113 protein-coding genes (2 of these 113 only partly in view) are annotated in these 115,343 nt (G+C 51.0%); 22 read left to right on the top strand and 91 right to left on the bottom strand.

Annotation, left to right across the window (positions count from 1 at the left end; genetic code table 11):
- The 5 genes in view from AC3QL0_RS15955 to AC3QL0_RS15975 are tightly spaced (at most 32 nt apart) and all read left to right on the top strand, a layout consistent with a single transcriptional unit that may run on beyond the window.
- Positions 1–411: the 3' portion of an ABC transporter permease gene (locus tag AC3QL0_RS15955; protein WP_493009358.1), read on the top strand. It extends 369 nt beyond the left edge of the window; only the last 411 of its 780 coding nucleotides appear in the window; its start codon lies beyond the left edge, outside the window; the stop codon is at positions 409–411.
- A gap of 32 nt (positions 412–443) precedes the next feature.
- Positions 444–1,289, top strand: a complete 846-nt coding sequence (locus tag AC3QL0_RS15960; protein ID WP_493009359.1) for an ABC transporter ATP-binding protein — start codon at positions 444–446, stop codon at positions 1,287–1,289.
- 11 nt (positions 1,290–1,300) lie between these two features.
- Positions 1,301–2,662, top strand: a complete 1,362-nt coding sequence (locus tag AC3QL0_RS15965; protein ID WP_493011013.1) for an LLM class flavin-dependent oxidoreductase — start codon at positions 1,301–1,303, stop codon at positions 2,660–2,662.
- Positions 2,659–3,252: an NADPH-dependent FMN reductase gene (gene ssuE / locus AC3QL0_RS15970; protein ID WP_493009360.1), complete on the top strand. Its 594-nt coding sequence runs from the start codon at positions 2,659–2,661 to the stop codon at positions 3,250–3,252. Before AC3QL0_RS15965 ends, ssuE begins: the two co-directional genes overlap by 4 nt.
- A 19-nt stretch (positions 3,253–3,271) precedes the next feature.
- Positions 3,272–3,490, top strand: a complete 219-nt coding sequence (locus tag AC3QL0_RS15975) for a TOBE domain-containing protein (protein ID WP_135866710.1) — start codon at positions 3,272–3,274, stop codon at positions 3,488–3,490.
- Between the two features lie 45 nt (positions 3,491–3,535).
- On the opposite strand, the gene AC3QL0_RS15980 is transcribed toward AC3QL0_RS15975, so the two are convergent.
- The 11 genes from AC3QL0_RS15980 to cueR all read right to left on the bottom strand — a co-directional run bounded on the left by AC3QL0_RS15980 (position 3,536) and on the right by cueR (position 11,818).
- Positions 3,536–4,270, bottom strand: a complete 735-nt coding sequence (locus tag AC3QL0_RS15980) for a cytochrome c biogenesis CcdA family protein (protein WP_493009361.1) — start codon at positions 4,268–4,270, stop codon at positions 3,536–3,538.
- A gap of 36 nt (positions 4,271–4,306) precedes the next feature.
- Positions 4,307–5,161 carry a c-type cytochrome biogenesis protein CcmI gene (gene ccmI / locus AC3QL0_RS15985; protein WP_493009362.1) on the bottom strand — a complete coding sequence of 285 codons (855 nt, stop codon included), beginning with the start codon at positions 5,159–5,161 and terminating at the stop codon, positions 4,307–4,309.
- A 1-nt stretch (position 5,162) separates the two neighbouring features.
- Entirely contained in the window at positions 5,163–5,609 is a 447-nt protein-coding gene (locus AC3QL0_RS15990) for a cytochrome c-type biogenesis protein (RefSeq protein ID WP_493009363.1), read from the bottom strand.
- Positions 5,609–6,136, bottom strand: coding sequence for a DsbE family thiol:disulfide interchange protein (locus AC3QL0_RS15995; protein WP_493009364.1), 528 nt, complete (start codon positions 6,134–6,136; stop codon positions 5,609–5,611). Before AC3QL0_RS15995 ends, AC3QL0_RS15990 begins: the two co-directional genes overlap by 1 nt.
- Positions 6,133–8,085 (bottom strand): heme lyase CcmF/NrfE family subunit, encoded by a 1,953-nt coding sequence (locus tag AC3QL0_RS16000; protein ID WP_493009365.1) that lies wholly within the window; start codon positions 8,083–8,085, stop codon positions 6,133–6,135. The genes AC3QL0_RS15995 and AC3QL0_RS16000 overlap by 4 nt, the downstream gene beginning before the upstream one ends.
- Positions 8,082–8,537, bottom strand: a complete 456-nt coding sequence (ccmE, locus tag AC3QL0_RS16005; protein ID WP_493009366.1) for a cytochrome c maturation protein CcmE — start codon at positions 8,535–8,537, stop codon at positions 8,082–8,084. Before ccmE ends, AC3QL0_RS16000 begins: the two co-directional genes overlap by 4 nt.
- A complete protein-coding gene (gene ccmD, locus AC3QL0_RS16010; protein WP_493009367.1) occupies positions 8,530–8,700 on the bottom strand; it encodes a heme exporter protein CcmD in 171 nt (56 codons plus the stop codon). Before ccmD ends, ccmE begins: the two co-directional genes overlap by 8 nt.
- Entirely contained in the window at positions 8,687–9,433 is a 747-nt protein-coding gene (gene ccmC, locus AC3QL0_RS16015) for a heme ABC transporter permease CcmC (protein ID WP_493009368.1), read from the bottom strand. The genes ccmD and ccmC overlap by 14 nt, the downstream gene beginning before the upstream one ends.
- Before the next feature lie 7 nt (positions 9,434–9,440).
- Positions 9,441–10,112, bottom strand: coding sequence for a heme exporter protein CcmB (gene ccmB / locus AC3QL0_RS16020; protein WP_493009369.1), 672 nt, complete (start codon positions 10,110–10,112; stop codon positions 9,441–9,443).
- A complete protein-coding gene (ccmA, locus tag AC3QL0_RS16025; protein WP_493009370.1) occupies positions 10,109–10,723 on the bottom strand; it encodes a cytochrome c biogenesis heme-transporting ATPase CcmA in 615 nt (204 codons plus the stop codon). The genes ccmB and ccmA overlap by 4 nt, the downstream gene beginning before the upstream one ends.
- A 633-nt stretch (positions 10,724–11,356) precedes the next feature.
- Positions 11,357–11,818 (bottom strand): Cu(I)-responsive transcriptional regulator, encoded by a 462-nt coding sequence (cueR, locus tag AC3QL0_RS16030; RefSeq protein ID WP_493009371.1) that lies wholly within the window; start codon positions 11,816–11,818, stop codon positions 11,357–11,359.
- A gap of 342 nt (positions 11,819–12,160) precedes the next feature.
- On the opposite strand from cueR, the gene AC3QL0_RS16035 reads away from it, so the two are divergent.
- The 3 genes from AC3QL0_RS16035 to AC3QL0_RS16045 are packed head-to-tail and all read left to right on the top strand — an operon-like array spanning position 12,161 to position 18,084.
- Complete coding sequence (locus tag AC3QL0_RS16035) at positions 12,161–13,405, top strand: efflux RND transporter periplasmic adaptor subunit (protein WP_493009372.1); 1,245 nt, start codon at positions 12,161–12,163, stop codon at positions 13,403–13,405.
- Complete coding sequence (locus AC3QL0_RS16040) at positions 13,402–16,578, top strand: efflux RND transporter permease subunit (RefSeq protein WP_493009373.1); 3,177 nt, start codon at positions 13,402–13,404, stop codon at positions 16,576–16,578. The genes AC3QL0_RS16035 and AC3QL0_RS16040 overlap by 4 nt, the downstream gene beginning before the upstream one ends.
- Positions 16,579–16,596: 18 nt before the next feature.
- A complete protein-coding gene (locus tag AC3QL0_RS16045; RefSeq protein ID WP_493009374.1) occupies positions 16,597–18,084 on the top strand; it encodes an efflux transporter outer membrane subunit in 1,488 nt (495 codons plus the stop codon).
- A gap of 160 nt (positions 18,085–18,244) precedes the next feature.
- Here the strand turns inward: AC3QL0_RS16045 and glmS are convergent, their stop codons facing one another.
- The 7 genes from glmS to AC3QL0_RS16080 all read right to left on the bottom strand — a co-directional run bounded on the left by glmS (position 18,245) and on the right by AC3QL0_RS16080 (position 26,640).
- Complete coding sequence (gene glmS / locus AC3QL0_RS16050) at positions 18,245–20,074, bottom strand: glutamine--fructose-6-phosphate transaminase (isomerizing) (RefSeq protein WP_493009375.1); 1,830 nt, start codon at positions 20,072–20,074, stop codon at positions 18,245–18,247.
- Between the two features lie 109 nt (positions 20,075–20,183).
- Positions 20,184–21,134 carry a glycosyltransferase family 9 protein gene (locus AC3QL0_RS16055; protein ID WP_493009376.1) on the bottom strand — a complete coding sequence of 317 codons (951 nt, stop codon included), beginning with the start codon at positions 21,132–21,134 and terminating at the stop codon, positions 20,184–20,186.
- Positions 21,135–21,194: 60 nt separating this feature from the next.
- Entirely contained in the window at positions 21,195–22,253 is a 1,059-nt protein-coding gene (locus tag AC3QL0_RS16060; protein WP_493009377.1) for a glycosyltransferase family 4 protein, read from the bottom strand.
- Between the two features lie 12 nt (positions 22,254–22,265).
- Positions 22,266–23,681 (bottom strand): MFS transporter, encoded by a 1,416-nt coding sequence (locus AC3QL0_RS16065; RefSeq protein WP_493009378.1) that lies wholly within the window; start codon positions 23,679–23,681, stop codon positions 22,266–22,268.
- A 5-nt stretch (positions 23,682–23,686) separates the two neighbouring features.
- A complete protein-coding gene (glmU, locus tag AC3QL0_RS16070) occupies positions 23,687–25,054 on the bottom strand; it encodes a bifunctional UDP-N-acetylglucosamine diphosphorylase/glucosamine-1-phosphate N-acetyltransferase GlmU (protein ID WP_493011014.1) in 1,368 nt (455 codons plus the stop codon).
- Between the two features lie 28 nt (positions 25,055–25,082).
- Positions 25,083–25,766: a PhaM family polyhydroxyalkanoate granule multifunctional regulatory protein gene (locus tag AC3QL0_RS16075; protein ID WP_493009379.1), complete on the bottom strand. Its 684-nt coding sequence runs from the start codon at positions 25,764–25,766 to the stop codon at positions 25,083–25,085.
- Positions 25,767–25,803: 37 nt separating this feature from the next.
- A complete protein-coding gene (locus tag AC3QL0_RS16080; RefSeq protein ID WP_493009380.1) occupies positions 25,804–26,640 on the bottom strand; it encodes an NUDIX hydrolase in 837 nt (278 codons plus the stop codon).
- A gap of 145 nt (positions 26,641–26,785) precedes the next feature.
- Between AC3QL0_RS16080 and AC3QL0_RS16085 the strand changes: the two genes are divergently transcribed.
- The gene (locus tag AC3QL0_RS16085; RefSeq protein WP_493009381.1) at positions 26,786–27,400 is read left to right on the top strand and encodes an SCO family protein; all 615 of its coding nucleotides are present in this window, start codon (positions 26,786–26,788) and stop codon (positions 27,398–27,400) included.
- Positions 27,401–27,590: 190 nt separating this feature from the next.
- Here the strand turns inward: AC3QL0_RS16085 and rpoH are convergent, their stop codons facing one another.
- From rpoH to AC3QL0_RS16195, 22 genes are all read right to left on the bottom strand, one after another.
- Complete coding sequence (gene rpoH / locus AC3QL0_RS16090) at positions 27,591–28,490, bottom strand: RNA polymerase sigma factor RpoH (protein ID WP_493009382.1); 900 nt, start codon at positions 28,488–28,490, stop codon at positions 27,591–27,593.
- A 155-nt stretch (positions 28,491–28,645) separates the two neighbouring features.
- Complete coding sequence (locus tag AC3QL0_RS16095; RefSeq protein ID WP_493009383.1) at positions 28,646–29,431, bottom strand: glycosyltransferase family 2 protein; 786 nt, start codon at positions 29,429–29,431, stop codon at positions 28,646–28,648.
- Positions 29,432–30,286: an endonuclease/exonuclease/phosphatase family protein gene (locus AC3QL0_RS16100; RefSeq protein WP_493009384.1), complete on the bottom strand. Its 855-nt coding sequence runs from the start codon at positions 30,284–30,286 to the stop codon at positions 29,432–29,434.
- A gap of 4 nt (positions 30,287–30,290) precedes the next feature.
- On the bottom strand, positions 30,291–32,087 hold the full coding sequence (gene aspS, locus AC3QL0_RS16105; RefSeq protein ID WP_493009385.1) for an aspartate--tRNA ligase: 1,797 nt from the start codon (positions 32,085–32,087) through the stop codon (positions 30,291–30,293).
- 26 nt (positions 32,088–32,113) lie between these two features.
- Positions 32,114–32,716 (bottom strand): DUF502 domain-containing protein, encoded by a 603-nt coding sequence (locus AC3QL0_RS16110; protein ID WP_430221311.1) that lies wholly within the window; start codon positions 32,714–32,716, stop codon positions 32,114–32,116.
- Between the two features lie 5 nt (positions 32,717–32,721).
- Complete coding sequence (locus AC3QL0_RS16115) at positions 32,722–32,970, bottom strand: FmdB family zinc ribbon protein (RefSeq protein WP_493009386.1); 249 nt, start codon at positions 32,968–32,970, stop codon at positions 32,722–32,724.
- Positions 32,971–33,115: 145 nt separating this feature from the next.
- On the bottom strand, positions 33,116–34,387 hold the full coding sequence (locus AC3QL0_RS16120; protein ID WP_493009387.1) for a putative Na+/H+ antiporter: 1,272 nt from the start codon (positions 34,385–34,387) through the stop codon (positions 33,116–33,118).
- A gap of 133 nt (positions 34,388–34,520) precedes the next feature.
- The gene (gene ubiA / locus AC3QL0_RS16125) at positions 34,521–35,450 is read right to left on the bottom strand and encodes a 4-hydroxybenzoate octaprenyltransferase (RefSeq protein WP_493009388.1); all 930 of its coding nucleotides are present in this window, start codon (positions 35,448–35,450) and stop codon (positions 34,521–34,523) included.
- An 80-nt stretch (positions 35,451–35,530) separates the two neighbouring features.
- Positions 35,531–36,736, bottom strand: coding sequence for an aminotransferase-like domain-containing protein (locus AC3QL0_RS16130; RefSeq protein WP_493009389.1), 1,206 nt, complete (start codon positions 36,734–36,736; stop codon positions 35,531–35,533).
- A gap of 114 nt (positions 36,737–36,850) precedes the next feature.
- Positions 36,851–37,816 carry an AraC-like ligand-binding domain-containing protein gene (locus AC3QL0_RS16135; protein ID WP_493009390.1) on the bottom strand — a complete coding sequence of 322 codons (966 nt, stop codon included), beginning with the start codon at positions 37,814–37,816 and terminating at the stop codon, positions 36,851–36,853.
- A gap of 106 nt (positions 37,817–37,922) precedes the next feature.
- The gene (locus tag AC3QL0_RS16140) at positions 37,923–38,438 is read right to left on the bottom strand and encodes a c-type cytochrome (protein ID WP_493009391.1); all 516 of its coding nucleotides are present in this window, start codon (positions 38,436–38,438) and stop codon (positions 37,923–37,925) included.
- Positions 38,439–38,493: 55 nt separating this feature from the next.
- The gene (locus AC3QL0_RS16145) at positions 38,494–39,027 is read right to left on the bottom strand and encodes a methylamine dehydrogenase light chain (RefSeq protein ID WP_493009393.1); all 534 of its coding nucleotides are present in this window, start codon (positions 39,025–39,027) and stop codon (positions 38,494–38,496) included.
- Positions 39,011–39,649, bottom strand: a complete 639-nt coding sequence (mauD, locus tag AC3QL0_RS16150; RefSeq protein ID WP_493009394.1) for a methylamine dehydrogenase accessory protein MauD — start codon at positions 39,647–39,649, stop codon at positions 39,011–39,013. The genes AC3QL0_RS16145 and mauD overlap by 17 nt, the downstream gene beginning before the upstream one ends.
- Positions 39,650–40,192, bottom strand: coding sequence for a MauE/DoxX family redox-associated membrane protein (locus tag AC3QL0_RS16155; protein WP_493009395.1), 543 nt, complete (start codon positions 40,190–40,192; stop codon positions 39,650–39,652).
- Position 40,193: 1 nt separating this feature from the next.
- Complete coding sequence (locus AC3QL0_RS16160; protein ID WP_493009396.1) at positions 40,194–41,387, bottom strand: amine dehydrogenase large subunit; 1,194 nt, start codon at positions 41,385–41,387, stop codon at positions 40,194–40,196.
- Between the two features lie 22 nt (positions 41,388–41,409).
- Positions 41,410–42,276 carry a transporter gene (locus AC3QL0_RS16165; RefSeq protein WP_493009397.1) on the bottom strand — a complete coding sequence of 289 codons (867 nt, stop codon included), beginning with the start codon at positions 42,274–42,276 and terminating at the stop codon, positions 41,410–41,412.
- Between the two features lie 44 nt (positions 42,277–42,320).
- Entirely contained in the window at positions 42,321–43,796 is a 1,476-nt protein-coding gene (locus AC3QL0_RS16170; protein WP_493009398.1) for an aldehyde dehydrogenase family protein, read from the bottom strand.
- A gap of 366 nt (positions 43,797–44,162) precedes the next feature.
- Positions 44,163–45,293, bottom strand: a complete 1,131-nt coding sequence (locus tag AC3QL0_RS16175) for a 2Fe-2S iron-sulfur cluster-binding protein (RefSeq protein ID WP_493009399.1) — start codon at positions 45,291–45,293, stop codon at positions 44,163–44,165.
- Position 45,294: 1 nt separating this feature from the next.
- Positions 45,295–46,323, bottom strand: a complete 1,029-nt coding sequence (locus AC3QL0_RS16180; protein WP_493009400.1) for an aromatic ring-hydroxylating dioxygenase subunit alpha — start codon at positions 46,321–46,323, stop codon at positions 45,295–45,297.
- Between the two features lie 60 nt (positions 46,324–46,383).
- Positions 46,384–47,766, bottom strand: coding sequence for an FAD-binding oxidoreductase (locus AC3QL0_RS16185; RefSeq protein ID WP_493009401.1), 1,383 nt, complete (start codon positions 47,764–47,766; stop codon positions 46,384–46,386).
- 262 nt (positions 47,767–48,028) lie between these two features.
- On the bottom strand, positions 48,029–49,255 hold the full coding sequence (locus AC3QL0_RS16190; protein ID WP_493009402.1) for an MFS transporter: 1,227 nt from the start codon (positions 49,253–49,255) through the stop codon (positions 48,029–48,031).
- A gap of 25 nt (positions 49,256–49,280) precedes the next feature.
- Positions 49,281–49,763 (bottom strand): DUF2938 domain-containing protein, encoded by a 483-nt coding sequence (locus AC3QL0_RS16195; RefSeq protein WP_493009403.1) that lies wholly within the window; start codon positions 49,761–49,763, stop codon positions 49,281–49,283.
- A gap of 83 nt (positions 49,764–49,846) precedes the next feature.
- Here AC3QL0_RS16195 and AC3QL0_RS16200 point away from each other — a divergent pair, with 83 nt between their 5' ends.
- Positions 49,847–50,266, top strand: a complete 420-nt coding sequence (locus AC3QL0_RS16200) for a helix-turn-helix domain-containing protein (RefSeq protein WP_135862530.1) — start codon at positions 49,847–49,849, stop codon at positions 50,264–50,266.
- 85 nt (positions 50,267–50,351) lie between these two features.
- Here AC3QL0_RS16200 and AC3QL0_RS16205 read toward each other — a convergent pair whose 3' ends face one another.
- The 3 genes from AC3QL0_RS16205 to AC3QL0_RS16215 all read right to left on the bottom strand — a co-directional run bounded on the left by AC3QL0_RS16205 (position 50,352) and on the right by AC3QL0_RS16215 (position 53,567).
- Positions 50,352–51,770: a DEAD/DEAH box helicase gene (locus AC3QL0_RS16205; protein WP_493009404.1), complete on the bottom strand. Its 1,419-nt coding sequence runs from the start codon at positions 51,768–51,770 to the stop codon at positions 50,352–50,354.
- Between the two features lie 276 nt (positions 51,771–52,046).
- Entirely contained in the window at positions 52,047–53,021 is a 975-nt protein-coding gene (gene rocF, locus AC3QL0_RS16210; RefSeq protein WP_493009405.1) for an arginase, read from the bottom strand.
- Positions 53,022–53,141: 120 nt separating this feature from the next.
- Complete coding sequence (locus tag AC3QL0_RS16215) at positions 53,142–53,567, bottom strand: Lrp/AsnC family transcriptional regulator (protein WP_135862524.1); 426 nt, start codon at positions 53,565–53,567, stop codon at positions 53,142–53,144.
- A 130-nt stretch (positions 53,568–53,697) separates the two neighbouring features.
- On the opposite strand from AC3QL0_RS16215, the gene ocd reads away from it, so the two are divergent.
- Complete coding sequence (gene ocd, locus AC3QL0_RS16220) at positions 53,698–54,735, top strand: ornithine cyclodeaminase (RefSeq protein WP_493009406.1); 1,038 nt, start codon at positions 53,698–53,700, stop codon at positions 54,733–54,735.
- A gap of 63 nt (positions 54,736–54,798) precedes the next feature.
- Here ocd and AC3QL0_RS16225 read toward each other — a convergent pair whose 3' ends face one another.
- Genes AC3QL0_RS16225 through AC3QL0_RS16270 form a run of 10 tightly spaced genes read right to left on the bottom strand, consistent with a single transcriptional unit; the run spans position 54,799 to position 64,645 of the window.
- Positions 54,799–56,439 (bottom strand): thiamine pyrophosphate-binding protein, encoded by a 1,641-nt coding sequence (locus AC3QL0_RS16225; RefSeq protein ID WP_493009407.1) that lies wholly within the window; start codon positions 56,437–56,439, stop codon positions 54,799–54,801.
- Positions 56,440–56,450: 11 nt separating this feature from the next.
- Positions 56,451–57,917, bottom strand: a complete 1,467-nt coding sequence (locus tag AC3QL0_RS16230) for an aldehyde dehydrogenase (RefSeq protein WP_493009408.1) — start codon at positions 57,915–57,917, stop codon at positions 56,451–56,453.
- Positions 57,918–57,930: 13 nt separating this feature from the next.
- Positions 57,931–58,722, bottom strand: coding sequence for an aspartate dehydrogenase (locus tag AC3QL0_RS16235; RefSeq protein ID WP_493009409.1), 792 nt, complete (start codon positions 58,720–58,722; stop codon positions 57,931–57,933).
- Positions 58,723–58,731: 9 nt separating this feature from the next.
- Positions 58,732–59,526: an SDR family oxidoreductase gene (locus AC3QL0_RS16240; RefSeq protein ID WP_493009410.1), complete on the bottom strand. Its 795-nt coding sequence runs from the start codon at positions 59,524–59,526 to the stop codon at positions 58,732–58,734.
- Positions 59,523–60,341, bottom strand: coding sequence for an alpha/beta fold hydrolase (locus AC3QL0_RS16245; protein ID WP_493009411.1), 819 nt, complete (start codon positions 60,339–60,341; stop codon positions 59,523–59,525). The genes AC3QL0_RS16240 and AC3QL0_RS16245 overlap by 4 nt, the downstream gene beginning before the upstream one ends.
- A 28-nt stretch (positions 60,342–60,369) precedes the next feature.
- Positions 60,370–61,134 carry an ABC transporter permease gene (locus AC3QL0_RS16250; protein ID WP_430221338.1) on the bottom strand — a complete coding sequence of 255 codons (765 nt, stop codon included), beginning with the start codon at positions 61,132–61,134 and terminating at the stop codon, positions 60,370–60,372.
- On the bottom strand, positions 61,135–61,920 hold the full coding sequence (locus AC3QL0_RS16255) for an ABC transporter ATP-binding protein (RefSeq protein WP_430222449.1): 786 nt from the start codon (positions 61,918–61,920) through the stop codon (positions 61,135–61,137).
- Complete coding sequence (locus tag AC3QL0_RS16260; RefSeq protein WP_493009412.1) at positions 61,913–62,923, bottom strand: ABC transporter substrate-binding protein; 1,011 nt, start codon at positions 62,921–62,923, stop codon at positions 61,913–61,915. The genes AC3QL0_RS16255 and AC3QL0_RS16260 overlap by 8 nt, the downstream gene beginning before the upstream one ends.
- Positions 62,924–62,946: 23 nt before the next feature.
- Complete coding sequence (locus tag AC3QL0_RS16265; protein WP_493011015.1) at positions 62,947–63,549, bottom strand: cupin domain-containing protein; 603 nt, start codon at positions 63,547–63,549, stop codon at positions 62,947–62,949.
- Positions 63,550–63,595: 46 nt separating this feature from the next.
- Positions 63,596–64,645, bottom strand: a complete 1,050-nt coding sequence (locus AC3QL0_RS16270) for a porin (protein WP_493009413.1) — start codon at positions 64,643–64,645, stop codon at positions 63,596–63,598.
- A gap of 208 nt (positions 64,646–64,853) precedes the next feature.
- Between AC3QL0_RS16270 and AC3QL0_RS16275 the strand changes: the two genes are divergently transcribed.
- Together AC3QL0_RS16275 and AC3QL0_RS16280 are read left to right on the top strand one after the other, a co-directional pair.
- Positions 64,854–65,663: an IclR family transcriptional regulator gene (locus AC3QL0_RS16275; RefSeq protein ID WP_493009414.1), complete on the top strand. Its 810-nt coding sequence runs from the start codon at positions 64,854–64,856 to the stop codon at positions 65,661–65,663.
- A 3-nt stretch (positions 65,664–65,666) separates the two neighbouring features.
- Complete coding sequence (locus AC3QL0_RS16280; RefSeq protein ID WP_493009415.1) at positions 65,667–66,770, top strand: DNA glycosylase AlkZ-like family protein; 1,104 nt, start codon at positions 65,667–65,669, stop codon at positions 66,768–66,770.
- 93 nt (positions 66,771–66,863) lie between these two features.
- Here AC3QL0_RS16280 and AC3QL0_RS16285 read toward each other — a convergent pair whose 3' ends face one another.
- From AC3QL0_RS16285 to AC3QL0_RS16330, 10 genes are all read right to left on the bottom strand, one after another.
- Positions 66,864–67,829, bottom strand: a complete 966-nt coding sequence (locus tag AC3QL0_RS16285) for an aq_1923 C-terminal domain (protein ID WP_493009416.1) — start codon at positions 67,827–67,829, stop codon at positions 66,864–66,866.
- A gap of 9 nt (positions 67,830–67,838) precedes the next feature.
- Complete coding sequence (locus AC3QL0_RS16290; RefSeq protein ID WP_493009417.1) at positions 67,839–69,785, bottom strand: hypothetical protein; 1,947 nt, start codon at positions 69,783–69,785, stop codon at positions 67,839–67,841.
- A gap of 2 nt (positions 69,786–69,787) precedes the next feature.
- Positions 69,788–70,630, bottom strand: a complete 843-nt coding sequence (locus tag AC3QL0_RS16295; RefSeq protein WP_493009418.1) for an SH3 domain-containing protein — start codon at positions 70,628–70,630, stop codon at positions 69,788–69,790.
- 74 nt (positions 70,631–70,704) lie between these two features.
- Positions 70,705–71,403, bottom strand: coding sequence for a response regulator (locus tag AC3QL0_RS16300; RefSeq protein ID WP_493009419.1), 699 nt, complete (start codon positions 71,401–71,403; stop codon positions 70,705–70,707).
- A 1-nt stretch (position 71,404) separates the two neighbouring features.
- Positions 71,405–74,119, bottom strand: coding sequence for an ATP-binding protein (locus AC3QL0_RS16305; RefSeq protein WP_493009420.1), 2,715 nt, complete (start codon positions 74,117–74,119; stop codon positions 71,405–71,407).
- A 57-nt stretch (positions 74,120–74,176) separates the two neighbouring features.
- Positions 74,177–74,800: a potassium-transporting ATPase subunit KdpC gene (gene kdpC / locus AC3QL0_RS16310; RefSeq protein WP_493009421.1), complete on the bottom strand. Its 624-nt coding sequence runs from the start codon at positions 74,798–74,800 to the stop codon at positions 74,177–74,179.
- A 10-nt stretch (positions 74,801–74,810) separates the two neighbouring features.
- Positions 74,811–76,853, bottom strand: a complete 2,043-nt coding sequence (gene kdpB, locus AC3QL0_RS16315) for a potassium-transporting ATPase subunit KdpB (RefSeq protein WP_493009422.1) — start codon at positions 76,851–76,853, stop codon at positions 74,811–74,813.
- Between the two features lie 10 nt (positions 76,854–76,863).
- Entirely contained in the window at positions 76,864–78,573 is a 1,710-nt protein-coding gene (gene kdpA / locus AC3QL0_RS16320) for a potassium-transporting ATPase subunit KdpA (protein ID WP_493009423.1), read from the bottom strand.
- 321 nt (positions 78,574–78,894) lie between these two features.
- Entirely contained in the window at positions 78,895–79,404 is a 510-nt protein-coding gene (ssb, locus tag AC3QL0_RS16325; RefSeq protein ID WP_430221353.1) for a single-stranded DNA-binding protein, read from the bottom strand.
- Between the two features lie 116 nt (positions 79,405–79,520).
- The gene (locus AC3QL0_RS16330; RefSeq protein WP_493009424.1) at positions 79,521–80,729 is read right to left on the bottom strand and encodes an MFS transporter; all 1,209 of its coding nucleotides are present in this window, start codon (positions 80,727–80,729) and stop codon (positions 79,521–79,523) included.
- A 115-nt stretch (positions 80,730–80,844) separates the two neighbouring features.
- Between AC3QL0_RS16330 and uvrA the strand changes: the two genes are divergently transcribed.
- On the top strand, positions 80,845–83,679 hold the full coding sequence (uvrA, locus tag AC3QL0_RS16335) for an excinuclease ABC subunit UvrA (RefSeq protein ID WP_493009425.1): 2,835 nt from the start codon (positions 80,845–80,847) through the stop codon (positions 83,677–83,679).
- 7 nt (positions 83,680–83,686) lie between these two features.
- On the opposite strand, the gene AC3QL0_RS16340 is transcribed toward uvrA, so the two are convergent.
- Genes AC3QL0_RS16340 through AC3QL0_RS16350 form a run of 3 tightly spaced genes read right to left on the bottom strand, consistent with a single transcriptional unit; the run spans position 83,687 to position 86,517 of the window.
- Complete coding sequence (locus AC3QL0_RS16340) at positions 83,687–84,829, bottom strand: deoxyguanosinetriphosphate triphosphohydrolase (RefSeq protein WP_493011016.1); 1,143 nt, start codon at positions 84,827–84,829, stop codon at positions 83,687–83,689.
- A 3-nt stretch (positions 84,830–84,832) separates the two neighbouring features.
- Positions 84,833–85,906 (bottom strand): 3-dehydroquinate synthase, encoded by a 1,074-nt coding sequence (aroB, locus tag AC3QL0_RS16345; RefSeq protein ID WP_493009426.1) that lies wholly within the window; start codon positions 85,904–85,906, stop codon positions 84,833–84,835.
- The gene (locus AC3QL0_RS16350) at positions 85,903–86,517 is read right to left on the bottom strand and encodes a shikimate kinase (RefSeq protein ID WP_135861538.1); all 615 of its coding nucleotides are present in this window, start codon (positions 86,515–86,517) and stop codon (positions 85,903–85,905) included. Before AC3QL0_RS16350 ends, aroB begins: the two co-directional genes overlap by 4 nt.
- Positions 86,518–86,642: 125 nt before the next feature.
- Between AC3QL0_RS16350 and AC3QL0_RS16355 the strand changes: the two genes are divergently transcribed.
- The 4 genes from AC3QL0_RS16355 (at position 86,643) to AC3QL0_RS16370 (ending at position 93,690) form a co-directional block, all read left to right on the top strand.
- Positions 86,643–89,069, top strand: coding sequence for a penicillin-binding protein 1A (locus tag AC3QL0_RS16355; protein ID WP_493009427.1), 2,427 nt, complete (start codon positions 86,643–86,645; stop codon positions 89,067–89,069).
- Between the two features lie 111 nt (positions 89,070–89,180).
- The gene (gene lptM, locus AC3QL0_RS16360) at positions 89,181–89,333 is read left to right on the top strand and encodes an LPS translocon maturation chaperone LptM (RefSeq protein WP_493009428.1); all 153 of its coding nucleotides are present in this window, start codon (positions 89,181–89,183) and stop codon (positions 89,331–89,333) included.
- Positions 89,334–89,385: 52 nt separating this feature from the next.
- Entirely contained in the window at positions 89,386–90,654 is a 1,269-nt protein-coding gene (lysA, locus tag AC3QL0_RS16365; protein WP_493009429.1) for a diaminopimelate decarboxylase, read from the top strand.
- Positions 90,655–90,786: 132 nt separating this feature from the next.
- Positions 90,787–93,690 (top strand): putative bifunctional diguanylate cyclase/phosphodiesterase, encoded by a 2,904-nt coding sequence (locus AC3QL0_RS16370; RefSeq protein WP_493009430.1) that lies wholly within the window; start codon positions 90,787–90,789, stop codon positions 93,688–93,690.
- 29 nt (positions 93,691–93,719) lie between these two features.
- Here AC3QL0_RS16370 and ccsB read toward each other — a convergent pair whose 3' ends face one another.
- From ccsB to AC3QL0_RS16385, 3 genes are all read right to left on the bottom strand, one after another.
- Positions 93,720–95,081 (bottom strand): c-type cytochrome biogenesis protein CcsB, encoded by a 1,362-nt coding sequence (ccsB, locus tag AC3QL0_RS16375; protein WP_493009431.1) that lies wholly within the window; start codon positions 95,079–95,081, stop codon positions 93,720–93,722.
- Between the two features lie 14 nt (positions 95,082–95,095).
- A complete protein-coding gene (locus AC3QL0_RS16380) occupies positions 95,096–97,072 on the bottom strand; it encodes a cytochrome c biogenesis protein ResB (protein ID WP_493011017.1) in 1,977 nt (658 codons plus the stop codon).
- A 254-nt stretch (positions 97,073–97,326) separates the two neighbouring features.
- Positions 97,327–98,025 carry a c-type cytochrome gene (locus AC3QL0_RS16385; protein WP_493011018.1) on the bottom strand — a complete coding sequence of 233 codons (699 nt, stop codon included), beginning with the start codon at positions 98,023–98,025 and terminating at the stop codon, positions 97,327–97,329.
- Positions 98,026–98,205: 180 nt separating this feature from the next.
- Between AC3QL0_RS16385 and yihA the strand changes: the two genes are divergently transcribed.
- Positions 98,206–98,829, top strand: a complete 624-nt coding sequence (gene yihA / locus AC3QL0_RS16390) for a ribosome biogenesis GTP-binding protein YihA/YsxC (RefSeq protein WP_135861544.1) — start codon at positions 98,206–98,208, stop codon at positions 98,827–98,829.
- Positions 98,826–99,845: a porphobilinogen synthase gene (gene hemB, locus AC3QL0_RS16395; RefSeq protein ID WP_493009432.1), complete on the top strand. Its 1,020-nt coding sequence runs from the start codon at positions 98,826–98,828 to the stop codon at positions 99,843–99,845. The genes yihA and hemB overlap by 4 nt, the downstream gene beginning before the upstream one ends.
- A 28-nt stretch (positions 99,846–99,873) precedes the next feature.
- On the opposite strand, the gene AC3QL0_RS16400 is transcribed toward hemB, so the two are convergent.
- Together AC3QL0_RS16400 and AC3QL0_RS16405 are read right to left on the bottom strand one after the other, a co-directional pair.
- Positions 99,874–101,484 (bottom strand): rhodanese-like domain-containing protein, encoded by a 1,611-nt coding sequence (locus AC3QL0_RS16400; RefSeq protein WP_493009433.1) that lies wholly within the window; start codon positions 101,482–101,484, stop codon positions 99,874–99,876.
- A gap of 8 nt (positions 101,485–101,492) precedes the next feature.
- Positions 101,493–102,080, bottom strand: a complete 588-nt coding sequence (locus AC3QL0_RS16405; RefSeq protein ID WP_493009434.1) for a cysteine dioxygenase family protein — start codon at positions 102,078–102,080, stop codon at positions 101,493–101,495.
- A 109-nt stretch (positions 102,081–102,189) separates the two neighbouring features.
- Here AC3QL0_RS16405 and AC3QL0_RS16410 point away from each other — a divergent pair, with 109 nt between their 5' ends.
- Both AC3QL0_RS16410 and AC3QL0_RS16415 read left to right on the top strand, forming a co-directional pair.
- The gene (locus AC3QL0_RS16410) at positions 102,190–103,062 is read left to right on the top strand and encodes a LysR substrate-binding domain-containing protein (RefSeq protein WP_493009435.1); all 873 of its coding nucleotides are present in this window, start codon (positions 102,190–102,192) and stop codon (positions 103,060–103,062) included.
- A 128-nt stretch (positions 103,063–103,190) separates the two neighbouring features.
- Complete coding sequence (locus AC3QL0_RS16415) at positions 103,191–104,183, top strand: TRAP transporter substrate-binding protein (protein WP_493009436.1); 993 nt, start codon at positions 103,191–103,193, stop codon at positions 104,181–104,183.
- Positions 104,184–104,246: 63 nt separating this feature from the next.
- Here the strand turns inward: AC3QL0_RS16415 and dsbD are convergent, their stop codons facing one another.
- The 20 genes from dsbD to rplN form a co-directional block, all read right to left on the bottom strand.
- Entirely contained in the window at positions 104,247–106,157 is a 1,911-nt protein-coding gene (gene dsbD, locus AC3QL0_RS16420; RefSeq protein WP_493009437.1) for a protein-disulfide reductase DsbD, read from the bottom strand.
- 13 nt (positions 106,158–106,170) lie between these two features.
- The gene (cutA, locus tag AC3QL0_RS16425; RefSeq protein WP_493011019.1) at positions 106,171–106,548 is read right to left on the bottom strand and encodes a divalent-cation tolerance protein CutA; all 378 of its coding nucleotides are present in this window, start codon (positions 106,546–106,548) and stop codon (positions 106,171–106,173) included.
- Between the two features lie 181 nt (positions 106,549–106,729).
- Positions 106,730–107,119, bottom strand: a complete 390-nt coding sequence (gene rplQ, locus AC3QL0_RS16430; protein WP_135861550.1) for a 50S ribosomal protein L17 — start codon at positions 107,117–107,119, stop codon at positions 106,730–106,732.
- Positions 107,120–107,263: 144 nt separating this feature from the next.
- Entirely contained in the window at positions 107,264–108,247 is a 984-nt protein-coding gene (locus tag AC3QL0_RS16435) for a DNA-directed RNA polymerase subunit alpha (RefSeq protein WP_166408103.1), read from the bottom strand.
- Between the two features lie 146 nt (positions 108,248–108,393).
- Positions 108,394–109,017 carry a 30S ribosomal protein S4 gene (gene rpsD, locus AC3QL0_RS16440; protein ID WP_493009438.1) on the bottom strand — a complete coding sequence of 208 codons (624 nt, stop codon included), beginning with the start codon at positions 109,015–109,017 and terminating at the stop codon, positions 108,394–108,396.
- Between the two features lie 11 nt (positions 109,018–109,028).
- On the bottom strand, positions 109,029–109,424 hold the full coding sequence (rpsK, locus tag AC3QL0_RS16445; protein WP_135864099.1) for a 30S ribosomal protein S11: 396 nt from the start codon (positions 109,422–109,424) through the stop codon (positions 109,029–109,031).
- Positions 109,425–109,438: 14 nt separating this feature from the next.
- A complete protein-coding gene (gene rpsM, locus AC3QL0_RS16450) occupies positions 109,439–109,804 on the bottom strand; it encodes a 30S ribosomal protein S13 (protein WP_135864101.1) in 366 nt (121 codons plus the stop codon).
- 36 nt (positions 109,805–109,840) lie between these two features.
- A complete protein-coding gene (gene rpmJ, locus AC3QL0_RS16455) occupies positions 109,841–109,954 on the bottom strand; it encodes a 50S ribosomal protein L36 (protein ID WP_003805360.1) in 114 nt (37 codons plus the stop codon).
- A 33-nt stretch (positions 109,955–109,987) separates the two neighbouring features.
- Positions 109,988–110,206, bottom strand: coding sequence for a translation initiation factor IF-1 (infA, locus tag AC3QL0_RS16460; RefSeq protein WP_135864103.1), 219 nt, complete (start codon positions 110,204–110,206; stop codon positions 109,988–109,990).
- Positions 110,207–110,215: 9 nt separating this feature from the next.
- On the bottom strand, positions 110,216–111,541 hold the full coding sequence (gene secY / locus AC3QL0_RS16465; RefSeq protein ID WP_135864105.1) for a preprotein translocase subunit SecY: 1,326 nt from the start codon (positions 111,539–111,541) through the stop codon (positions 110,216–110,218).
- An 11-nt stretch (positions 111,542–111,552) separates the two neighbouring features.
- Positions 111,553–111,996: a 50S ribosomal protein L15 gene (rplO, locus tag AC3QL0_RS16470; protein ID WP_430221373.1), complete on the bottom strand. Its 444-nt coding sequence runs from the start codon at positions 111,994–111,996 to the stop codon at positions 111,553–111,555.
- A gap of 10 nt (positions 111,997–112,006) precedes the next feature.
- Positions 112,007–112,192, bottom strand: a complete 186-nt coding sequence (gene rpmD / locus AC3QL0_RS16475; RefSeq protein ID WP_135864109.1) for a 50S ribosomal protein L30 — start codon at positions 112,190–112,192, stop codon at positions 112,007–112,009.
- Between the two features lie 3 nt (positions 112,193–112,195).
- Positions 112,196–112,717: a 30S ribosomal protein S5 gene (gene rpsE / locus AC3QL0_RS16480; RefSeq protein ID WP_135864111.1), complete on the bottom strand. Its 522-nt coding sequence runs from the start codon at positions 112,715–112,717 to the stop codon at positions 112,196–112,198.
- Between the two features lie 15 nt (positions 112,718–112,732).
- A complete protein-coding gene (gene rplR / locus AC3QL0_RS16485; protein WP_493009439.1) occupies positions 112,733–113,086 on the bottom strand; it encodes a 50S ribosomal protein L18 in 354 nt (117 codons plus the stop codon).
- Between the two features lie 21 nt (positions 113,087–113,107).
- Positions 113,108–113,641 carry a 50S ribosomal protein L6 gene (rplF, locus tag AC3QL0_RS16490; protein WP_135864115.1) on the bottom strand — a complete coding sequence of 178 codons (534 nt, stop codon included), beginning with the start codon at positions 113,639–113,641 and terminating at the stop codon, positions 113,108–113,110.
- Between the two features lie 12 nt (positions 113,642–113,653).
- Positions 113,654–114,049, bottom strand: a complete 396-nt coding sequence (gene rpsH, locus AC3QL0_RS16495; protein WP_493009440.1) for a 30S ribosomal protein S8 — start codon at positions 114,047–114,049, stop codon at positions 113,654–113,656.
- An 11-nt stretch (positions 114,050–114,060) separates the two neighbouring features.
- Positions 114,061–114,366, bottom strand: coding sequence for a 30S ribosomal protein S14 (gene rpsN / locus AC3QL0_RS16500; protein WP_135864118.1), 306 nt, complete (start codon positions 114,364–114,366; stop codon positions 114,061–114,063).
- 11 nt (positions 114,367–114,377) lie between these two features.
- Positions 114,378–114,917, bottom strand: coding sequence for a 50S ribosomal protein L5 (gene rplE / locus AC3QL0_RS16505; protein ID WP_135864120.1), 540 nt, complete (start codon positions 114,915–114,917; stop codon positions 114,378–114,380).
- Between the two features lie 11 nt (positions 114,918–114,928).
- Positions 114,929–115,246, bottom strand: a complete 318-nt coding sequence (gene rplX, locus AC3QL0_RS16510; RefSeq protein ID WP_166408111.1) for a 50S ribosomal protein L24 — start codon at positions 115,244–115,246, stop codon at positions 114,929–114,931.
- A 12-nt stretch (positions 115,247–115,258) separates the two neighbouring features.
- Positions 115,259–115,343: the 3' portion of a 50S ribosomal protein L14 gene (rplN, locus tag AC3QL0_RS16515; protein ID WP_135864124.1), read on the bottom strand. It continues 284 nt past the right edge of the window; 85 of the gene's 369 nt are visible here — the last part of the coding sequence; its start codon lies beyond the right edge, outside the window; its stop codon occupies positions 115,259–115,261.

Here is a 115,343-nt window from a genome sequence, read left to right on the forward strand (position 1 = left end):
GGGTTGGGCGACACCGCCAAAGTCGTGTTTTTATCATTGGCAGCCCTCGTACCCGTCACGGTGTACACCGCCGATGGTATTCAAGCCGTGCCGCTACGTTTGCTAGAAGTGGCTCGTGTATACCAATACAGCACACTACAAACCATCGCCCACGTCATTCTGCCTGCTGCGTTACCTGCCATCTTTACTGGTGTGTATCTCGCGCTGATCTACTCCTGGCTTGCCACTATAGGGGCTGAGTACCTGCTGGTTTCCGGACCGGGGCTAGGCACTATCCTAATTGAAGGCAGCGAGTTGTTCCGCATGGATTTAGTGCTGATAGGCATGACCACCATAGGGTTGATTGGCGCCGGCTTGAACTGGTCTGCCCGTCTCATAGAACGACGCCTGCGTCTGTACTTCCCGCAGTAGCGCATAACCTGAACGCCATTCAAGGATCTGTTATGACACTTCAGCAAAGCCCTGCGCTCACGCTGCAGCATATTACTAAGCATTTTCACCAGCCTGATAGCCAAAGCACCTTACAAGTTCTGAACGACATTAACTTGGCGATACGCCCGGGTGAGTTCATCAGCATTGTGGGGAGCAGTGGCTGCGGGAAGTCTACGCTACTGCGTCTCATACTGGGTTTAGATACCGACTTCACAGGCAGCATCACCTTAGGCGATGCGCCTATACGCGGCCCCGGTCTGGATCGCGGCATTGTGTTCCAAGATCACCGCTTACTCCCTTGGTTATCAGTGAGCAAGAACATCCAATTCGCGTTGCGCAACAGCAAACTATCTACTCAAGAACAACTAGAGCGGGTACAGCAGCACATTGACTTAGTTGGTTTACAGGGTTTTGAGCACCACCTACCAAGTGCCATTTCCGGTGGCATGGCGCAGCGTGTTGCCATCGCTCGTGGACTGGTGAATCGCCCTTCCATCCTGTTGTTAGACGAACCATTAGGCGCGCTTGATGCACTAACACGCACTCGTCTGCAGCACGAAATACAAAACATCTGGCAACAAGAACAGATCACCATGATTTTGGTCACTCACGATGTGGATGAAGCCGTGTTTCTGGGCGACCGCGTGGTCATCATGCAGCCTAATCCTGGCCAGATACAACGCATTGTGGACATCAATTTAGATCGCCCCCGCAATCGCAGCGACCCACGTTTTATCGCGTATCGCGATGACATACTACGCAGTTTTGTAAGTACCACCCCTTCCCTCCCGCCATCTCCTCCCACACCTCAAGCTCCGTTGTGGACCACCTTAAATGGTCTCAATGTAGCGTGGTAACTCGACAAGGAATGATCATGAGCAAAGCACAGAAAAAACAAATAAAGCTAGGTGCCTTTTTAATGCAAACCGGCCACCATATCGCTGGCTGGCGTCACCCAGATGCCGATGCAGAAGCCAGCTTCAGCTTCCAACATTATGCTGATTTAGCAAAACGCGCTGAAGCCGCCAAGTTCGACGCCGTGTTTCTAGCCGACTCTGTAGGGGTACGCCAACCTGATAATCCAACACTCTTTCGCAGTGCGCGATCCTTTCATTTTGAGCCGCTCACCTTACTGTCAGGACTAGCAGCTGTCACCGACAAGATTGGCGTTATTGGAACCGCCTCCACCTCATTCAATGAGCCTTACACCCTAGCCCGTCAATTTGCCTCGTTAGATCAGCTCAGCAACGGGCGTGCTGGCTGGAACCTTGTGACCTCCAGCAGCGGTGAAGAAGCAAGAAATTACGGGTTAGAAACACATTATGCCCATCAAACCCGCTACCAACGCGCGCAGGAGTTTCACGATGTCGTGACCAACTTGTGGAATTCCTGGGACGACGATGCTTATGTAGGCAACAAAGAAGAAGGGGTATATGCTAAACCCAACTCACTACGCGCCTTACATCATCGCGGCGAGTTTTTCTCAGTAGCAGGCCCCTTAAATGTGGCACGTTCACCGCAAGGCCACCCGGTTGTAGTGCAAGCCGGTGCCTCTGAAGCGGGACGCAGCCTTGCTGCCGCCACTGCCGAAGTGATTTTTGTCGCCCATCAAACGCTGGAAGAAGGCCAACGCTTCTACAAAGACATTAAAAATCGCGTTGCCGCTTTTGGACGCAATCCCGATCACACCTTAATCATGCCTGGTGCCTTTCCGGTGATTGGTGAATCCCGTGCGCATGCCCAAGAGAAATTCGAGCAGTTGCAAAACTTAATACACCCGGAGGTAGGACTAGCCTTGGTGTCTAGCCTATTGGGCATAGATCTGAAAGGCGTAGATGTAGACAGTCCACTACCCGCCATTCCTGAAACTGAAGGCGCTAAAAGCCGTCGCCAACTGCTGGTAGATTTGGCTGGTCGCGAACAGCTCAGCATACGTGACCTGTACTTGAAAATTGCTGGCGCGCGCGGCCATTGGCAACTGGTAGGCACCGCTAATGATATTGCCGACCAACTACAGCACTGGTTTGAAAGTAATGCAGCGGATGGCTTCAACATCATGGCACCGTGGCTACCCGGTGGCTTAATTGAGTTCATCGAGCATGTTTTGCCTGAGTTGCGACGTCGTGGGCTGTTCCGCACGGAATACAGTGGCAACACCTTACGTGAACACTTAGGTTTACCTATCCCAGCTGTGCATTCGTCCAGAAAGCTGCAAGGAGCAGTGGCATGAGCCAAGCTTATGATGTTGTCGCAATCTCTGGCAGCCCTAGCGAAAGATCCCGCTCTACCAGTTTGCTGAACTACTACTCAGCAGCCCTAGAACAGTTAGGCCTACACGTGAAACACATACGTCTAGGTGATTTACCCGCCGAAGACCTGATATTTGGGCGTTACGATGCACCGGCCATTACTGAGCTACATCAGCATATTGCCAGTGCTAAAGCCATTATTTTGGCTAGCCCTGTGTATAAAGCCACCATTTCGGGGGGGCTAAAAGCGCTACTGGATGTACTGCCTGAAAATGCCTTTGCCCAAAAAACCGTAGTAGCTCTGGCATCGGCCGGAAGTTCACTGCACCTGTTGGCGTTGGACTATAGCCTAGGTCCTATTCTGGCGGCACTCGGCACACCCAAAGTGCTGAAAGGCGTGTATGCCGCCCAAAGCCAGCTTACTGCTGTTAATAACAGTTTCGAGCCCGCTGCTGATGTACGCATTCGCTTAGATCAAAGCATCAAAGAACTACACCACGCGCTATCCCCTGTAGAACCTGCTCTACCCAACCAAGACGCGTGGATTAACCGTCACTTTATCGCTGTCTGACTTTACAAAGGAATTCATTATGACCACCCCTATCATCAATGCCAGAAACCAATTCAAAGGCACTATTTCTGCCATTAACCGTGGCCAAGTGGTGTCTGAGGTTGAAGTCACCACGCTGTCGGGCTTGGTGACCTCCGTCATCACCACCCGCTCTATTGATGAACTACAACTCACCATTGGTAGTGAAGTACTGGCTTTTGTAAAAGCCACCGAAGTGGCTGTAGCTAAGTTGGCCTGATAACAAAAAGCCCGGGTATCCCTACCCGGGCTTTTTGCCCACGTACTAGCCCAATTTCCCCAGTACCGGAAAAGTGTTATAGATCCAAATAGCGAAACGTGCCAGTTCGCCAGTAGCCATCGCTATACCCATAATGACCAGCACAACGCCCGAAAACCAGCGTACATATACACCCACTCGTTTAATACGTGCCATGCGCTGCATGAACGGTGTCATGAAGTAGGCTGCCAATACAAAAGGTACGCCTAATCCCAGTGCATATATCCCTAACAATACCGTAGCCGTCCCCGCACTTGCCGTGCTCGCTCCCATCATTAAGACCCCAGCCAATACTGGCCCTATACAGGGAGTCCAGCCAAATCCAAAAGCAAGGCCAATCACTACTGCTCTGCCTAACCCCACCTCTTTATCACTAGGCTGGAAAACATAGTACTGCTGCAACCGCAGAGGTAGCCGCAGCAAGCCCAGTACACTCAACCCGGCCAAGACCACAATCACACCCGCCACAATAGTTAATTCATAGCGATAGCTCAGTAGCACCTGCCCCAATAGAGATAAGCTAGCCCCCATCGCGATAAACACGATAGAAAAACCAAACACAAAAGCGCAGCTCAAGGCCAAGATACGTAAACGCGGTGTACGTTGTTCGGTAGTGCCTTGTTTAGTATGCCCAGAAAAATACGACACATACCCAGGCACAATGGGCAGCACACACGGTGATAAGAACGACGCCATGCCCGCAAGAAACACCGTAAGCAGCGTTAACACTCCTACATCCATCAGCATTCCTGTTGTCCTTTGTGACGCAACATACTGTTATTGACGTGACTCATGGCGTAAGGCCCTAACCAGTTTTAGCTCCTCGTTGATCTGCTGAGCAGCCTCAGAATCGACAGGATATTTAGACAACAAGGTTTCCCAATAAAAAACCGTCATGTCGTATTGCTGTGCTTGGTACGCAATGGCTCCGCCTAACATCAATGCCAAGGGTTCTTCGGGATTTAAATCCAATGCCCTGTTCACTAAGTTTTTGGGCAATCCCTGCAAATCATCTTTGCCTGCTAACAGCAACGCTTCGGCATACTGCGCGAGTGCAGTAGGGTCGTTATCCACAACAGGCATGGCCTTAACATAGGCTTGCACGGCCTCGTCGTGGCGGCCGTAGTAGGTATGCACGCGAGCCATCATCAACCAACTGGCGGGGTCATCAGGGTTCCCTTCCAGTCTTTTTTCTAAGCGCGCCACCATCTCTTCCACATTCACGGGCTGCTCGGCGGCCAATTGGCTGGTTAAGGTATCGGGTTCTACCATCAGCGGCGAGCCCCAGTAGGAATACAAGCCCAACGACAAAACTGGCACAGCAATCACTAACGTAATCGCCAACTTTTTTGCCCCTAGCGCACTGCCCCACTGCTCTTTATCTAAATATTCTGTTTCCTCTAGTACTCGCCGTTGCAGTTCTATATGCGCTTGCTCATAGTCACTTTCAGACAAATCGCCCATTTCCTTCTCTAGGCGTAATTCTTTTAACTGGCTTTTTAAAATTGCCAGATTGGACTCTCTGTATTCCACGATACGTTCGGTACTGGGGCGTTTAAACACGCGGTACGCCAAGGGCAGCACCACCAACACAGCGACCACCATTAACATTGCATATAACGCGATGACCATTTCAGTGCTCCTCTTGTTTTCTATTTAATAACGCGTCTGCTTGCTGACGCTCAGCCTCTGACAAGTGTTGCTCTGTCTCGTGTCTACGCTTTCGTAACGTCAGCACATAAATGGATAAACCTATAAATAACAATGCGATAGGCCCGAACCATAACGCCAACGTCGAGTTCTTAATGGGGGTGCGGTACAAAATAAAATCACCGTACCGCTCTACCATGTAACTGCGCACTTGGTCTGCAGTCTTCCCTTGCTGCAATAGCTCTATGATTTGCTGCCGTAAGTCCACGGCCAAGTCGGCTCTGGAAGCAGCAATGGACTCATTCTGACAAACTAAACATCGCAGTTCTGAGGCTATCTCCAACATCTGCGATTCATGATTAGGCGTTTGCGCCAACGCTACGCCCTGCACCCAAAACAACAGGAGAATCGTCACTAGTTTTCTAATCATTACTCCAACTCCAGTTGCCGTATCAGAGGTAGCAATTGGGTTTCTAACGATTCTCTAGAGACCGGCCCAATATGCTTGAAACGTATTAGTCCTTGTTTATCAATCACAAAGGTTTCAGGTACGCCATACACCCCAAAATCGATACTCACTTTGCCGTTTCTATCCATGACAGAGGCCTCATACGAATTACCATTACGTTGTAGCCACGCTTTGGCTGCATCAGGCACATCTTTGTGGTTCAACCCTATCACTGGCACCTGATGCTCTGACGCCAACGCATTAATGTAGGGATGCTCTGTCAAACAGCTGTAGCACCACGACGCCCACACGTTTACTACCCACACACGCCCTTTCATATCCACCGTACTTAGGCTTTGTTCTGGGTTATGCAATAAGGGCAGCGAAAACTGGGGTGCAGGCTTATTAATTAACGGGGACGGTAACTCGCTAGGGCGCAAGGTCAGCCCTAGACCCAAAAACACCACCAATACAAAAAAACCTATTACGGGGAGAGTGAATTTATTCATGGTGCCTCCCCAGACGGCTCTTTACGGTTGGTTTTTCGCATGCGGTATCGACGATCGCTAATTGCTAACCCACCTCCTAACGCCATCAAAATACAGCCTAGCCAAATGAAATCCACCAATGGCTTATAGTGCAATCGCACACTCCACGCACCATCGCTGACCTCATCCCCCAACGCGGTATAAATATGACGTAACCCAGTAGCGTGAATAGCGGCTTCTGTCATAGGTAACGCGGAAGACAAGTAGGTTCTTTTTTCGGGATATAGGGTAAAACGGGTTTGACCATTGGACTGTACGGCGAGTGTTCCCACTTGTGCCTGATAGTTGGGGCCCTTCGCGGCTTGTACACCCAAAAAGCGTACTTGATACGCACCTATAGAGGCCAACTGCCCAGGCTTCAGCACCATATCGGTTTCAGTTTCATACGTGCTCACTGTGGTTACACCCAACACAAACACAGCCACACCTAAGTGAGCGACGTGCATTCCCAACCAATGCCAAGGCTGTGCTGTTAGACCTTGTTTAGTCGCACGTACGCGTTGCACCACCTCCCACAAACTACCCACTGCAATCCATACAGCAAAGGTAGCTCCTATAGCCGCGCCAGGCCTCCACTCACCGTAAAGCAAGGGAAATGCTGCTCCCAGCACCAGACTTAACAACAACGGCCAGCGCAATTGCACGAACAGACTACGCAAGCTGGATTTCTTCCAGTTCGCCCATACTCCAAACACGATTAAGGCCAAAGCCGGCAACATCAATGGAACAAAGACACGATTAAAGTACGGTGGGCCTACTGATATTTTCCCTAAACCCAAAGCATCAATAAACAACGGATATAACGTACCCAGTAACACGGTTGCAGCCGCTACTGTGAGCAATACGTTATTCGTTAACAGCAGTGACTCTTTGGAGACAGCAGAAAACTTTCCTCCCCCGCTAATCTTGTTCGCCCGCCACGCAAACAACAGCAATGAACTCCCCACTACTACCGTAAACAACGCCAAAATAAACACACCTCGGCGTGGGTCTGTGGCAAACGCATGCACAGAGGTCAACACCCCAGAGCGCACTAAAAATGCACCCAAAATGGATAGTGAAAAGGTACTAATTGCTAATAACACCGTCCAATTTTTAAAACTGCCCCGCTTCTCGGTGACTGCCAATGAGTGTATTAACGCAGTACCTGCCAACCAGGGGATAAATGACGAGTTTTCTACTGGATCCCAAAACCACCATCCTCCCCAACCTAGCTCGTAATAAGCCCACCAACTACCTACCGCAATACCTAACGTCAGAAATAACCACGCAATAGTTGCCCACGGCCGTGACCACCGCGCCCACGTAGCATCTAACCGGCCTGCTAACAACGCCGCAATCGCAAAGGCAAACGTTACCGAGAAACCCACATACCCCATGTACAGCAACGGCGGGTGAATGATCAGCCCAATGTCCTGCAATAAGGTGTTTAGATCCAAGCCATCTACGGGAACGGGGAAAATACGCTCAAAAGGGTTGGAAGTACCCAAGATAAAGAGTAAAAATCCAGCGGATACCAAGCCCAAAATGCCTAACACCCTAGTTACCATCACATCGGGTAACGACTTAGAAAAACGGCTTACCGCAAATGCCCAACCTGTTTGTATAAACATCCATAGCAGCAGCGACCCCTCATGCCCACCCCACACTGCAGCAATTCTGTAGAAAACCGGCAGTTGTGAATTAGAGTTATAGGCTACATAGGACACCGAGAAGTCCTGAGCAATAAATGACCACATCAAGCACAACAAACTGATGCTAAGCAGTAGGAACTGCCCTGCCGCCGCAGGTCGTGCCAGCGCCATCCATGCCAGATTGCCACGCTGTGCCCCACACAGCACTACCACTCCCTGTATAGCTGCTAATACCAACGCCAAAATCAGGGAGAAATTGCCAAGTTCTGCAATCATGGGGCCTCCACTACAGTTCGTTGGCCTTGTGCTTGATCTATCGCATGCTGTGCTTCTGGAGGCATATAGTTTTCATCGTGTTTAGCCAGTACCTCTTGCGCCGTGAACACCCCATCACTACCTAACACGCCCTGCACCACTACACCCTTACCTTCTTGGAAAAGATCAGGAAGAATGCCGCTATACCGTATAGGTACTTGGGACAGCCGGTCGGTAACCACAAAATCAACATTCAATCTGTTCCCCTCTTCTTTTTTCTGAATGCTGTTTTCCAAAACCAACCCACCTACCCGGAAAACCTTATTACTGGGATTTTTCCCCTCACTCACTTCAGTAGGCGTGAAGAAGAACACCAAACTACTTTGAAAGGCATTCAACACTAAAAACGTAGCCACCGCTAAAACAGAAATCCCACCTACTATCCATCTCAATCTGTTCTGACGTTTACTCATGCTCACCTCCATCCTCAGTAATCAACTTCATCATTCGTTTGTTTTTTATCCTTAAAAACAGGACTTCCATTGCGATGAGCAGTACACAGGCGACAAAAGAGCCCCACACATACGTGGCATAGCCACCCATAGCGATAAATTCACTAAAACTAGACCAATGCATTGTTGTTATTCCTTAGATTCTTTACCCATGCGGCATGTGCGTCTCTTTCCAGAATGAGTCGTTTTGTCCGACTGAAAACCACCGCTACTGTGTAGCTCCACGCCGCCCCCACCATCAGCAACATGCCGGTAAGCATCACCGTTGCCATAGCTGGCGCTTGCACCAGCGATACCGATGCCCCTTGATGCAAGGTGTTCCACCACTGCACCGAGAAATAAATAATGGGAATATTGATGGTGCCTATTAAGGCAAGGACAGAAGCCGCTTGATCGGCTCTTTTTGGCTCTTCGATTGCACTGCGTAGCGCCAAGAAACCTATATAGAGAAATAGCAAAATTAGCTCGGAGGTCAGACGAGCATCCCATACCCACCACGTACCCCACATAGGCTGCCCCCACAGTGCGCCTGTCACTAACGACAACACTGTAAAAATGGCACCAGTGGGAGCAAGCGCTGCAGCTAGCAACGCTGCCATACGGCTATTAAAAATCAAACAAATAGCAGACCAGAACCCCATCGCCACATAGACCAACATGGACATCCACGATACCGGTACATGCAGAAAAATAATCCTATAACCTTCACCTTGCTGAAAATCGGTGGGAGCCAAGAAAAACCCCACATATAAGCCTGCAAGTAGAAGCAACACAGCCAGCACAGACAAAACAGGTATTAATCGGCTTGCTAAACCATAAAATTTATAAGGCGATGCATAGACATAAAGAAATTTCATTTAATTATTAATCCATCGATATTCTTAATGAAAACGAAATCACAAATGGTGAGAAAAAGGTAAAAACCAATAAGAACGCGAGCAAAATAGATAAGTTATCGAGTGGCGAAAATCCCATTTGCACCGCCCTCACGGCCCCTACGCCAAAAATCAGAATAGGAATGAAAAATGGAAAAACCACCAATGAAAGAATCAATCCACCCACACGTAAGCCCAGCATTAAAGCTGCTCCCATCGCCCCTATAAAGCAGAGCGATGGAATGCCCAATGCCACAGTGACAGCCAACACCAAAGCATCAGCTACTGAAAGCCCAAAAAAGACAGAGAAAAATGGAATGACGATCAGGAAGAGAAACGTCAAAATAAACGCGTGTGAAAACACCTTAGAAAACACCCAAAAAGCGAGTGGTATTTGACTCATCACTATCTGGTCTAATACGCCGTACCGGGCATCTTCCTCAAAGACTTTCGCGACTGATAACATGATGGCTAGGATCAACGCGATCCAAAAAATTCCGGGTGCCATCGTGTATAAAAGATCCCTATTCGCTCCGATGGCAATAGGAAATAAACTGCATACAATCAAGAAGAAAAATACCGAACTCACCCAATCATTGGGTTTACGTATACAGGAGTAATACTCGCGCTTCAGCACCGAGAAAAAAAACTTTCTCATCATGTGTCTAGCACCAACCGCTGCGTTTCAAATGCCCACGGTAAATACTGATGACTGGTCATCACAACTGCACCTTGCATCCGCAAATGGGCGGCAACCAGCTCTCCTAACAACTGCTGCCCTTCCTGATCTAGGGCAGTGAGTTGCTCATCCAATATCCACAAGGGTCGTTTGCTTAACGCTAATCGCACTAAAAAACAGCGTTTCTGTTGGCCGGCAGACAACTTCTGCACGGGCTGCTGACGTAATGAAAAAAGCCCAAAGCGTTTTAACGCTGATACATACTCACTGGGTTCTATCTCTATGCCGTCCATAGACAAAAGAAAATCTACGTTTTCATGCACGCTAAGTTCGCCATATACCCCCGCGCTATGCCCCCCATACATGATGGAATACTTATAAGAAGGCTCTACCTCCTCTATTTTTTTTCCGTACCAACGCAGCTCGCCTTTTTCTGGCTGAGACAACGTGGCAAGCACACGCAGCAAGCTGGTTTTTCCACTGCCATTTCTTCCCTCTATGACCCAACACTGGCCTGATTTCACATGGAAGCTCAATGGCGAAAATAGATCTTTCCCGCCCTTACGGCACGAAACATCAACAACCTCTAACATTGCGATCCCCTGCGCCGCCACGATCAACATGGATAACGCACGCAAAAATGCTGTCCGACCACTCAGGACTAGGCCACAAGCGCACCTATGCGCAATGAGCCAAACAACATCTATAGGTAGATAAACACGGAGGAAGACGTCATACGCCTTACCGCTCCAACTAGACTTTTATAAAAATGCGTTATGCGTCTTTAGCGTGGAGGGGGGGTATCAGGGCTATACGAGTATGCCACCGCCACCTGCTGGTAGCTAGCATAGTCGGGGCAGCTATACGACATGATGATTCCTGCCGCGTTATGTTCTGCTGGGACATTAATACAGCAAATATGTGCCCCACATTGTGACAACAACGTACTAGGAACCTGCGTAGTAGACGTGGTGCTCTCTATTATTTGAGTAGAAGAAACCACCGGAGCCGACACGTCTGTGTGTGCAACAGCATTAGACGACACCAACAGTACCAGCACTGCAAGCAGTGGGTACAGCAATCTCAAAACTGCATGGATTGTCGTGTGTGCCATAGTGATCAAAGAGTAGAAACAAACGAAAATGTGCTGTTGAACAGATGTTTGACAGACACTCTTCTGAAAAGTTCTATTCAACGTACCTCGTCGTACGAAGACACCTTAAGCACTAACCACAACACACACCACGGTGCTCTATCCCTCCTGTACAACTACCGTGTGCGATAGGTGCTATTTCCTGCTGTTCCAAGCCATCTAAAATAGGACAGTCAGACCTATGGTCCCCTGCACACGAAGCAATCAGTGTATTTAATGAGTCCACCATCTGCTGCATGCACTCTATACGCTGCTCTAGCGCCTGTATATGCTGTTTAGCCAGCCGTTTTACATCTGCACTCTGGCGTGCATGGTTATTCCACAACCCTAATAGCTCGCTAATCTCAGCGATAGAAAAACCCAAATCCCTTGCCCTACGAATAAAGTGCAACCTATGTATATCTGCCTGCGTATAGGCTCGATAGCCTGCGTAGGTACGCGAGGCCTTGGGAATAAGCTCTATCTGCTCGTAATAGCGAATCATTTTGGCTGATACGTTGGATAACTTGGAGGCTTCTCCAATATTCATACTCATAGCTGCTTTCCTTAGTTAATTTTGTCATCACACGGATATCAACTTTTTGATAGCAGTAGAACGCCTTCTATTCCTAGAACCACAACACAGACTTTACAGATGGCGTTTGCACAAATACCCCGTGTGCTTATCGCGGCACGTCACGCTCACACCTTATTCCTTACAACGGTTGGAAGGTCAAACACCTGTGAATACATCACCTCTTTTTGTCTGAGTTGCGTGATTCCCCCCTAGTGTCTGAGGCTTGACCTTCCAATCGTTGCAACTTCTAACGTGGCTCCATATTTATGCAGAAACGCTTCGGAAGGGCCGAAGCCCTACTGCAAGCAAAGGAGCATACCCATGCATCAAAAACTAAAAATTGTCATGGTGGTAGGCGTGATTGCAATTGCTGGAGGCATTACACTCGCTATCCGTGACTTGCCAGCCGCCACCGCTACCACTGCCGCATCAGCCACGGCGCCGCAGGTACCTGTTGCAACTGTGCTGTCTCGCACAATTTCTCCCTCCATAGAATTTACAGGCTCTTTGGCTGCTCTCAACACAGTGGAGCTACGTTCACGCGTAGGTGGAACCATTGACAGCGTGACCGTCCCAGAGGGTCAACTTGTTAACAAGGGTCAATCACTTTTTCAAATTGACCCTCGCCCATTTCAAGTTGCACTGGACACGGCCACAGCCCAATTGCATAAAGATGAGGTGTTAGCCAACCAAGCACAAACCGACGTCAATCGTGCCCAGCAACTTGTCACTACCGGGGCAATTTCCCGTAAGGCATATGACGATGCCGTGTCTGAACGCAATGCGCGTCAAGCTCAGGTACATGCCTCTAAAGCAGCAGTAGCTGCAGCCAGGCTAGATTTATCCTACGCGCACATTACAGCCCCTATATCTGGTCGTGTAGATCGCATACGCATTACCGAAGGCAACTTGGTCAGTGGTGGCACTACCGGAACTGCCACACTGCTTACCACCATTGTTTCACTCGACCCTATACATGTGTATTTCGATATTGATGAGGCTACATATTTACACCTCATCAAGCAGGCTAATCCAGATAAAGAGACAGCGACCTATACACTGCCAGTAGCTGTAGGGCTCAGTAACGATCAAGACTTTCCTTATCAGGGAAAGCTGGACTTCATCAGTAATCAATTGGATCGCAGCACAGGCACGATACGGGCGCGTGCTTCTGTCGCAAACCCGAATGGCCATTTAGTTCCTGGATTATTCGCCAGAGCCAAACTCACCACAGGCGAGCCTCGTTTAGCTACTCTCATTAATGATCAAGCAGTAGGTACCGACCAGGGCAAGAATTATGTACTCGTTGTAGATAACGATAACCAAACACACTACAGGTCCATTGAGCTAGGCCCGATGATTGATGGGCTGCGTGTTATTGAGTCTGGCCTACATTCTGGTGAAAGAATCATCATTAAAGGTCTAGTACGACCAGGCATGACCGTAGCCCCTCGTATGGTTGCCATGCACACCCTAGAAGAAGAAACTGCTACCCCTGAAGTCTCAGAAAACCTAGAGCCTGACCAGCACATCTCGCCTGATGCATCGGAAGGAGATAGCCAATGAAGTTTCCTCACTTCTTCATCGCACGGCCAATTTTCGCTATTGTGCTCTCGCTCTTAATGCTTTTGGCTGGGGCTATGGCATTCTGGCAATTACCACTTAGCGAGTACCCGGCCGTTACGCCCCCTACCGTACAAGTCACTGCTAGTTATCCTGGCGCCAACCCCGAGGTCATCGCCAACACCGTTGCCGCGCCACTGGAACAGGCCATCAATGGCGTAGAGGACATGCTGTACATGAACTCACAGATGGCCACGGATGGCAAAATGGTGCTGACTATTGCCTTCAAGCAAGGCACCGATCCTGACATGGCACAAATTCAAGTGCAAAACCGTGTATCACGTGCGTTGCCCCGCCTGCCAGAAGAAGTACAACGTATTGGTGTAGTCACCCAAAAAACCTCTCCTGATGTACTGATGGTGGTGCATCTCATTTCCCCTGAACAGCGATACGACTCACTGTATTTATCCAACTTTGCCATACGCCAAGTACGGGATGAACTAGTACGCTTGCCTGGTATAGGCGATGTACTAGTTTGGGGTGATGGGGAATACTCCATGCGTATCTGGCTAGACCCAGGTAAAGCAGCCTCTCGTGGGCTAACAGCCAGTGATGTAGTCGCCGCCTTACGTGAGCAAAACGTACAAGTAGCAGCAGGTTCAGTAGGCCAACAACCTGACACCTCTGCTGCTTTTCAAGTGACCGTCAATACACTAGGTCGTTTGAGCAATGAAGAGCAATTTGGCGACATCGTTGTGAAAAGTGGTGCAGACGGACAAGTGACCTACTTACGTGATATCGCACGTATTTCTTTAGGTGCAGACTCCTATACCTTACGCAGCTTGTTAGACGGCGAACCCGCCACAGCCCTACAAATTATTCAAAGCCCCGGTGCTAACGCCATTGATGTGTCCAACGCTGTGCGTGCCAAAATGGAAGAGCTGCAACAAGGCTTTCCACAAGACATAGAGTATAGGATTGCCTATGACCCCACTGTGTTCGTCCGTGCGTCATTACAATCGGTGGCCATCACTCTGTTAGAGGCTATTGCTTTAGTCGTACTGGTTGTCGTGCTATTTCTGCAGACATGGCGTGCCTCTATCATTCCCCTTGCCGCTGTACCCGTTTCCTTAGTGGGCACATTTGCGCTCATGCACATGTTTGGCTTCTCGCTCAACACCCTATCTCTATTTGGCTTAGTGCTTTCAATAGGGATTGTGGTGGATGACGCCATTGTGGTGGTAGAAAACGTAGAACGACATATGGCGCTTGGGCTTTCTCCTAAAAAAGCAGCTCGTAAAGCTATGGATGAAGTCACCGGCCCTATTTTGGCCATTACTTCTGTACTCGCAGCCGTCTTTATTCCTTCTGCATTTTTGTCTGGCCTACAAGGTGAGTTTTACCGTCAGTTTGCACTCACTATCGCCATCTCCACCATTTTATCGGCGATTAATTCGCTGACACTGTCTCCTGCTTTAGCCTCTATCCTATTAAAACCGCATCACGAAAGCGTTCATGCAGATTGGCTCACACGCCTAATGGACAAACTTTTGGGTGGTTTCTTCAAGCGGTTTAACCATCTCTTTGATAAAGCATCACACTCCTATGTAGGTACAGTCCGTCGAGCTGTACGCGGCAGCGCCATTGTTCTGGTGCTGTATATAGGTTTTCTCGGCATGACATGGCTTGGCTTTCATCAAGTTCCTAATGGTTTTGTGCCTGCTCAAGATAAATACTTTCTAGTAGGGATTGCTCAACTACCTAGTGGTACTTCGTTAGATCGCACGGAGGAAGTAGTAAAGCAAATGTCAAAAATCGCACTCGCCGAGCCAGGTGTAGAAAGCGTTGTCGCCTTTCCTGGGTTATCTGTGAATGGCCCAGTGAATGTTCCAAACTCGGCATTACTGTTTGCCATGCTCAAACCCTTTGATGAGCGTACTGACCCATCCCTCTCAGCAAACGCTATTGCAGGCAAACTAATGGCTAAATTCAGCCAAATACCCGATGGATTTTCAGGTATTTTTCCACCACCCCCTGTACCAGGTTTGGGTGCTATGGGCGGTTTCAAACTACAAATAGAAGATCGTGCCGGACTAGGATTTGAGGCCTTACAGCAAGCTCAAGGCATGATGATGGGCAAAGCTATGCAAACACCCGAGCTAGCCAACATGTTAGCCAGCTTTCAAACTAACGCACCTCAATTACAGGTAGACATAGACCGTGAAAAAGCCAAATCACTAGGCCTATCACTCACTGACGTCTTTGAAACCCTACAAGTTAATCTAGGTTCACTTTACGTGAACGACTTCAATCTCTTTGGTCGCACCTATAGGGTCATGGCACAAGCCGATGCACCGTTCCGCATGCAAGCTGATGACATCCCTTTGCTCAAAGTACGGAATACCAAGGGTGAAATGATCCCATTAAGTGCCTTTTCCACGATTACCCGCAGTTCAGGCCCCGACCGTGTGATCCACTACAACGGTTTCCCATCAGCTGATATTAGTGGTGGTCCTGCTGCCGGCTACTCCTCGGGGCAAGCTACAGATGCGATTGAGCGTATTGCTCGCGAAGTGTTACCCGAAGGTATGACTTACGAATGGACAGATCTGGTTTATCAAGAGAAACAGGCAGGCAACTCGGCCCTATACATTTTTCCTCTAGCGGTACTGTTAGCCTTCCTGATTCTTGCTGCGCAATATAACAGTTGGTCTTTACCTTTTGCAGTGCTGCTCATTGCTCCAATGGCCTTACTTTCTGCAATTTTAGGGGTCTGGCTGGCTGATGGTGATAACAATATCTTCACACAAATCGGTTTTGTAGTACTTGTCGGCCTGGCTGCTAAGAATGCAATTTTGATCGTAGAGTTTGCCCGTACTCAAGAAGACCAAGGCGTAGACCCACTAACAGCCGTACTAGAGGCTGCACGTTTACGCTTACGTCCTATTTTGATGACATCACTTGCTTTCATTGCTGGGGTTGTGCCGCTGGTCTTTGCATCGGGGGCAGGTGCCGAAATGCGGCATGCCATGGGGATCGCTGTGTTTTCTGGCATGTTGGGCGTCACACTATTTGGTTTGCTGCTAACGCCTGTGTTTTACGTCGTAGTACGCAAATTAGCTTTAGGCAAAGCACGGTGCGAGCCCCTTCCCACTTCCCGCGATTTACGCGCTTAGCCCAAGGAGTGCAGAAAAATGTACAAACTATTAGCCCCTTTACGGCAACCTCGTGCAATCGCTTTATTAGCCATATCAGCAGCACTATCTGGTTGTTCTATGGTCCCCACCTACGAACGACCAGCACTACCCGTGGATGCTCATTTTCCTTCTGGTGTAGCATATAGCACCGAACATACCAGCCTCATCCACGTCGGCGATATCGGATGGCGTGATTTCTTCCGTGATCCGCTGCTGCAAGAACTGATTACCCTTTCACTCTCCAACAATCGTGACCTACGTACCGCTGCATTAAACGTAGAAGCTGCTCGCGCGCAATACCGCATACAACGAGCAGATATGTTTCCTACATTACATGCAACCGCAGACAGTGCGTCTCAACGCCTCCCAGCAGACCTGAGCGTAGATAACGAAGCCGGTATTAGTCGAAGCCATCAAGTAACCGGCGCAGTATCGTGGGAAATTGATCTATGGGGGCGATTGCGTAGTCTCAACCACGCCGCACTTTCTACCTACATGGCCCTAGACGAAACCTATCTTGCTACGCAGCTTAGCCTGATTGCCGAAGTCGCTAATGTCTATTTGAGCTTACGTGCGAACCAAGAGCTGCTCGCCTTAACGACACAAACACTCACCACCCAACAACAGACCGTTGATCTAACCAATCAACTGCTAGTCATAGGAGAGGCGAATCAACTGGACCTGCAACGTGCTGAAATGGCGCTGCGTACTGCTGAAGCCAATACCGCACTCTATACAAGGTTGGTCGCACAAGACCGTAACGCACTTGTTTTATTACTTGGACAACCTTTAACACCAACGTTAGCAAACCAAGTAGATCACGCTGAGCACCTCTTTCATACCATCCTCCCCACGACCCTACCTGCAGGAACTCCTTCTGACTTGCTAGCCCGTCGTCCTGATATACGTGCGGCTGAACACCAGTTACGTGCTGCCAATGCACGTATAGGTGCTGCACGTGCCGCTTTTTTTCCTTCTATCAGTCTGACTGGAGCTGCCGGTACAGCCAGCTCCAGTTTAGATAATTTATTTGAATCAGGTTCAGGTATGTGGAGTTTCATGCCTAGTATCTCACTCCCTATTTTCAGCGGAGGTTCCTTACTGGCTACTCTGGATGTAGCCACCATACGCAAACAAATAGAAATTGCACGCTACGAGAAAGTTATTCAAACCGCTTTCACAGAAGTAGCAGACAATTTAGCGGGTAAACACACGTTGGACCTACAAGTACAGGCGGAAGAACAACGCGTTATTGCCAGCCAAAAAGCGTATGTTTTCGCTGAGCAACGCTATCTAGAAGGGTGGGATAACAGCCTAAGCCTGTTAGATGCACAGCGGACTCTCTACAGTGCCCAACAGACATTGATTCAAACCCGCTTGCTACGTTTCCACACCGTCATCAATCTGTATAAAGCACTGGGCGGTGGGTGGTCAGAACAAACAACGCAAGCTTATGTGTCCGCATATAACGCTATAACACCGTAATACACAGTCATTCACTCCCTATTTTCAGGCTCTTCCTGATCATAGATACAAAAACACGCTACCAAACAAAAATCCCAGTGTGCTTTTCAGCATCGCTGGGATTTTTAAGACCTACATCACCACAAACACACCAATACGCCTTTGTAGCGGGTAAGGAGAATTACTCTACCGTCACACTCTTCGCCAAATTACGCGGTTTATCCACGTCAGTACCACGCGCACATGCTACGTGATACGCCAACAACTGTAGTGTCACGGCGTGCAATACCGGTGACAACAACCCGTAGTGCTCAGGCATGTGGATCACATGGATGGTGTCGCTGCTGTTGATCTGAGTATTAGCATCGGCAAACACGTACAACTCACCGCCTCGTGCGTGCACTTCTTGCATGTTGGATTTCAGTTTTTCCAACAACGCGTCATGCGGTGCAATGGTGATCACTGGCATGGCTTGCGTGACCAGAGCCAATGGGCCGTGTTTCAATTCGCCAGCGGGGTAACCTTCGGCGTGGATGTAGCTAATTTCTTTAAGCTTCAGCGCACCTTCCAAGGCGATGGGGTAATGCATACCACGGCCCAAGAACAAAGCGTGCTCTTTGTTCGCAAAGCGGCTTGCCCAGGCAATCACTTGGGGCTCTAATGCCAACACAGCAGAGATGGCCACGGGCATATGACGCAATTTACGCAATAGATCAGCTTCTTGCTCTGCAGACAGCTGGCCTTTCACTTGCGCCACTACCATTGCCAACAAGAACAAGGCCGTTAGCTGTGTAGTGAAGGCTTTAGTGGATGCTACACCCACTTCCACGCCCGCACGGGTGATGTAAGCCAGTTTGCTTTCACGTACCATCGCACTAGAAGCCACATTACAGATAGTCAGCGTGTTTTCCATACCCAGCTTGCGGGCATGCTTTAATGCCGCCAAAGTGTCGGCTGTTTCACCAGACTGGGAAATGGTTAGTACTAGGGTACGTGGATTAGGTACGCTGTCACGGTAGCGGTATTCACTAGCAATCTCTACGCTCACAGGCACTTTAGCTAAGGACTCTATCCAGTATTTAGCTGTCAAACCAGCGTAGAAGCTAGTGCCACATGCCAAGATCAATACTTGATCAATGTTCTGGAAAATCTCTTTAGCGCCCTCACCAAACAATGCTGGGCTCACGGTTTCCACGCCTTGTAATGTGTCGCCTACTGCGCGTGGCTGCTCAAAAATTTCTTTTTGCATGTAATGGCGGTACGGGCCCAAATCGGCCTCACCAGCATGCAGATGTACCGTGTGTACTTCGCGTTCACAAGGCACACCCTGCACATCGTAAACTTGTACGCTATCCAAATGCAGATCCACTACATCGCCATCTTCCAGATAGATAATCTGGCTAGTTTCACCGGCCAATGCCAGCGCATCTGACGCCAAAAAGTTCTCGCCTTCGCCCAAACCGGCTACCAATGGCGAACCATTACGTGCACCGATCAAACGGTGTGGCTCGTCTTTAGCGATCACAGCCAACGCATAAGCGCCATGCAACTGTACGCAGGCCGCTTTAACTGCTTGCAGCACATCACCTTGGTACAGTGAGTCAATTAAGTGGGCAACCACTTCAGTATCGGTTTGGCTCTCGAACACATAACCAGCTTTGGTCAGTCGTTCACGCAGCGCTTCGTGGTTCTCGATAATACCGTTGTGCACCAAGGCAATACGGGTTTGACCGGTGTGGCCCGAGAAGTGGGGGTGTGCATTATGTGTAGCTGGTGCGCCGTGTGTAGCCCAACGTGTGTGTGCAATACCGGTCACTGCCTCTAGCTGCAGAGACTGTACTTGTTCCGCCAACACTGCCACCCGTTCAGTGCTACGCACGCGTTGCAATTCATCGCCATGAAAAACAGCGATGCCGCACGAGTCATAGCCTCGGTACTCTAGGCGCTTCAAGCCTTCTAGCAATACCGGGATAACATTTCGTTGTGCTACTGCACCTACAATTCCACACATAATACTTGCCCACCTAAGGTGTAAGATAATCTGGAAATTTTAATTTTCCTGAAGCCTGTTGTGTATCTTTTTTTAAGTCACATCATCAAATAACCGTACCGCACTTGCATCACTTTGCCAACAGGCTGCAACAGGCGTTCACAACTGTTTCTAAAGGAACGGTATTTATGGGCTGACCTGACTCGGGCACTATACACACGGCATTCGGCCTATCCCAAAACCACTCTGGCTTAGTTTCGTCAAAAACCGCTACTACAGGTACCTTACAGCCCTGCGCAATATGTGAAGGCCCACAGTCATTCGTAAGCACCAATGCCGATGCTTGCACTAACGCGCATAAATCCGGCAGTGGCGGTTTATCCCAAATCTCAGCTTTATCTGCTAAGTGCCAATGCGCTAGACGCTCGCGCTCTTTATGTTCATCAGGCCCCAGCACAAAACATACTTTATCGACTAGACCTCGCTGTAGACAGGACTCTGCCGCCGCTAAGAACCGCTCAATGCCCCATTTTTTAAACTCGCCTTCGCCAGCGCCTGGCATGATGGTCAAGCGCCGCTGTGACATCAATGTTGTTCGCAGCTCCGCATTGGCTAATGACTCCAGACAGGCGCAAGATACCGCGTAAGCATCTGCAGGCTGCAGAAGGTCTACAAGTGCCAAATGTCCCTCAGTACGGTACACACTAAAATCTTGTTTGCAGCGCTGCGTCCACACCCAATCTAAGCCAAATCGGCCACTATAACTTAACCGTTTAGCCGGTCTGCGTAGCAATGCTAATAAACAATGTTTCAAGCTCGTGGTGTGCAGAGACACCATCAGACTACAGGACGAATCAATGGCGGCAAGCTCATCCCTGAATGAGTCTGCTTGTATGACTTGATCTACCCACGGTAGCTGCTTCAAGAAAGCAAAAGCCCCTGCACGCACTACAATTTTCAATGTAGCGCTGGGATACAACTGCTTTAATCGCCACAATGTGGCAAACATAGTGACCTGAGCGCCAAAAAATGGACGATTACGGGCAAAAACCACTATGGTTTGTGGCTCTGTGGTTGCCATATATTCTCTTGGTATGAAGGATCTTATACAAGGTAGCGTATGCTGCCCAAAACGCTACCGCTATGATTGGCGCTCATGGTCATACAAATCACAATAACGGTCAACCATCAGCGGAATAGCGTGTTGTTCTACTACCCACGCTTCCGCCTTAGCCACCATATCTCTACACAGTGATTCGTCTTCCAATAGCTGATCGCAGGCTGTAGCGATCGCCTCGGCATCGCCTACATCACACAAGATACCGCGCCCAGCGTCTAGCAACTCGGGAATACCACCAGCTCGTGTTGCCACAACGGCTGCTTCATATAAGAACGCATCCAAAATGCTAGAACCTAAGGCCTCTTGCTTAGAGGTCAAGACGAAAACATGCATCAACCTATACATGTTTTCTATGTCACGCCTAAAGCCTACGATGTTATAAACCTGCTCCAAGCCCAGCTCTTGTATTAGCTGTTGAGCGGCAGCGAGTTCACTACCACCCGCACCAAAATGCAGAAACACAAAGTCTTGCCGCTGCTGCCACAATGCATGCACGGCACGTATAGTGGTTAGCGGGTCTTTTTCTGCAGTGAAAGCCGCACAGGTAGCAATCACAAATTTGCCTGCCAGATGCTGTTCTTCTGAGAACGCAATAATCTGGTCTGGGTCGGGAGGCACAAACTCTACCGCACTAGGGATGATGCTCACCTCTAGCCCCATTGAGACAGGTGCTTGTGCAGCCGCGTGGCTAATCGCCACAAACTTATCCACACGCCTCCACTTTGCCAAGGTGCGTGCTGCTTTGGCCGCTTTGACATCAAAGCTGGTGCGACGGGTATAGACAAGACGGGCTTGCAACCACGATTTCATGGCTGCCACGACTGTTAAGGCTCCAGCGGTCTGTACATGCACCACATCAAAGGCTTTACGGTGACACAGCAAGAAGAAAAACAAACCGCCGTTCCCGCTTACCCCCTTCACTCGTAAGCCTGCTTGTGCAGCGCGTTTGAATAGGGCTTCGCCTTTCCTGGCCAATACGGTCACGTGATAACCACGCTGTTGTAACTCTGTAGCGGTCAACAACGTCTGGCGCTCCCCGCCGCGCCATCCCCGCTCAAGGTTTACCATCAAAATCTGCATGGGTATGTTCTACTATAAAAAATCTGGATCTGTTTCCGGGTTGCGCTGGCGTACGATATTAATTCCCAACGCCACAAGAGCACACACCACTGCGGCCCCTATACCCCATACGGCACCTTGTTCTGGGCTAGCACCAAACACCAACGCCACCAACGCCGTACCAAAACTTTGGCCAAACACACGAGTAGTCGCCTGAAGACCACCAGCCACGCCACTGCGGCGTCTCGGTACCCCTGCCAGCATCGCTTTATTATTGGGTGTTTGGAAGAACCCGAAACCTACACCACATAACATCATGGACATCATGATTTGCCAGTCGGCGGCACCTGCGCCCCACCACAGCAAGCTGGACAAACCTATGGCCGTCACAATCATCCCCACCATACACAACACAGCCACCGGGAAGCGCCCTGACAAGTAGGCCGACAATGGCGCCATGACCACTACGCCTAAAGGCCACATGCCCATGTACAAACCTATGTCGGCATAGCTGGCTTCAATCACCTGCACAAAATAGAACGGCAAGCTCACCATCGCGGACATTTGTGTGGCGAAGGCAAACAACGACGCCAAAACGGCATAACCTACCGAGGTGATGCGCAGAATATCGACGGGCACTACGGGTGCTTCTTGCTGCAAGGAACGGGCTAACAATATGCGCGCGCTAAAGGCAGCAACGATCAAGCAACCCAACGACCATATAGGATGCGATGTAAGTAAATCTAAACCCAAAATTGCCAAACCAAATACTGCTGCGCTCAGCAAGCACGCCAACCAATCAAATTCACGGGATACCCGTGGGCTTTCAGGGAGGTATCGCACCCCTAACCAGGTCAGCGCACAAATCGGTACAGTGATAAAAAATATCCACCGCCATGACGCTACATCTAGCACAAAGGCACCAATAGACGGTGCCAACACGGCTGCGGTAGACACCACCACCACGTTCAAACTAATGCCCACTGCCAGTTTTTCCAGCGGATAAATCATCCGCACTAAACTGCCAAATAGACACATCAACATCGAGGCGCCCACACCTTGCATAATGCGCGACATCAGCAACATGGCAAAGGACTGCGAGAACGCTGCGCTACACGATGCCACCAAGAAAATAACCGTGCCAGCGACAAATAACCGCCGCAACCCTATACGTTCCGCTACCGCCGACAGCGGCAGTAGCGTCATCACAATAGTGAGGCTGTACGCGATAGGAATCCACACCACTCTGGACGCATTGATGTGTAGCTCTTCGGCAATAACCGGTAACGCCACGTTGGACATGGCTGCGTCCAACACCGAAATCGCAATCGCCAACAGCAACGTGATAACCGCAGGAATGCGCTCACGTAATGGCAAGCCATCAGGCCCTTCACAGCTTGCAGGGCTAATGACCTCGTCTTCAAGAGGAGAGTATTTTTCGCTTGGCACGCTAGTTATTTTTTGACCGGCCTTTTCCAGTTGCTAATGGTAGTTTGCGGCGTACGTGAGAGGGTAAGTTCTTCTTCTGGTGCATCACGCGTTAAGGTTGTACCTGCCCCCACAGTAGCCCCTCGGCCTACTCGTACAGGAGCAATTAACTGTGTGTCTGAACCAATAAACGCATCATCTTCAATGATGGTGCGGTACTTGTTCACGCCATCGTAGTTGCATGTGATGGTACCGGCACCAATATTGACACGTTCGCCTATCTGCGCATCGCCTAGATAGGACAAATGACTAGCTTTGGTCTCAGCACCCAAGGTGCTGTTTTTCACTTCTACGAAGTTGCCCACCGCAGCACCTCGTTCCAGCACAGCACCTGGACGCAAACGCGCATAAGGGCCAATACTGGTTTGCTCCGCCGCACGGCTTTGATCCAAATGGCTAAAGGCATGTACGACTGTACCTGCTCCTAGCTCTACGTTCTTCAGCACACAATGCGGGCCTACGCGTACGCCATCGCCCAACACTACCGCGCCTTCAAACACGCAACCCACATCAATATAGACATCACGACCACACTGCAAGCTGCCGCGTACATCAAAACGGGAAGGGTCCATAATGCTCACGCCTTGCTCAAGCAAGCGACGAGCTTGTTCTGCCTGCCATGCACGCTCTAGCTGAGCCTGTTGCACACGGCTGTTTACCCCTAAGGTTTCCCAAGGAAAAGACGGGTGTGCCGCATTCACTGTCACGCCATCAGCCACAGCCAAACCTACAACGTCGGTCAGGTAGTACTCACCCTGTGCATTCTTGTTATCAATGCGTGATAACCAATCGCGCAGACGCACAGTAGGCGCAGCCATAATGCCGGTGTTTACCTCACGAATTTGGTGCTCAGTTTCTGAGGCGTCTTTGTGTTCCACAATACGACTAATGGTGCCTTGTTCGTTACGAACAATACGGCCATAACCAGTAGGATCTTCCAGAAACTCAGTCAGAATGGCCAAACCATTCTGACGAGCTTCTAGCAGTGCTTTCAAGGTATCGCTCTGCACCAACGGCACATCGCCATACAGCACTAAGGTTGTGTCATCAGGATGCTCACCCAGCAGTACAGGCTCTGCCTGCATGACCGCATGACCGGTGCCCTGCTGGGGCTGTTGTAACACCACGTGTATGTCGGTTTGGCCTGCTAAATACTGCTGCAACTGCTCGGCACCATGACCAGCGACTACCACAATACGGCTAGGTTCCAGTTGACGCGCCGCTTCCACGACATGCATCAACATAGGTTTACCCGCGATGGGGTGCAATACCTTAGGCAATGCAGACTGCATGCGTTTGCCCATACCCGCTGCCAGTATTACTACATTCAGCATCATATTCCTGTATTCCTCAACCTAGTTATTACTTGCTACTTTTGCGTGCACTTTTACTCGCCGTGGTACCACTAGCAGGTGCTGTAGCGGCCTTCTTCACGACTTTCTTTACTGCCTTCTTGGCAGCTTTCTTAGCCGTAGCCGGACGTGCGGTACTGGTAGGTTTAGCAGCTCGGCGCATCGTGGAGTCGCCAGACACTGGCTGTACTACGCCAGCCATGCCATCCACCATATTCTGTGCACTTTGCATGGATGCTGCAGTGGCCGATGCTACAGCATTGAACTGCTTTTGCAGCAAATCCCATACCGCTTGACCAGCATCTTGCATGCCTTGCTCGGCTGCTTTTTTCAGACCTTCGTCCGTACCACTGGCCATACGCTCACCCGCCATTTGTGTGGCTTGCTGAGCAAAATTTTGTACAGTGCGTAATGTGGCTTTCTGGATTTCCAAGCCTTGAATCGTGCCTTCTAACATGGACAGATTCAATTTCAGCCAATTTTCTACAGCGCGTAGATCGCGTAGACGCTTTTCCAGCTCTTCAGGTGACAGCATGGCGGCAGACGCATCGGCAAAACTGCCAAAGCCAGCACCTCCCCCCATAGACTCCCAAGCAGTGCGCATCATGTCTAGTGACGCAAACAATGGATTCTGAGCAGAATCCGCATTCATACCACTTCCCATCATTCCGGGTATATCAAAAGGATTACGCATGGCTTTACCCCTTTTTGCAGGCCGTTATTAATGACTACTACGCTATGGTATCCGGTATTGAGGCACGGTGACAGATACTGTCTAAACTCACCAGCTCTGCCTCCAACGTAAACTCACCCGCCACCGACATTTCCCAGTACTCTTCTACGCTGATATGGCGTATCTCGCTGACTTCGCCATCTTGATTTTTCGGTTGTACATCGTGATCCAATACACAATCGTTCACCCATGCATTTTCCACCTGATAGCCTTCAGGCAAACGGCGATGCATGCGTGTGATCAAGCGCATAGGCTCTAGTGCATGTAAGTCTTTGGCGTATAAACCCGCTTCTTCTTCACTTTCACGCAGCAACGATACGTCTAGGTCTTCTTGCGCACTCACCAAACCACCTACCAAGGTGTCCCACATATCGGGATTGGTGGATTTGTGCGCAGCACGTTTCTGTACCCACAAGCGGCCTTCTGGCGTCCATGCATTTAAATGCACGGCTTGGGTCAGTACACCTAATGGGCGCACTGCACCGCGCTCTATAGCACCTAAGCAGCGCCCTTCTGCAAACACATCCAACAGTTCACCACGCCAGGCTTTCACAAAACCTGCTTCGTTCAATTTATTGGCAATGCGTTCCAGTAGTCGATTGGCTTGCACTGTGGGTAGTCGCATTTCACCTATGTGTACGGCATCACCGTCGCAACTTACCCCTTCTATGGTTAATAGTTCAGGGATAGCTTCTTTTAAAACCCAACCACAAACACGGCCACAAAAGGTCAGTGGACGACTACCTACCGGAGGCAACTCTTGTGCCTGAGCCAGCAATAGCTTGAAACGCTGCCGCATGGGCTTGTGCAATGAAGAAGAAATTTGAATTTTCATGTAAGAATTGTAGTGCATGCACTCTCGTCGCTGCACTACGCTATGCAGTTTTTTACATTAGGCACGAGTCCGCCATCCATCCTCGAATGTATAGCAGTACAGACACGGTACACTACCTTAATACTGATCCGCTTCCCTGCCTATCATGCCACCCTACTTTGCGTCCCTACCCCGTCTATTGTCTGTACTGTTACTCAGCGCAGGACTTGCTGCGTGCTCACCAGAACCTGAGCCACTGCCCTTTACTGGCAATGACATATCCACCGCCAACATAGGTCATACGTTAGAGTTAATAGATGGTAACGGTGAAACACGCACCCTGAAAGACTTCAAAGGGAAAGTAGTCGTGGTGTTCTTCGGCTTTACGCAATGCCCAGACATATGCCCTACCGCCATGGTGCAATTAGCCAGTGCTGTAGAAATGTTGGGCGATGATGCCAAGGACGTGCAAGTACTGCTGATTACCGTCGACCCTGACCGTGACACCCCAGAGGTCATGAAAGCGTATGTAGAAGCTTTTGATCCTACCTTCATCGGTCTCACTGGCACACCTGATCAAGTACGCAAGACGGCGCAATCCTTTAAAGCCTTTTACGTGAAAGTCCCCTCACCACAGGTGGGGCAATACACCATGGACCATTCCTCGTCGTTTTATCTCATCGATCAGGAAGGCAAGACTAGGGTTTTAATGCGCGGAGACGCCAGCGCTGAAGATATACAGCACGATTTATGGTTGCTACTGAAGTCTAACCCTACTTAACGCACATAAAAAAAGGACACCTGGGCAGGTGTCCTTAAAGCATCTACTTCTATCAGAGAGGGGGAAGAGGAGAAGCCGAAGTAGATGCACGCAGCGCCACACAGGGATATGAATAACGCTGCAGATACTACTTTGATGACTGTTCTTCCTATTAGTTCTCTCTCTGACGAATTTTTTATGTAAATGATTGTTACGCTGCCACCTGCAGGTAGGTGCGCATTTTTTTCATCGCTGCTACTTCAATCTGACGAATACGTTCTGCTGATACACCAAACTCGGCAGCCAACTCATGTAGCGTAGAAGATTGGTCGTCTTGCAACCAACGAGCCTCAATAATGCGACGAGAACGTGGGTCTAGTTTTTCTAACGCGCTTTCCAAGCCTTCGCCTTGCAACGACTGAGCGGCACGCTCTGCCAATACTTGGGTAGGTTCAAACGCACCTTCATCTGACAAATAGCTAATAGGTGCAAAACCCTCGTCATCGTCATCCATAGAGGACTCCAATGCCAATTCGCCACCTGTCAGGCGTATTTCCATCTCGCTCACATCTTGCGGACGCACATTCAATTCACGTGCGATATCATCAATTTCCGCAGGATTCAGCGTTTGCCCATCTTCTGGGCGCATACGACGCAGGTTAAAAAACAGTTTGCGTTGCGCCTTGGTAGTGGCGATTTTTACCAAGCGCCAATTGCGCACCACATACTCGTGGATTTCAGCTTTGATCCAATGCACAGCAAACGAAACCAGACGCACACCACGGTCTGGGTCAAACCGTTTTACTGCTTTCATCAGGCCAATATTGCCTTCTTGGATCAGGTCAGCCTGCGGCAGGCCATAACCTAGGTACTGGCGTGAAATAGACACCACCAGACGTAAATGGGACATGATCAATTGACGAGCAGCGTCAAGATCACTTTCTTTTTGTAGACGCTGGCCGAGGGCCACTTCCTCTTCTTGAGTCAGCACAGGCTGAGCATTCACAGCGGAAATATAGGCCTCTAACGTACCCAACGCGCCGGGATTGGATACGGCAGCAGCCAACTGGGTGGCAGGCGCGAGAGCCAAAGATTGCGATGTGTGGGTCATGAATAATCCTGTATCAAGGTTATCGTTCTGTGAAAGCCACAGAGTGATAACAAAGTTTCTGCATAAGCCGTTATTATTCTAGCACTCTAGCACACTGAGTGCTAAATAAGGAAACACATAATAAGAGGTCAAAATACGCAGAAAGTTCCGTATTTTTACGTGTTTTTATCAGATTTCTGTGTAAATTTCTTGCGCTGATACACTTTGCTGTAGCGGAAGAAAACGCCTGTCGCTTCGCCCACAGCAATCATCATGCCGCGCGAGCCTGACAATATGCCCAACTGCAAGAAATACGATCTAAAAAAACGGAATGCCGCTTTAAACACCACCACGGGAAAGGTATACAACCGTGCTCGTTCGGAATTGGCATACAGCTCTGAGTAGTATTGCGTTTTGACCAAAAGCTGACCTACGTCAGTCACTGCCTCGTGTTCTAGCCCGCCTTTTAATCGCACCACTTGGCTACGACCGTCCAGCTTCACTTTTTCATGTACCTGACTGTCGGTGAAACGATGCTGGCGACGGTTATACAAGCGGCATAACCAGTCTTTGCCCCAACCGTTAGTGCGTATATGCTTGCCACAAAAGTAATTATTGCGCAGCACTTCCCCTACTTTGCTTTCTTCTTCTAGGGGCCAATCTGCCAATGCATCCAGCAACTTCTGATTCACCTGCTCATCAATGTCCAACGACAGAATCCAGTCGGTTTCTGCGTGTGACGCTGCCGCATTCTTTGTAGGGCCAAAGCCCATAAAGCTGCCTTGCACCACTTTCACGTTGGGATACTCACTCAGCAAACTCAAGGTATCGTCTGTAGAGCCATTGTCATACACCACCACTTGCCTAAATGGCTTCAACGCACCAATGGTACGGCGCACATGCGCAGCCCCATTTTTTACAATGATGACTGGCGTAATGTGGGCGTAAATGTCCTCAGCCATTTAAGGAAGTTCCAATTCTGTCAGTATAGGAGCGTGGTCTGAGATTTGCTTCCAAGGCAAACCCTGCAGCACTTTCGCTGTACGCACGGCAAAGCCGCGCTGATAAATACGGTCTAATCTCAAGAAAGGGAATGCAGCTGGAAAAGTGCGCGGTGGCAAGGTCAGGCGGGCATTACCGCCCACACCCAATTGCGGTGTGTGTATCTCGCTGCCTTCTTGTTTGGACCAGCCTCGCAGCCAATTCATAGGCTGTCGCAGCTTGAAGCCTGGCCCAGTACGCCCCTTCACCATAGAGGCAAACGAAAACACTTCGTACAAGCCTAGTTGCTTCACGAAAATAGGGGCTAGCTTATTGTTCCAGTCGTTGAAATCCCCAGCGATAAGTAGAGGTTCATCATCGGGCACTAAGCGGTGAATTCTATCCACCAAGGCCTGCGCCTGACGCGCTCTACCACCACCAAACAAACCCAAATGCACCACAATACAGTGCACCGGTCTGCCTTCAATATCCACCACAGCATGAAGCAGGCCACGCTGTTCTAAGCGGTGATCTGAAATGTCTTCATTTTCGTGGTGCAAAATAGGGTATCGGGAGAGCAGTGCATTACCGTGATCGGTAAATTCTCGCACCGCATTACACCCATACGCATTACGCATGCGTAATACCGCAGCCAATGATTCGTGCTGCGCGTCCAGCGTTGCTTGCTGGTCGTTGCGCCCCTGAACCTCCTGCAAAAACAGCAGGTCCGGGGCCAGACCATACAGCCCTAGCTTCAACTCTTCTAGGGACTCACGACCACCTGTGGCCGTGCGCCCCTTATGAATGTTGTAGCTAACGACTCGTATGATTCCCATAGCCTTAGGCGGGCTTAGCTTCCTGTGGACGCAAGCGGATGTGCAACTCTTTCAACTGCTTCTCGTCTACACCGGAAGGCGCGTGAGTCAACAAACACTGAGCACGCTGTGTTTTGGGGAACGCAATCACGTCACGGATGGAATCTGCACCAGCCATCATTGTGATCATGCGGTCCAAACCAAAGGCAATACCACCGTGTGGAGGCGCACCGTATTGCAGCGCATCCAGCAAGAAGCCGAATTTCTCGCGAGCCTCTTCAGCATTGATGTTCAATGCAGAGAACACTTTACTTTGAACATCAGCACGGTGAATACGTACCGAACCACCGCCCATTTCCCAACCGTTCAATACCATATCGTAGGCTTTGGCCTGCACTTTGGCGGGATCGGTTTCCAAGAAGTCTTCGTGACCATCTTTGGGGCTGGTGAATGGGTGGTGTGCCGCGTAGTAACGCTTGGTTTCTTCGTCGTACTCGAACATCGGGAAATCCACAACCCACAGCGGTTTCCAGCCTGCTTCAACCAAGCCATGCTTGCGACCATGCTCGCTGTGGCCAATCTTGATACGCAGCGCACCCATAGCATCGTTCACTACGGACGTTTTGTCTGCACCAAAGAAGATCAAGTCGCCGTTTTGAGCGCCTGTACGTTCCATCACGGCGCGCAGTGCGTCGTTGTCGATGTTCTTCACGATTGGGGACTGCAGACCCTCAGGGATGTTCGCCACATCGTTTACTTTGATGTAAGCCAAGCCTTTAGCGCCATAGATGCCTACAAATTTAGTGTATGCGTCTATTTCGCTACGTGGCATTTCACCACCAGCAGGTACACGCAATGCCACAACACGGCAGTTAGGATCATTCGCTGGGCCGGAGAACACTTTGAAGGACACTTCGCGCATCAAGTCGGCCACATCGGTGAACTCCAGTTTCACACGCATATCTGGCTTATCGGAACCGAAACGCTGCATGGCTTCTGTCCAGCTCATCACAGGGAAAGGCTGAGGCAACTCAACTTTCTGTACTGTGGAGAACACATGACGCACCATGTTTTCGAAAATATCGCGGATTTGGAACTCGTCCATGAACGACATTTCGCAGTCGATCTGGGTGAATTCTGGCTGACGGTCAGCACGCAAATCTTCGTCGCGGAAACATTTGGTGATTTGGTAGTAGCGATCGAAACCGGCCACCATCAACATCTGTTTGAACAGCTGTGGTGACTGCGGCAAAGCAAAGAACTCACCTGGGTTCACACGGGATGGCACCAAATAGTCACGAGCGCCTTCTGGTGTGCTCTTGGTCAGCATTGGGGTTTCGATATCGATAAAGCCCATGCTATCCAAGTATTTACGCACTTCCATGGCCACACGGTAGCGCAACATCAAGTTGTTTTGCATTTGTGGGCGACGCAAATCCAGCACGCGGTGTGTCAGACGTGTGGTTTCGGACAGGTTGTCATCATCCAATTGGAATGGAGGAGTCACCGACGCGTTCAGGATTTCCAGCTCTTGGCAAACCACTTCAATAGCACCAGACGCCAAATCTGGGTTGGCAGTGCCTTCTGGACGTGCTTGAACAACGCCTGTTACGCGCAAGCAGAACTCGTTACGAATACGCTCAGCTGTCGCAAACACTTCAGCATTTTCCGGATTCACAACGATCTGTGCCAGACCAGCACGATCACGCAGGTCAATAAAAATGACACCACCATGATCGCGTCGGCGGTGCACCCAGCCGAACAACGTAACGGTTTGTCCCAAGTGTTGGGTATTGACCTCGCCGGTATAGCAGGTACGCATCTAGGATGACTCCCTCAGTAAACGAATCAGAGAGGCGGGCGCTCAGCAGGCACCACGACCCCCATAGAAACAATATATTTAAGCGCCGCATCCACGGTCATATCTAGCTTGACCACATCGGACCGCGGCAACATCAGAAAAAATCCCGAAGTAGGATTGGGCGTAGTGGGCACATACACACTCACACACTCGACGGGCAACTTGCCCACCACCTCACCACCTGGGGCACCTGTTAAAAAGGCGATGGTCCACGCCCCTTTTCGGGGGTATTCAACCAATACCGCTTCACGGAAAGCCTGCCCATTTGGGGCCAGCACCGTATCGCTCACCTGCTTAACGGAATTATAAATGGAACGCACTAACGGGATACGTCCCAATAGTTTCTCCCATTGCTCGAATAAAGTACGACCTATCAAATTGGCCGTGACCAAACCCGTAAGCACCACAACTGCCAGCACCAGTATGACACTGAAACCTGGCACCGAAACGCCGAATAACGCCTCGGAAGAGAGAAACTTCGGTACAAAGCTTTCAAGCGTATCGATCAACAACATAATGACCCAGACTGTGATCACCAAAGGGATCCAGACCAGTAAGCCAGTAATGAAAAATCGCTTGAAAAAACGCATAGCCGTTAGGAACCGCTACTATTGCCTGAAGAACTACTGGAAGACGAGCTTCCAGAATCAGAGGATTTTCCGCCATTGCGGAAGTCTGTCACATACCAGCCCGAACCTTTCAATTGAAAGCCCGCAGCGGTGACCTGTTTCTGATAGGTATGCTGACCACAGGTTGGACATACTTCCAAAACCGGATCAGACATCTTCTGCAGTACATCCTGCTCGTGATGGCAGTTACTGCACTTATACGCATAAATAGGCACGACGCAACTCTAAAACAGTAGGACGAAACACAATTAGCCCATTCTAACGTAAACGGGCTAAATTCAGATTCCTGATTTTAGCCCGTTTACTGCCATATCGCACTGTTTATGCGTAACAGCCTGCTTTACAGCGTCCTTTTTTGCCTTAAACCGGCAACAGGAACATACCTGCTGCGATCAAGGTAGGGATCGCAGCCGACAGCAACAAACGCAATGGCGAAATCGCGCCATCGGGGAATGTGCCTTTCAAAATAGAGAAACCTGCTGGGTTTGGTGCATTGGCAATCACAGTCAAACCACCACCTGTTACCGCACCAGCTACCAACATGTAGCGCCAGAACTCGTTAGTACCTTCCACCAACGAACCCAAGTAGGTCAATGCGGCGTTATCGGTAATAGCTGTCAAAGCCGTAGCGCCCCAGAACAGTACGAACGGAGGCAAGCCACCTAGTAAGTCTTGCAACCACCATTTCTGCAAACCACCTAGCACCACCAAACCCGCCAAGAAGAAACCTACCATCAGGCCTTCACGGATCATCAATGGATTCTGGTGACGTGCGTAAGCGTGGGCATAGCCGATGAACATCATCAACAACGCCATGAAAATCACAGGGTGGTGAGCAAAAATCACGACACCCGCTAAGAACAACATGTGAATCACCATAACCACTGGTGGTACAGGTGGACGCTTAGCTTTAGTCACTACAGTGCTTGGGTCAGGCTCAGGCATTACCAATGCGTCACGCGACAACCAGGTTAAAATGGCGGCGTTAATAATCACGGCCAAGGCAGCACGCCAGCCAAAATGCGTGAACATGTAGGCAGAATCCCAACCAAATGTTTGGGCTACCATCAATACCGGTGGTGCTGCGTACGCAGTTAACACCCCACCAATGGAGATGTTCACGAAGAGCACGCCCAAGGTCAGGTATTTAAAACCATCCAGATTGGACTTAGAGAAGTAACGATCCCTAATCATCAGAGCGGCCAGTGTCATGGCGGCAGGCTCAGTAATCAACGAGCCAGACAGCGGTACAAAAGCCATGATGATGAAGAACATGGCGTACTCTTGGCGCACAGGCACCAGACGCGACAACAAGCGCACGATCACTGACACCAGCTCCAGAATCGGTCGGCTGGCCGCGATCACCATAATCACGAACACAAAGGCTGGTTCAGTGAAGTTACGCGAATCCATGTACTGCACAGCGGTATCCAAACCAATGAATACGGCCACGTACACAAATAACACACAGGCCCATACACCGAAAACAGCTTCTACTTCAGACAGTAAATGCCATAAACCCGCGTGTGACCCACCGCGATTAGCGAGGCGAGCAAAAACGGGAACGGAAAACGTATGGACAATGGCGATCGCAAACAATATGGTTGCGACAACTTCCATGGTACTGGGCATGATCAACCTACTAAAGACTCACCCGACTGCCTAAGCAATTGAGGTTCTGATATGGATATGAAAGCCACTGATTTTACACAGCGAATTTCGTAGGAACGATCTTTTTAGGGTTTTTTTTAGTGTTTATAAGGGTTTACCCTAGCATCGTTCCAGCCAGTGCCGCTACGATCATCAGCACCCCAACAGTCATGTTGGCACGAAAAAGCCCTAGTCCAAATTCGGGACGTTTTGGATCAAAACGACTCACTTGCCACACAAAGTGCACAGCAATCACAGCCATGACTACAAAGTAGCCTATGCCCATTCCCATGCTGTAACCCGCCCACAGCCAGCACAGCATGGCCAAGATATACAAGCCACCAATCCATTGCTTACCGTTATCACCAAAACGAATGGCCGCAGACTTCAAGCCCAACTTCAGATCATCAGCGATATCGATGTAACCGTAAATGGCGTCATATCCTATCTGCCACAACACGGTGCCCCACCACATGGCAATCGCGGCCAACGGCACAATATTCTGGGTATCTGACCACGCCATCAACATCCCCCAGTTAAAGGCGATGCCCAGCACAGCTTGCGGCCAATAGGTAAAACGTTTGCACAACGGGTAGATCACCACTATAGGCACTAACGCCAACGCTAACCATCGGCTATAGCTATTAATAGCAAATAAGAACAGCGCTGCCACGACTAGCTGTGCGAACACAAACCACAACGCTTTTTTAAGCGTCAGTTGCCCACTAGTGAGCGGTCTGAATCGTGTACGTTCTACTTGATGGTCAAAATTTCTGTCGAAAATATCGTTGAAACAGCACCCTACACCACGCATTAGCAGCGCACCTAGTGAGAAAATCAGCAGGCGCCACCAATCGGGTACACCACCAGCAGCTTGCACCAATGCGGCAATCGTAGGCAGCAGAGTCAGCCATGTGCCCACAGGACGATCTAGCCTACACAGCCTCGCATAAGGCCCCCATGCGGCGGGCAGCCAACGCGCCACCCAATCGTTGTGGCGTATATCGTTTAAATCAATGCGTTCTGGCGTTTTTGAGGCAGACATGGCAAACAGTGGCAGTATAAAAAAGTACAGCCGTGCAAAACACGGCTGTGTGATGATAACGCGAAAATCGCCTTGCAGCCTTATGCCTGTAACTCTTCGCGTATTAGCTGACCTAGAATTTCTATACCCTTGCGAATTTTGTCTTCAGACACAGTAACAAAGCTCAAACGCAACGTATTATGTGGAGGATTCGCGCTTGCATAGAACGGAGCTCCCGGCACGAATGCCACATTACGAGCAATAGCTTTTTCTAGCAAACGTTCAGCATCCATGTGCTCGGGCAATGTTACCCACAAGAACATACCGCCCTCAGGCTTAGTCCATTGCACAGATGCAGGGAAATGCTGCTCCAGCGCTTCAAGCATGAACGCACATTGACGTTGATACAGCGCACGCACCACTGGCAAATGGCGGCTCAAAAAACCATCTTGCACCGCGTTGTACACCGCCATCTGCGTCACAATTGCTGTGTGCAAGTCAGTCGCTTGTTTGATCTGCACTAACTTATTAATGATCTCTACCGGTGCCACGATGTAACCTAAACGCAGCCCAGGTGCCAGCACTTTAGAGAACGAGCCTAAACGAATCACTGTCGCGCCAGCTTTACGGCCCAACGCCAGCAAGCTAGGTTGTGGCGTACCAGCATAGCGCAGCTCGCCATAAGGATCATCTTCCACCACAGGAATACCCGCCGCTGCACAACGCTCCACCAACTCTTGGCGACGCCCTGCATTCAGTGTGACCCCCATAGGGTTCTGGAAATTCGGCAGTGTGTAAATAAAACGTGCGCCTTGTGCTTTAGCAGCAGACACCTCGGCTGGCAGTAGCCCCTGCTCGTCTGTAGCAATGGCCACATACTCGGGCTCAAACATAGAAAACGACTGCAGCGCCCCCAAGTACGTTGGCGACTCCACCAACACCTTGCTGCCGGGATCAATAAACAGCTTGCCCAGCATATCTAGCGCTTGCTGCGAACCCGAGACAATCAACACTTCATCCGCAGAGACGGTCAGACTATCGCGGCTCAAATCGTTGGCCACCCACTCACGTAGCGGCTGATACCCTTCGGTAGGACCGTACTGCAGCGCTTGCCTACCTTGTTCAGACAAAACGTTCTCATACGCCGCGCGCAACTCTTCAATAGGAAAGCCGTCAGCGGATGGCAAACCGCCCGCAAAAGAAATCACTTCGGTACGTGTAGTGATTTTCAGAATTTCTCTAATCGCCGAACCCGTCAATTTTTGGGCGCGTTTGGAAAAAACAAAAGAAGGCGTATGTGCAGTCATGGCGCAAGGGTTAAAAAATCAGGGGGAATGCAGGTATTCCTGCTAGATACAGTACAGATTATCGTATTCATACCAATAGGCATAGAGCCTCATCACAACACTAGTTGCCAGTCCTCAACACATGTTGCATTCTTTGGCGTCGTTTGGCGTTTGGCGCCACGCCGTTGGTGACAACCCATAACGACGTCTAAATGCATGGCTAAATGCCGTGGCATCTCTAAACCCGTATTGATAGGCCAACTCAGTCACTGGGCGTTGATAATGCGGATTGGCCAGCAACTGCTTACAGGCCTCTAACCGTTGACGCTGTATGTAATCCGCAGGCGATAAGTTCTGCAACGCAAACAGCTTGTACAAATAACGACGTGAATAGCGGAAATGTGTGCAGAGCAGTTCTACGCCTAGCGCTGGATCAGTAAGGTTTTCAGCAATGTAATGCTTAAGCTTCATCAACTGCACATGCTGCACAGAGTCCTGCTCTTGTTCCAGCGTGAATTCTGCGCATTCACTCAGCTGCGCGCCGATCAAATGCAGCAATGCGGTCGCCACCCCACCTGCTGCCACATCCGACAACTGCGGGCGCTGATGCAAGGCACTGAGCAACATCTGACGCATGATTTGCCCGCTACCTTCTTGCGTTTCAAAGCGTCGCACCAATGCTGTTTGTAGGTAAGGCAGCCACGCTTGCATGTGACTTAACCCCAGTTGCAGCACCAGCAAGTGCGCTTCTGCATCGACATTGATGGTGTAAGGGCGTGTAGTATCGTACAACGCCCATTGCCCAGCTTGCAGCAGCACTTTACGGTTTTGTTGATGAATTTCGCTTACACCAGAGAGTTGCAACGACACCTTATACAAGGCTGATTCGGTACGATCCGCCAAGGCATGGGTGCGATCTACCTGCAGTGCTGTGCAACGCATTTCTGTCACCATCAACGAGCCTAGTTGATCGTTAATAGCAAGATTAGAGAACGGCTGATTACCTTGCGCTTTCACATCAAGTGGCACAAATGTCTGTGATAGAAACTCGCTTAATAACCCCACATCCTGAAAATGCAGTGGCGAAGCATGCAACAACATTTTCCTCTCCTCTTAGTGCTGCTTTATCTCATCCCCTACTTTTATTTATCGTTTTTTCTTTGTTCTGCCTAGACAGACAAACCCGCACTCGCAACTCGTGTTGCGCTTAACGACCGGCTTGCCCGAATAAGTATGGAGCAGGTTCCCAGCCCTGTTCAGCCATTTGTTGCTCTAGCGCCTTGCGCGCTGCGGCCACATCATCAAACTTATAAGGACGCGATGCCCCTACTTCGGCAGCACTGAACAGTCTGAACTTTCCATTCTCGTATTCCTCGGGACTAAATCGTGCCACCACATAGTTCAACACCATCGCCAGTTCATCGTTATTGAGCTGCGATTGTGAAGCACCAGGCACCCGTATCATATACGCACGACCATCTGGAATACGGCTAAACAAACCAATGGAATCTACAAAACTAGGAATGCCACGATTTTCCGCGCCACGCCCATCAAAACGATGGCAGCCCGCACATTGCAGCATATAGTCTTTGTACACCCCTTCATTATTCAAAAAATAGGCCAATTGTGCATCGCCATCTGTAGGCAATGGTCGCTTTGCAAGCGCTGCATTCGCCCCCAACCCTGACACACAGCCCAAGAGAACCAGTATCAACGCTTTCATTCTTGTACTCCACACCAAGCGGGTCGATAACCCATAGGCTACCGACCTCTTTTTCTTAGTTCTTGGCTAAACCTACCAACACGGATGTCGTGCAGTGGAAGGTGCTGTTGTCATTGGCCATGCACCAGTTCACGTCATTATGCAGGAAGAACTCATACCCAGGACGTTCACGTGTTTGGGTATTACATCCGCAACGGTTACACGCCGTTTTCCCACAACAATCGTTATAACTGATGAGGTAATCCTTACCATCGTAAGGATTATGGCACGTACCTACCCACGAAATAGGCGATGCTGTTGTGCCGGGCGGGCAAGACGAGGCTGTACCACCGCAGCATGAACACAAGAAACCGTCTACCGCGCAATGGCGCCAGTAGTCGCACGAGTTAAATTCTTCTTCAGGAATCTCGTTAGGATCCAAGTCCGTCAGCTTGGGTGTGTTGTTATTGGCGCGAGCCACAGGCAGCACGGGCAATATGGCAGCAGACGCCACCATCACTTTGCCCAAGCCGTTTAAGAAACCACGACGTGAAGAGCGGTGCGCCAAACGGCGAGACACCCGTTCACCCAAGTTATCCAACCAATGCATTTGTCTTCTCCTTACGTGAAACATTCACGTCTTTCATCTCTGTTGTACGCAGGTAATCCTGCATGGACGCTACACCCAGCTCTTTGGCTGTAAACAGACTTTCCAGCTGTTCGCGGGAATTGATCAACCCTTTGGCGCGGATCACACCGTTTTCATCCATCAACACGGCGTAGGGCAATTTGCTGATGTGAAAGCTCATGCCTAGCGGCGTGGACAGCACGTAAGGGAATGGGTCTAAACCAGCTTGTTTGTAGAAAGCCAAGTGCTCGGGCATTTCGCCATCGCTGGCCAACACCACGCGTAGCCACTGTTTTTCCGCCTGCGCGATAGAACGCAAAATAGGCAGTAGCTTTTTACATACTGGGCAAGTCGGTGACAGGAAAAACAGCAGTTGGCTGTACTGCCCTGGTACACCGATACTTTGTGCTCGGCCTACGATATCGGTCAGCTCAAACACGGGGGCCGCACTACCTACTTCTGGCCCTTTATCCATGGTCAACGCCCCCATCGGCGCAACGCGTTCATACAGCACGCCAATTTGTCTGGACAGCGCCAATACCAATACCACCAACATCAGCACAACTACCCACAACACGATATTTGAAATCACTAACGCACTCATTTAGATCTCCTTGAGTTTTTGTAATTTGCTATGCGATTCAATCAACAGATTCAATGCGTGATACATCCCTAACAACGCTAAAGTGGCCCCAAAGAAGGTCAATCCATCCACCCACCCCAATGCACGCTCGGGTTGAGTAACAGGCACCACAACGGCGCTAAGCACCACCAGCAATAGCAGATTACGTACCACTAACCACCATGACAGCCCTGCCGACTGGTCTTTTAAGCTGCCACAACCGCATGACACATCGGTGTGGCCACGCAGCAAGTTAATGGCCATTGCGGCGGTTGCCACCACCAACAACGCAGCGGCTACCCATGCTCCCAACACGCGAGCACTAGGCCATAACAGCAGCAAGGCTGCCGACAGCTCAGTCACGATGAATACGCCAGACACAGGCCGTACTAATACGTCAGGTACCAACCGGTAAGCAGATACAGCCGCTTCAAACAAACTGAAATGGCGGATTTTTTCTAGGCCGCTGGCCAGCAACAAAATGCATAAACTGGCAGCCGCCACATAGCCCAAAATCGGGTCCATACTAGCCTCCGTTTTTCATCACCACGTGAGGCTCTACTTGCAGCGCTGCCTCACCAGCATTTTCAATGGTGCGAATCAACGTAGGCGTGTCACCACTGATGTCGAAGATATGCACGTTGCCACCATCAATACCCAGCAGCCGTTTGCCCGGCTCATCTACAGAGATAGACAGAATCCCCATACCTGGCACACGTGCAATACGTTTTTTAGTGGGCAGGTCATAAACCCAGATTTCTTCGGCTGGTGATTTGTGTGTACCTTCGGCACCACCTGAGTGCATCAACACGTATAGACGCTCTTTACCTTCGTCCGCAGCCAGCAAGTTATAGCCGCCTGGCGTCCAACCTGCTGCTCTATCTTGTTCGTCTAGCAAGGACCAGCTAGGCTCAAAGCTCACTTTGTCACCGTTGAAATCAGCGGTGTACATCGTGCCGTAGAAAGACACGTAATGCGCTTTGTTATTCACCATGGCTTGTGCAATGAAAACAGGGTCATCTTGCACCGAGAACATGCGCTCACTACGGTACTGTGATGCGACTTTGCCGTTTTCATCCAAGTCGATGACTAACAACTTGCCATCGCCACACACGGTCATGAAGCTGCGTGGACGGTTAGGCAAAGGGTTCACACTCCAGCAACCTGCTACAGCCGTAATTTCTTCTACGTGCTCACCCTTCTCTACGTCTACCACCGCTACGGAAATCGCTGGGGTCGCATTTTGCAGAATGATGAATTTACCGTCTGTAGTCTGGCGGAACATATTGCGGTAGTTCAGACCTTGCACACGGTTGTTAGGCAGAATGATTTCTTTCTCGAAGGTCAGACCGTCAGCATCCCAAATCTCTACCACATCGGTACGTTTCCCACGGGTGACACGCTCGTGGTAAGTCGTCATGGTGTAGATTTTCTTACCATCATTGGACAACTGCATGTGACCATTAAAGCTGGTAGGAATCATCCCCAAGAAACGGCCTGTTTTACCGTCAAACACGTGCACACGGCTTTCGGTCATGTGCATAAATACTGTGTCCATGACATAAATACGGTCTTGTGCGTCAGACGATAAGGCATGCCCATCGGTCAGAGTTTCCAGCGGTTTGAATTGCTGAGCCTGTGCGCCAAGGGCGACACCACCCAACACCAAAGCCGCTACCCAACGAGCACTGTTTCGCCTGATATTTCGGGCTAATCGCATTGTCTTCTCCTGAGTTAATGCGCTAGAACGCATAGGCATAACGCAGCTGCACCCCATTTAACCGTGGTCCATTGCGAACCTCTAGGTCATGGATGTACTGCAGTTGCAGTTGATGCTGATTATTAAGTTGATGAGTAATTTCAGCGGCCAACTGGTGGCTGTTTGCAGAGCCCACCACTTGGGTACCATTCACTTTCTCTTTACCGCCCGTTTCATAGCGGTAACGCATCCCCACATAGGTGGATTCAGTCAAATTGGTGGAGACCAACGCCATCAAACGCATGGACGGGTCTTTTTTCAGTGTGGCGCCATAATAATTAGTGTTCTTGCCGTAAAACTCGAACTCTGCCACACCCTCAAAGTAGCTGCTCTCACCAAAGCCTTGTGCAAACGCAAAGTCTTGTACGGTGGTCCAACGGTTAGCACCTGGAGACAAATCGGCACGCGAGCCGTGATAGCGCCCGGTAGGAACAGTCACAAAAGGCTCCCATGCGAAATAGGTACGGCTTTCTTCGTTATTCACGAACCATACCGCCGCCCCCAAGCTCACATCCCCCACGCCCTGCATATGCTCACGGGGATTACCCATGTTTTTACGCAACACGGGCACGATGATCTCGTACTGCACGGTCTTCCCTGCCAACTCGCGATAATGCATCTGTCTATAAATAGCCATCTGCATATCCATGCCGGGAGCACCCGACACACGCTTACCGTTTTCGTAGATACCGTGCGAGCTTAAGCTCGCCATATAACCTACCAACAAATTGGTGCCCACTGGCGCAGGCAGCCAGTCCCGCGCACTGGGGTCTCCGGCCACACTGCTACCACTTGCCACCATCCCTGCAATACACAGCCATACCTTCACTGTTTTACTGGGAATACTCATGTCTCCTCCCTGTGTTTTTATGGATGCTGCGTTAGGGGGTTACTTCAAGAGGCATAGGCAACACATACCGATTTGGTGTCCAGATAGGACTCCACTGCCGCCTTGCCATGCTCACGCCCTAGCCCAGATTGTTTGAAACCGCCAAAGGGCATGTGTGGATCCAGCATGTTGTGCGTATTCACCCAAACCGTTCCCGCCTTGATGGCTGTCACCAAGCGATTCACACGGTTCAGATCATTACTCCACACGCTGGCGCCCAGCCCGTATTCCGTTTGATTGGCCAGACGGATCGCGTCAGCCTCTGTCTCAAAACGGTTCGCCACCAACACCGGCCCGAAGATTTCTTCTTGAGAAACGCGCGCCATAATGTCCACATCAGCAAACACCGTAGGGCGCACAAAGAAACCTTGCTCAGGACGATCCTGTGCTTTGGTCAGCAGCCTCCCCTCTTTCTGACCAATCTCTATGTACTTCTGTACACGCGCTTGTTGACGTGCAGAAATCAGCGGAGCAATCTGCGTGCTCTCACTAAAGCCATCACCTAGCACCATCTCATCGGCAATCTTGGCGATGCCTTGTACAACCTCTTCGTAAATACCGCTCTGAATGTACAAGCGCGAACCCGCCGTACACACCTGACCTTGGTTAAAGAAGATGGCGTTCGCTGCACCTTGAATGGCCTGCTCTAGATTGCAGTCATCAAAAATCAGCACAGGCGATTTACCGCCTAGTTCTAGCGCCACTTTCTTCATGTCTTGAGCGGCTTGGCGAGCAATGATGTAGCCCACTTCGGTAGAGCCTGTGAACGAAATCTTGTTCACCAACGGGTGCGCGGTTAAGGCAGCGCCCGTGCTATCGCCACGGCCAGTAATCACGTTCACTACGCCCGCAGGAAAACCAGCTTCCAATACCAGTTCAGCCAAACGTATGGCGGTTAACGGTGTTTCTTCGGCAGGCTTCAGTACCACGGTGCAGCCTGCGGCCAATGCAGGAGCAATTTTCCATACTGCCATCAACAGGGGGAAATTCCACGGCACAATTGCCGCCACCACACCCACGGGCTCCAAGCGTGTGTACGCGTGATAGCTGGTGTTTGGAGGAAATGGAATAGATAAATTCAGCACATCACCAGAGACCTTAGTGGCCCAACCAGCCATATAGCGCAACCACTGCACTGCCGACGCGACTTCCATACCTAATGAAAAGCGCAGCAACTTACCGTTGTTCAACGTTTCCAAGCTAGCCAACTCATCGGCATGAGCTTCCACTACATCAGCCAACTTGAGCAACAAACGCTCACGTTGTGCTGGCAACATGGTGGTCCATGCGGAATCAGTCAGCGCACGGTGCGCCGCTTGTACCGCCTGATCCACGCCTTCCACGCCAGCCTCTGGCTGCATTGCAATGACATCTCCGGTCGCGGGGTTATATACGGGGATGCGATCTCCATGGCTTTGCTCTACCGCCTTGCCCGCGATAATCATGTGCTCACGAATGCCCTTCACCTGTTGTACGGCCATGCCCAAGTCTCCTGTAGAGGGTAATTTTCACGGCCTGAGTATATCTACCCCTATTTAGGCTACTTGTGCCGTTGTGCATGAGCATTTGTGCTATTGGGCACACTGGCTGCAAAACAAGGGTATTCACCAAGAAAAAAGGTACATACTTAAAGCATGTACCTGATAGCTGGTGATAGTGGGCGGGATTTTGTTGGGGTTTTTTGAGGTGCAGGAAATATCTGCTGAAACAGTGCATTCATCGCACGCGCTGGGGAACTGCAGGAATACTTTTTGTGATTTGAGACACTAAATCAAAAAAGTTTCCTCTCCGTCCCCCCGGGGTCTGGATGTTGGTAGGTTTACGGCCCTTTCTTATGCCGCAGCCGTTTACTCCGCCAGTTCAATCACCACTGCACCACGCGGCTTGGAACAGCACAGCAGCACTTTGCCCTCGGGTGGCATGTCCAGTGGCTCTTCTACATAGTCCACTTCGCCTGATACCAAGGTGCACATGCAGCTATTGCACAGACCCGATCGGCAGTTGAAATACGGTTCTAAGCCTTGAGCTTCAGCAAAGTCCAGCAAGGAGACCTGCGCAGGATCCCACGCCAATGCCGCCGTTTTCCCAACGAACTCTACGGTCTCGCCTGTAACGGCTACAGGCTCTGTCGCCGGCACGGTAGATGCTGCCGTGTCAGCCGCCTTCGGTGCTGCTACATCGCTACTGACGGGCTCTTTTTCCAGCACAGTAGCTGTACCAAAGAACTCGTAGTGGATGCGATCTTGCGCAATGCCTAGGCTACGCAACATCTGCCATACCGCCTGCATAAAGGGCGTAGGACCGCAGACGTAGCATTCGTAGTCGTCTAACGGCAGCCAGCTTTGTAGATGCTCGCGCGTGAGCAAGCCTTCTACCTTGAATGCACCTTGCTGGCGGTCAGCATCGGTAGGGTTCAGGTAACAAAGATGGCTGTGCACATTGGCACGCTGTGCCACCAGTGCTTGAACTTCGTCAGCGAACGCGTGCAAGTCACCGTCTTGGCAGCCGTGTATGAAATCCACACGTCTATCTGAACCCAGAACTAACTGCTGCAACATGGCCAATACAGGCGTTACGCCTACACCACCGCTAAGCAGTAAGACAGGGCGTTGGCTGCTCTGATCTAAGACAAAATCACCCAGTGGGCCTGCGGCTACCAGCGTATCGCCTACGTGTACGGCATCGTGCATGTGCTGCGAAATAACACCGGCAGGTACATCTACCCCTTCAGGTGCACTTTCGCGTTTCACGGCAATGCGTAGCCCCGTAGGTTGCCCCGGTGCGGCCGCAATACTGTAATGGCGTAGGTACGATTGACCATCCAAATCAAATTTGAAGATCAAATACTGACCGGGCTGCCACACAGGCAGTACCGAACCATCTTCAGGCTCCAGTACAAACGATGTGATACAGGCACTTTCAGTTGCTTTAGCAACTACCTTATACCGTTTGAACTGACGTGCATCGCTTGCTGACATCTTAAGCACCAACCTCTGCCTGCTCAGCGTCTATGAGTTGCTGCAAACGACGACGGAAGCGCATAGGACCGGAATCAATAGGCAGATCCAACGCGGCTGGACGGGCATCCATGCCTACTTGAACCAGCTCCAAGATGGCTTTGTCTTCGCTGAACGCAAAGCGCACATCTTCGTTGAACTCACGCGATACTTCTTCGTCATTAGGGCTGAAGTTACGCAGCTGGAACCAGAAATAACGAGTGTGTTTTTCGTCTACTGGCGTCAGGAAGTTATAGGAATCCATCAAGAATACGTCTGGATGGTTCACGGCCTCTTCGCCACCGCTACCGGCAGGTACAAAGATAGCCTTGATCACGGCCAACGATGGAAAACGCACTTCGTACTGCTGTTTTCTATCGCAGTTGCCGTCAAATTTCACGAATTTCTTGTAGAACGGCGCAACATCTACGTCTTCTAACCAGCGTGATACCGTCACACCGTTTTCGGCCATGTCCACTTTCAGTGGTTTGCCGATCATGGAAGCACTACCAAACGAGGTTTGGTGCACCCACGATACGTGCGAAGGGTCTAGCAAGTTATCGGTCACATACAGGTAGTTGCAATCAATGGTCATAGCATCGCCACTGTTGACGCCCCACCCTTCACGACCCCATTCAGGAATGTCGATAATTAGGCTTTCATCGGCCAGCGCGGCATCGCCCATCCATACCCACACCATGCCGTAACGCTCCGCACAGGGGTACTGACGCACAACTGCTGCACGCGGAATTTGCGCAACGCCCGGTGCTTTAACGCATTGACCAGAACAGTCAAAGGTCAAACCGTGATAACCGCATTCCACTTCGTCGTTAATCAGACGGCCTTTGGACAACGGCAGACGACGGTGCGGACAGGAATCTTCCAAGGCCACGGGAGTGCCGTCCTGTTTGCGATACATCACAATGTTCTCATTCAGCATTTTCACCGCATGAAGCGCTTGCCCCAATTCCGATGACAATGCCCCTACATACCAGGTATTACGCAAAAACATGCTTAGCTCGTTTTCTATTCAGTCAGTGGGTAAATAGCCTGCCGTGGCAGGCCTTTTACGCTAGTTCGGGTACACACGCCCGGCGTTCAAGATATTTTGAGGATCCAGCAGCTCTTTAAGCTGACGCATCAGTGCCAGTTCTTCTTCGTTACGGCTGAAGTGCAAGAATGGCTTTTTAATGCGGCCAATACCGTGCTCAGCCGAGATGCTACCACCTACAGCGGCTACTTCTTCGTAGACCAGCTCTTCTACAGCCAGCAGGTCTTCTTCAGCGAATGGCCCGGTGGTTAAGTGCAAGTTGCCATCGCCCAAGTGCCCGAAGAATAAATTATGCGCTTGTGGATAAGTTTGTTCCAGACGCTGGGTAACGCGCTGCACAAAAGCGTCGCTGTGCTGCATAGGCAGACCCACATCAAACGCTACATACGGTGTCAACTCTTTAAGGATTTCACCACTGGCATCACGCATGTGCCACAGTTGCGCGGCTTGCTCGCTACTTTGCGGCAAGATCACATCGCTGATCAGCTCTTTTTCCAGTTGTGCTTCTAACCACTCTTGCAACGCTTCTTCAGCGCGCACATCCAAGTCGCCTTCGGTTTCTAGCAACACATACAGTGGATAAGCTTGGTCAAAAGGCTCTGATCTACCTATGGTTTTGCAGGCCATGCTCAGGTACTCGTGCCACATCAACTCGAAAGACGACAAGTTGGCAAAGGCAGCACGGGCAGCTTTCAACAGTTGTGTGACTGCCGAGAAGGATGGCGCAGCCACCAACGCGCTGTAGCGGGCTTGGGGTTTAGGGAACAAGCGCAGCACCAATTTGGTGACCACACCCAAAGTACCTTCTGCACCGATGAACAGGTGTTTAAGGTCTAGGCCAGTATTGTTCTTCAAACCTTTATTCAGCATAGACAGCACACGGCCATCGGCCAGTACCACTTCCATACCCAACACCAACATCCGGGTGGTGCCGTAACGCAGTACGCGGTTACCGCCAGCATTGGTAGAGACGTTGCCGCCTACTTGGCACGAACCACGCGCACCAAAATCCAATGGGAAATACCAGCCTGCTGCCTCTACGTGCTCGCACAGTTTTTCCAGCACCATGCCGGGTTGTACGGTGATGGTGCCGCCAATTTCATCGAATTCCAGCACCTGGTTCATACGTTCCATAGAGATGGCTACATCACCTGTATCAGGCGAGGCGCCGCCAGCCAAACCAGTCAACCCACCTTGTACGGTTACCTGACGCTGTTCAGCCGAACATGCACGCAAAATAGCGGCCACTTCATCTGTGGTTTGCGGTCTGAATACCATGTCTGGTCTGGCGCTTTTCCAACCACTGAAATCCTGCTCATAACGTTGCAGCCCTTCGGGATCCCTAATTGCTGACAACTGTTGGGCCAGCAAATCCAAAGATTCCGTTTTACCCGACTGCATCATATGTTTCTCCATCATCTAAACACGGTACGGTGCGACAGCATTCTTGCTGATACGCAACACATCCAGATCAATCCATTATTTTCTGCGAAGCGCACACGAATCACAAGTAAAGAAGCGCCCGCAAGGCTTCTACGCGGGTTCCTGAAGCTAAAAGAAGCGGCCTATGCACAAAAGCGTGGTAGATGTGCCCACCATACAAAAACGCCGCAAGCACTAAGGCATTGCGGCGTGTATGTTTACAGCATGTGAGCGGAACACGTCGTTAGGCGCTAGGTTCCGCTATGTTCGTCGCTGGTGCAGCACTGGCCGACGTATGGCTAAGTTGTCTATCTAACAGTGCCAAGCCTAGTGACACCACACCAATGGCTACACCTACCCAACCTACTACTGGCAAACCCATCCCCAAGCTTATGGGCAAACCGGCTAGCAATGGTGCAATGGTTAAACCAGCTTGGAAGGCTGACGCGTTTGTAGCTCCAGCCAACATAGGTGCATCTGGCGCAATCACGTACACCCGCCCCCAAACGGCAGGATTCAGCAAGAAACCTGCTATACCCAGCACGAACACCAACAGCACCGTTGCCCACAAACTGCTCGCCAACAACGCAATGGCCGCAGAGATCACGATTAAACCAATAATCCCCACCATCAAAGTAGCAAACTGATGCTTATCCGCCGTGCGCCCCCCAATGCTTAAGCCTATAAAAGCGCCTACGCCAAACAAGGTCAGCACAGCGGGTAGCCACTCTATCGACAACCCACTGACGTCCAACAGCAGCGCCGCCAAGTACCCGAAAATCCCCATGTAGGCTGCTGTGGTGGTCATGGTGGTGGCATACGCTATCCACAACACCGGACGTTTCATGGCTCGTAGCTCAGTTTTCAGGTCTGGTTCCTCAGCCCCTGCACCGGACGTTTTAGGAATGGCTAACCAGCCTGCTATCGCCGATATAGCCGTTACCACTACTACTGCCCAGAAACCGCCTCGCCAGCCCGTAACATCACTGATCAGTGTGCCAGCGGGGCCACCTAACACCATAGCGGCGGTAAGCCCACTCACCACAATGGACAAAGCCTTGGCATGTTTGCCAGCCGGCGATACTTGCACCGCTGTTGCTGCCGCCACGGACCAAAAACAGGCATACGCCACCCCCATGGCAAAGCGCGCAATCAAAATAGACCAATAACCTGCTGCCAACAAACTCATAGCCGTGGCCACAATAAAGGCCACTTGACTCGCAAATAAGGTGGCGCGCTTAGGCCAACGCATCGCCAGAATGGCAAACGGTGGCCCACCTATCAACGCCCCTACGGCAAAGGCTGAAATCAAGGTGCCTGCAGTAGGCAAGCTGATGTTTAAGTCGGCCGCGATCATGGGGAGAATCCCCCCCATTAGAAACTCGGCACTGCCCATCGCAAACAAGCTTAGGGCCAATAAATAAACGGCGGTAGGCATAGTGCTACCGGTTGCTGCTGTGTGCGTTTTCATCGCATTTACTCCTGCCCATCACCTACTACAGCGACTGAAGCACTACCGCTGTCACATACATACCCACGCCAAACACCGCGTGTGTCGCCACGCTTTGCAGGCGGCTTTTCCACGGAGCTGGCGTACGGGATGCAGCAATACCAGCACCAAATGCGGGTTGCATAATCAACCATGGCATGACCACGGTCACCAGACCCACTTTAACGGCCGGCCACAAGGTAGGCTCTTGCACCCACCCCTCGCCATACAGCAGTACTAGAGCTGCGGCAAACACAATGCCTACGGCATAGTGCACAAACCATCCCATCAGCGTTTCACCGCGTACTGGGGCGGCTTTACCTATGGGCGAGTGAAAGAAGGTGCCGTTGCTCCAGTGCCCTATCCATCTGCCTACAAAGGCGTAATTCAACGTAGGCATGCCAGCTGCTTTTAAGAGCATCGTCCAGACATCCATCACCAGCGTGGCGCCTATACCTATGCACAGAATCGTTACTAGGTTGTTCATCATTTCCATATCCTTAGGTTCATTGAAGTAACCATCGTTTATGGATATCATAGAAGTTGAAGTCAACTTCAAGTCAAGGGTATGAAATGGATATATCCGAAGTCGCAAAACGTACTGGTGTGCCCTCATCTACCCTGCGTTTTTACGAGAAAAAAGGGCTGATTAGTGCCACCAGCCCCTCTGGAGCACGACGTAGGTTTTCGCCGGATGTGATTGATCAACTTGCCTTAATTGCACTGGGGCAAGCAGGTGGGTTGTCGTTAGATGAAATACAAGCGATGTTGTCGCCAGACGGCACACCCCATGTGGATAAACAGGTGTTACTCGCCAAAGCCGAAGAAATAGACGGCACCATTAAGCGCCTACAAGCCATGAGTGAAGGCTTACGTCACGCGGCCCACTGCCCTGCGCCTAACCATGCACAATGCCCAACGTTTCAGCGCTTGCTCAAAGCCGCTGCCGCCAGCCGCTTAAAGCACAGTAGATCCACCACACTCAATAAGTAAGCCATCTCAATAGCCCCTTCGCATTGTGTAGGGATGAAAAAAATCCCCCTGCTAGAGGGGGATTCTTCATTCACGCGAGGGTGAATTAACGCATGCCTGCGCCAGCGTGGTTAGCTGGACGTGGTTTGCGATCACCGCGTGAGCTTGGACGTGAAGATGGACGACCATTTGCACCAGCTGGGGCGTGACGGTCACCACGATCGCTACGATCACCACGTGCTGGGCGGTCGCCACCACGGGATGGACGGCTATCACTACGACCAGCGGATGCACCTGCAGCACCGTTTGGTTTACGTGGTTTGCCAGAGAAACCACCAGGACGGCGTGAGCTAGAACCAGGGCGTTTTTTCTTAGGCGACAGCTTTTTCACTGGCTCTAAACCAGGAATTTCTGCCACATCAATCGTTTGCTCAGTAAAGCGCTCGATACGACGCACTTTGTGGTGTTCGGAATGAGTTGCCAATGTGAACGCTGCACCCTGTTGACCAGCACGGCCTGTACGACCGATACGGTGGGTGTAGTCTTCAGCTTGCATAGGCAAGTCGTAGTTAATCGCGTGGCTAATACCTTTAACGTCGATACCACGAGCCGCTACGTCAGTAGCTACCAATACACGAATACCGCCGCGTTGCAGCAGACCCAGTGTGTGGTTACGTTGACGTTGGTTCATATCGCCGTGCAAGGAACGAGCCGCAAAGCCTTCATCACGCAGATCGTCAGCCAGCAATTCAGCACCACGTTTTGTGGCAGTGAACACAATCGCTTGGTTCATGTCGGCGTCGCGCAGCAGGTGATCCAACAAACGGCGTTTGTGGGAATCATCATCCGCGTACAACAAGGTTTGAGAAATGTTCTCATGACGGCTCTTATGACCAGACACTTCGATACGCTTAGGTTCGTTCAGCATATCTTTGGCCAAACGACTTACTGTGTCTTCCAGCGTAGCGGAGAACAACAGTGTTTGACGTGTACGAGGAGTTTTAGCAACGATGGCATGGATGTCATCGATGAAACCCATGTCCAGCATACGGTCAGCTTCGTCCAACACCAATGTTTGTACGGTGTTCAGCTTAACGCGACCAGATTGCAGGTGATCGATCAAACGACCAGGCGTTGCCACCAGCACGTCTACACGACGGGACAAGGATTTGATCTGTGCGCCGTAAGGCATACCGCCCACAACAACAGCAACACGCAGATCACGCATGCCAGTACCCAGCAGTTTCACGTTTTGTGCAACTTGCAGAGCCAACTCGCGTGTAGGAGTCAGAACCAGAATGGAAACGCCAGAATTTTTAGCAGGTGGGTTTTCTAGCAAACGGTGCATGGAAGGCAACATAAATGCTGCTGTTTTACCGCTACCTGTTTGTGCAGAAACCATCAAATCTGAACCTTCCAGAGCTACAGGAATAGCCTGAAGCTGTACAGGAGTAGGCTCAGTAAAGCCGGCCTTGTTCACCGCCGACAATAATGCGGGATGCAAGGCTAAAGAATCAAAAGACATGAAAATCGTCGCTCTGAGGCGACCCACTATGTACCAGTCACTGATTAGTAGTGATGGCACGGGTTGATTGGAAACATCGTGCCGACCAATCAACCTGAAGAATTGCCTCTAGTGTGCAAGCTATAGGGCGTGGGGTCAGAAAGCGATGATAAGACGCCACTTACAAATGCGGCGAATCAATTAGTATAACCCCCTACTCGCCATACGCCTATTAAAACCTGCTATTTACCTTTTTTTAACACTGTGATGACGTGACAAGTACACACTACACCACACTTAAAGTGGTTTCGCACGGTGACGGAGCAAGGTACTCTTTCCAAAAAGACTTTGCAGTAAATCTACCACTAACTCTGCCGTCTGATTATGACTATCCAGCGCAGGATTTAGCTCAACCACGTCCAACGAACTCAGCAAACCCGTGTCGGCGATCATCTCCATACACAGTTGTGCCTCGCGGTAGTCTGGCCCGCCACGTACCCTTGTACCCGTACCAGGTGCAATGCTGGGGTCTAAGAAATCCACATCAAAGCTAACGTGCAAATGTATAGAGTCTGCATCTGGGCCATCTAACCCTCGCAAGGCGCGCTGCATGACCTCGCGCATGCCCAACTCATCTATCGCGCGCATGTCATAGGCTTCTATACGCAGAGAATCCAAAATACGCTTTTCTTGGTCATCCACACTACGTAACCCTATCAGGCACAGCTCATTAGGTTGTACGGCAGGTGTATGGCCGGCCAGCGATGTGAACGCCTCTGGCCCCAGCCCGCATAAGCTCGCCACAGGAATGCCATGCACATTACCGCTGGGTGAGCTTTCTGGCGTATTGCAGTCGGCATGTGCATCTAACCACAGCACTCGCAAGGTTTTGCCTGCCTGACGGCAGTGGCGTGCGACTGCACTAATAGAACCCAATGCAAACGCGTGATCGCCCCCCATCATGATGGGCAACTGATCAGCTTCTAAACTATGAAACACAGCGTCATGCACACGTTGGTTCCAAAGCAAATTGGTGTCAAAGTTACGCAGCCCTGCGTGGGCTGGATCGCGCTCGGTACGCAGATTAGGTGGGCCTGCTAAATTGCCGCTATCCGACACCTGTAGCCCCATACTTTGCAACGCCGGCTGTAAGCCTGCAACGCGCAAGGCGTCTGGCCCCATCGCAGCGCCTAACCTACCAGCACCGCTATCGGAAGGTACACCTATTAAGTGCACCGCATTTAGGAGGGATTGTTTTTCGTTATGACTCATGCGCTCACCTCAACATTCAGTAATACCAGTGTCGCCCGCCCAGCATTTAATGTAAATGCACAAAATTATGCACAAAACGCTATAAATTTAGCATTTTGAATACCCATTACTAGCATTATGCTAATTCAGTTTCAGCGTATTCAAGTGGATGCTGGTTTCGGTGGCCGAAATGCCTCTGATTAATCGTATACGACCCAACACGTCACCCAACTCATTTAAGTCAGATACTGAGAGCTCTGCCAATAAGTCCCAACGCCCATTGGTGTCATGCAACGCCACGATGGCTGCCTCGCCGGTTAAGAGCTGAATGATGCGTGGGGTTTCATGCCCTTCCACCGCGATACTGATCCACGCCACGATGCATTCCGGCTGTGAATCAGGGCGTACGCGCACGGAATAACCCAAGATCACACCATCACGCTCTAGCTTGGTGATGCGGTTGCTAATCGTGCCACGCGACACATCCAATTTCTTCGCTAAGGTCGCGACGGAAAGCCTTGCATCAGCACGCAGCAGTGCCAGAATTTTTCGGTCTAAATCGTCCATTTATTGTCTCTTTGCTAATTCTCTCTGCCATTTTGCTAGAAATATAGCGTTTTTTATAAAAAATTGTCGCTATGAATTGAGCAGCGGTTTTTCAATAATGAATAAAACAGCAATCACAACGGAGCCAAACATGACTATTCTCTTACGCCCACACGATATACGCCATATTGTTCAGCAAGTCGGCCTCGCTGCCGTGTTGGGCAAACTGGAGTCTTGCCTACGCGATGATTTTCTACGCTGGGAAGAGTTTGATAAAACTGCCCGCGTGGCGACACATTCATCCGTAGGGGTCATTGAATTGATGCCCGTTGCTGATGACTCGCTGTATGCCTTCAAATATGTGAACGGCCACCCTGGCAACCCAAAACTGGGCTTGCCTACTGTCATGGCCTTTGGTGCGCTGGCTGAAGTATTAACCGGTAAACCCATCGTGCTCAGCGAACTCACCTTGACCACCGCTCTGCGCACGGCCGCCACATCCGTCTTGGCGGCCAGAACACTAGCCAGACCCAATTCACGCACCATGGCGCTGATTGGCAATGGTTCACAAAGCGAATTCCAAGCGCTGGCTTTCCATTACCTTCTGGGTATTAATGAGCTACGTTTATACGATGTAGATCCAGCTGCCACCCAAAAATTGGTGCAGAACTTGTCGGCTATCTCAGGGCTACACACTACCGTGTGTCACAGTACGGCCGAAGCGGTAAAAGGGGCTGACATTGTCACTACCGTTACTGCCGACAAAACCAACGCCATCATTCTAGAAAAACACATGCTGGAACCCGGCATGCACATTAATGCCGTTGGTGGCGACTGCCCAGGCAAAACAGAATTAGCCACCGATGTGTTACTCAGTGCCACTACCTTTGTGGAGTTTGAAGAGCAGTCACGTATAGAAGGCGAGATTCAGCATATGCCCGCCGACTACCCTGTGAAGCTACTGTGGAAAGTGCTGGCAGGCGAACAAACTGGCCGCAGCAGCAATGAAGAAATTACGGTATTTGATTCTGTAGGTTTCGCGCTAGAAGACTACACCGCTTTGCGCCTGATGCAAGAATACGCACAGCAACATGGTTTGGGCGAGACTATTGAATTGATGCCAGATCTACAGAACCCCAAAAATCTGTTTGGTGAACTGCTAGGTTGCGTGGAAAAACAACCGATTTAACGTGGCAGGCACGTAGCAAGGGAGACACAGCATTGCGCGGCATGCCTCCCTTTGGGGATACAGTTAATACAGTTTTTTCTGCGGTGGGCCTGCAAAGTTCAGTGGGCCAATACTGTTCATGTCCACTTCCACCACTGATGGGCCTTGATGCGCAATCGCTTGCTGCATCACCATTTTGAACTCGTCTAATGACGACACCAGATGGCTTTGGCATCCCATGGCGCTACCCACATCGCGGTAACTAGGGGTGTGCAATTCGTTGTAGTACTGTCGGTCATCAAAGTAGCGCTTCTGAATGCCACGCATCACACCGTAACCACCATCGTTCATCACCAGCAATACCAAGTTGCTTTGCTCTTGCACCATGGTGGCCATTTCACCTATGCCCAGCATCAAGCCACCGTCACCCACCAACGCGACCACTTTTTTGTCGGGATTCGCTTTGGCAGTACCAATCGCATGAGCCAACCCCAAACCAATAGCACCCGCTAAGGAATGGATGTTGCGCAATGGCGCTTCTACTGGGAACAAACGGCTGCCCCACGTACTGCCAGACATGGTGATATCACGCACCAAAATACCATCTTCCGGCAACGCGGCGCGTAAGGCAAAACACAACTCAGCGTAAGGGCCCAATTGCTCTGTTAACTGCGCAACTGCTGCTGTTCGTGCCTGTGCAATAGCGACATCGTAGTCTGCATCCACAAAACTATGGCCTTGCAGGTCTGCCACCAACGCGGTTAATGCTTCGTTAGCATCGGCACACACAAATTGGCCTATAGCGTAGTTACGCTGTTGTGCTGCAGGGTTGGCATCAATCTGAATGGTGTTTTCTGGGAAACGAATGGAATAAGTTTTGGTTTCATTGCTACGCAAACGCGAGCCCACCACCAGCACCAAATCAGCCTCTGCCAACAGAGTTTCTACCTCTGCAGCATTATGGAAGGCTGCCAAACTACGTGGGTGGCTATCTGGCAACACACCACGCGCATGCGTAGACGACACTACAGGGATACCCATATCGGCCAACTGACGTACCGCTTCCCCTGCTTGTAAGGTGCCACCACCTATCCACAGCATAGGACGTTTAGCGGCTTTCACTGCCGACGCCAAACGTGTTCTATCTTTCTCTTGCAACGCGGGTAACTGTAGCGGTGCAACAGGCTCCAAGGACACAGGCCACGCAATCTTGGCGGCTTGTACATCAATAGGGATTTCTACACTCACTGGCCCCATAGGCACCGTGGTGGCCACACGAATGGCTTCCTGAATCATGCCCACCGCATTCTCTGGGCTGCTAATGCGATACGCTGCTTTGCTAGACGCGCGCAAGAAGCCCAACTGGTCTTTGGCTTCGTGGATGAAACTGGCGTCTCTATCCAAATACTCGCGCTCTACCTGACCCGTTAAATGCAACACAGGACTAGCAGCGTTGTAGGCTTCAATCAGCGACCCTACGGCATTACCCGCCCCTGCACCGGTGCTGGTTAAGGCCACACCTAAGCCAGTAAAACGGGATTCAGCATCGGCCATGGTGACACTGCCAGCTTCACCTCGGGCACACACAAACTGCACCGTATTGCGGCGACCTAGAGCATCGGCAATGGGCAAGTTGTGGATGGAAATCACACCGTACACATTACGTACCTGATGGATCTCTAATACACGGGCAATTGCTTCACCCACGGTAATGGTTTCTGTCATCTCTGCTTCTCTCATCCTTCGCACCACGGATCAGGCTGTGAACTCAGCCCCATATAAATACTTTTTTGCTGCATGTAAGACAAAATGCTCAGTCGGCCTTTTTCTCTACCCACGCCACTTTCTTTGAACCCACCAAACGGCGTAGAAATGGAGAATTTCTTGTAGGTATTGATCCAAACTGTGCCTACATCTAGCGCTCTGGCTAACTGCCATGCCTTGCGGTAGTTTTCCGTCCAAATACCAGCCGCCAACCCATATACGCTGTCATTGGCTTGTTGCAGTAAGTCTTGTTCGTCTTCAAACGGCAGTACCACCAATACCGGACCAAAGATTTCTTCTTGGCAGACGGTAGCGTGGTTATTCAACCCCGCAATAATGGTGGGTGCGTAATAGGTACCCTGCGCCAACTCACCTTCTGTCAGCCTATGGCCACCCGCAAGAATTTTCCCGCCCTCTGCCTCGGCTTTGCGCACATAAGCATCTACGGAATTCAGGTGTTTTTCGTCAATCAATGGACCCACTTGGGTGCTGGCCTGCTCAGGATGGCCCACGCGCAAGGCTTGAGTCTTAGCGACCAAACGCTGCATGAAGCTGTCATACACCTTAGCGTGTACAAACAATCGAGAACCCGCGATACACGCTTGTCCTGACGAGCTGAAAATACCGTAAATCACGCCATTGACAGCTAAATCCAGATCGGCATCTTCCAAGACTAACGTGGGCGATTTTCCGCCTAACTCCAGTGACGTACCTATCAAGCGTTCTGCGGCAATATGCGCCAACTGACGACCGGTACTGGTACCACCGGTGAAGGAAATTTTCTTCACCAAGGGATGCTGCACAATGGCATTACCCACTACCGAACCTTTTCCTGGCAGTACGCTTAGCAAACCTTGCGGCAAGCCAGCCTCTTCAAACAAACGCGCCAACTCCAACGCAATTAAGGACGTAGCTTCAGCCGGTTTCAGAATCACGGCATTACCTGCTGCTAACGCCGGTGCCAACTTTTGCATTTCAGACGCAATGGGCGAATTCCATGGCGTAATAGCCGCCACCACACCCAAAGGTTCATGCACACTCATGGTCAACCATTCGCGTGAACGGGCATTGGTCAGTTCGGTGTCCAAGGTTTCCAAACAGGCGGCGGTATAACGTGCGGTAGACGCTGCGCTCATGACCAAGCCTCGCGTTTCCGCCAAGGGTTTACCGTTATCGCGTGTTTGCAATGCTGCCAATTCGGCCGCGTTTTTTTCTATCAGCTCGGCCACTTTGTACAGCACTCGCGCACGCTCTACCGGTAAGCTGCTACGCCATGGCTCGGCTTGCCATGCCTGATGCGCCGTTTGAATAGCCTCGTCTACATCGTCCACACTGGCTGTGGAGAACTCAGCGTTCACGCTACCGTCTGCGGGGAAAATGCTGCGCGCAACTGTCCCCCGGCCTTGCCGCCATTGGCCGGCCAAAAATAATGCTTTCATGTTTGTTCTCCGCCTAGATGACTAGGGCGTCACCCAATTGATAGCAAGCGCGCACCACACTCAGTGCCGCCAAGGTAGAAGTTTTAGGGTTGCTGGCCAATGCCACACCCTGCATCTCTATTTGCATCTCGCCAAAAGCCCCTTCGGCGCGAATACGATGCTGATTGCGGGTCATGGCTGGGTCAGCGATAAGCTCTACTTCTGTCTTATCCATGCCTACACCCGCCAACGCAATGGTTGCTGCTACGTTGGCATTAGCAGGGAATCGTTGTGCTGCTTCACGCGCCGAGCCACGGAAAAACACCGTCGCTTCGGTGAGCGCATCCAAATCAACCAACTGTTCGGCATAACTACCTTTCCAGCTAGCAGGCTGCTTACGGCCCTGATACACCACCTTATTTAGCCCCATGGTACGCGCTGCGGCAATACCATCTATGCCGGCAATCGCACCTGGCAGAATCTGTAGCTGTGCGCTTTGAGCACTGGCAAACGCCCGTATGTCTTGCTCGAACTCACCATCCGCAAATGCTCCTACGGAAATTACCGCCAGCGGCAATTTCCGCTGCAGTACGGCTTTGGCATGGGCTTTTAAGCCTGGCTGTCCTGCCATTTCCAACACTAAATCTGGCGTACCCGTAATGGCATCTATGCTGCTAACCACCTGTACATCAGTACCCAATTCTTGCTGAGTAGCCGCGATGCCAGCTTCGGTCACAACCACCCACGCTAACTGAATGGATTCAGGCAACAGGGCATGCACCGTTTTTGCCATGGCTCCATAGCCTATAAACGCAACTTTCTTCATTGTTCTGCCCTAAATTTCCTGACTAAACCCGCCAGATACATCAATGACCGACCCCGTCGTGTACGAGGACAACGGCGAAGCCAAAAACACCAACGCACGTGCCGCTTCTATGGGCTTACCCAAACGTGCCATAGGAATGCCGCGCTTACGCGCAATAGCGGCCAACCAGTCTTCCCAACTTTGATCTTGATCGGAGCGATCTTGGTAACGACGCTCCCACTGACCGGATTCCACCATGCCAATCAGAATAGAGTTCACGCGTATGCCTGCTCCCACAAACTCTTTGGACAAGCCTTTACTTAGATTTAGTAACCCTGCTCTGGCTGCTGAGGTCGCAATCATGTGCGGCTCAGGTTTGTACGCCAATAGCGAATTAACGTTGGCAATAGAGGCAATAGACGACTGACGCAAATACGGCAGTGCCGCCCGTACGGGGTTTAAGACGCTGAAGTACTTCAGTTGCACTTCGGTCATCCACTCTTCGTCAGTGGTGTCTTCAAAGTTTGCGACTTTGCCTTGGCCCGCATTGTTGATCAACATATCCAGACCACCAAAACGCTGTGCCACATCGTCGATGAAGCTTTTCACCGCGGCGGCATCCAACACGTCGCAACACTGTATGTGCAAACGGTCTGGCCCAAATGCAGCCGCCATGGCGTGCCACGAATCTTGTAGCCTAGCGGCATCTCTACCGCACCACGCTACGTTTGCCCCTTGTTCAAGTAATAGTCGTACTGTTTCCAGCCCAATACCTGACGAGCCCCCAGTCACCACAGCGACCTTGCCGCTTACCTGAAAACTCATGTGTTGTTCTCCTTTTTGCCCTGCTGCACTTGACCAAACACCACCTCATCAAATGCCTGAGGCTGATCCACGTACAGCAAATGCCCCGCTTGCGGCACGGCATGTAAGCGGATTCGCGCATAACGCTGTTGCAGCGCTTGCATACCAGTTGGCGGGGTAATGCCGTCGTCTTCGCCATAAATGACGTCGATACTGTCGTGTATGGCAGGCAGGTAATAATCAATGCTGTCATAGGCCAACAAGTACGAGGCGGCGGTAAACCCTTCTAGGGTTAGCCGTTGCATGGCTTGCGTCACCAGCATCATGTTGGATGGCGTAGGCTGCCCCAACAAAAATGGCCCACGTTCACGTGCCATACCTTCTGGCCCTAGCTTGGCCAACAGGCTAGGCCGCTTCTCGTACACCTGTTGCTGCTGCTCGGCTGTGGTTTGGCCATAGCCTTGCGCCACACTCGCCAATACCAAACGCGACACATCCTCTGGGTACAGTGATGCATAAGCACTCGCCATCAACGCCCCCAACGAATGCCCCACTAAGGTAAAAGTGCCTAGCTCGGCCTCTTCCACCAACGCTTTTAAAGCACGAGCGTAATCGGCAGCGGTTGGAGTGGCCGAAGCCAAGGCGACACTGTCACCGTAGCCTGGCGCATCCCACGCTATCAGTCGATGCTGACCGACTTGGCTGGCAAACTGCTTGGCCCATAAACCCGCACCCGAACTAATACCGTGCAGCAACACGTAGGTATTGCCCTGCTGCTCTCCGTTGTCCCAGTAGGCTAAACCGCATGCGGTCTGGCGCATCGTACTGTGTGACATGTTTTGCCTCCTACGCTCATGCTACGGCTTATTTCTTGGTGCTTTGTGCTGACTCGTGCCATGGAATCACAACTTTGCGTAATGAACCCACTGCGAAATACAACACGAAACCAATCATGGCCAACAAGATCACTACCGCAAACAAGGTGTCTACTTCCAAGTCTTGCAGTTTGATCGTGGCCAAATACCCCAGACCACGCGAACCCGCTACGAACTCAGACACCACGGCACCAATGATGGCCAACACAATCGCCATTTCCATCCCTGTCAGGATGTACGGCAACGAAGAAGGAATCACCAGCAGTTTGAAACGTTGCCAGGTGCTCGCTTTACCCACCTGAAACACTTCCACCATGCCTTTATCGACGGACTTCGCACCCAAATAGCTGTTGGAGAAAACCGGGAAGAAACCTAACAAGGCAGAAATAATAATTTTGGATTCAATACCAAAACCAAACCACAAGATGAACAGCGGAATCAGCGCCACTTTAGGCGTCAATTGCAACGCAATCACGAAAGGTTTGAAAATGGTGTCCAGAAGTGCAACTCTACCCAGCAACTGGCCGAGGATAGTGCCCACGATCACAGCGATACAGAAACCACCCAAGCACTCCACCAGCGTGGTGTAGATATGGTAGTAAGTGTCATCGCGCTGCATCAGTCGTACTAAAGCGTGCAACACGTCTTCGGGTGGTGGCAACACCAACGGAGACACTTCGAAAGCAACGACATAACCTTTCCAGAGCAGGAAAAACACCAGCACGGAAATCAATTGAATAAGAAAACGATTCACTTACAACTCCAGATGCTGACGCAGCTCATCACATAAACGGGCAAACTCTGGATCACCCAGAAAGTTCGTGCGTGGACGCTCCAGCGTAATAGGAATTTCTGCCACGACACGACCAGGGCGTGCAGACATCACGATAACTCTATCGGCCAAATGCACGGCCTCACTGATAGAGTGCGTAATCAAGAACGCACCAAATTTTTGGTCCATCCAAATACGCTCTGCATCGGCGATGATCTTTTCTCGGGTCAGCGCATCTAGTGCCCCGAATGGCTCATCCAGCAATAACAAACTTGGCTGTGAAAACAGCGCACGTGCAAACGAGGCACGCTGACGCATACCGCCAGACAGTTCTGCAGGGCGTCTGCTTTCAAAGCCTTTCAAACCCACCATCTCGCACAGCAACAATGCTCGTTTTTCATCTTCAGCGCTGTAACTACCTTTTTGCATCAGCGTTGGCAGCAAGATGTTTTTCTGGATGTTCATCCATGGCAGCAAACGGTGCTCTTGGAATGCCACCCCAATATCGGGCGTGCTTTTATCGGCGCTGGAAGGCCAGCTCACCTCTCCCGAGGTGGGCTGTTCCAAACCACACAACAAACGCAGCAACGTGGACTTACCGCAGCCTGAAGGACCAATCACCGCCACAAACTCACCAGCCATGATGTGCTGATTGATACTTTGCAACGCAATGGTGGTGCCTGTAGGTGTCTCGAAATGCTTAGAGACATTATCAAAACGAACTATAGGCTGTGCGTCAGATGGCGAGGTTTTTACGAACTCAGACAACGGTAGACTCCCAGATTGCATTGGTGTAAAGCTGTCTGGAGGTTGCCTTCATCAGACCTGCTCCCTGTAACAGACTGGTAGCTTCTTCCCACTGTTCAGGTACGTTACGCAGTACATTTTCTTTGCCATGCGCCAACCACAATTCGCGGTTCCCTTTCAGGTCACTCAGCGCAATGTCTTCTTTTTCAATACCTGGCACATCGTAGCGACGGGCAATGGTACGAATCACTTCCAGCAACTGCGCATCATCCATATCGGCCATGGCCAAAATGGCATTGCGTGCGCCTTGCAAGAAGGCAACGTGCTGTTCACGGTTAGCTTCTAAGTCTTCTTCACGGGCAACGTACACCTGACCTGGCACACCATCATCCACATGCATGGACACTAATGGCAGGTTTTCAGCACGCAGTCGGGATACGGTACTGGCATTCCCAAAGAATGCAGCAATACGACCGGCTTCTACCATCGCAAATGACGCTGGGCCATCTGCTACACGTTCACGACGTACGGATTCAGGATTCACCCCAGCTTTAGCCAGCATCAAATTCAGCGTGGCTTCCATAGAACCGCCGAACGACGCCACACCCACCACTTTTCCTTCCAGTTCTTTTACGTCTCGGATAGGGTGGCTTTCGGATGAGATCACCACAAAAGGCGAAATCTGCGACACCGTAGCAAAAGCCAACACATCAGAGTTGTCTTGAGCGCGAGTAGCCAAATAGTTAGCACCGCCTGTACGGCCTGCCTCTACTTGTTTAGCAGCCACCAATTGAATTGCTTGGCCTGCACCACGACCCACCTCAACTTTGACGTTTACGCCCAATTTGTCGTAATCGCCGGATGCACTGGCGTACAACACGGGTGCAAACGCCAATGACAGCGTGAAAGGTGTGAGATATGTGTAGGTACCCGTCGCCTTGGCAAATGCAACACTAGACGTCAGGGGTAAGCTCATCGCCCCTACTGCGCCGGCACTATAAACCAGAAATTTTCTGCGGTTCATATGGGATGTCTCCTGGATAGGACTTATTTAGACTGATTGTTTTGCGCGGCAGCCTTAGCTTGCATACGCAGCTTTTTGGCGGCAGTCAGCGGGTGATCTTCTGGATACTCAGGCAGATCAGGGCGATTAGCACCCAACATTACGCACATCAAAGACTCTTCTTGGCCTTCATTACGCAAGCCGCGATACACACCTGGTGGCACAGAAATCACGTCACGCTCATTCAGAACCACCTCGCAGCGCTCACCGTTATATTCTAAGAACAGACGAATACTGTCGCCACGTAAAATGAAAAAAGCTTCTTCTACATCGTGGTGTACGTGCAGCGGGCCCTCACAGCCTGCCGGCAAAATCATCGTAGAAAAAGTGAAATGCTCAGCCGGAATAACATTGTCATCATGAGTCACACCCGCTGCACCTGTTCCGACGTAACGCGTTTGCGCACGACGGTAAGTAGGGTTCACCTCTGCTTGCCAACCCAGTGCGTTCCAATCGTACTGACGGGTTTTACGACGTGCAATGCGTGACTCAATCCACTCTTGCAAGCTTTTGTCTTGTGGACGTTTCCAGCTGGCAAACAGGGGAGATTCCTGATCAGGAATCGGTACGACTTTTTCAGTTGTCATATCACTCATGGCTTTTCCTTTTTCTACTTCAATAACATCAGATCAATCAAAATGAGTGCTGCAGACCTACACCAAACTGGTGTTTGTGCTGGTTCTCATCAATAAAGTGGTTACGCACGCTGTACACGTTACCCATCACATAGACGTTGGTGCGTTTGGATAGTTGATAGCGGTAGCCGGCTGCAAAACCGCCATTGTTCGACATCATGGCGCGCTGGTAGCTCAGCATGATCGATCCACTTTTACCCGTAGGAATAGAGGCACCTACAGTGAAAGCTCGGTCTTTATCTCTACCAGTTTCTACATAGCCTGGCGCTGGATTCAGGTTGATATTGCGCTGCTCGTTATAACCACTGAACACACGCACCATGCCGAAGTCGTATGACAACGCGAACTGATAGTTCTGTGCTTTGCGTTTGTTGCTGTCTTTAATGGGATCCAAGCGCTCGTAAGTCAGTGCGGCTTTCAAGGGGCCATTGGTGTAACGCAAGCCAGCTGTCAACACGCGGTTGTTGTTAGATGCGCCAAAAGACTGTTCATCAGCAGTAGAGAAGCTGTAACCAATACCTGCTTCAAAACCGCCCACGATAGGAGTTTGGTAAGTGAAAGCATTGCTCAAACGGCCATCGGCACCAAAATCGCCGCTTTTATAACCAAAGGTAGAACCGATGGAGTTACCCGACCATGCCACGCCAAATGGGCTGGCGATAAATGGAGTCCATGAATAACCAAAGACGGTTTGACGGCCCATTTTCAGCTCACCAAAACCACCTTTCAGCCCCAAGGTTGCTTGTCTACCAAACAAACGGCCTTGCGTGGAGTTACCTGTGGTGGTCAACAGCCCACCTTCCAATTGAAAGGTCACGGAATACCCGTTACCCAAATCCTCACTGCCACGTACACCAAAACGTGATTGGCCGGAAATACCACTGGCCACACCAAAGCGTTTTCCACCGTCTAGTCTTTTCTCTAACAGCATACCGGTGTCCAGCAAACCGTACAGTTGCACGTTGGACTGCTGTGCCAGTGCGGCGCCAGACCAAGCACACACCATAGCCAGCACACCTGCGACTGCTCCTAGTTGTTTTTTGCTCATCCCCATTCCTTTTTGTTCCACTAGTGGAACCATGTTTTATATTAGGAACACGAAGTATAAAATCATTTAAACTTTCAAATAAATGAGTAGAAACCCTTTAAGCATCAATTACCGGTGCGATCTGAATCGCTATCTGTCACAATTTCCTCCCCCCTCTTATACTTAGCCACATCAAATAAATCGCTGTGACCAACATCGAAGAGACCTTATGAGTACAACTTTGCCGGCACAACAAAACTACACAGTTCCAGGACTGGAACGCGGCCTGCGTTTGTTATTTGAATTCAACCGTAATGAGCAAACCCTAACGGCTCCAGAACTTGCAAAAAGACTGGATCTGCCTCGCACCACCACCTTCAGGCTGTTAGCCACATTGGAGAGCATGGGGTTTGTGCAACGCGTAGAAGGCGGCCATGCCTACAAATTAGGTATGGCGATTTTGCGTTTGGGTTTTGAGTATTTGGCGTCGCTAGAACTGACCGAACTGGGCACGCCCATTCTGGAACGAGTACGCGATGAAACCGGGTTATCGTGCAACTTGGCCATCCAAGACGAACACAGCGTGGTGGTGATTAGCAAAGTTGCTGCACCCACGCCTTTTGTTAGCACCGTACACGTGGGCACACGCCTGCCCTTACACGCCACGCTACTGGGTCGCGTACTCTTAAGTGACATGAAACCGGCTGATTTGTTGGCACTGTATCCCAACGATACGCTGCCCAAATTTTCTGAACGCACACCCTCTAACACCGCTATGCTCTACGAGCTGATACGCCAAGACGTAGAACGCGGTTATGGTTACGACGAAGGCTATTTCGAACCTGAAGTGGGTAGCGCAGCTGTGGCAGTACGCAACAAACACGGCCACATCGTCGCCGTGCTGGGGGTGACAATTCCGGTCAGCTATTTACGCTCTGGCAAACTGGACACCTCACAGTTGGTCAACACGGTACGCAACGCGGCGACAGAGCTGTCGCAACTGTTGGGGTACCACAGCCCTTCACCCTCAGCGGTGTAAATCATGCGCGCAGAGACTAGCCTCGCTGCCCTGCGCCGCTACGCCATTGCGCGCACCTTATTTACACCCACCACCTTGCCTGCTGCCATCCGGCGGCTAGGCTTTGTGCAAGCGGATCCCATTCGTGCACCCGCGCGTGCGCAGGACCTGACGCTACGTCACCGCGTTAAAGACTACCGAGCTGGCGACCTAGAACAGCGTTATCCACGCCTGTCCATCGACGAAGATTGCTTGGTGAACTACGGCTTTATGCCCAGTGAATACGTGGCTCTGATGCATCCGCGCCAAGCCAAAAAAATCTGGGATGTAGATACCCAGCGCAAAGCCGACGATGTTTTAGCTTTTGTGCGTGAACACGGAGCCACACACCCACGCGACGTAGAGCAACACTTCAAACACGGTCGCGTCATCAATGGCTGGGGTGGCTCTAGCAATGCCAGCTCGCGATTGCTAGACGGTTTACATTACCGAGGGCTGTTACGGGTAAAACGACGTGACAAAGGCACACGCATTTACGAACCTGCCTCATACCCGCCTGCGGACGATACACCCGCAGGCTGTGCCAGACGAGCTACCGCCTTAATAGAGTTAGTGGTACGCAAATACGCACCACTGCCCGCAGCCAGCCTCACCTATTTAGTGCGATTACTCAGCTATGGTGCCCCGCATCTGACAGAACAAACCCAACTCGCCTTAAAGCTGGCGCGCGACAACCTAGCAAGCTGCCGTGTTGATGGCGTCACCTGGTACTGGCCAGCTGGTGAAAACCCATGCTCGCGCCGTCATACTGTGGATGACCAACTGCGACTGCTCGCCCCCTTTGACCCCATCGTCTGGGATAGACGCCGATTCAGTCTGCTGTGGAATTGGGCGTATAAATTCGAAGCCTATACGCCACCAGCCCAACGCCAACTAGGCTATTACGCACTACCCATGCTTTGGCGTGACCACGTTATAGGTTGGGCCAATGTGTCAGTCAATGCTGGCAAGGTAGAGACTACCTTTGGTTATGTTGCGGGCGAGGCCCCAACGGATGCAGCCTTTAGGAATGCGCTAGACGAGGAAATCGCGCGCCTGACACTCTTTCTGACGCCCCGCGAACCATAGGTTGTACGGATCAGCTGTAGTGCGATGACCAAACGGCCTGCTACTCAAACAAAAAAGGGGATCATGTGATCCCTTTTTATTGCTACCTATGCCTTATGACCTGATTTCTGCATTCAATGCAGAGGTCACTGAAGGGTTAGGACGGCCCACAAACGCACTCGCTATACGTTCAATAGACACCGGTGTTTTAGGGTCCATCGTGATACGCAAGGTGCTTTTATCGCCAGTAGCAAAACGCACTACCGCTTTACATGATGCTTCAGGATCTTGTGTCATCAGAGCAAAACCCTCACTGCGACACTGAGTCATCATCTCTTCAGCCTCTTGCTCAAAGGCTTTTTCACGCTGCGACTTTGCGCTGCCCTCGCCTATCTGCACAGGCAAGTTATAGCGTTTATGCAAAGCAATGCCACGCTCCATCATGCCTCTGTCTTTGACCTTGATGTCCAGCTCTTTAATGCTGATACGTGACAGCATTTGCAACGGCCCCATAATACCGAAGCCCATCATGGCATCTGCTGGTAACTGCCCATTCGCTAAGCTTTGTAGTGCGCCAATTTCCGTCATGCTCACCTTGAAATCCAGATCAGCCATGTCTTTTTGCTCTACCGACAGCGCAATGTCTGCCTGGTTATCATCAAAACGTACATCGGCTTTCAGCACCACATCCATAGGTGGCAACTCTGCCCGACCAGAGGCCAAACCCAAGCTGTTACCCAGCATGGAGTGTGACTTACCATCAGGCAGTACCAAGCCTTTGACCGACAAGGCAATACGCTGACGTTTAGCGTCTTCAATCACATCGCTGATTTGCACTTCCTTGGCTTGCACTTGATCACGTGGCGACATGGTGACTGTCACATCTTTCAATGTCACTGTACCAAACGGCGAAGCACTGAGATCCGCCCAATGCACTTGGTCTTGCATGCCCATCGCGATCAGCTTCTTGCGTAAAGACTCTTCGGCGTTACTGCTGGCATAGCTAGACGCACCCCACCACAACACCGCTACCCCTGCAACGGCGGCAGGGATAATCCACTTCATTTTTTGCTTATCCATTTTCATCCCTTACCAAAAAAGGCCGCCACCTTCGGGCGCGCTGTCTATCACGGCTTGTGCTGCTTCTGGCGTCCAGTCTGGATCACCCAACTGCATACGCATCACCGCTAATGGTTCTAACAACTCGGCACAACCCTCTTTCTCACACTGTTGAGCCCCCGCAGCACCCAGTTGCACCATTGTCATCGGCAAGTCTTCGTCATCCAAAATACTGGAGTCCAAAGAACGTGTACCCTTAACCCAGTACCAGCCTTTCTTCAAATCAGACTGCCCAACTAGGCGCATGGGGTACGGCCAATCTACAGTCGCATCATCTTTCTTAGAGCCATCTACGCGCACAATGCGCGCGAAATCATCCGCTTGCCCGGCTACCAAACGTGCATAGGCATTTGCGCCTGAAGCGGCTCTGTACTGTATGTCTTCTTCCAGCATAGGCAGCAACGCGTCCTTACCACCGGCCTCTACACGTTCTTGCAGGCGCTGGTAATTGCTCAGGTTATTGCGTTCTACCCGAGCTTGCTGACGCAGTTGATTCTGGCGCTCGCGCTCTAAACGCTCTTCCTCGTAACGCTTCTGCTCAGCAGCGCGTGCTTCACGTTGGAACAAGTAGTTTTGTGCATGCTGCAGGTTGTACTGCCAATCGCCTTGAGGCTGACCAGTACGGTAGTTATAGCGACGCGATGCACTCACGCTGTACAACAACTCCGACGCATTGTTATTCCATATCCCTTGCGGCATGTCGCTAAACACCAAACGCACATCGGTTGCTGTAGGCATAATCAACGCCAAGCTCTCTAGCGCTTTATCTACTTCTTGGCGAATTTGAGCGGCCTGACGGAAAGATTCCGTTTTGGGCGTTAACACTGCCACTTCAGGCCCAACTTGCCATGCACCAATACCACCGCGGAACTGTCCCAGCGACGCTTTCAACAAGTAATGACTACCAGTGTCTGCATCGCTAGCAAAACCAAACCAACCGGTATTGTTACCGTTGAATGCCACCAAATCTGCTGGCTTCAGCCCTTGTACTGGCTTATTGAAAATCAAACCGTTGCTGAACCACAGATCGCCCGTGCGCATAATTTGTGCGCCGTCGGAACGCTCTAGCGTCAGTCTACCTTTGCCTTGTGCATAACCCTCAGCACTGCAGCTCACGCCTTCAATCACCAGATTCAAATACGCCGCATCCGTACCCAAATCAAACTGGGACACTAACTTGCAGCCATTCTGGTCTTTCAAGGTGCTCAAGAAAGCAGACAGCTCAGCACGTTGCGCTGCATTAGGTACTGCCCAATCGCCCACTGCAAACTCAGCTAAACCCACTGTTGGGGCGACTACAACTTCTGCTTCTACGACAGTGTCTGCTGCAGTTTCAGGCTCTGTTTTTTCAACCGTCGCCGCTGTAGCGGGTGCCTCAGGCTTGGTGTCTGCCTTAGCGGGTGTGGCTGCGGCTTTGTCTTTGTTGATTTCTACAGGCTCAGACTCAACAATCGCGGGTCTAACCTCGGGTTGAATCTCAGGAGCAGCAGCGGGAGCTTCCGCAACCTCAGTCTCAGGCGCAGCTGCCTGCACCGCTTGTGCAACAGACGCTTCTGGCGTTTGCACCAACAACGCCCAACCCGTCGCACCTTGGCTAATACCATCAGCCACTTGTGTGCCTTGGCTATTTACTGCACGCCACGTCGCGCTTTGTGCTTGCGGACATTGCTGGGCAAACAGTGCCCCTAGCTTAGGCAACAAGCGCCCCAAGGCAACAGTATCACCGGATGCACCGTACACAGCACGTAATGCCAGTTCTGGTTTGCACCAATTATCGGCCGACGCATTCTCTACAAAGATCTCAATATCTTCAGCTTTAGAGTACGCCAACCGGAAATCTTCGGCGGCTGCACTAGCTGCATACAGCCCCGCCCCCACTGCCACGATGGCAGCGCTAATCAATCGTTGTTTGAACATGATTATCCTATCTGCCAAGCGCCATCAACGGACTGGCATGCATCCACAGTTTTATTCTCGGTGCCCTTCTCGGTTTTCAACTCGTAGCTCATGGTGCGGCATGTAGTTTGTACCGCTACTGTTTCCGTCACAGGGCTAGCGGGCTCAAACGTATCCAAATCAAAACCCTGCTGACCGGCTTGTGCCACGGTAATGCTATCCAGATCAGTGGCTTGATCGGCCTTAGCTACCGTCACGGGTGCAGTCAACGGCGCGTGTACGTAGCCCACCAATACACCTTTGCGGCCTACTGCAATCCAGTTGTTCGGCGTTTTGCCTAAGGCAGTAAAGGTTTGGCCTGCTTGGAAACCACCTACTTTTTCTGCATTCGTATCAGGTGCTGCGCGCAAGTTCACCGAACGCAGGGCATGGTAAGACTGGTTCAACACCGTCAGATTTTCGGCTTTAGCAATCACCGGCGCACGTTTCACCTGCGCTTCCTGTGTCACAGTTTTGCTGGACACCGGACGAATCACCGCTGATGCACCACTGTGATCGGATTCCCAATTTACGGCTCTACCCGTTTCTAACGATTGCTGCGTGCTGGCGGCTAAGGCCTCGCGATCGCGCTCATCAAGGTTGTCACCAATCCAGTTACCCAATGCACCACCCGCCAACGCACCCAAAATAATAGCGATGGTGCGCCCGCTACCACCGCCAATCTGGCTACCTAATAATGCACCGCCCACCGTACCAATCACTGTGCCCCATGTTTGTTTGCTTCCCCACTCGCCCATGTTGGCACAACCCGATACGCCCAACGCCCCAATTAACGTTGCGACGACCAGCTTCTTGGATAAAGCCATGATTCTCTTCCGCCCTGAATAATCGTTTTTTTAGCCACTAAAGAGCAAAATTCTACCATGTGCAGAATGGCGGTTCACTTTCCTATAAACCTCAGCCCCACACCCGGTTCCGTCATAATGTAGCGAGGATTAGCGGCGTCATCACCCAATTTATGCCTAAGTTTTCCTACTAAGATGCGCAAATAGTGGGCATCTTCTTCATGGGTAGGCCCCCAAAGCTCTTTGAGGATTTGCGGTTGAGCAACCAACCTGCCCGCCTGCTCAACCAATAGCACCAGCAACGCAAATTCTTTACGTGTGAGTGGAACGCTATCCCCCTGAATGCGCACATCTCGCTGGCTCACATCAATATGCAAGTTACCATCGTCATAGATCGGCCCTGTAGGGCTGCGTATCTCTGCCACTCGTAGAAAGGCACGTATACGTGCCATGAGTTCTTCAATACCAAATGGCTTAGTCACATAATCATTGGCACCAGCATCCAATAGCGCGACCTTTTCTGTTTCATCAGAGCGGACGGTCAAAATAATTACCGGAACACGTGACCATTGCCGTAACTCTCGCAGCACCTCTTGCCCGTCTTTATCAGGAAGCCCTAAATCTAGCACTACGATGTCGGCACCCTTACCGGCTAATAGACTTAAGCCTTCATGACCATTTTCAGCTAGTAGCGTTGCATAACCCTGAGAGCGTAAGCTGATATCAATGAGTTTGCGTATATGCGGCTCGTCATCAATAATCAGCACGCGTGCAGCAGGTGCAGAATCCAACATATTAGTCATCCTCAAATTCATTGCTGGGTGGTCGTTCCCCGACGGGCAGACTTAAGCGTATGCATGTGCCTCGCTCATTTGGCCCTAACAAGGCTTCCACTTTACCCATGTGTGCACCCACTATGCCCTGCACAATGGTTAGCCCAAGTCCTGTACCTTGTTGCCCTCGGTCGCCACGCTCTACGCTATAAAACATATCAAAAATGCGACTACGCTCATCCTCGGGAATGCCGGGACCTTGGTCTGACACATCAATTTGGACGGTTTTGTCATCTACCAAGGCGACACTCACGTTGATGGCCACACCTTCTGGTGAGAACTTTGCGGCATTCTCCATCACATTAAAGATGGCCTGCTCAATTAACGCAGGGTGTACGTGAATGAAGCCCACACTGGCATCAATGTGCGTAGTCACGAGTACCTTGGGTTCGTAACGCTGCAGCCTATGCACCGCAGAACCCACCAACTCATCAACACCTATCCAATCTCGAGTTAGCGACAGGCCATGTTGCCCCAATCGCGTCATATCCAACAAATTCTGAATATAACGATCTAAGCGTTCGCCTTCTACACTAATGGTTTCCAGCAAACTGCTACGATCTTCTGCACTCATGTCTTTGCCATAGCGGGTCAAGCTATCCGCTGCACCAATCATGGAAGATAGCGGTGAGCGTAGATCATGAGAAACGCTGGACAGTAAGGCTGAACGCAAGCGCTCCGTTTCGCCGGTGACTCTCGCCACCTCTAGCTCAGACACCAACCGTGTACGAAGTGCTGCCTGCGCAATATCGTCCGCCATACTTTCAGCTAGGCGTCGCTGTTCAAACGACAAGCGTTCCATCTCGGCAGGAAACTTCAGCGCGATCACACCCAAACTAAGTTCACTGGAACGTATAGGCAGAAACCACCATGCAGATTGCGTCAGGGTATCGGTGTACCGTCCACTGGCTTGGCCATGTTGTTGCGTCCAGTCTGCCGCCATCATGTCTTTCTCTGACAACTGTCCCACTGGCGTTTTAGGGCCATATTCTGTTTGAATACGCATCCACGCTTGCACATGCAGTGAGGTCTGCAACACAGATGTGCCTGCCGCAATAACCTGCCCCAGATCAGCCGCTTTAGCGAGTTTACGCCCTAAGCTTTGCATCGCTGTAGCATGTGCATTCGCCGCGCGCAGCGCCATAACCTGCATACGTAATCTAGAGGCCAACCGCCCTGCAATCAACGCCGCGGCTAAAAACAGCAATACCGATACCAACCCACGATGCGCACTGATCAACAAGGTGTAACGCGGCTCTATAAAGAAAAAGTTATACGCCAGAAAACACAATACGGCGGTAATCACCGATGAGGTCATACGGGCACGCGACGCGACCAGCATTACCGCCACCAGAAAGACCATGGATAGGTCTTGCAATCCCAATACCCGTTCTGCCACAGCTGCAGTGGCAATCGCCCCCACGCTGGCTAGCAGAATAAGCCCCAACTCTTGCTTGGGAAACTCCGCTTGGCTCAAATCTGACCACTGCGATTCCCGTTGACGTACTAACGGCGTACTCACGATGGTCAGTTCGTAATGCGCACCACGCAGCAACAATTGCTGCGTTAACGTGCGATTAAACATACGTGCAATAGGTCGCTCGCGGGTACGCCCAATCACTATAGATTTCACGCCGCGTGTGGCGGCCATATCCAACAACGCCTGCGTCACATCGGTGTTGTGCAGTACCTCAGCTTCGCCTCCCAAGCTACGCGCCAAAGCAAAGGCTTTATCAATTTCTAGTAGCCGCTGCCGCTCTATGTACATACGTTTACTAAACATAGACGCCATACGCGCGTGAGTTGTAGACGCATCTGCCGAGCGACCGGTTTCCACTGTCACCACTGCCCACGGCACCCCGCGACGCTCAGCAATTCGTGCCCCTGCCCTAACCAAATATTCCGATTGCCCACGACCATCAATAGCGATCAACACCTGACATTGGATAGAGACGCCCTCTAAACCTCGGGCTGCTCTTTTCTCACGCAGGTCTGCATCCACATACTCAGCAACAGTTTGCATCGCCAACTCGCGCAGTGCAGTCAGGTTGGCTGGTGAGAAAAAGGCTTGTAATGCCTGTGCCGCTTGCTCAGGCAAATACACTTTGCCCTGATTCAGCCGTTCAATCAGTTCTTGCGCAGGCAAGTCGATGAGCCGTATGTCACGCAGCCTATCAAATACGGCATCGGGCACGGTTTCACTCACACGTATACCGGTGATTTGATGCACCACATCATTCACACTTTCCAAGTGCTGAATATTTACCGTGGTGTATACATCAATGCCCGCATCCAGCAGTTCCACCACATCCTGCCACCGTCTTTCGTGACGACTACCGGGTGCGTTGCGATGGGCCAGTTCATCCACCAGAACAATGGCGGGCTTACGGCTGAGAATCCCGTCTAGGTCCATCTCTTCTAGCTGTCGCCCTTGGTACTCCACTGTCTGACGCGGCAATAGAGGCAGCCCCTCGGTCATGGCTTGAGTCTCGCTACGCCCATGCGTCTCGACGATGCCTATGGTCACATCCACGCCTTGGCGGTGCAGCTCATGCGCACGCAACAACATGGCATAGGTTTTACCCACACCAGGCGCCGCCCCCAGAAAAACGGTCAAGCGCCCGGCATGCTGCCGTTGAAGCTCTCCTAGAATGGCATCGGCCTGTTCTGTTCCCATAACAAGGCTAGTCCTCACAATACGACGTTTGAAATACGGGCTTTTAGGTTGTCAGCACTAGTGCGACAGCGCATCCAAGGCCACATTCAGTTCCAACACATTAACGCGCGGTTGCCCCAACACACCCAATTGCTTACCGGCGGTATGCTGCGCAACCAACGCCTCAACCACACTAGGTTCAACACCACGCGCTTGGGCCACACGCTTGACCTGTATTGCCGCCGACAACGGACTAATGTGCGGATCAATACCTCCACCGGATTGCGTCACCATATCACTGGGTATCAAGGCTGGATCCACACCTTCCCGCTGTGCAACTGCTGTGGTTGTCTCAGCAATGCGTTGTCTTAACTCTGGGTTTGTACGAGCTAGATTACTCCCAGACAGCGCCATCGTGTCATATTCTGCGGCCGATGCCCGGGACTGGAAATAACGCGCATCCACAAAGGGCTGCGCCACTAGCGATGAGCCCACTATCTTCCCGCCTTGCATCACCAAACTGCCGTTTGCCGTGTCAGGAAATGCAAGTTGCCCCACACCCACAGCAGCCAGTGGATAGATCAAACCAACGCCTACCAACGCAATGGCAGCTAAACCGAGTGCACCACGTACTACCCCTTTATCAGAGGGCGGCAGCGACTGCTGTGTATCTGCTACTACTGATGTGTTGTTACTCAACATACTCTACCCCTTACACCGCAAACAAATACGTAATCGCCACGTCAATTGCCTTAATCGCAATAAACGGCAACACCACACCACCCACGCCATACACCAGCATATTGTTGCGCAACAGTTGCGTCGCACTGGATGGTTTAAAACGCACTCCTCGTAAGGCCAACGGAATCAACAACGGAATGATCAGCGCATTAAAAATCAGCGCCGACAATATGGCACTGGTTGGGCTGGCTAAATTCATGACATTCAGTACGGCCATTTGCGGAATGGCGGCAGCAAATAGCGCTGGCAAAATCGCAAAATACTTGGAGATGTCATTTGCCAGCGAAAAGGTGGTCAATGCACCCCGTGTAATGAGCTGCTGCTTACCAATTTCAACCACCGACAACAGCTTCGTAGGGTCACTATCTAAATCCACCATATTGCCGGCCTCTTTGGCCGCCTGAGTACCCGAGTTCATGGCTAGCCCTATATCAGCTTGCGCCAAGGCAGGAGCATCATTGGTGCCATCACCCACCATCGCTACTAAACGTCCACCCGCTTGCTCGGCTCGTATGCGTGCTAATTTGTCTTCTGGTCTGGCCTCGGCAATGTAATCATCCACCCCTGCTTCTGCAGCGATGCTGGCCGCCGTCAGTGGGTTATCTCCGGTGATCATCACCGTTTTAATACCCATCTCACGCAAGCGAGCGAATCGTTCCTTAATACCGTGTTTGATCACGTCCGATAGCTCTATGACGCCCAGCACAAACTTACCGTCACAAACCACGAGTGGGGTTGCCCCTTTACGTGCCACTTTGGTGACTTTTTCCTCTAGTTCAGACGTAATGGCACCACCCAATTGCCGCACGTGTTGAGTAATGGCATCAATAGCCCCCTTACGAATAATGTGACCATTAGGCAGGTCCACACCCGACATCCTAGACTGCGCCGAAAAAGGAACGAAAGTCGCATCTACGGGTTTCATCTGCTCGCCGTTTTCGCCTTGCGCCAACTGAACGATAGACTTCCCTTCTGGGGTAGGGTCAGCCAAAGAAGCCATTAACGCGGCATGGCTCAACTGCGAAATACCCACGCCCGATAACGGATGAAAGGCCGTGGCTTGCCTATCGCCATAGGTGATAGTGCCGGTTTTATCCAATAACAGTACGTCCACATCGCCTGCCACCTCTACCGCTTTACCGGATTTCGCCAATACATTGGCCTGCAAGGCACGATTCATCCCCGCAATCCCAATAGCAGGCAACAAGCCACCGATGGTAGTAGGAATCAAGCACACCAGCAGCGCGACCAGCAACACGATATTGATCTCTATACCTACGAACGCACCAATAAACGGTAAGGTAGTCACGACAATCAAGAAAGTGATGGTCATCACCCCCAACAGCAAACCCAACGCCACTTCGTTAGGCGTTTTTTGTCTATTGGCGCCTTCAACCAACGCAATCATCCGGTCTAGGAAACTATGACCAGGTTCAGCTGTGATACGCACGACAATGCGATCTGACAGCACTTTGGTACCGCCTATCACCCCTGAACGATCCGTACCGGCTTCGCGCAATACCGGTGCCGACTCACCTGTCACCGCCGCTTCATTCACCGTTGCCAAACCCTCGATCACCTCACCATCGGCGGGGATCTGCTGCCCTGCTTCCACGACAACAAAATCACCGGCATGCAACTCAGAGGCAGGAATGAGCTGCTCACTGCCAGATGCATTGACTTTTCTTGCCATCAAGTTCTGACGTGTACGACGCAATGATGCGGCCTGCCCCCGCCCCCTAGACTCAGCGACGGCCTCGGCATAATTACCGCATAGCACCGTCACCAATAAAATCAGTGTTACCGACCAGCCAAAACTAGACTGTGCCCAGCCTGCCATGGTGGCCACGGCAGTCAGTACTGTGCCTAGCCATACCACCGCCATCACCGGATTTTGAATAATGTAATGCGGGGCCAACTTCATAAACGCCGCCACTAACGTAGAGAAAAAGCCCTGCAATGTGTGCGTTGACGACGCAGTGCTAGCGTGTTGTTGGGATGTTGTATTGCTCATGATGTAATCCTCAGCGAGCGATCAGAGTCAAATGGTCAGCCACAGGGCCAAGCACTAACACGGGCATAAATTGCAGCAATGTCAGCACCACAATCACAGCCACCAAGGTCAGCGAGAACGTAGGTGTTTCGATTTGCAGGCTGCCGCTACTTTCTGGCGACTGACGTTTACGTGCCAACATTGCAGCAATGGCCAAAGGAATAATAAAAGCCGGATAACGCCCTGCTGCCAGCATGAAACTGCAGGTTGTGTTCCACCACACTGAGCCATCGCTTAAGCCTTCAAACCCAGAACCGTTATTGGCAAAGGCAGACACATACTCGTAAAACACTTGGCTAATAGCGTGAAAGCCAGGGTTGGTCGTACCCGCCAAACTGGGGAACGACAGTGTCACGGCAGTCAGTGTTAATAACACCAAGGGATGCCACAGTAGCAATACACCGAGCAACTTAATTTCAGGTGCCTCAATCTTGCGTCCGAAGAGTTCAGGAGTACGTCCCGTCATCAGCCCAGCCAGAAACACGCCTAGCATCAAATACACGAGGAACTGCTGTAGACCGCTACCAATGCCACCCCAAATTGAGTTAATCAGCATGTCACTCAGAGCCACCAAGCCGGTCAGCGGAGCCACCGAGTCATGCATAGAGTTCACTGAGCCGTTTGAGGTCTGTGTGGTCAATGCCGTCCACAACGCTGAAGGCTCTGCGCCCAACCGCACCTCTTTACCTTCCATCAACGCTATATCGGTACTGGTGGATGAGTAACCCTCGGACCAAAGTGCCGCACCCGCTGACACAAGCGACATCAACAACATCGTCCCAAACACAAAAGCAGCAAACTTCCTACGGCCAGTAAAAGGGCCAATCATGAACACCACTGATACCGGCACCAAAATTAATGCCAATGTCTCGAGGAAATTAGAAAGCGGTGTAGGGTTCTCTAGCGGCACCGTGCTGTTTGGGCCATACCACCCACCACCGTTAGTACCCAACTGTTTGATAGCCACCATAGGCGCCACCGGACCCAGTGGAATCTTCTGCTCTGTCATTTCTACGATGCTATCTACCGGCGCGACTACTGGCCCACCATCAAAGGTCGCTGGTACGCCCTGACTGGTCAGCAATACCGACCACACCAAACACAGCGGCAACATGAAACGGAAGGTAGGGCGAATCACGTCAGCCCAGTAATTACCCACATCCACAGGCTCATGGCTGTGCTCTTCCGCTTGACGTGTTTTGGCATTACGCCCGCCAAACAGCCCACGCAATGTAGCCGCCACTAAGGCAAGCCCCATCATGGGCGTGATCACCTGCAACGCAATAATGCCCATCATGTGGCTCAAGTACGAAAGCTGTGCCTGACCCGCATAGTGTTGTTGGTTGGTATTGGTTAAGAAGGAAACCATGGTGTGCAGTGCCAAATCCCAGCTCATATTGGGCGCATCATTCGGATTCAACGGTAACCACGCTTGCGTCATCAACATGACCCACACAATGATGGCTAGCACCACATTACTGAACAAGAACGCACCGGCGTAACCACGCCAGCTCATCCCTTGCTTGGGATTCGTACCTATCAACGCGTACAAGGGGCGCTCTAACCAACTAAACAGCGCATCGCTACGCATTGGTTCCCCACGCATCACCGCCGCCAAATACCGACCTAGCGGCCAACCCAATAAAATGGCTAAGGCAAATACCAGAAGAAATTCAGTCATGATCTGCCCCCACTACGTAACATCAGTGATGGGCATTGAGTCGCCTGTGCATGCCCGTTAACCGGTAGCACAACGACAAAGACACCACCGCAACCTGCGATAATGCCTACTCGTTTTTTAGAAAATGTAAGGCGCATGTTCTTTTCGCTTCAGAATGGCGAAATTGCCATGCACAAATAGTAATCAGCCCCCTTTTTTCTGATCGTAACTTCTGCGTAAATTTTGAGTGCACGCTACGGCTAGCGCATGTTGTGAGGCACAAGAAAAACCCAGCGCGAATAATCGGCTGGGCTTTGTGTACTGCGTGATAGTGACGAAACCTTAAAAAGGAATATCGTCATCCATATCGGCCAAGTTATCCACAGGCGCTTGGTATGGATTAGCAGCTTGCTGCTGACGTGGGGCTTGTTGAGGAGCCGCTGCACGTTGTTGCTGTTGTTGTGGTGCACGGGGTGCGCTGTAATCGCCACCGCCGAAATCAGCATCGCCACCACCATCACGGCCACCCAGCATTTGCATTTGGTCAGCGATGATTTCAGTGGTGTAGTTGTCTTTACCGTCTTGGCCTTGCCATTTACGTGTACGCAGGCGGCCTTCTACGTAAACCGATCTACCTTTTTTCAGGTACTCGCCAGCGATTTCAGCCAAGCGGTTGTAGAACACTACGCGGTGCCATTCGGTTTCCTCACGACGTTCGCCGCTGTTGCGATCTTTCCAGTTGGAGGTAGTGGCAATAGAGATGTTGCAAATGGCATTGCCTTCTGCGCCATAACGTACTTCGGGATCACGACCCAAGTTGCCCACCAAAATTACCTTGTTTACCGATGCCATGACTGTATCCTGTTCAAAAAATCTATAACCCGTATTATCTACGATCGTCCCCACTTAGACTACGCCACCCCACATATTTACGGATGGCCATAGTCGTGCGGCCTGCTATCTGTTATTTAGTCTGGTGTTTGCAGACCACGCCCCAGCACCAACCACGAAATGGCCAATGCGGCGCCTAACCACAATACGATTTGAGGGCCTTGTTGGGCAGCTAATATACCGCCCATTACACCACCACCAAATACGCCCAACGATTGCGACATGTTGTAAAAGCCTAGCGCCAACCCTTTGTATTCAGCCGGTGCCTGACGCGACACCAACGAAGGTTGCAATGCTTCCAACACGTTAAATGCGACAAAAAACAGCACCAGTAATGCCATCAGCCCCCAGAAGTTGTGGATCACCACGGGCATGACTAACAATACCAACGCTAGTAACAGCACCATCTTCATCAGAATAGCTTGATGGCACTTACGCGTTTCAGTGTAAAACACCACCGGCACCATAAACAGGAAAGATACCAGAATCACCGGTAAATACACTTTCCACAACGTTGCTGTCTGTAAGCCGCCTGTCTGCTCCAGCAAACCTGGTACCACCATAAACATCATCATCAAGATAGCGTGCAAGACAAACACACCGTAGTTCAGGCGCAGTAGGTTACGGTCTGACAGCACATCGCTGGCTTTGGCGGATTGCAGTACCGGGATAACTTGCTCGGCCGCTGGCACCACAAAGGCCGCCAGCAACATACAGATAAAGCCCAAGATACTGATCGCCCAGAACAAGCCTGATAGCCCGAACTGCCCTACCAACACAGGCGACAACACTAGCGACAGAGCAAAGGACAACCCTATAGACGCCCCCACCATCGCCATGGCTCGAGTACGTACCTCGGGGCGTGTCGCATCGGCTACCCAGGCTGTAATCGCGGCAGACACCGCACCCAGACCTTGCAACACCCTACCCACAATAATGCCGTCTACGCTGTCAGACAGCGCACAGACTATGCCCCCCACGATAAACAGCAGCATACCTGCCACTATTACGGGCCGGCGACCAAAACGATCCGATGCCATACCTAACGGGATTTGCATAATGGCTTGTGTCAGCCCATACGCCCCCAAGGCCATCCCCACTTTCATGGCATCGTGCCCACCCACCAAACTGCTTGCCGCCACGGCAAACACCGGGGTCAGCAAGAACAGACCCAACATGCGTGTCGCAAACAACCATGCCAACATGGTGCTGGTACGACGTTCCTGTGGGGTCAAACTCAAGCGCTCAGGGCGACTACCTATTTTTTTATTTTCTGTATGACTCATGCAACACTCTATTCTTACACTTCTTTGTGCAGTGCTATGCCAGACTTTTGGCACAAAAATGGCCTAACAGGCTATAGTAACAAGTTACCCTTTTTAAAGCCCTATACCCACGACGATGGACGCAATACGTATCCGGGGTGCGCGCACGCATAACCTCAAAAACCTGTCAGTAGATTTGCCCCGCCATGAATTGGTGGTAATTACCGGTTTGTCCGGCTCAGGCAAGTCTTCCTTGGCATTTGATACGTTGTATGCGGAGGGCCAGCGACGCTATGTAGAAAGTTTGTCGGCCTACGCCAGACAATTTCTACAACTGATGGACAAGCCTGATGTTGATTTGATTGAAGGCTTATCCCCCGCTATTTCCATTGAACAAAAAGCGGCAGGGCACAATCCGCGTTCTACGGTTGGTACCACGACCGAAATACACGATTATTTGCGCCTATTGTACGCTCGTACGGGCACTCCTCATTGCCCAGAACACCACTTGCCGCTGCAAATGCAAAATGTCAGCCAAATGGTGGACCAAACACTGGCTTTGCCTGAAGAAACTCGTATTGCGATTTTGGCTCCGGTATTGCGTGCGACGCATGACGAATTCGAACAACAACGTCGTGCTCTGCAAGCCCAAGGTTTTGTGCGTTTGCGTGTAAACGGTGAAATGGGTGCCATTGAAGACATTCAAGCGCCAGCCCCGGATAGTTCTGCTCTGGTCGAAGTGGTGGTAGACCGCTTGCGCGTCAAACCTGACAGTGCACAGCGTTTAGCTGAAAGTTTTGATACCGCGTTAGAGCTATCCCAAGGCCGCGTTACCGTACTGAATCTGGATACCTCGGACGAGCTACTGTTCAGCAATCACTACGCTTGCCCACTGTGCGATTACCAGCTAAGCGAGTTAGAACCACGTCTGTTCAGCTTCAACAACCCAGCTGGTGCCTGCCCAGATTGCAGCGGTTTAGGTTTGGTGGACTTTTTTGACCCCCAACGCGTGGTCGCGTTTCCTGACCTAAGCTTGGCAAGCGGTGCCATCAGCGGCTGGGATAAACGTAATGCCTTTACCCACACGCTGCTGACTAGCCTAGCGGCTCACTATGACTTCGACCTAGACACACCGTTCGAAGAACTACCTGAAGCCATACGCCAGTGCATTTTGTACGGGTCAAACAACGAAGAAATCGCCTTCTTGTACTTAAACGAGAAAGGCAAAACTACCGTAAAACGCCATGCGTTTGAAGGTGTAATCCCGAATTTAGAACGCCGCTGGCGCGAAACTGACTCGCCTGCTGTACGTGAAGAGCTATCTAAGCTGCGTCGCACTCAACAGTGCCCCTCTTGCCATGGCTCCCGTCTACGCACCGAAGCACGTAACGTGTTGCTAGGCGAAAATGACCCGCGTGCCATCTACGAAGTAGAAGCCATGTCGTTGGCCGACTGCCAGCACTGGTTTGGTGCGTTGCAATTGAGTGGCGCGAAAAAAGAAATCGCCGAACGCATTGTGCAAGAGATTCTGGCGCGACTGCAGTTCCTCAATAACGTGGGGCTGAATTACCTGTCGCTAGACCGCAGTGCCGACACCATTTCTGGCGGTGAGTCACAACGTATTCGCCTTGCCAGCCAAATAGGTTCTGGCCTAACTGGTGTGATGTATGTGCTAGATGAACCCTCTATAGGCTTGCACCAACGCGACAACGACCGCCTGATTGATACCCTCAAACGTTTGCGTGATCTGGGTAATAGCGTAATTGTGGTGGAGCATGACGAAGACATGATCCGCCAAGCTGACTTTATCGTGGATATGGGCCCCGGTGCCGGTGAGCACGGTGGTCATATTGTCGCAGCCGGCACGCCAGACGTTATTTTGCAGTCGCCTAAATCCCTCACCGGACAATACTTGAGCGGCCAAAAACGCATTGCCATCCCTGCGCGCCGTCCGGTCACACCCGATATGCCTGAGTTGGTGTTGCGCGGTGCCAGTGGCAACAACCTAAAATCGGTAGACCTGCATATTCCTGCCGGCCGGTTTGTATGTATCAGTGGCGTGTCTGGGTCGGGTAAATCTACCCTGATCAACGATACGTTGGCGACGGCTCTATCACAGCATTATCACCGTGCACAAACGGAACCAGCACCTTACCTAAGCTTAGAAGGGCTGGAGCACTTCGACAAAGTGATTAACGTAGACCAAAGCCCTATTGGTCGTACGCCACGTAGCAACCCCGCCACCTACACCGGTTTATTCACCACTATCCGTGAACTGTTTGCAGGTGTGCCTGAAGCGCGTGCCCGTGGCTACGACCCAGGCCGTTTCTCATTTAACGTCAAAGGTGGTCGCTGTGAAGCATGTCAGGGCGATGGCGTGATGAAGGTAGAAATGCACTTTCTGCCAGATATCTACGTACCTTGCGATATTTGTCACGGTAAACGCTACAACCGCGAAACCTTGGACATTCAATACCGCGGCAAGAGCATCAGCGAAGTGCTAGACCTAACTGTTGATCAAGCGCTGACCTTCTTTGGTGCCGTGCCTGCCATTGCACGCAAACTGGAAACCTTGATGGATGTGGGGCTGTCGTACCTGCGTTTAGGTCAAAGCGCGACCACCCTATCTGGCGGTGAGGCTCAGCGGGTGAAACTAGCGCTGGAATTATCCCGACGCAGTACAGGCCGTACCTTCTACATCTTGGATGAGCCCACGACTGGTCTGCACTTCCAAGATATCGCGCTGCTGCTGGATGTGTTGAATAAGCTGGTGGATGCGGGCAACACAGTGGTGATTATTGAGCACAATCTGGACGTCATCAAAACGGCTGATTGGGTTATTGATATGGGGCCAGAAGGCGGTGCTGCAGGCGGTCAGATCGTCGCACAAGGCACGCCTGAGGTGATTGCCTCCACCCCCGAAAGCCATACTGGACGTTATTTGCAGACACTACTCACAGTGCCTGCCTAACTACCCATTACATGTGGAACAGTTGCTGGTGTTCACGGATCGCGTAGCGGTCTGTCATGCCAGCAATGTAGTCTGCAATCGCACGCGCTTGTGCTTGTGGGCTTTCGCGTCGGTGCTCTGCTGTCAGCAAGCGTGGATCTTCCATATACGCCACAAATAACTCACGAATAATGCGACGCGCTTTGCTCATCATGCGCAGCACTTGTGGGTGACGATAGAGGTTTTCGCGCAAGAATTTCTTCAAATGGTCAGCTTCTACACGCATTTCCATTGAAAACGCCGCCATTTTCCCTGCTTGGCGTAATTCATCCACGCTACCCGGTCTAGCCATATCCAGATTTTGCTGAGTGGTGAGCGTCAAATCTTGCACAAAGGTATTAATCATCGTGCGTATGGTTTCAGCCACCAACCGCTTTTGTGACACAGCAGGGTACATTTGGCGCGCGGCCACATAGTGCTGGAAGAAAATAGGCACTTCGCACAGCTGTTCTAACGTAATCAGTTTTGAGCGCAAACCATCATCAATATCATGATTGTTGTAGGCAATTTCGTCGGCCAGATTGGTCAACTGTGCCTCTAGGGAAGGCTGTCTGCGCAGCAAGAAGCGTTCACCTACGTCACCCAACAAATGGGCATGGCGCAAATTACAGTGCTTCAAAATACCTTCACGGGTTTCAAAACACAGATTCAGACCATCAAACGCTGCATAGCGCTCTTCTAAGGTGTCGACAATACGTAGGCTTTGCAGGTTGTGTTCAAAGCCACCTGCTTGGGGTACTAGCTCGCGCATGCAGGCGTTAAGCTCTTCTTGGCCTGCATGCCCGAAAGGGGTGTGCCCCAGATCGTGCGCCAGAGAAATCGCTTCTACGAGGTCTTCATGCACCTGTAGGTTTCTTGCCAGCGAACGGGCAATTTGTGCGACTTCAATGCTGTGCGTCAGGCGGGTACGGAACAGGTCACCTTCATGATTAATGAAAACCTGCGTTTTGTACTCCAGCCGCCTAAACGCTTGGCAATGGATGATACGGTCTCGGTCTCGTTGAAACTCATTACGCCGTTCCGGACTCTCTTCTGGGTGGCGTCTACCTCGGCTATGTTCTGGAAAACATGCATAAACGGCCAGTGACACCATAACGATCCCCTTATTTATCGGTTATTTGAAACCTTCCAAGACCGCTGCCACTTTCTCTGGCGCTACGGCCTGTACATGACTCTTACCAATGTCGGACATCAGCACAAAGCGCAGTTGCCCACCTTCGGCTTTTTTGTCTATACCCATCAACTCAATCCAGCGCTCAGCAGGCCAAGACGGTGGAACAGTTGGGCAACCAATGTTCTTCACCAGTTCACGCACTCGCTGCACTTTTTCTGCAGGAAAGCCGCAACATGCCACCGACAACTCAGCAGCCATAATCATGCCGCAACCTACTGCTTCGCCGTGCAGCCACTTACCATAGCCCAACCCTGCTTCAATCGCATGCCCAAAGGTATGACCCAGATTTAGCAACGCACGTAGCCCTGATTCACGCTCATCAGCAGAGACCACTTCGGCCTTCACTTCGCAAGAACGCTGCACCGCATAAGCCAGTGCTTCGGGGTCACGCTTAACCAGCGCTTCCACGTTTTGCTCGCACCATTGGAAAAAGCCTTCATCTACAATTAGGCCATACTTGATCACCTCTGCCAATCCCGCAGAAATTTCACGGTCTGGCAGGCTTTGCAGCACATTGATGTCTACTTCAACCGCAATAGGCTGATAGAACGCACCAATCATGTTTTTACCCAAGGGGTGATTCACGGCAGTTTTACCGCCCACTGAAGAATCTACCTGTGCCAGCAAGGTGGTAGGCACTTGGATAAAGCGGATGCCACGCATAAAGCATGCAGCAGCAAAACCAGCAATATCACCCACCACGCCACCGCCCAATGCAACGATTAGCGCTTTGCGATCCAGTCGCTCACCCAACAAGCGGTCAAAAATACTATTTAGCGTATTCCAATCTTTGTACGCTTCGCCGTCAGGAATAGACACTTCCAGCACTGGTTTACCGGTTTGGTTCAACGCTTCCAGCACTTGCTCACCGTACAACCCCATCACGGTAGGGTTGCTGATCAACGCAATACGGGTCACATCCGCAGGAATGCTGTCTGCCAACTTGGCTAAACGCCCCGCCGCAATATGTATGGGGTAAGAGCCGCCAGGCGTCTGCACCGATACTACTCTCATTGTTTAACCTCACATTTATTCAGTAATTCAGCCGCCAAATCGCGCACAGCAGTAGAGATGGGTGCACTTCCAGTGTCGAACACAATGTCTGCCACTTCTGCGTACATAGGTTCGCGTTTAGCTAATAGCTCTGCCAAACGTTGACGTGGATTCGCGGTTTGCAACAAGGGACGACTTTTATCTTTGGCGACGCGTTTGAATAGTTCTTCTGCGCTTGCTCGCAAATACACAACCAAGCCACGCTGTTTCAGAAAATTGCGGTTTTCAGGCAACAAAATGGCCCCCCCGCCCGTTGCCAACACAATACCTGGTAACCGAGTGCAAGCATCTAAGGCCGCTGCTTCACGTCTGCGGAACCCTTCTTCACCTTCTATGTCAAAGATATCTGCGATGCGTACTCCGCAGCGTGCTTCCAGTTCGTGATCCAAATCTGTGAAACTGCGATTCAGGCTGCGTGCCAGTTGTTTGCCTATAGTTGTTTTACCAGCACCCATCATACCGACCAGAAAAATGGGGCGTTGATCGGGTTGCCGTAAATGTTGCAGTTCTCTTTCCCCCAACGGGGGTAAAGGGTCAATTTGCATGAGTTCTGTGGGTAAAGAGTCTGTCATTTGTGTATTATCCCATTAGCGCACCCAAAAAAAAGTACACTATCCGAGTTTTATGGCGTCTGTTAACACAGTAAACTGGTACACACGCTCTACATTCTGTTCCTAGGGCCTAAAAATCACCCGCAATGAGTTCTTCCGCCCAAACTTCTACTAAACGTTCCGGATCCTGGCTACGCCGGTTCATCGTGAAATCTATCGTGGTACTGACTGGCTTGGCCGTCAGTGGCGTGCTGCTGGTTGTGCTAGCGCTCGCCTTGGCATGGCCTAACCTGCCTGACCTTACAGCCATGACAGATTATCGTCCTCGTATCCCCTTGCGCATTTATACCGCAGACAAGGTGTTGATTGGTGAGTTCGGTGAAGAACGGCGTAATGTTATGCCGTTCAACGAAATCCCCGACGTCATGAAATCTGCTTTGCTGGCTGCTGAAGACGATCGTTTCTATCAGCACGGTGGTATTGATCTGCGCGGGGTTGCTCGTGCCGCGATCATGAACATGGTCAACATGCGCAAGTCACAGGGCGCAAGTACCATCACCATGCAGCTGGCGCGTAACTTCTATCTGTCTTCCGAGAAAACGTACACACGTAAGTTCTACGAACTGCTGCTGACGTTCAAGATTGAAGCCACGCTGACCAAAGATCAGATTCTAGATCTGTACATGAACCAGATTTATCTGGGTCATCGTTCCTACGGTTTCCCTGCTGCATCACGCACATACTTCGGCAAAAGTCTGACAGAAGTCACACTGGCTGAAGCCGCCATGTTGGCCGGCATCCAGCGTGCGCCTTCTCGCTACAACCCAATCACCAACTTCGCCGAATCTACCCGTCAACAACAGGGTGTGCTGCGTCGTATGCTTGATTTGGGTTACATCACGCAAGACGAATACGAAACGGCACGTGCACAGAAAATTGAAATCCGCTCTGCTCTAGGCACACCTGCGGGTGGCTACGCGATTCACGGTGAATACGCCGCTGAATTGGCACGCCAACTGCTGTACAACGTGTACCAAGACAATATTTACAGCCGTGGTTTCAACATCTACACCACCATCAATTCCAAAGACCAAGAAGCCGCTTACCTCAGCGTACGTGACGGCATTCTGAACTACACCCGCAGAAAGCCTTTCCCAGGCCCTGAAGGTCAAGTCAGCTTGGCAGAAGGTATTGAGCAAGATGCTGATGCACTGAATGATATTCTGGACGACGTACAACGCAACTACCCTGACACCGGCGATCTGCTGACAGGTGTGGTGTTGTCAGCTAGTCCAACCAAACTGACTGTCGCCCGTAGTGCCGATAACATCATCGACATTACCGACAAACGTGCATTGGGTATTGTGGCGCGAGCATTGGCACCTAATGCCAGCGAAGGCCAACGCCTAAGCCGTGGTTCTGTGGTGTACCTGTTCAAGAACCCTGAGTCTTGGGAAGTCGTGAATATGCCTGCTGTACAAGCAGCGCTGGTCGCTATTCGCCCTCAAGACGGTGCGATTCAAGCCATGGTGGGTGGTTTCCACTTTGCCGATGGTAAGTTCAACCGTGTCACCCAAGCATGGCGTCAGCCTGGCTCCGCATTTAAGCCCTTTATCTATGCATCATCACTGGAAAAAGGCTTAACTCCTGCTACTCAAATTGCTGATACCCCGTTCCAATTGACCAAAGAACAAACGGGCTCCAGAGCATGGAATCCTAAAAACTATGGTGGTCGTTACGAACCTATGCTGACTATGCGTCAAGGTTTGTACAAATCCAAAAACATGGTTTCCATCCGCATCATGCAAGCGGTTGGCCCACAATATGTTCAAGATTACATCACCCGCTTTGGCTTTGATCGTGAACGTAACCCTGCCGTATTGCCGTTGGCATTGGGTGCAGGTAGCGTAACGCCATTGCAATTGGCGGGTGCATACTCAGTATTCGCGAACGGCGGCTACAAAGTACAGCCTTACCTGATTGATTACGTGACCGACAGCAATGACCAAGTCATCATGCGCGCCAAACCGGTAGTCGCCGGTGATTCCAAAGCACAGGTTATAGACCCACGTACTGCATATGTCATGAACGACATGCTGCGTGGCGTAGCTACATCGGGTACAGGTGCTCGTGCTTCAGCAACGCTGAAACGTAATGACATTGGCGGTAAAACCGGTACAACCAACAACTCGTTGGATGCGTGGTTTGCTGGCTATACACCAGACCTAGTCAGCATTGCATGGATGGGCTTTGACCGTCCGCAATCACTGGGCTCAGGCGAGACAGGAGGCGGTGTTTCTATGCCTATCTGGATCAACTTCATGCGCGAAGCACTGGCTGGTAAACCCAACAAACCATTAGGCCCAATGCCTAGCGGTCTGACTAAAACCAATGGGGATTACTACTACAGTGAGTTCCCATCTGGGGTAGCCATTGAACGCGTGGGCTTGCCTAGCGCCATGGATAATTTCGTTTCCGATGTTCCTGACGATGGCATCAACTCATTGCTACAAGGTCTGCAAAACGATGACAACGTTTATGACGATAGTCCGCAAACGTTTGCTAGACCGTAATTAACAACACACAATGGTGCCTTATGGCACCATTGTTGTCTGGAGGTTTGACGTCTACACATAGGCTGTCATACTTCAAACTTAAAGCTTAAAACAGCTCATAACACCACCATGCAGCCAAAATTCTCACCTAAACGTACGGCTCTTATCCTGTTAGTAGGAGCAAGTGTTGTACTTGGAGGTTGTGGCTATAAAGGCCCCCTCGTTTTACCCGAACAAGCTGCAGCGTCTAGCGTCAACACTAACGCTGCACCTATTGCCTGACCCGGTGACCGGATCAGCCCCCTGCTTTTTTTCATGACCTCTATTTACCATCATGACCGTAGCTCCGAATTTTCAATTTCATAATGGCGTACTGCATGCCGAACAATGCTCTCTGGAAGACTTAGCCAAAGAGCACGGCACTCCTTTATATGTCTATTCGCGACAAGCGTTGAAAGACGCTTGGGACAGCTATGAAAAGGCTAAACAGGGCCGTGATGTATTAGTGTGCTATGGCATGAAAGCCAACTCCAACTTGGCCATTCTGCGCGAACTGGCTAACCACGGCGCAGGCTTTGATATTGTGTCTGGCGGTGAATTGGCGCGCGTGATCGCTGCCGGTGGCGACCCACGCAAAGTGGTGTTTTCTGGCGTAGGCAAACAGCGGTGGGAAATTGAAGCAGCTCTGGATGCACAGATCAAATGCTTCAACGTGGAATCCAAAAATGAATTGCTGCACATTGCGCAAATCGCTGCGGATAGAAATTGTGTAGCGCCCATCTCGCTGCGCGTGAACCCTGATGTAGACGCCCACACCCACCCGTACATTTCCACAGGCCTGAAAGACAACAAATTCGGTATTGCTATCGAAGATGCGCCTGACGTCTACGCGCTGGCAAAACAACATCCACAACTAAAAATCGTTGGTGTGGACTGCCACATCGGCTCTCAAATCACTGAGATCAGTCCCTACTTGGATGCGCTGGATAAACTGCTGAACCTGATTGACACCTTGTCACAGCAAGGCGTGCAGTTGTCTCACCTTGATTTGGGCGGCGGCTTGGGCATTCGTTACACCGACGAAACGCCTGCTACCCCAACCATGCTGCTGACAGAAGTCTTCAAAGCACTGGATGCTCGTGGCTTGTCTCACTTGCAGTTGGTGCTGGAACCTGGCCGCTCTATGGTAGGTAACGCCGGTGTGTTGCTGACCAAAGTGGAATACCTGAAACCCTCAGAAGCCAAAAATTTCGCTATCGTTGATGCGGCCATGAATGATCTTATTCGCCCCACACTCTACGATGCGTGGCACGATGTAGAAGCTGTACGCCCTCGCCAAGACGGCACTACAGCCTTGGAATACGACATTGTTGGCCCTATCTGCGAAAGCGGTGACTGGTTAGCCCGTGGCCGCAAACTGGCTTTAGAACAGCACGATCTATTGGCAATTATGTCAGCAGGTGCGTACGGATTCACCATGGCTAGCAACTACAACACCAGACCACGTGCAGCCGAAATTATTGTGGATGGCAAGACTGCACATCTAGTACGCCCCCGTGAAGAACTACACAGTCTCTTTGCTTCGGAACGCCTACTACCTTAAGCATCACCACTAAGCCCTGATTTTCAGGGCTTAGTTTTTAAAGAACGCAGACGCCTCACCGTTAACAAACTATAACAATTTGCCGCGACAGCTGATCCGTGTCTGCCGTGGTGATCAAGGCTGTCTAAATTCATGATGGATTCCACTACCACACTCAATGATCGTACACGGTCTGGCGCAAGCCAACGTATCACCGAAGTACTCAGCATCTATGTGCTGCCGCTGTTTATTTGCCTGCTTTCGCTGGTGGCATTGTTGCAACTACCCGCACACTATCCCAGTGCTGCGGGTTTTTCGTTAAGCCTGCAAACGCTGCCGGCTCCCTACGCACACACACCTCCATCATTGGCAATACAAACCGCACTGGCAAAACAACCCTCTGAATTACGCCTTTCTACACACGATTCTTTTTGGCTGCAGTTCTCTCTACCAGAAGACTTCGACAACACCGCCCACGACATACGCTTTGCTACCAGCCCCCTACTCGGGCTGCACTGCTACGGTACCCAACCTGAACAAGAAGAACTCAGCCAACTGCCGACCTCAGCCTTAGGCTCTAATCACGGTTATGCCTTACAAACTGATGGCTTGGCCCCACTAGGCACGGTGTACTGCAATGTATTGCCTAGTGTTTCCGGACCATTCAGCATCCAAAACTGGACTAGCTCCGAATGGGCACAGGCCAGCCAGCGCTACACGCGTTATATCGCGCTACTAGAAGGCGGTCTGCTCACCTTGGCAGCATTGCTGTTGGTGATCGCCTTAGTAAATAAACAAAGCCTCTACCTACTGGTTGCCGTCTGGCTGGTAGGCAACCTACGTTTAGGCGCTATGGCCATGGGTTGGGATAACCTCTGGTTAGGGCATGAACTGCCCGCTGCCTGGCTACCTACTATCCGACAGGCCACCCTCGCCGCCTACTTCTTGGTGAGCTACACCCTCTTTACCCAACTGCTGCGCACCGTCGTACAGCCACTACCTTTTTCGCTGCTATTACGCGCTCTACAATGGGGCGGACTCGCTCTGTTGCCCGCAGCCTTCCTGTTAGAACGCACCCTCTTTATGCCTGCCATGCTGCTATTGAGCGGCATAGGCTTACTCAGCTGCATTGTGGTCGTGTGCTATGGCATGATGCACTCTGAGCAACAACCCGCTCCCTTGTCACTCTGGCATATCATGCTGCTCAGTGCATCGCTCTGCGTGCTGGTCTTGATGTTGCTGATACTGCTGGGACTATCCAGCAACTTCCTAGATACCTTCCAAAGCGTACTAGCGCTGCCTCTATCCAGCCTGATGGTGGCCACTTTGTTGGGCGAACGTTTACGTGAAGAACGCTACAGCCGCACCGTAGCTGAGCAAACCCTCATCGCCAATCACTGCATCAGCCCCTTTGGGATTTTCACACTGGATGAGAATGGCCAGTTCGTCTATGCAAACAGTGTGTTCTACGCCTTTTTAGGGCTATCTGAACACGAAGAAATCGAAGACTACCAGTGGGAACAATTCTTTGGCACTACCGACTGGGAAGCCATCATACAAACCAGCTTAAGTGGCGAAGATACAGACATCAGCCGCTTATCTGCAGCCTCTCACCCCGGTTTGCCACAGCAGTTTGGGTTACGTGCCTTACGTACAGCAGGAATGATTGAGGGCTCTCTACAAGACATTAGTAAACGGTCAGAAACCATCCGTAAGCTGAAACAGATGGCCAACCATGACCCCATTACCGACGTACTGAACAAACGGGGCATAGAGAAAGCCTTATCTTTCTCGTTGGATCAGGTACGCGAAGGTAATAACTGTATCTTGGCCTACCTAGATCTGAATTACGTTAAACACGTAAACGATGCGTACGGCCACGCTGCAGGTGACGCGCTGCTTAAAGAGGTAAGTCATCGCATTGAAACCACGCTGCATCCGGGCCAAGAATTAGGTAGATTGGGTAACGATGAGTTCCTGATTCTGTTTAATGACACCACGCCAGAACAAGCCCAAGCCACGGCCGAGAAGATCATTAAATCCCTAAACCAAGGCAGTATCTATGCAGGCAACCGTAGTTTTAACCTGCAAAGTGCCATTGGCTTGGTAGAGCTGTCTGCCGACACCCGTGCAGAAGATGCTCTAGCCGCTGCAAACCGAGCTTGCCGCGATGCTCGCCGTACCCAACTGCCTTCTGTACTGTACAAACAAGGGTCTACCGAGCTGTACCAACACGCTGAAGAACTGCGCTTGTTCAAAGAGTTGGAAAGCGGCGCCTCTGGTGGTCTGTATTTGGAAATGCAGCCGTTAATGGCTCTGCAAAACCCCTTAAATTCGTTGAATGTAGAGGTACTGCTACGGGTACGTGACTCGCAAAATAACTTGATGCCCTCAGGCAAGATTATTGCTGCTGCCGAAGAAAGCGGCACAGTGTCTATTATCGACAAATGGGTGTTCGCCGCGACTTTAGAGTGGCTAGACAAACACCACACACAGTTGCCACGTACCCAGCAAATCAATATCAACCTCAGCGGTGTGTCCTTAAATGATGACAAGTTCATTGATGAGCTATTCACCATTTTGGAAAACTTCGATCACCTTGCCAATAGGCTGTGTGTAGAAATCACCGAAGGTGTGGCACTGCAAGATTTAGAACGCACCCGATTGTTCATGCAACGCTTACAACACAAAGGGGTACGCATTGCGCTGGACGACTTTGGTGCAGGCTATACCTCATTCTCGTACCTGCAAGAGCTGCCTACTGACGCTATTAAGATAGACGGCTCACTCATACACAACATGCTGTTGAAGAACACCAATGTGGCCATCGTACGCACCATCGTAGAGCTGGCACGCAACTTGGGCATGGTGAGCATTGCGGAATGGGTGGAAGATGTAGAGACGCTGCATATACTGCGCGATATAGGCGTAGATTACGTGCAGGGCTTTGTGGTGTCTGGGGCTAGATCGCCAACTGAGATATTGGCTGCCCGCGATATACGAGACTTAGTACAGTCACCGGAAGTGCTGTCCTTCATTGACAAACACTCCCGGTAATACTGACTAACTACAACCTTCTAGGTGCTTTACAACTCGCCGTATGAGTGTAAACCGGACAAGAACATGTTCACACCTAGGAATGCAAAACTGGTGATCAGTAAGCCGCCCAGTGCCCAATAAGCACCAATAGTACCGCGCATACCTTTCATCAAACGCATGTGCAACCATGCCGCGTAGTTCAGCCACACGATCAAGGCCCATGTTTCTTTAGGATCCCACTGCCAGTATGTGCCCCATGCATCCGCTGCCCACAGCGCACCCAAAATGGTGGCAATAGTGAAGAACGCAAAGCCGATGGCAATGGCGCGGTACATGATGTCATCCAGCACTTCCAGATCAGGCAACTGACGGGAAATTGGGCCACGTAGTGCCAGAATAGCCCCTACAATTAGCGCACTAATACCGAAGAACAACATCCATGTAACGGAGAGCTCACTGCGTGAGCCAAAGATCATAGGCTCGGCACAGAGCAACATGCCCAGCACAAATACCGGCCACAACTTGCTCCATGAGCGTGTTTGACCATTTTCTTTAATCAGGTAAGCAAAGCCCACCATCGCTGCTAAGGCGAAGGTGCCGTAACCAATAAAGTTAGCAGGCACGTGAATTTTCATCCACCAGCTTTTCAGTGCAGGAACCAACGGCTGAATCTGGTGCGCATCGCGAGCAAACGAGTACCAGAGTAAGAAGATCACCGAAGCATTAATCACCATCAGCACAAAACCACCCAAGCTACGGGTCGCATAACGACGCTCGTAATACAGGTAGAACATGGCTGTAATCAACGCAAACATCACAAACACTTCGTACAAGTTACTGACGGGGATATGACCCAAGCCAGGCCCCAACAAGTGGCCTTCGCGCCAGCGTACAAACATACCTACGGTACCAGCGTACACCCCTGCCCATGTTAGTGCTGTACCCAGCCATGCTGCTGTTTTGCTCACATACCCTATCCAGTAGCACACCATGGCAATCATGAACAACGCACACATCCACAAAATAGCGGACTGAGACGAGAACAAGTAACGCAACAAGAAAACGCTGTCTGCACGAGAGAGATCACCGCTTAACAGACTGCCATCTGGACTGTAGAGCCAAATAGCCAAAATCGCTGTTAAACCGCTTAGTACGGTTAATGTACGTAGTGGACGCCACAACCAACCCATCCAGACCAGCAGTGGCACAGCACCACAGAGGATGATCTTTTCGTAGCCATCCATAAAGTCGGTATAGGCGGTCAGACAGTAAGCCACCCCAAGCGACAAAACAATAAAGTACAGATAGTCACTCAGTTGCAAGCGACCACGCACACCACGGGAATCCCCGCTTGCTGCCATGGAAGCCTGCCACTGTTGTGACTGTGAAAGCATCGCTGACTCAGACATTTTTAGACTCCTCTCTATGCGGACAAGCGCTGGAAACTCTGTTTGAACTCGTCAAACTCGCGGTTGAAATCCAAATTGCGCCGTTGTGAGGTCATTGCAGCCTGCATAGAGCTGCCACCCTCTTGTGGTCGTATCCACACCCAAATGCGTCGATCACGAACATAGAACATCGTAAAGACGCCAATCACCAAGAACAACGAGCCGGTATACACAATGTACATACCTGGACTACGTGCCACTTGGAACACACTAGCCTGTACATGATCAAACGAACGCAGGCCTAACATTACCGGAGCGGGGTATTCTGGCAAATTGGCCAAGGCTAATACGGCAAGCTGTGTCCACTGTTGGGCACGCATACCTTCATCGCCTTCATACACAATTGCTTTTTCGCCAGCACGCTCTCGCAGAATATCACGTAACTCAATCAACGAAAGCTGAATCATGGGCACAGTGAAGCCAAGAATCTTCTCGCGCTCAGCTTCTGGCACACGACCAATCAAACCGTTAAAACCTTCACGTGCAAAACTAGTTAACGCATTCTGTGCAGCAGTATGCAGCAAAGAGTCTGGCGCGGCATCACCGTTACGCTCCGCAAAACGCAATGCAGCTTGTCGCACTAAAGAAGGGTCTTCCAATGCGGCACGCAAACGCATGAACTCTTGCATAGATAACTGATCATCCGCAGGAATACGCACATAACGGAAACCCACTTGGGGCGACACATTCATCCCCGCCAAGAACACAGGGAAACCATCCAATACCACTGGTGACATGTAATGCGTGTATTCACGTGCCTGACCACTGCTATCTGTCAGCTTGTAGTGCACACTAGGTCCAACGTTCACCAGATTCTCGTTACGCTTCCCTGCGGCACTACCCGCTACAGCCGCCACATGCTCAGCCAATGCTTTAGGCTGAGGATCACCGTCACGCATATCTTCCACGTTGATGGTGCGCAACTCAGTAAAGTTCACGCTGACTTCAGTGCCTGCGTCATCCACAACAAAGCGTGTGCTCTCGCCTATTTTGCCTGATACAGGGAACGGACGGCTTTGCGTACCGTGCAATGGGTACGCCAACAGCTCAACCGTAGAACCACCATCATCAAAACCAGACTGATACACCGTGACGCCTTTGTAGCGCAGAGGCTCGTTCACCTCGATTACTCTGTCAAAGCTGTCGCCCGTATCAGGGTCAGTAATGCGCACTTCACTCTTGAAGCTGCTAGGCATACCCGTGGAGTAATACTCGATCAGGAAACGTTTGAGTTCCAACACGAAAGGCATGGGCTGCACCAATACACCTTCGTCCACGTTCACTACTGCTGTGGCAGTACGTACACCTTCAGGCACTAGCAAGTTAGCCCTGAAACTAGGGTTGGCAGCTGGCAAACGCCCTTCAGGCGGCACTTCGGAAATCAAAATATTTTCAGTGATAGGCTTCTTCCCGCCCAGCCATACTTGCAGTCGTGTGGGCAGTTCACTGTCCATCAAACCGCCAATACAGATCACAACGATGGCAACGTGAGCAAAAATGTAGCCCAGTCGATTGGAGCTGCCTTTTTTGGCCGCCAACATCAAGCTGCCATCGGCATCTTTACGTACTTTGTACTGGTAGCCTTTAACTTTCAACCACGCTTGTACATCGTCAGCATTTTTCTCAGGATTATTGTGATTGCTAACTTCTACTTTATGGGGGAAAGCACGCAAGCTGTTGCCGCGCACATATTCTTTGAAATTGCGCGCATCTTTCAGCATCTTGGGCGCATGACGGATCACACAGACCGTGGTGGACACCACCAAGAAACCCATGATGACCAAGAACCACCATGTGTTGTAGATAGTCCAAACGGAGAATCTATCAAACACACCTACCCAAAATGGCCCGAACTGGTCCACGTAGGTGTTCATAGGCTGGTTTTGCGCCAGCACAGTACCAATGATACTGGCCACACAGATGAACATAAGCAAGCTCACTGCGAAACGCATGGAACCTAGCAGCTCGAACAGTTCAGAAGCGCCAAATTGACGTTTGTTAGTCACAAAAATCTCTGGAAGAAACTAAAACAGGGGGATTCAGGGCTTATAAGTCAAAGCTATTTAGAACCACTTTAAGACTAAAGGTTCCTGTCCACACAACAAAAACTCCCCGTAGAGGGGAGTTTCGTCCTCAACACTACAGCCTGTAATCGTTACAGACTGTAATGTCGAATATAGCAGTCGCTAAAAACAAGCGTTTTGCTCTAGCGCAAGCCAGCAGCGTAATCCGCTACGGCAGACAAATCGGCATCATTCATGCGATCAGCCAACTCGTGCATCGCTGCTTCGTTGTTACGGTCACCGCTACGGAACAATTTCAACTGTTCCTGCAAGTAAGAAGCGGGTAGACCGGCCAAACGTGGATATTTACCTGGTAGACCTGCGCCGTTAGGCGAGTGACAGGCCGCACAAGCCGCTACGTTACGGTCAGGCAAACCTCCGCGCCAAATTTGTTGGCCGCGCTCAAAAGATTCTTCGTTGGTTGCACGGGCAGCCAATTCCCAATCCACTTTTTGTTGAGATACGTAAAACGCCACATCACGCATTTCTTGCTCGGTCATGCCAGTCACAATGCTGGTCATTACAGCAGGGTTGCCATTGGCAGCACGGCGCAGTGGAGGGGTATTTTCTGCACCAGGGCGGAAATCATGCAGCTGTTTAACCACATACTCAAATGGTTGTGCTGCAATGCTAGGGTACATTTCAATGACACTATTCCCTGCTGCACCGTGACAGGTCACACAGGCCAGTACACCACGGGACAGTTCACCGTTCAAGTAGAGTTGCTCGCCCTTAGCTGCATCAGGTTTTGCAGCGGTATCTGCAGCATGCGCCAAAGAGAAGGTGGAACAGGCTGCCACAAGGCCGCTGGCAATAACGATTCTGGAAAGCACGCGCTTCAGCTTCATGTAGTCCTCGACGATCGCGATTTAGACACAAATACCGCAGTATTTGTAAGTCACTGGTCGTCGTATACCGTATTATTTCTGCTGTAAGGGATCTGCACGGAACACGACGGTTACTGTTTCAAATCCCAAGATTATACAATAGAGCTTGGATTTAAACGGGAAATTGCCTTAATCATGTCAATCTTACATCGCGCCAGCTTCACTATTTCTGCTGCAAAGCTGGACCAACTCCCGCCCCCCGGCCCGCCAGAGGTCTGTTTTGTGGGTCGCTCCAACTCGGGGAAATCATCGTCTATTAACGTACTGGCAAACCAAAAACGTTTGGCGTTTTCCAGTAAAACGCCGGGTAGAACTCGCCTGATCAACATGTTCGGCATCCCGGACCCATTAGAACCTGAAGAATCTTTAGGTTACCTCGTCGACTTACCTGGCTACGGTTACGCCGCGGTAGGGCGCCAAGAAAAACAAGACTGGGATGAAATGCTAGGCGGCTACTTGCGCCAACGCAGCTCTCTGGCAGGTGTTGTATTGATGCTGGATATACGACGAGGCGTTACCGCATTAGACGTGCAATTAGCACGCTGGATCGCTCCTACAGGCAAGCCATTGCTGGTACTACTCACCAAAGCGGATAAATTCGCGTATGGTAAACGTATACAAGCGGCTGCTGAAGCCCGTAAACAACTCGCTGCCATGGGGAATATTCAAGCCATCCCTTTTTCGGCCACGCACCGTATTGGCATTGAGGAAGCGACATTACTTATTGAAAACTGGATCTCTCCAAAGGTTGTGCCATGACTCAATTCTTACCCCCCGTTAACTACCCTCTTAGCCGCCCCCGCCGTAATCGTCGCGACGACTTCACCCGCCGTTTGGTGCGTGAAAACGTATTGACCGTCAATGACCTGATTTACCCGGTGTTCGTGCGTGAAGGCAACAACATACGCGAAGCTGTGGACTCCATGCCCGGCGTATACCGCTACTCGCCTGATACCATTCTGGCGATTGCTGAAGAGTGTGTGAAACTGGGGATTCCAGTACTGTCACTGTTCCCTGTGATCGACCCCAGCCTGAAAACACCGGATGGTAGCGAAGCAGCCAACCCCGACGGCCTGATCCCTCGTGTAGTGAGCAGCTTGAAACAGAACTTCCCAGAATTGGGCATTCTGACCGACGTTGCGCTAGACCCTTACACCAGCCACGGCCAAGACGGCATCATCGACGAAGATGGTTACGTGCTGAACGACCCTACGGTAGAAGTACTGCGTGAACAAGCACTGACACAAGCCAACGCAGGTGTAGACATTGTGGCACCTAGCGACATGATGGATGGCCGCGTAGGCGCGATTCGCCACACCTTGGATGAAAACGGCCACATCGACACCCGTATCATGGCGTACTCCGCCAAATACGCCAGTGCCTTCTACGGCCCATTCCGTGATGCGGTAGGTTCGGCCAGCAACTTGGGTAAATCCGATAAAGCCAGCTACCAAATGGACCCAGCCAACCGCGATGAAGCCTTGCGGGAAGTCGCTGCCGACATCCGCGAAGGCGCTGATATGGTTATGGTGAAACCTGGCATGCCATACCTAGATGTGCTGCGCGACATCAAACAAGCCTTTGGCATGCCTACCTTTGCGTACCAAGTAAGTGGCGAATACGCGATGATCAAAGCCGCTGCCGCTAATGGCTGGCTGGATCACGACAAAGTCATGATGGAATCCCTGCTGGCGTTCAAACGCGCTGGCGGCGATGGCATCTTGACCTACTTCGCGATTGACGCTGCTAAGCAACTCAGACTGCAAGGCAACTAAGTAGTATCTGCATTGGCCCCCTATCCCGTTAGGGGGCTACATACACCTTAAAATACTGTAGCTCCAGCTCATCAACCTGCTGTAGCAGGTCAGTCTCCCACGCCAAATATTGCAGCGCCGCCTGTCGGTTACCATCATGCCGGTCATGCGCAAAGAACACATAATCAATGCAATCGTCATCGGCTGGCTGCTCAGGACTACTCTCAAGCACTAACCCTGCCGCTAACCACTGAGCGGTAGTGCCGTCATGCCAACACACGTGCTGCACACCCAACCCCTGCAACTCTTTGGCGGCCAACGCTGCACTGTAAGGGTCCGAAGCGATCACTACTACCAACTGATTGATCTTCAGCGTGGCATACCTTAAGTGTGGTCGTATAGACCACTGTGCACCTCGCAAATGTGCGGCACGATACTGTTGGCTAGGACGTATATCAATCAGTTGTGCAGCGTTAAGACGCACGCTGGCTGCCAATTGCTCCACCGTCATGTGCGACAACTCAAACTCCACAGGGTCATCTGCTACCACACCCTGCACGCACCCCAATAGTGCACCCGCATCGCGTTCCAGCACCGTCACGTCCCAACCCATTTGCAACAACCAACTCGCTGTCACCCATGAGCGTACCTGCAGGTCATCCCACAGAACAATTCTGGCACCCCGAGTACCTATGTATTGATCCGTGGCCTGCACCAACTGCCCACCCGGCGTATGTTTTGCTACAGGCAAGGTATTACGCTGATATTCTGCTGCCGTGCGCACATCGCACACATATGTAGTGCGATGCGATTCAGTTAACCACTGCTGCACCTGCGCAGCCGTCACCAGCTTTACTCCCATTTCTTGAGCCACACGCTGAGCCTGCTGCTGCAACCCCCATACATCGGCAGCATCGGGCTGCACGGCCTCACCTTCACGCATAGCCCCCTGCTCTAGCACTAACCCCTCTAGAAACCAGCCTTGCGTACCATTTTCCAGTGCCACAACTTCATACGACACGCCTAAATTAATCAGGGTCTGAGCGCCAATAATGCTGCGAGTACGGCCAGCGCAATTCACCACAATACGTGTAGCGTTTGTTGTTCTCAGCAACGTGGTGGCGCGTAGTGCTAGCTCGCCGTTTGGGCAACATATAGCACCTGGAATGGTTTTCTTTTGGTATTCCCCAAACGGACGTCCATCTAGCAGCAATAACGATTCTGCCGTCGCTTGGCTCGCAGCAAGATCTTTAGCCTTAATGTGTGGCGTATGGCAGTGTTGTTCCACTAACTCACCAAAGGTTTTGCTAGGTACGTTTACCCCTGCAAATACGTTATGCCCCGCTTGCTGCCACGCCTTTACACCACCAGCTAACACATACACCTGCGTATAGCCCATGTCCTGCAAAATCTGTTGCGCCTGGCGTGCAATACCGCCCCCTTGAGCGTATAACACCATGCGCACAGAACGTCTCGGTACCAAGTGCAGTACACGATATTCCAGCACGCTATAGGGCACATTCACGGCATAAAACAAATGGCCGCTACCGTACTGCCCATGCTCTCGCACATCCAGCAAAGCAATCTCAGAGCCATCGGCCAACCACTGCCGCAAAACCGCTACCGATACTTCTGCATTCATCTGTGTTGGCTGCATCATAGTAGGTCTTAACGTCTGGTTTGAACGCCCACAGGCATCACGGCGCAGGTGCCTTTTTCTACATCAAAGGCCAAACGCTGATCCAGGGTTTCTAACGCCAAACCATACATATGCAAATGGCGAATCACGTTATTGCCCTCGATTTCCACGGCGTGGATATCATCTGGCATTAAGGCAATGCCTGTGCCCGGTTCAACCACGACTTTCGCTGTGCGTTTCACAATCCCAACCCCAGGCACTTGCGCATCATCAGTTCGGGTATACACATAGTTGTATTCCACCCCCTCTACAGCCGCGATACACGCCCACGTCGTGTGATTATGCGGCACGATTTTCTTACCCGGACGCATCACATTCAAGTACAACGCGTACGAGCGATCCTCCTCTTCAGAGATCAAATAGCGCGCTTGCAACTCACCCTCTTCAGGCGCAGGAAAATACGCTTCAGACCACCACTCTTTATGCTCAGCCAATACCAGTACCTGCTGCAATATCTGCCCTAACGACGCCGTAGATAGCCCTTCTTTTTCTACAATACTTCTTATGTTTTTGATGCGATGATCTACAGCCTCAGCACGAACCTCTGATACATTCATTTCTATCCCCTGCCTTATTGTTTGTTTTCAGCGAAATTGATGCTACTTTACTTATAGACAAGCCCTCCAACAATACAGAGTTTTATGCAAATACATTAGAAAAACTAATATGATCAATTTGGATATAGAACTCTTGCGCACTTTGGTCGCCATTGCCAAACACGGTACATTTGCCAACGCAGCAGAAGCTGTTAGCCGTACGCAATCGGCCATCACGCAGCAAATGCAGCGACTAGAAAACCTGACGCATAAAACCATTTTCAGCAAAGAAGGACGCAATAAAACACTGACAGAACATGGCGAACTGCTGCTACGTTATGCCCAGCAGATTCTGGCCTTGCATGATGAGTGTGTACGCACACTGCACAGCACAGACCCCGAAGGCATAGTACGTATAGGCGCGCCGCACGACGTGGCTGACTCCATCTTTCCTACTGTCTTGGCACACGTGGTTCGCAACCTGCCACGCATCAAGCTAGAAATACAGGTGGATCGCAGCCCCATCTTGATGGAAGCTCTGCACAGAGGGGAGCTAGATCTCACTATCTCTAGCCGATTCGATTCGGAACTCGCTGGTTTTGTCATACGCCGCTCGCCTACCGTCTGGCTAGCCTCTGCACGCTACGTACACGACCCTAGCAAGCCCGTACCCTTAATACTGGCGGATGAGCCTAGCCTATACAGAAAAATCGCCCTGACGGCGCTAGAGCAAGCACACGCCACATGGCAAACCAATTACGTAGCGCCCAATCTATCAGGCATTAAAGCCGCCCTACATGCGGGTTTAGGTATCACGGCGCGTAACATCGAACTCATCAGTACGGATTTCCGTGTGCTAGGCACCAGTGAACAACTACCGCCACTACCCGACGTGAGCTACTTCCTGTGGATGCGGCGCGCGCCACTGCACAACCACACCCGTCATGTTTACGATTTACTCAGCCAACACATGGCGCTAAACGCGGTCACATCCCCGCTATAGCTCCATTCCACTCACCGGTTCACAGCTGGTTAAGTATTGATTCGTCAAATAAAAATTCATTCTGTGCTAGGCATTCAGTACAGTTAACCAGAGGCTTATTCCAATCATAACTATTCCTGGAGACAACAATGCCTATAAAAAAAGTACTGGCCGCTGCCCTTATGGCAGCCACCTGTTTCAGTCTGCCTGCACTGGCTAACCCCCTGATTATCAAATTCAGCCACGTCGTCTCCCCTGACACACCCAAAGGCAAAGGGGCTGACAAATTCAAAGAGTTGGCTGAGCAATATACCGATGGCAAAGTGCTGGTAGAGGTGTATCCGAACTCCCAACTGTACAAAGACAAAGAAGAACTCGAAGCACTACAGCTAGGAGCCGTACAGATGTTGGCGCCCTCCCTAGCCAAGTTTGGCCCCCTGGGCGTGCGTGCTTTCGAGGTATTTGACCTACCATTTATCTTTCAAAGCACAGACGACCTGAACAAAGTGACCCAAGGCCAAGTAGGCCAAGACCTAATGGCCATGCTAGAGCCTAAAGGTATTAAAGGCTTAGCCTACTGGGATAACGGCTTCAAAATCATGAGCGCCAACTCGCCCTTGCATACGCCAGATGATTTTCTGGGTTTGAAGATGCGTATACAGTCCTCCAAGGTGCTAGAAGCTCAAATGCAGGCGTTAGAAGCCATTCCACAAGTGATGGCATTTTCTGAGTCCTATCAAGCACTGCAAACTGGCGTAGTAGACGGTACAGAGAACACACCGTCCAACCTCTATACCCAGAAAATGCACGAAGTGCAGAAACACGCCACCTTATCCAACCATGGCTACATAGGCTATGCCGTCATCGTGAACAAGAAATTTTGGGATGAGTTAGACCCCACTCTGCGCGAGCAACTAGAGCGTGCTATGGCAGACGCCACTACATACGCGAACGAGATCTCACAATTAGAGAACGATGATGCGTTGGCTGCCATACGCGCCGCTGGGCACACTACCATTTACGAACTCACCCCTGAAGAACGCAGTGAATGGGTAGCAGCACTGCGCCCTGTACACGAACAAATGGCCTCTCGCATTGGGCCAGAAGTGATTGAGTCCATTTACCAAACGCTGCAAAACTAATCCGTAGCACCAAAACAAACAGGCCATGCAAAAGCATGGCCTGTTTTGTCATCACAACGCGCCTTAACGTGCTGAGTTCAACACCTGCAAGAAACGCTCTGCAGGCATAAACCCTACAACGCGTGCATCGGTTAACTCCCGTCCTTGTGCATCAAACAGAATAATTCCGGGCGGCCCAAACAAGTTAAACCGTTTAAGTAAGGCACGGTGCTCAGGCGTATTAGCTGTCACGTCTGCCTGCAACAGCAACATCGTGTTCATTTTCTGAGCCACAGCCGGATCACTGAAGGTAAATTTCTCCATTTCTATGCACGACACACACCAATCGGCATAGAAATCTAACATGACGGTTCTGCCACCACTATTCGCCAGTTTTTCTTCCAACTCAGCAAGGCTTTCTACTTTCTGAAAAGCAGGTGCTGTGACGGCACTACCTGTTCCTACACCGCCACCTTGCCAATGTGCTAATGGCTCCAACACGCTGCGCCCACCGCTGGCCACACTCACCAGAATCAACACTGCCCAACACAGTGACAGCCACCCCAAGGCTTTCAGGAATAGCTTACCTGCCGATGCAGCGGCGTCATGCGCACGCCCTACACCCAACAATAAACCTAGCCATGCTGCCAACACTGCCCAGCCCAACATGAACCAGACGGTGGGTAGAACCGACGTCAACATCCACAGTGCCGTGGCAATCAAAAACCAACCAAATATCTGCTTCACGGTGTTCATCCATGCACCCGCTTTAGGCATTAGCACACCTGATGTTGCCCCCACCAATAGCAGCAACACACCGGAACCCCATGCCATGGCAAACAACGCCATAGCACCAATCAACACATTACCGGTTTGCGAGATAAACAGCAGCACACCAGCAAGCGGCGCAGCTACACAAGGGCCAACAATCAAGGCTGACAACATGCCCATCAAGAACACGCCGCTGTAACGTCCGCCAGGAATACGACTTAGCACACCTTGCAAACGCGACTGCATACCCGACGGTACCTGTAACTGGTACACATCAAACATAGACAGCGCCAAGATGAATAGCAGTACTGCAAATATGCTGAGTATCCATGGATTCTGCAGCCATACGGCTAAGCTAGCACCCAACAGCCCCGCCACCACGCCTAACGCGGTATAGACCAACGACACACCTAACACATAGATGGCTGCTAAACCCAAACCGCGTTGACGCGACACGCTTTTAACTGGGGTTCCCTGACCTGCAATAATCCCCAACAAAATAGGCACCATTGGTAGCACACACGGCGTAAAGGACAGCAGCATACCCAAGCCAAACGCCAGCAGCATAATCTGCCACCACGACGCATCCAGCAGGTAGGCCGCCAAGCCTGTATCACTTAAATCCAAAAAGCTAGTTGCGGAAGCATTCGCAGCGGCTTTAGTGGCTGCCGTATCTTCCGTCACCACCTCAGTTAGCGGAGCCGGTACGCTTTTCACCACGCCCTCACCGCTGACCTTATAACCACCCTCTGCGGGTGACAGGGTGAGTTCATGTGTGCTGGGTGAATAACACAACCCAGCATCCGCACAGCCTTGGCTAGTAACCTCTAGCTGCAAAGGCAGCATAGAGCCTTCTTTTATAGGCAGGCGGATAGTGACTTCACGGCGATAAATCGCCATGTCTTTTTCAAAGGTAGGATCGTACACAATCGCAGCGGGAGGATAAGCAGCCTCACCCAGCCAATCGCTGCTAGGCATCGCTTCAAACACAAAGCGATCCCTGTACATGTAGTATTCAGGAGCAATAACGAAGTGTATATCCAGCTCGGTAGGACTATGCATTGCTGCACTGAACTGAAAAGCGTCTTCAGGGTCTAGGTAATCCTCTTCTGCTCGTGCGGGCTGCATCAGCATTGCCCAACCCACGATCAGCAGCATTAACCACCCAACCACTGCGCTTAGTTTGTTTTTCTCTCTACCCGTCTTTGCCGCTACACACTGCATGTGTCACTCTCAGTTATGATTTTTTCAACACAGGAGGGGCTGCAGTTTCATCCTGAACCCACTTGATGTAACTACCCAACCCCGCCACGACTGGCACCACAAGTACCTCTGGCACTTCGTAAGGGTGTAAAGAAGCAATGCGTTGAATCAACGCTTCTACACGGCGCACCGTCGTTTTGAACTGCAACGGCACCTCTGTCGCCCCTTCTAATTCCCCCTGCCACATGTACATAGACAACGAAGGTGTGCCAAGGTTCGCACAAGCGACTAAACCTTCTTCTACTACATAGTGTGCAATGCGTTTTGCCAGCAATTCATCGGGTGCATTGCTCAGCACCAACACAACGGCATCTGGGCTAAACGACGACAAAGCATCTTGCGTTAAGGGCATCATACGCTTACCTGTATCCTCTTCATTCATAGAATCTGCCTATAGTACCTCAGGCATGAGGCACAGGCTTTAGATGCTATTGCAGTATTGTCAGGCGTACAGCTTCTTAGTACCTTGCGTAACGAGCAGGCATAAAAAAACGGACCTGATTAGGTCCGTTTTTCTTATTCTGTGTGCCGTATTACTCAGCAGCTGCTTCGTCAGCAACAGCGTCAGGACGGTCTACCAATTCCATGAAAGCCATGGGAGCGTTATCGCCTTGGCGGAAGCCCATTTTCAGAATACGTGTGTAACCACCGTTACGTACTTGGAAACGTGGGCCCAAGTCGTTGAACAGTTTGGTCACAGCGTCGCGGTCGCGCAGACGTGCAAAAGCCAAACGACGGTTTGCAACTGTGTCATCTTTAGCCAAAGTGATCAGAGGCTCGATTACACGACGCAGCTCTTTAGCTTTAGGCAAAGTTGTTTTGATTGCTTCGTGAGTAATCAAAGATACGGACATGTTGCGGAACATAGCCAAACGATGGCTGCTGGTACGATTCAGCTTACGTAAACCATGACGATGACGCATGATATTTTCTTCCTAAAAAATAAATCTTGAATCAGATGAAGGATTTCATCTGCGTTGGCTCTTCTATCAGTATTGCTGCGGGCCAACTAAGACATGGGACTTTAGCACGTTTTTATACGCCGCTAAAGCCCCAGTTACAACTATTTATGGACGCTCTAGCCCTAGAGGAGGCCAGTTTTCCAGTTTCATACCCAAGGTCAAACCACGGGAAGCCAACACTTCTTTGATTTCGTTCAAAGATTTGCGGCCCAGATTTGGTGTCTTGAGCAGTTCGTTTTCCGTACGCTGAATCAGATCGCCGATGTAGTAAATGTTTTCGGCTTTCAGGCAGTTTGCGGAACGAACAGTCAATTCCAGATCGTCCACAGGACGCAACAATACTGGATCGATTGGAGGTGTAGCGCGCTCTGGAGTTTCTTGGGCTTCTTCAGCACCTTCCAAAGCTGCAAACACAGAGATCTGGTCCATCAGGATGCGAGCAGCCTGACGTACAGCTTCTTCTGGGTTCAACACGCCGTTGGTTTCGATGTCCAGAACCAGTTTGTCCAAGTCAGTACGCTGTTCCACACGTGCGCTTTCAACTGCATAGCTAACACGGCGAACTGGGCTGTAAGATGCGTCCAAAACAATACGACCAATCGTATGTTGGCGGTCATCAGACAACGCACGCACGTTACCTGGAACGTAGCCACGGCCTTCTTCCACACGAATAGTCATTTCCAACTTACCGTCGTCGGTCAGGTTGGCAATAACGTGATCGGGGTTCAGGATTTCCACGTCGTGTGGCAAATCAATGTCGCTAGCCAAAACTTGGCCCAGACCGGATTTGCTCAGAGTCAGTGTCACTTCTTCGCGACCGTGCAGTTTGAACACAATACCTTTCAGGTTCAGCATGATGTCTACGACATCTTCTTGTACGCCTGGCAGTGTGGAGTATTCATGTACCACGCCTGTGATCTGCACTTCTGTAGGTGCAAAACCAGTCATGGAGGACAACAGGATGCGACGCAGTGCGTTACCCAGAGTGTGGCCGTAGCCGCGCTCGAAAGGTTCCATAATCACGCGAGCGTGATTTTTACTAACTGCTTCAACTTCAATGGAACGAGGCTTCAAAAAAGCTTGAGACATGTAGATTCCTTTTCAATACCCTCGGCTCGTTACACCGATAAGGCTGATGGGAAAACGCTGGAAATTCCAGCTCTAAAAACCAGCAACACCCATTATCAGTACAAAACCAATAATGGGTGCTTAAATCAGATACGTAATGTAGCTGATTAACGGGAGTACAACTCAACAACCAGTGATTCGTTCACGTCACGGGCCACGTCAGCGCGGTCCGGAGCTTGTTTGAACACACCACTCAATTTGTTGCTGTCAACTTCAACCCACTGTGGGAAACCTGTGCTAGCAGCCAATTCCAAAGATTCTTTGATACGGCCTTGTGCACGAGATTTTTCACGGATGGAAACTACATCACCGGGTTTAACCAACATGGAAGCGATATCAGCGGTTTGACCGTTGATTTCGATTGCACGGTGAGTAACCAACTGACGAGCTTCTGCACGTGTGGAGCCGAAGCCCATACGGTATACAACGTTGTCCAGACGGGATTCCAGCAACTGAATCAGCGTTTCACCAGTGTTACCACGGCGGCGATCAGCTTCAGCAAAGTAGCGACGGAACTGTTTTTCCAGCACGCCGTACATACGTTTCAGTTTCTGCTTTTCACGCAACTGCAAACCGTAGTCAGATGTACGGGCACCAGAAGTGCGACCGTGCTGACCTGGACGAGAGTCCAGTTTGCATTTGGAATCCAAAGAGCGACGAGCACTCTTCAAGAACAGATCAGTACCCTCGCGGCGCGAGAGCTTACATTTAGGTCCAATATAACGAGCCACGTAGCTTCCCCTTAAATGCGACGACGCTTGGGCGGACGGCAGCCGTTGTGCGGAATCGGCGTGATGTCAGCGATGCTGGTGATTTTGATACCAAGAGCATTCAACGCACGCACCGACGAATCACGGCCAGGACCGGGCCCTTTAATGCGAACTTCTAGATTTTTGATACCGTATTCCATTGCTGTACGACCGGCGGCTTCAGCAGCAACCTGAGCAGCAAATGGAGTGGACTTACGCGAGCCTTTAAAGCCCGCACCACCAGAGGTCGCCCAAGACAACGCGTTGCCTTGACGATCGGTGATGGTAATGATTGTGTTGTTAAAAGTAGCTTGGACGTGAGCGATACCGTCCGAAACGTTCTTTTTAACTTTTCTGCGAGCGCGCGATGCGCTAGAAGCTTTAGCCATCTTCTAATCCTCGATTATTTCTTCAGAGCCTGCGCTGCACGACGTGGTCCCTTACGGGTACGTGCATTGGTACGGGTACGTTGACCGCGTACAGGCAAGCCACGACGGTGGCGCATGCCACGGTAGCTACCCATGTCGATCAGACGTTTCACAGACAGTTGAACTTCACGACGCAGGTCGCCTTCAACCAGAAACTGAGAAATCTGCTCGCGGATTTTTTCGAGTTCCTCATCTGTCAGATCTTTCACTTTTTTATCGTGAGCGATACCGGAAGCATCACAAATCTGACGAGCACGAGTACGACCGATACCGAAAATCGCGGTAAGACCGATTTCGGCGTGCTGATGCGGCGGAATATTAATGCCAGCAATACGGGCCATGGTTTTTCCTTGTTAAATCGGTTGCGTTTCGGCGTATCAGCCTTGACGCTGCTTGTGGCGGGGGTCTGTGCAAATTACACGTACCACGCCATGACGTTTAATAATTTTGCAGTTGCGGCAAATCCGCTTTACTGATGCCATTACCTTCATGGTTTGACTCCTAGGTTCCTTTATCCGGGCCGCTTATTTGGAGCGGAACACAATTCTGCCCCGGGACAAGTCATAGGGCGTGAGCTCCACTGTGACCTTGTCGCCCGGAAGAATCCGGATGTAATGCATACGCATCTTGCCCGAAACATAGCCCAACACCACATGGCCGTTTTCTAGCTTGATACGGAATGTTGCGTTCGGCAGGTTTTCTAAAACCTGCCCCTGCATCTGAATGACGTCGTCCTTTGCCATCGTGTTTATTTATCGCATTGGCAAACCCGCACCCTTGAAGTTGGCCTTCTTGAGCAACGAGTCATATTGTTGAGACATCATGTAGGCCTGAGCCTGTGCCATGAAGTCCATAGTAACCACCACAATAATCAGCAAAGATGTACCACCGAAGTAGAAAGGTACGTTCCAGTGCATTTGTAGGAATTCAGGTACCAGACACACGATCGTGATATAGATAGCACCGGCTAGCGTTAAGCGAGTCAAAATACGATCAATATAACGAGCTGTCTGTTCACCTGGACGAATGCCTGGCACAAACGCACCGCTCTTTTTCAGATTGTCTGCAGTTTCACGGCTGTTAAACACCAACGCCGTATAGAAGAAACAAAACAGAATAATCAGTGCTGAAAACAGCGTTATGTACAACGGTTGACGAGGTGAAAGCGCTGCTTCCAAGTCGCGCAGCCAAGACAGACCTGGCGTTGCGGAGAACCAGCTAGCAATAGTCGCAGGCAGCAAAATAATGGAGGAGGCGAAGATTGGAGGAATCACCCCAGCCATATTCAGCTTCAGCGGCAAATGCGAACTTTGTCCACCGTAAATGCGGTTACCCACTTGACGTTTTGCGTAGTTAACCGTGATACGACGTTGCCCACGTTCAACAAACACGACAAAGTAAGTAACGGCAGCAACCAGCACCAAGATGAACAATGCCGACAAAATAGACATTGCATCGGTACGGACCAGATCCAGCAAACCACCCATTGCACTGGGCAGACCTGCAACAATCCCGGCAAAAATCAGAATGGAAATACCATTCCCTATGCCTCGTTCGGTAATCTGCTCACCTAGCCACATCAAGAACATCGTACCGGTCACCAGTGTTACCACTGTGGTGAAACGGAACAACATACCTGGATCAATGACTAAACCTGGTTGTGTTTCCAATGCAATAGAAATACCTACTGCTTGGAATAACGCCAGAAACACTGTCCCATATCGGGTAAATTGCGTAATTTTACGCCGACCCGACTCGCCCTCTTTCTTGATTGCTTCAAGCGTGGGCACCACTGCCGATGCCAACTGCATGATAATCGATGCAGAAATGTAGGGCATAATCCCTAGCGCGAATACGGAGAAACGCTGCAGAGCACCGCCCGAGAACATGTTGAACAAGCCCAAGATACCTTCTTGGTTTTGTTGGAACAGCTCGGACAGTGCATCAGGATTAATACCTGGCACAGGAATGTGTGTTCCCAAGCGATAAACAACCAGCGCGAGCAGCAGGAAAATGATACGACGACGCAAATCGCCGTAACCCGAACCTGATTTACTCTGTGCCTGTGCTTTTGCCACCGTAACCCCTTTTATTCAGCCAACGAGCCGCCCGCTGCTTCAATTGCAGCGCGGGCACCAGCTGTTGCACGAATGCCTTTCAGCACTACTTTGCGAGACAGCTCACCAGACTTGATGACTTTGGCGAAACGTACCAATTGACCAACTACGCCAGCTTGTTTCAGAACGTTGATATCAACTTCTTCAACAGTCAAAGCTTGCAAGTCGGACAAACGGATTTCAGCATGCAGGTGACCACCAGGAGTCGTGAAACCACGCTTCGGTAGACGGCGTTGCAAAGGCATTTGACCGCCTTCAAAACCGACTTTATGAAAACCACCAGCACGTGATTTCTGACCTTTGTGACCGCGACCTGCGGTCTTGCCCAGGCCGGAACCTGGACCGCGACCAACGCGACGAGCAGCGTGTTTAGCGCCCTCTGCGGGTTGAATCGAATTTAGTTGCAATTCTGACATCGCGATTCCTTTAGGCTTCCGAAACCGTAACGAGGTAATCAACCTTACGGATCATACCGCGCACTTCGGGCGTATCAACCAGAACGCGACTGCTGTTTACTCGGCGCAAGCCCAAGCCGCGTACTGTGTCGCGGTGGTCTTGTTTAGTACCGATAACAGAGCGCACGAGTGTGACCTTGATTTGCTTCTGTGCCATGATTTACCCCAGAATTTCTTCAACTGTCTTGCCACGTTTAGCAGCAATTTCAGATGGTGTGGAGCAAGCACGCAAACCGTTCAAAGTTGCGCGAACCATGTTGTAAGGGTTGCTAGAACCCAAGCTCTTAGCAACAACGTTACGCACGCCCATTGCTTCGAACACTGCACGCATAGGACCACCAGCGATAACGCCAGTACCTTCAGCAGCAGGAGAGATCAACACTGTAGAAGCACCGTGTTTGCCCACAACTGTGTGGTGCAAAGTACCGTCTTTCAGAGCAACTTTGAACAGACCACGACGGGCTTGTTCCATAGCTTTCTGAACAGCAACTGGTACTTCACGAGCTTTACCCTTGCCCATTCCGATACGGCCATCACCATCGCCTACTACTGTCAATGCAGCGAAGCTCATGGTGCGACCACCTTTAACGACTTTACTGACGCGGTTAACCGCGATCATTTTTTCACGCAGGCCGTCATCGCGCTCTTGTTCGGCATTATTTCTGCCTTGTGCTTTAGCCATTTGACAATTCCTTGCTTAGAATTTCAAGCCGGCTTCACGCGCGGCATCAGCCAACGCCTTGACGCGGCCATGATAACGGAAGCCAGAGCGGTCAAAAGCAACGGATTCGATACCGGCTGCTTTCGCTTTTTCGGCTACGCGCTTGCCAATCAAACTGGCTGCAGCGACGTTGCCGCCATTGGCCAGTTCTTTGCGTACTTCTGGTTCCAGCGACGATGCGCTGACCAAAACCCGATCGCCTTCTGGCGAAATGATGTTGGCATAAATATGCAAATTCGTGCGATGCACCGCCAAGCGATGAACGCGCAACTCGGCGATTTTTCGACGGGTTGCCACTGCACGACGCAAACGGGATTGTTTCTTGTCCATAATTCGTCCTTGCCTGTGCGATTACTTCTTCTTGGTTTCTTTCAAGACGACGCGTTCGTCAGCGTAGCGAACACCTTTACCTTTGTAAGGCTCTGGTGGACGGTAACCGCGAATTTCAGCGGCACACTGACCAACAACCTGCTTGTTAGAACCCTTCAGAACGATTTCTGTAGGAGTCGCACATTCTGCTGTAACACCAGCAGGCAGGTCGTGAATAACGTCGTGAGAGAAACCCAGTTGCAGTTTCAATGCGTTACCTTGAACTTGAGCGCGGAAACCCACGCCAACCAAGTTCAGTTTGCGAGCAAAGCCTTCGCTCACACCAGTAACCATGTTGTTTACCAAGGAACGGATGGTGCCGGACATTGCATTAGCGTGACGTGAGTCATTAGCTGGTGCAAATGTCAGTTGACCGTCGTTCAGCTCGATAACAACATCACCTTTCAGTTCTTGGGTCATTGTGCCCAAAGGACCTTTAACGGTGATTTGATCTGCTGCAATAGTCGCTTCTACGCCTTTAGGCAAAGTAACTGGGTATTTAGCAATACGTGACATTGATGATTCTCCTTACGCCACGTAGCAAAGTACTTCGCCACCCACGCCAGCTGCACGTGCTTTGCGATCTGTCATCACACCACGGGAGGTGGATACGATTGCAACGCCCAAACCATTCATCACCTGAGGGATGTGGTTGCTGCCTTTGTAGACGCGCAAACCTGGACGAGAAACGCGGTCAATGCGCTCGATCACAGGACGGCCTGCGTAGTACTTCAATTGAATTTCCAGAACTGGCTTCGCGGCTTCGCCAACGATTTGGAAATTTTCGATATAGCCTTCATCTTTCAGCACAGCAGCAATAGCTACTTTCAGCTTCGAGGAGGGCATGCTAACCGACGTTTTATTGACCATTTGTGCGTTACGAACGCGGGTCAACATGTCGGCGATTGGATCGCTCATGCTCATTTATGTTTCTCCTACCAGCTAGCCTTGGTCATACCGGGAATTTCGCCACGCATAGCCATTTCACGGACTTTGTGACGTGTCAAACCGAATTGTTTGTACACACCGCGTGAACGGCCTGTAACAACGCAACGGTTACGCATACGAGTTGGGTTTGCGTTGCGAGGCAATTGCTGCAACTGCAAACGAGCTTCGTAGCGCTCTTCGTCGGACTTGGACTGGTCATCGATAATTGCTTTCAGCGCTGCGCGCTTAGCTGCAAATTTCTCTACCAGTTTTGCGCGTTTAATATCGCGATTGATGAGTGAAAGTTTAGCCACGTCATCACCCCTTAGTTACGGAACGGGAAACTGAAGGCTTTCAACAGCGCTTTAGCTTCGTCGTCAGTCTTGGCAGTAGTTGTGATGCTGATGTTCAGACCACGCACTGCGTCAATTTTGTCGTACTCAATCTCAGGGAAAATGATTTGCTCTTTCACCCCAAGGTTGAAGTTACCGCGTCCATCGAACGCACGACCTGAAATACCACGGAAGTCACGAACGCGAGGCAGAGCCACAGCGATCAGACGGTCCAGGAATTCATACATGCGTTGGCCACGCAAAGTTACTTTGCAGCCAATTGGATAGTCTTCGCGGATCTTGAAACCAGCAATAGCTTTGCGGGTTTTTGTGATTACAGGCTTCTGGCCAGAAATCTTAGCCAGGTCACCAGCAGCGTGCTCGATCACTTTGCGATCGGAAACAGCTTCAGATACACCCATGTTCAGAGTGATCTTGGTGATGCGTGGCACTTCCATTACGCTGTTGTAATTGAATTTGCCTTGCAGCTCAGCCTGCACTTTTTCACGGTAAAAATCTTGTAAACGTGCCATGTCTATGCCCCTTAAGCTTTCGCACCAACAACTTTGCCAGTGGAACGGTACACGCGTACTTTCTTGCCATCTACTTCGCTAATGCTAACGCGATCGGCCTTTTCGGTCTCAGCGTTGAACAGCGCCACGTTAGAAACGTGGATAGGCATAGTTTTGTCTACGATACCACCTTGAGAGCCAGCCATTGGGTTGGGTCGCACGTGTTTTTTCACCACATTGATGCCTTCCACGATTACGCGGTCGCCATCAACGTTCAGTACTGTGCCACGGCGGCGTTTGTCGCGGCCTGTCAGTACGATAACTTCGTCGCCTTTGCGGATTTTTTGCATATCCTCGGCTCCTTACAGCACTTCTGGTGCCAAAGACACGATCTTCATGAACTTATCGCCACGCAGTTCGCGTGTAACGGGTCCGAAGATACGAGTG

The organism is Paenalcaligenes sp. GW821-LYS-B07-1, assembly GCF_058803365.1.

What these genes read in the sequence shown, in the direction of transcription:
- AC3QL0_RS15960 (WP_493009359.1), top strand. Translation starts at nt 444, where the DNA reads ATGACACTTCAGCAAAGCCCTGCGCTCACGCTGCAGCATATTACTAAG.
- AC3QL0_RS15965 (WP_493011013.1), top strand. Translation starts at nt 1,301, where the DNA reads ATGATCATGAGCAAAGCACAGAAAAAACAAATAAAGCTAGGTGCCTTT.
- ssuE (WP_493009360.1), top strand. Translation starts at nt 2,659, where the DNA reads ATGAGCCAAGCTTATGATGTTGTCGCAATCTCTGGCAGCCCTAGCGAA.
- AC3QL0_RS15975 (WP_135866710.1), top strand. Translation starts at nt 3,272, where the DNA reads ATGACCACCCCTATCATCAATGCCAGAAACCAATTCAAAGGCACTATT.
- AC3QL0_RS15980 (WP_493009361.1), bottom strand. Translation starts at nt 4,270, where the DNA reads ATGGATGTAGGAGTGTTAACGCTGCTTACGGTGTTTCTTGCGGGCATG.
- ccmI (WP_493009362.1), bottom strand. Translation starts at nt 5,161, where the DNA reads ATGGTCATCGCGTTATATGCAATGTTAATGGTGGTCGCTGTGTTGGTG.
- AC3QL0_RS15990 (WP_493009363.1), bottom strand. Translation starts at nt 5,609, where the DNA reads ATGATTAGAAAACTAGTGACGATTCTCCTGTTGTTTTGGGTGCAGGGC.
- AC3QL0_RS15995 (WP_493009364.1), bottom strand. Translation starts at nt 6,136, where the DNA reads ATGAATAAATTCACTCTCCCCGTAATAGGTTTTTTTGTATTGGTGGTG.
- AC3QL0_RS16000 (WP_493009365.1), bottom strand. Translation starts at nt 8,085, where the DNA reads ATGATTGCAGAACTTGGCAATTTCTCCCTGATTTTGGCGTTGGTATTA.
- ccmE (WP_493009366.1), bottom strand. Translation starts at nt 8,537, where the DNA reads ATGAGTAAACGTCAGAACAGATTGAGATGGATAGTAGGTGGGATTTCT.
- ccmD (WP_493009367.1), bottom strand. Translation starts at nt 8,700, where the DNA reads ATGCATTGGTCTAGTTTTAGTGAATTTATCGCTATGGGTGGCTATGCC.
- ccmC (WP_493009368.1), bottom strand. Translation starts at nt 9,433, where the DNA reads ATGAAATTTCTTTATGTCTATGCATCGCCTTATAAATTTTATGGTTTA.
- ccmB (WP_493009369.1), bottom strand. Translation starts at nt 10,112, where the DNA reads ATGATGAGAAAGTTTTTTTTCTCGGTGCTGAAGCGCGAGTATTACTCC.
- ccmA (WP_493009370.1), bottom strand. Translation starts at nt 10,723, where the DNA reads ATGTTAGAGGTTGTTGATGTTTCGTGCCGTAAGGGCGGGAAAGATCTA.
- cueR (WP_493009371.1), bottom strand. Translation starts at nt 11,818, where the DNA reads ATGAGTATGAATATTGGAGAAGCCTCCAAGTTATCCAACGTATCAGCC.
- AC3QL0_RS16035 (WP_493009372.1), top strand. Translation starts at nt 12,161, where the DNA reads ATGCATCAAAAACTAAAAATTGTCATGGTGGTAGGCGTGATTGCAATT.
- AC3QL0_RS16040 (WP_493009373.1), top strand. Translation starts at nt 13,402, where the DNA reads ATGAAGTTTCCTCACTTCTTCATCGCACGGCCAATTTTCGCTATTGTG.
- AC3QL0_RS16045 (WP_493009374.1), top strand. Translation starts at nt 16,597, where the DNA reads ATGTACAAACTATTAGCCCCTTTACGGCAACCTCGTGCAATCGCTTTA.
- glmS (WP_493009375.1), bottom strand. Translation starts at nt 20,074, where the DNA reads ATGTGTGGAATTGTAGGTGCAGTAGCACAACGAAATGTTATCCCGGTA.
- AC3QL0_RS16055 (WP_493009376.1), bottom strand. Translation starts at nt 21,134, where the DNA reads ATGGCAACCACAGAGCCACAAACCATAGTGGTTTTTGCCCGTAATCGT.
- AC3QL0_RS16060 (WP_493009377.1), bottom strand. Translation starts at nt 22,253, where the DNA reads ATGCAGATTTTGATGGTAAACCTTGAGCGGGGATGGCGCGGCGGGGAG.
- glmU (WP_493011014.1), bottom strand. Translation starts at nt 25,054, where the DNA reads ATGCTGAATGTAGTAATACTGGCAGCGGGTATGGGCAAACGCATGCAG.
- AC3QL0_RS16075 (WP_493009379.1), bottom strand. Translation starts at nt 25,766, where the DNA reads ATGCGTAATCCTTTTGATATACCCGGAATGATGGGAAGTGGTATGAAT.
- AC3QL0_RS16080 (WP_493009380.1), bottom strand. Translation starts at nt 26,640, where the DNA reads ATGAAAATTCAAATTTCTTCTTCATTGCACAAGCCCATGCGGCAGCGT.
- AC3QL0_RS16085 (WP_493009381.1), top strand. Translation starts at nt 26,786, where the DNA reads ATGCCACCCTACTTTGCGTCCCTACCCCGTCTATTGTCTGTACTGTTA.
- rpoH (WP_493009382.1), bottom strand. Translation starts at nt 28,490, where the DNA reads ATGACCCACACATCGCAATCTTTGGCTCTCGCGCCTGCCACCCAGTTG.
- AC3QL0_RS16095 (WP_493009383.1), bottom strand. Translation starts at nt 29,431, where the DNA reads ATGGCTGAGGACATTTACGCCCACATTACGCCAGTCATCATTGTAAAA.
- AC3QL0_RS16100 (WP_493009384.1), bottom strand. Translation starts at nt 30,286, where the DNA reads ATGGGAATCATACGAGTCGTTAGCTACAACATTCATAAGGGGCGCACG.
- aspS (WP_493009385.1), bottom strand. Translation starts at nt 32,087, where the DNA reads ATGCGTACCTGCTATACCGGCGAGGTCAATACCCAACACTTGGGACAA.
- AC3QL0_RS16110 (WP_430221311.1), bottom strand. Translation starts at nt 32,716, where the DNA reads ATGCGTTTTTTCAAGCGATTTTTCATTACTGGCTTACTGGTCTGGATC.
- AC3QL0_RS16120 (WP_493009387.1), bottom strand. Translation starts at nt 34,387, where the DNA reads ATGCCCAGTACCATGGAAGTTGTCGCAACCATATTGTTTGCGATCGCC.
- ubiA (WP_493009388.1), bottom strand. Translation starts at nt 35,450, where the DNA reads ATGTCTGCCTCAAAAACGCCAGAACGCATTGATTTAAACGATATACGC.
- AC3QL0_RS16130 (WP_493009389.1), bottom strand. Translation starts at nt 36,736, where the DNA reads ATGACTGCACATACGCCTTCTTTTGTTTTTTCCAAACGCGCCCAAAAA.
- AC3QL0_RS16135 (WP_493009390.1), bottom strand. Translation starts at nt 37,816, where the DNA reads ATGTTGTTGCATGCTTCGCCACTGCATTTTCAGGATGTGGGGTTATTA.
- AC3QL0_RS16140 (WP_493009391.1), bottom strand. Translation starts at nt 38,438, where the DNA reads ATGAAAGCGTTGATACTGGTTCTCTTGGGCTGTGTGTCAGGGTTGGGG.
- AC3QL0_RS16145 (WP_493009393.1), bottom strand. Translation starts at nt 39,027, where the DNA reads ATGCATTGGTTGGATAACTTGGGTGAACGGGTGTCTCGCCGTTTGGCG.
- mauD (WP_493009394.1), bottom strand. Translation starts at nt 39,649, where the DNA reads ATGAGTGCGTTAGTGATTTCAAATATCGTGTTGTGGGTAGTTGTGCTG.
- AC3QL0_RS16155 (WP_493009395.1), bottom strand. Translation starts at nt 40,192, where the DNA reads ATGGACCCGATTTTGGGCTATGTGGCGGCTGCCAGTTTATGCATTTTG.
- AC3QL0_RS16160 (WP_493009396.1), bottom strand. Translation starts at nt 41,387, where the DNA reads ATGCGATTAGCCCGAAATATCAGGCGAAACAGTGCTCGTTGGGTAGCG.
- AC3QL0_RS16165 (WP_493009397.1), bottom strand. Translation starts at nt 42,276, where the DNA reads ATGAGTATTCCCAGTAAAACAGTGAAGGTATGGCTGTGTATTGCAGGG.
- AC3QL0_RS16170 (WP_493009398.1), bottom strand. Translation starts at nt 43,796, where the DNA reads ATGGCCGTACAACAGGTGAAGGGCATTCGTGAGCACATGATTATCGCG.
- AC3QL0_RS16175 (WP_493009399.1), bottom strand. Translation starts at nt 45,293, where the DNA reads ATGTCAGCAAGCGATGCACGTCAGTTCAAACGGTATAAGGTAGTTGCT.
- AC3QL0_RS16180 (WP_493009400.1), bottom strand. Translation starts at nt 46,323, where the DNA reads ATGTTTTTGCGTAATACCTGGTATGTAGGGGCATTGTCATCGGAATTG.
- AC3QL0_RS16185 (WP_493009401.1), bottom strand. Translation starts at nt 47,766, where the DNA reads ATGATGCAGTCGGGTAAAACGGAATCTTTGGATTTGCTGGCCCAACAG.
- AC3QL0_RS16190 (WP_493009402.1), bottom strand. Translation starts at nt 49,255, where the DNA reads ATGAAAACGCACACAGCAGCAACCGGTAGCACTATGCCTACCGCCGTT.
- AC3QL0_RS16195 (WP_493009403.1), bottom strand. Translation starts at nt 49,763, where the DNA reads ATGATGAACAACCTAGTAACGATTCTGTGCATAGGTATAGGCGCCACG.
- AC3QL0_RS16200 (WP_135862530.1), top strand. Translation starts at nt 49,847, where the DNA reads ATGGATATATCCGAAGTCGCAAAACGTACTGGTGTGCCCTCATCTACC.
- AC3QL0_RS16205 (WP_493009404.1), bottom strand. Translation starts at nt 51,770, where the DNA reads ATGTCTTTTGATTCTTTAGCCTTGCATCCCGCATTATTGTCGGCGGTG.
- rocF (WP_493009405.1), bottom strand. Translation starts at nt 53,021, where the DNA reads ATGAGTCATAACGAAAAACAATCCCTCCTAAATGCGGTGCACTTAATA.
- AC3QL0_RS16215 (WP_135862524.1), bottom strand. Translation starts at nt 53,567, where the DNA reads ATGGACGATTTAGACCGAAAAATTCTGGCACTGCTGCGTGCTGATGCA.
- ocd (WP_493009406.1), top strand. Translation starts at nt 53,698, where the DNA reads ATGACTATTCTCTTACGCCCACACGATATACGCCATATTGTTCAGCAA.
- AC3QL0_RS16225 (WP_493009407.1), bottom strand. Translation starts at nt 56,439, where the DNA reads ATGACAGAAACCATTACCGTGGGTGAAGCAATTGCCCGTGTATTAGAG.
- AC3QL0_RS16230 (WP_493009408.1), bottom strand. Translation starts at nt 57,917, where the DNA reads ATGAAAGCATTATTTTTGGCCGGCCAATGGCGGCAAGGCCGGGGGACA.
- AC3QL0_RS16235 (WP_493009409.1), bottom strand. Translation starts at nt 58,722, where the DNA reads ATGAAGAAAGTTGCGTTTATAGGCTATGGAGCCATGGCAAAAACGGTG.
- AC3QL0_RS16240 (WP_493009410.1), bottom strand. Translation starts at nt 59,526, where the DNA reads ATGAGTTTTCAGGTAAGCGGCAAGGTCGCTGTGGTGACTGGGGGCTCG.
- AC3QL0_RS16245 (WP_493009411.1), bottom strand. Translation starts at nt 60,341, where the DNA reads ATGTCACACAGTACGATGCGCCAGACCGCATGCGGTTTAGCCTACTGG.
- AC3QL0_RS16260 (WP_493009412.1), bottom strand. Translation starts at nt 62,923, where the DNA reads ATGAACCGCAGAAAATTTCTGGTTTATAGTGCCGGCGCAGTAGGGGCG.
- AC3QL0_RS16265 (WP_493011015.1), bottom strand. Translation starts at nt 63,549, where the DNA reads ATGACAACTGAAAAAGTCGTACCGATTCCTGATCAGGAATCTCCCCTG.
- AC3QL0_RS16270 (WP_493009413.1), bottom strand. Translation starts at nt 64,645, where the DNA reads ATGAGCAAAAAACAACTAGGAGCAGTCGCAGGTGTGCTGGCTATGGTG.
- AC3QL0_RS16275 (WP_493009414.1), top strand. Translation starts at nt 64,854, where the DNA reads ATGAGTACAACTTTGCCGGCACAACAAAACTACACAGTTCCAGGACTG.
- AC3QL0_RS16280 (WP_493009415.1), top strand. Translation starts at nt 65,667, where the DNA reads ATGCGCGCAGAGACTAGCCTCGCTGCCCTGCGCCGCTACGCCATTGCG.
- AC3QL0_RS16285 (WP_493009416.1), bottom strand. Translation starts at nt 67,829, where the DNA reads ATGGATAAGCAAAAAATGAAGTGGATTATCCCTGCCGCCGTTGCAGGG.
- AC3QL0_RS16290 (WP_493009417.1), bottom strand. Translation starts at nt 69,785, where the DNA reads ATGTTCAAACAACGATTGATTAGCGCTGCCATCGTGGCAGTGGGGGCG.
- AC3QL0_RS16295 (WP_493009418.1), bottom strand. Translation starts at nt 70,630, where the DNA reads ATGGCTTTATCCAAGAAGCTGGTCGTCGCAACGTTAATTGGGGCGTTG.
- AC3QL0_RS16300 (WP_493009419.1), bottom strand. Translation starts at nt 71,403, where the DNA reads ATGTTGGATTCTGCACCTGCTGCACGCGTGCTGATTATTGATGACGAG.
- AC3QL0_RS16305 (WP_493009420.1), bottom strand. Translation starts at nt 74,119, where the DNA reads ATGGGAACAGAACAGGCCGATGCCATTCTAGGAGAGCTTCAACGGCAG.
- kdpC (WP_493009421.1), bottom strand. Translation starts at nt 74,800, where the DNA reads ATGTTGAGTAACAACACATCAGTAGTAGCAGATACACAGCAGTCGCTG.
- kdpB (WP_493009422.1), bottom strand. Translation starts at nt 76,853, where the DNA reads ATGAGCAATACAACATCCCAACAACACGCTAGCACTGCGTCGTCAACG.
- kdpA (WP_493009423.1), bottom strand. Translation starts at nt 78,573, where the DNA reads ATGACTGAATTTCTTCTGGTATTTGCCTTAGCCATTTTATTGGGTTGG.
- ssb (WP_430221353.1), bottom strand. Translation starts at nt 79,404, where the DNA reads ATGGCATCGGTAAACAAGGTAATTTTGGTGGGCAACTTGGGTCGTGAT.
- AC3QL0_RS16330 (WP_493009424.1), bottom strand. Translation starts at nt 80,729, where the DNA reads ATGAGTCATACAGAAAATAAAAAAATAGGTAGTCGCCCTGAGCGCTTG.
- uvrA (WP_493009425.1), top strand. Translation starts at nt 80,845, where the DNA reads ATGGACGCAATACGTATCCGGGGTGCGCGCACGCATAACCTCAAAAAC.
- aroB (WP_493009426.1), bottom strand. Translation starts at nt 85,906, where the DNA reads ATGAGAGTAGTATCGGTGCAGACGCCTGGCGGCTCTTACCCCATACAT.
- AC3QL0_RS16350 (WP_135861538.1), bottom strand. Translation starts at nt 86,517, where the DNA reads ATGACAGACTCTTTACCCACAGAACTCATGCAAATTGACCCTTTACCC.
- AC3QL0_RS16355 (WP_493009427.1), top strand. Translation starts at nt 86,643, where the DNA reads ATGAGTTCTTCCGCCCAAACTTCTACTAAACGTTCCGGATCCTGGCTA.
- lptM (WP_493009428.1), top strand. Translation starts at nt 89,181, where the DNA reads ATGCAGCCAAAATTCTCACCTAAACGTACGGCTCTTATCCTGTTAGTA.
- lysA (WP_493009429.1), top strand. Translation starts at nt 89,386, where the DNA reads ATGACCGTAGCTCCGAATTTTCAATTTCATAATGGCGTACTGCATGCC.
- AC3QL0_RS16370 (WP_493009430.1), top strand. Translation starts at nt 90,787, where the DNA reads ATGATGGATTCCACTACCACACTCAATGATCGTACACGGTCTGGCGCA.
- ccsB (WP_493009431.1), bottom strand. Translation starts at nt 95,081, where the DNA reads ATGTCTGAGTCAGCGATGCTTTCACAGTCACAACAGTGGCAGGCTTCC.
- AC3QL0_RS16380 (WP_493011017.1), bottom strand. Translation starts at nt 97,072, where the DNA reads ATGCGTTTCGCAGTGAGCTTGCTTATGTTCATCTGTGTGGCCAGTATC.
- yihA (WP_135861544.1), top strand. Translation starts at nt 98,206, where the DNA reads ATGTCAATCTTACATCGCGCCAGCTTCACTATTTCTGCTGCAAAGCTG.
- hemB (WP_493009432.1), top strand. Translation starts at nt 98,826, where the DNA reads ATGACTCAATTCTTACCCCCCGTTAACTACCCTCTTAGCCGCCCCCGC.
- AC3QL0_RS16400 (WP_493009433.1), bottom strand. Translation starts at nt 101,484, where the DNA reads ATGATGCAGCCAACACAGATGAATGCAGAAGTATCGGTAGCGGTTTTG.
- AC3QL0_RS16405 (WP_493009434.1), bottom strand. Translation starts at nt 102,080, where the DNA reads ATGAATGTATCAGAGGTTCGTGCTGAGGCTGTAGATCATCGCATCAAA.
- AC3QL0_RS16410 (WP_493009435.1), top strand. Translation starts at nt 102,190, where the DNA reads ATGATCAATTTGGATATAGAACTCTTGCGCACTTTGGTCGCCATTGCC.
- AC3QL0_RS16415 (WP_493009436.1), top strand. Translation starts at nt 103,191, where the DNA reads ATGCCTATAAAAAAAGTACTGGCCGCTGCCCTTATGGCAGCCACCTGT.
- dsbD (WP_493009437.1), bottom strand. Translation starts at nt 106,157, where the DNA reads ATGCAGTGTGTAGCGGCAAAGACGGGTAGAGAGAAAAACAAACTAAGC.
- cutA (WP_493011019.1), bottom strand. Translation starts at nt 106,548, where the DNA reads ATGCCCTTAACGCAAGATGCTTTGTCGTCGTTTAGCCCAGATGCCGTT.
- rplQ (WP_135861550.1), bottom strand. Translation starts at nt 107,119, where the DNA reads ATGCGTCATCGTCATGGTTTACGTAAGCTGAATCGTACCAGCAGCCAT.
- AC3QL0_RS16435 (WP_166408103.1), bottom strand. Translation starts at nt 108,247, where the DNA reads ATGTCTCAAGCTTTTTTGAAGCCTCGTTCCATTGAAGTTGAAGCAGTT.
- rpsK (WP_135864099.1), bottom strand. Translation starts at nt 109,424, where the DNA reads ATGGCTAAAGCTTCTAGCGCATCGCGCGCTCGCAGAAAAGTTAAAAAG.
- rpsM (WP_135864101.1), bottom strand. Translation starts at nt 109,804, where the DNA reads ATGGCCCGTATTGCTGGCATTAATATTCCGCCGCATCAGCACGCCGAA.
- rpmJ (WP_003805360.1), bottom strand. Translation starts at nt 109,954, where the DNA reads ATGAAGGTAATGGCATCAGTAAAGCGGATTTGCCGCAACTGCAAAATT.
- infA (WP_135864103.1), bottom strand. Translation starts at nt 110,206, where the DNA reads ATGGCAAAGGACGACGTCATTCAGATGCAGGGGCAGGTTTTAGAAAAC.
- rplO (WP_430221373.1), bottom strand. Translation starts at nt 111,996, where the DNA reads ATGTCAGAATTGCAACTAAATTCGATTCAACCCGCAGAGGGCGCTAAA.
- rpmD (WP_135864109.1), bottom strand. Translation starts at nt 112,192, where the DNA reads ATGGCACAGAAGCAAATCAAGGTCACACTCGTGCGCTCTGTTATCGGT.
- rpsE (WP_135864111.1), bottom strand. Translation starts at nt 112,717, where the DNA reads ATGGCTAAAGCACAAGGCAGAAATAATGCCGAACAAGAGCGCGATGAC.
- rplR (WP_493009439.1), bottom strand. Translation starts at nt 113,086, where the DNA reads ATGGACAAGAAACAATCCCGTTTGCGTCGTGCAGTGGCAACCCGTCGA.
- rplF (WP_135864115.1), bottom strand. Translation starts at nt 113,641, where the DNA reads ATGTCACGTATTGCTAAATACCCAGTTACTTTGCCTAAAGGCGTAGAA.
- rpsH (WP_493009440.1), bottom strand. Translation starts at nt 114,049, where the DNA reads ATGAGCATGAGCGATCCAATCGCCGACATGTTGACCCGCGTTCGTAAC.
- rplE (WP_135864120.1), bottom strand. Translation starts at nt 114,917, where the DNA reads ATGGCACGTTTACAAGATTTTTACCGTGAAAAAGTGCAGGCTGAGCTG.
- rplX (WP_166408111.1), bottom strand. Translation starts at nt 115,246, where the DNA reads ATGCAAAAAATCCGCAAAGGCGACGAAGTTATCGTACTGACAGGCCGC.